110 protein-coding genes, 4 tRNA genes and 1 pseudogene (2 of these 115 only partly in view) are annotated in these 114,222 nt (G+C 64.2%); 26 read left to right on the forward strand and 89 right to left on the reverse strand.

Annotated features, from left to right (window positions below):
- The 10 genes from tssH to tssA all read right to left on the reverse strand — a co-directional run.
- Positions 1-2,448 carry the 5' portion of a type VI secretion system ATPase TssH gene (tssH, locus tag HV766_RS17110; protein WP_125472569.1) on the reverse strand. Its footprint begins 162 nt before the window's first position, so 2,448 of the gene's 2,610 nt are visible here — the first part of the coding sequence; the start codon lies at positions 2,446-2,448; its stop codon lies off the left edge, out of view.
- Between the two features lie 14 nt (positions 2,449-2,462).
- Positions 2,463-3,566, reverse strand: a complete 1,104-nt coding sequence (tssG, locus tag HV766_RS17115) for a type VI secretion system baseplate subunit TssG (protein ID WP_119449734.1) — start codon at positions 3,564-3,566, stop codon at positions 2,463-2,465.
- Positions 3,567-3,570: 4 nt separating this feature from the next.
- On the reverse strand, positions 3,571-4,110 hold the full coding sequence (locus tag HV766_RS17120) for a DUF3540 domain-containing protein (protein ID WP_054457211.1): 540 nt from the start codon (positions 4,108-4,110) through the stop codon (positions 3,571-3,573).
- A gap of 28 nt (positions 4,111-4,138) precedes the next feature.
- Positions 4,139-6,043, reverse strand: a complete 1,905-nt coding sequence (gene tssF, locus HV766_RS17125; RefSeq protein WP_175181587.1) for a type VI secretion system baseplate subunit TssF — start codon at positions 6,041-6,043, stop codon at positions 4,139-4,141.
- A complete protein-coding gene (gene tssE, locus HV766_RS17130) occupies positions 6,043-6,594 on the reverse strand; it encodes a type VI secretion system baseplate subunit TssE (RefSeq protein WP_054457215.1) in 552 nt (183 codons plus the stop codon). The genes tssF and tssE overlap by 1 nt, the downstream gene beginning before the upstream one ends.
- A complete protein-coding gene (locus tag HV766_RS17135) occupies positions 6,594-7,409 on the reverse strand; it encodes a type VI secretion system accessory protein TagJ (protein ID WP_119449737.1) in 816 nt (271 codons plus the stop codon). The genes tssE and HV766_RS17135 overlap by 1 nt, the downstream gene beginning before the upstream one ends.
- A 13-nt stretch (positions 7,410-7,422) precedes the next feature.
- Positions 7,423-7,890, reverse strand: a complete 468-nt coding sequence (locus HV766_RS17140) for an Hcp family type VI secretion system effector (RefSeq protein ID WP_088607795.1) — start codon at positions 7,888-7,890, stop codon at positions 7,423-7,425.
- 71 nt (positions 7,891-7,961) lie between these two features.
- Positions 7,962-9,464: a type VI secretion system contractile sheath large subunit gene (gene tssC / locus HV766_RS17145; protein WP_059379448.1), complete on the reverse strand. Its 1,503-nt coding sequence runs from the start codon at positions 9,462-9,464 to the stop codon at positions 7,962-7,964.
- A 31-nt stretch (positions 9,465-9,495) separates the two neighbouring features.
- Complete coding sequence (tssB, locus tag HV766_RS17150; RefSeq protein ID WP_054457219.1) at positions 9,496-10,047, reverse strand: type VI secretion system contractile sheath small subunit; 552 nt, start codon at positions 10,045-10,047, stop codon at positions 9,496-9,498.
- A gap of 39 nt (positions 10,048-10,086) precedes the next feature.
- Complete coding sequence (gene tssA, locus HV766_RS17155) at positions 10,087-11,136, reverse strand: type VI secretion system protein TssA (RefSeq protein ID WP_175160154.1); 1,050 nt, start codon at positions 11,134-11,136, stop codon at positions 10,087-10,089.
- Between the two features lie 527 nt (positions 11,137-11,663).
- Here tssA and HV766_RS17160 point away from each other — a divergent pair.
- Genes HV766_RS17160 through HV766_RS17180 form a run of 5 tightly spaced genes read left to right on the forward strand, consistent with a single transcriptional unit; the run spans position 11,664 to position 18,576 of the window.
- Positions 11,664-14,051 (forward strand): type VI secretion system Vgr family protein, encoded by a 2,388-nt coding sequence (locus HV766_RS17160; protein ID WP_054457222.1) that lies wholly within the window; start codon positions 11,664-11,666, stop codon positions 14,049-14,051.
- Between the two features lie 7 nt (positions 14,052-14,058).
- Entirely contained in the window at positions 14,059-14,463 is a 405-nt protein-coding gene (locus HV766_RS17165) for a hypothetical protein (RefSeq protein ID WP_175160050.1), read from the forward strand.
- A 2-nt stretch (positions 14,464-14,465) separates the two neighbouring features.
- On the forward strand, positions 14,466-17,093 hold the full coding sequence (locus tag HV766_RS17170; RefSeq protein WP_054457227.1) for a DUF2169 family type VI secretion system accessory protein: 2,628 nt from the start codon (positions 14,466-14,468) through the stop codon (positions 17,091-17,093).
- The gene (locus HV766_RS17175) at positions 17,090-18,148 is read left to right on the forward strand and encodes a pentapeptide repeat-containing protein (protein ID WP_175181588.1); all 1,059 of its coding nucleotides are present in this window, start codon (positions 17,090-17,092) and stop codon (positions 18,146-18,148) included. The genes HV766_RS17170 and HV766_RS17175 overlap by 4 nt, the downstream gene beginning before the upstream one ends.
- A gap of 44 nt (positions 18,149-18,192) precedes the next feature.
- Positions 18,193-18,576, forward strand: coding sequence for a DUF4150 domain-containing protein (locus tag HV766_RS17180; protein ID WP_054457232.1), 384 nt, complete (start codon positions 18,193-18,195; stop codon positions 18,574-18,576).
- A gap of 15 nt (positions 18,577-18,591) precedes the next feature.
- Here the strand turns inward: HV766_RS17180 and ccsB are convergent, their stop codons facing one another.
- The 3 genes from ccsB to HV766_RS17195 form a co-directional block, all read right to left on the reverse strand.
- Complete coding sequence (gene ccsB, locus HV766_RS17185) at positions 18,592-19,959, reverse strand: c-type cytochrome biogenesis protein CcsB (protein WP_054457234.1); 1,368 nt, start codon at positions 19,957-19,959, stop codon at positions 18,592-18,594.
- 8 nt (positions 19,960-19,967) lie between these two features.
- Positions 19,968-22,046, reverse strand: a complete 2,079-nt coding sequence (locus tag HV766_RS17190) for a cytochrome c biogenesis protein ResB (RefSeq protein WP_175160055.1) — start codon at positions 22,044-22,046, stop codon at positions 19,968-19,970.
- Between the two features lie 118 nt (positions 22,047-22,164).
- On the reverse strand, positions 22,165-22,866 hold the full coding sequence (locus HV766_RS17195; protein WP_042797483.1) for a c-type cytochrome: 702 nt from the start codon (positions 22,864-22,866) through the stop codon (positions 22,165-22,167).
- Positions 22,867-23,107: 241 nt separating this feature from the next.
- Here HV766_RS17195 and yihA point away from each other — a divergent pair, with 241 nt between their 5' ends.
- Positions 23,108-23,731, forward strand: a complete 624-nt coding sequence (gene yihA / locus HV766_RS17200; RefSeq protein WP_042795930.1) for a ribosome biogenesis GTP-binding protein YihA/YsxC — start codon at positions 23,108-23,110, stop codon at positions 23,729-23,731.
- Positions 23,728-24,744 carry a porphobilinogen synthase gene (gene hemB, locus HV766_RS17205; RefSeq protein WP_054457239.1) on the forward strand — a complete coding sequence of 339 codons (1,017 nt, stop codon included), beginning with the start codon at positions 23,728-23,730 and terminating at the stop codon, positions 24,742-24,744. Before yihA ends, hemB begins: the two co-directional genes overlap by 4 nt.
- Positions 24,745-24,801: 57 nt before the next feature.
- On the opposite strand, the gene HV766_RS17210 is transcribed toward hemB, so the two are convergent.
- From HV766_RS17210 to HV766_RS17240, 7 genes are all read right to left on the reverse strand, one after another.
- Positions 24,802-25,686: a DMT family transporter gene (locus tag HV766_RS17210; protein WP_119449922.1), complete on the reverse strand. Its 885-nt coding sequence runs from the start codon at positions 25,684-25,686 to the stop codon at positions 24,802-24,804.
- A 138-nt stretch (positions 25,687-25,824) separates the two neighbouring features.
- The gene (locus HV766_RS17215; protein WP_054457241.1) at positions 25,825-26,535 is read right to left on the reverse strand and encodes an ABC transporter ATP-binding protein; all 711 of its coding nucleotides are present in this window, start codon (positions 26,533-26,535) and stop codon (positions 25,825-25,827) included.
- Between the two features lie 36 nt (positions 26,536-26,571).
- Positions 26,572-28,344 (reverse strand): branched-chain amino acid ABC transporter ATP-binding protein/permease, encoded by a 1,773-nt coding sequence (locus HV766_RS17220; RefSeq protein ID WP_175181589.1) that lies wholly within the window; start codon positions 28,342-28,344, stop codon positions 26,572-26,574.
- Complete coding sequence (locus HV766_RS17225) at positions 28,341-29,264, reverse strand: branched-chain amino acid ABC transporter permease (RefSeq protein ID WP_175181590.1); 924 nt, start codon at positions 29,262-29,264, stop codon at positions 28,341-28,343. The genes HV766_RS17220 and HV766_RS17225 overlap by 4 nt, the downstream gene beginning before the upstream one ends.
- A gap of 32 nt (positions 29,265-29,296) precedes the next feature.
- Positions 29,297-30,484 (reverse strand): ABC transporter substrate-binding protein, encoded by a 1,188-nt coding sequence (locus HV766_RS17230; protein WP_119449743.1) that lies wholly within the window; start codon positions 30,482-30,484, stop codon positions 29,297-29,299.
- A 76-nt stretch (positions 30,485-30,560) separates the two neighbouring features.
- The gene (locus tag HV766_RS17235) at positions 30,561-31,328 is read right to left on the reverse strand and encodes an SDR family NAD(P)-dependent oxidoreductase (protein WP_054457250.1); all 768 of its coding nucleotides are present in this window, start codon (positions 31,326-31,328) and stop codon (positions 30,561-30,563) included.
- Positions 31,325-33,073 carry an FAD-dependent oxidoreductase gene (locus HV766_RS17240; RefSeq protein WP_119449744.1) on the reverse strand — a complete coding sequence of 583 codons (1,749 nt, stop codon included), beginning with the start codon at positions 33,071-33,073 and terminating at the stop codon, positions 31,325-31,327. The genes HV766_RS17235 and HV766_RS17240 overlap by 4 nt, the downstream gene beginning before the upstream one ends.
- Before the next feature lie 153 nt (positions 33,074-33,226).
- On the opposite strand from HV766_RS17240, the gene HV766_RS17245 reads away from it, so the two are divergent.
- The gene (locus tag HV766_RS17245) at positions 33,227-34,075 is read left to right on the forward strand and encodes an IclR family transcriptional regulator (RefSeq protein WP_082401217.1); all 849 of its coding nucleotides are present in this window, start codon (positions 33,227-33,229) and stop codon (positions 34,073-34,075) included.
- A 108-nt stretch (positions 34,076-34,183) separates the two neighbouring features.
- Here HV766_RS17245 and dsbD read toward each other — a convergent pair whose 3' ends face one another.
- Both dsbD and cutA read right to left on the reverse strand, forming a co-directional pair.
- Complete coding sequence (gene dsbD / locus HV766_RS17250) at positions 34,184-36,073, reverse strand: protein-disulfide reductase DsbD (protein WP_175181591.1); 1,890 nt, start codon at positions 36,071-36,073, stop codon at positions 34,184-34,186.
- Positions 36,073-36,420 carry a divalent-cation tolerance protein CutA gene (gene cutA / locus HV766_RS17255; RefSeq protein ID WP_054457254.1) on the reverse strand — a complete coding sequence of 116 codons (348 nt, stop codon included), beginning with the start codon at positions 36,418-36,420 and terminating at the stop codon, positions 36,073-36,075. Before cutA ends, dsbD begins: the two co-directional genes overlap by 1 nt.
- Before the next feature lie 122 nt (positions 36,421-36,542).
- Between cutA and HV766_RS17260 the strand changes: the two genes are divergently transcribed.
- Entirely contained in the window at positions 36,543-36,980 is a 438-nt protein-coding gene (locus tag HV766_RS17260) for an HIT family protein (protein ID WP_054457256.1), read from the forward strand.
- A gap of 72 nt (positions 36,981-37,052) precedes the next feature.
- Here the strand turns inward: HV766_RS17260 and rplQ are convergent, their stop codons facing one another.
- From rplQ to HV766_RS17355, 19 genes are all read right to left on the reverse strand, one after another.
- Positions 37,053-37,445, reverse strand: coding sequence for a 50S ribosomal protein L17 (gene rplQ / locus HV766_RS17265; RefSeq protein WP_006389635.1), 393 nt, complete (start codon positions 37,443-37,445; stop codon positions 37,053-37,055).
- Positions 37,446-37,629: 184 nt separating this feature from the next.
- Complete coding sequence (locus tag HV766_RS17270; protein ID WP_006216514.1) at positions 37,630-38,616, reverse strand: DNA-directed RNA polymerase subunit alpha; 987 nt, start codon at positions 38,614-38,616, stop codon at positions 37,630-37,632.
- Positions 38,617-38,831: 215 nt separating this feature from the next.
- Positions 38,832-39,455, reverse strand: coding sequence for a 30S ribosomal protein S4 (rpsD, locus tag HV766_RS17275; RefSeq protein WP_054457258.1), 624 nt, complete (start codon positions 39,453-39,455; stop codon positions 38,832-38,834).
- An 11-nt stretch (positions 39,456-39,466) separates the two neighbouring features.
- Entirely contained in the window at positions 39,467-39,868 is a 402-nt protein-coding gene (rpsK, locus tag HV766_RS17280) for a 30S ribosomal protein S11 (protein WP_006216516.1), read from the reverse strand.
- Between the two features lie 15 nt (positions 39,869-39,883).
- Positions 39,884-40,249, reverse strand: a complete 366-nt coding sequence (gene rpsM, locus HV766_RS17285) for a 30S ribosomal protein S13 (RefSeq protein ID WP_008168996.1) — start codon at positions 40,247-40,249, stop codon at positions 39,884-39,886.
- 43 nt (positions 40,250-40,292) lie between these two features.
- Positions 40,293-40,406, reverse strand: coding sequence for a 50S ribosomal protein L36 (gene rpmJ / locus HV766_RS17290; protein WP_003806928.1), 114 nt, complete (start codon positions 40,404-40,406; stop codon positions 40,293-40,295).
- Between the two features lie 34 nt (positions 40,407-40,440).
- Positions 40,441-40,659 (reverse strand): translation initiation factor IF-1, encoded by a 219-nt coding sequence (infA, locus tag HV766_RS17295; RefSeq protein ID WP_003806927.1) that lies wholly within the window; start codon positions 40,657-40,659, stop codon positions 40,441-40,443.
- 8 nt (positions 40,660-40,667) lie between these two features.
- On the reverse strand, positions 40,668-41,993 hold the full coding sequence (gene secY, locus HV766_RS17300) for a preprotein translocase subunit SecY (RefSeq protein WP_013397001.1): 1,326 nt from the start codon (positions 41,991-41,993) through the stop codon (positions 40,668-40,670).
- Between the two features lie 14 nt (positions 41,994-42,007).
- Positions 42,008-42,448, reverse strand: a complete 441-nt coding sequence (rplO, locus tag HV766_RS17305) for a 50S ribosomal protein L15 (RefSeq protein ID WP_059379401.1) — start codon at positions 42,446-42,448, stop codon at positions 42,008-42,010.
- 9 nt (positions 42,449-42,457) lie between these two features.
- Positions 42,458-42,643 carry a 50S ribosomal protein L30 gene (gene rpmD, locus HV766_RS17310; protein WP_006216520.1) on the reverse strand — a complete coding sequence of 62 codons (186 nt, stop codon included), beginning with the start codon at positions 42,641-42,643 and terminating at the stop codon, positions 42,458-42,460.
- Between the two features lie 3 nt (positions 42,644-42,646).
- Positions 42,647-43,168 carry a 30S ribosomal protein S5 gene (rpsE, locus tag HV766_RS17315; protein ID WP_013397003.1) on the reverse strand — a complete coding sequence of 174 codons (522 nt, stop codon included), beginning with the start codon at positions 43,166-43,168 and terminating at the stop codon, positions 42,647-42,649.
- A 15-nt stretch (positions 43,169-43,183) separates the two neighbouring features.
- Positions 43,184-43,549, reverse strand: coding sequence for a 50S ribosomal protein L18 (gene rplR, locus HV766_RS17320; protein WP_054457260.1), 366 nt, complete (start codon positions 43,547-43,549; stop codon positions 43,184-43,186).
- 21 nt (positions 43,550-43,570) lie between these two features.
- Positions 43,571-44,104 carry a 50S ribosomal protein L6 gene (gene rplF, locus HV766_RS17325; RefSeq protein ID WP_054457262.1) on the reverse strand — a complete coding sequence of 178 codons (534 nt, stop codon included), beginning with the start codon at positions 44,102-44,104 and terminating at the stop codon, positions 43,571-43,573.
- A 12-nt stretch (positions 44,105-44,116) separates the two neighbouring features.
- Complete coding sequence (gene rpsH / locus HV766_RS17330) at positions 44,117-44,512, reverse strand: 30S ribosomal protein S8 (RefSeq protein WP_006216525.1); 396 nt, start codon at positions 44,510-44,512, stop codon at positions 44,117-44,119.
- Between the two features lie 10 nt (positions 44,513-44,522).
- Entirely contained in the window at positions 44,523-44,828 is a 306-nt protein-coding gene (rpsN, locus tag HV766_RS17335; RefSeq protein WP_006216527.1) for a 30S ribosomal protein S14, read from the reverse strand.
- 12 nt (positions 44,829-44,840) lie between these two features.
- Positions 44,841-45,380 carry a 50S ribosomal protein L5 gene (gene rplE / locus HV766_RS17340; RefSeq protein WP_054457265.1) on the reverse strand — a complete coding sequence of 180 codons (540 nt, stop codon included), beginning with the start codon at positions 45,378-45,380 and terminating at the stop codon, positions 44,841-44,843.
- Positions 45,381-45,392: 12 nt separating this feature from the next.
- Complete coding sequence (gene rplX / locus HV766_RS17345; protein WP_006389623.1) at positions 45,393-45,713, reverse strand: 50S ribosomal protein L24; 321 nt, start codon at positions 45,711-45,713, stop codon at positions 45,393-45,395.
- Positions 45,714-45,724: 11 nt separating this feature from the next.
- On the reverse strand, positions 45,725-46,093 hold the full coding sequence (gene rplN / locus HV766_RS17350; protein ID WP_006216531.1) for a 50S ribosomal protein L14: 369 nt from the start codon (positions 46,091-46,093) through the stop codon (positions 45,725-45,727).
- 353 nt (positions 46,094-46,446) lie between these two features.
- Entirely contained in the window at positions 46,447-47,199 is a 753-nt protein-coding gene (locus HV766_RS17355) for an aspartyl/asparaginyl beta-hydroxylase domain-containing protein (RefSeq protein ID WP_125470774.1), read from the reverse strand.
- Between the two features lie 192 nt (positions 47,200-47,391).
- Here HV766_RS17355 and HV766_RS17360 point away from each other — a divergent pair, with 192 nt between their 5' ends.
- Entirely contained in the window at positions 47,392-48,819 is a 1,428-nt protein-coding gene (locus tag HV766_RS17360) for an NAD-dependent succinate-semialdehyde dehydrogenase (RefSeq protein WP_054457266.1), read from the forward strand.
- A gap of 97 nt (positions 48,820-48,916) precedes the next feature.
- Here the strand turns inward: HV766_RS17360 and HV766_RS17365 are convergent, their stop codons facing one another.
- Complete coding sequence (locus tag HV766_RS17365; RefSeq protein ID WP_175181592.1) at positions 48,917-49,876, reverse strand: AraC-like ligand-binding domain-containing protein; 960 nt, start codon at positions 49,874-49,876, stop codon at positions 48,917-48,919.
- 168 nt (positions 49,877-50,044) lie between these two features.
- On the opposite strand from HV766_RS17365, the gene HV766_RS17370 reads away from it, so the two are divergent.
- Genes HV766_RS17370 through HV766_RS17395 form a run of 6 tightly spaced genes read left to right on the forward strand, consistent with a single transcriptional unit; the run spans position 50,045 to position 55,744 of the window.
- The gene (locus tag HV766_RS17370; RefSeq protein WP_054457271.1) at positions 50,045-50,941 is read left to right on the forward strand and encodes an alpha/beta fold hydrolase; all 897 of its coding nucleotides are present in this window, start codon (positions 50,045-50,047) and stop codon (positions 50,939-50,941) included.
- Positions 50,942-50,953: 12 nt separating this feature from the next.
- The gene (locus HV766_RS17375) at positions 50,954-52,126 is read left to right on the forward strand and encodes a substrate-binding domain-containing protein (RefSeq protein WP_119449747.1); all 1,173 of its coding nucleotides are present in this window, start codon (positions 50,954-50,956) and stop codon (positions 52,124-52,126) included.
- Between the two features lie 15 nt (positions 52,127-52,141).
- Positions 52,142-52,912, forward strand: coding sequence for an ABC transporter ATP-binding protein (locus HV766_RS17380; RefSeq protein ID WP_054457275.1), 771 nt, complete (start codon positions 52,142-52,144; stop codon positions 52,910-52,912).
- Entirely contained in the window at positions 52,909-53,658 is a 750-nt protein-coding gene (locus HV766_RS17385; RefSeq protein WP_175181593.1) for an ABC transporter ATP-binding protein, read from the forward strand. Before HV766_RS17380 ends, HV766_RS17385 begins: the two co-directional genes overlap by 4 nt.
- Positions 53,655-54,665, forward strand: a complete 1,011-nt coding sequence (locus HV766_RS17390; protein WP_054457279.1) for a branched-chain amino acid ABC transporter permease — start codon at positions 53,655-53,657, stop codon at positions 54,663-54,665. Before HV766_RS17385 ends, HV766_RS17390 begins: the two co-directional genes overlap by 4 nt.
- 11 nt (positions 54,666-54,676) lie before the next feature.
- The gene (locus HV766_RS17395) at positions 54,677-55,744 is read left to right on the forward strand and encodes a branched-chain amino acid ABC transporter permease (RefSeq protein WP_054457281.1); all 1,068 of its coding nucleotides are present in this window, start codon (positions 54,677-54,679) and stop codon (positions 55,742-55,744) included.
- A 12-nt stretch (positions 55,745-55,756) separates the two neighbouring features.
- Here HV766_RS17395 and HV766_RS17400 read toward each other — a convergent pair whose 3' ends face one another.
- The 17 genes from HV766_RS17400 to HV766_RS17480 all read right to left on the reverse strand — a co-directional run bounded on the left by HV766_RS17400 (position 55,757) and on the right by HV766_RS17480 (position 67,531).
- Positions 55,757-56,272, reverse strand: coding sequence for a hypothetical protein (locus tag HV766_RS17400; RefSeq protein ID WP_175160065.1), 516 nt, complete (start codon positions 56,270-56,272; stop codon positions 55,757-55,759).
- A 114-nt stretch (positions 56,273-56,386) separates the two neighbouring features.
- A complete protein-coding gene (gene rpsQ, locus HV766_RS17405; protein WP_006216549.1) occupies positions 56,387-56,668 on the reverse strand; it encodes a 30S ribosomal protein S17 in 282 nt (93 codons plus the stop codon).
- Between the two features lie 2 nt (positions 56,669-56,670).
- Positions 56,671-56,862, reverse strand: a complete 192-nt coding sequence (gene rpmC, locus HV766_RS17410) for a 50S ribosomal protein L29 (RefSeq protein ID WP_003806912.1) — start codon at positions 56,860-56,862, stop codon at positions 56,671-56,673.
- Between the two features lie 11 nt (positions 56,863-56,873).
- The gene (rplP, locus tag HV766_RS17415) at positions 56,874-57,290 is read right to left on the reverse strand and encodes a 50S ribosomal protein L16 (RefSeq protein ID WP_006389610.1); all 417 of its coding nucleotides are present in this window, start codon (positions 57,288-57,290) and stop codon (positions 56,874-56,876) included.
- 2 nt (positions 57,291-57,292) lie between these two features.
- Positions 57,293-58,087 carry a 30S ribosomal protein S3 gene (rpsC, locus tag HV766_RS17420; protein WP_042795906.1) on the reverse strand — a complete coding sequence of 265 codons (795 nt, stop codon included), beginning with the start codon at positions 58,085-58,087 and terminating at the stop codon, positions 57,293-57,295.
- Positions 58,088-58,096: 9 nt separating this feature from the next.
- A complete protein-coding gene (gene rplV, locus HV766_RS17425) occupies positions 58,097-58,426 on the reverse strand; it encodes a 50S ribosomal protein L22 (RefSeq protein WP_043541551.1) in 330 nt (109 codons plus the stop codon).
- A 3-nt stretch (positions 58,427-58,429) separates the two neighbouring features.
- Positions 58,430-58,705, reverse strand: a complete 276-nt coding sequence (gene rpsS, locus HV766_RS17430) for a 30S ribosomal protein S19 (RefSeq protein ID WP_006216555.1) — start codon at positions 58,703-58,705, stop codon at positions 58,430-58,432.
- Positions 58,706-58,717: 12 nt separating this feature from the next.
- Positions 58,718-59,545 (reverse strand): 50S ribosomal protein L2, encoded by an 828-nt coding sequence (gene rplB, locus HV766_RS17435; protein WP_054457285.1) that lies wholly within the window; start codon positions 59,543-59,545, stop codon positions 58,718-58,720.
- Positions 59,546-59,842 carry a 50S ribosomal protein L23 gene (gene rplW / locus HV766_RS17440; protein WP_006216557.1) on the reverse strand — a complete coding sequence of 99 codons (297 nt, stop codon included), beginning with the start codon at positions 59,840-59,842 and terminating at the stop codon, positions 59,546-59,548.
- The gene (gene rplD, locus HV766_RS17445) at positions 59,839-60,459 is read right to left on the reverse strand and encodes a 50S ribosomal protein L4 (RefSeq protein ID WP_013397019.1); all 621 of its coding nucleotides are present in this window, start codon (positions 60,457-60,459) and stop codon (positions 59,839-59,841) included. The genes rplW and rplD overlap by 4 nt, the downstream gene beginning before the upstream one ends.
- A gap of 4 nt (positions 60,460-60,463) precedes the next feature.
- Complete coding sequence (gene rplC, locus HV766_RS17450; protein ID WP_008168945.1) at positions 60,464-61,153, reverse strand: 50S ribosomal protein L3; 690 nt, start codon at positions 61,151-61,153, stop codon at positions 60,464-60,466.
- A 447-nt stretch (positions 61,154-61,600) separates the two neighbouring features.
- Entirely contained in the window at positions 61,601-61,912 is a 312-nt protein-coding gene (rpsJ, locus tag HV766_RS17455; protein ID WP_003806903.1) for a 30S ribosomal protein S10, read from the reverse strand.
- Between the two features lie 75 nt (positions 61,913-61,987).
- A complete protein-coding gene (gene tuf, locus HV766_RS17460; RefSeq protein ID WP_119449751.1) occupies positions 61,988-63,178 on the reverse strand; it encodes an elongation factor Tu in 1,191 nt (396 codons plus the stop codon).
- 76 nt (positions 63,179-63,254) lie between these two features.
- Positions 63,255-65,357: an elongation factor G gene (gene fusA, locus HV766_RS17465; protein ID WP_054459383.1), complete on the reverse strand. Its 2,103-nt coding sequence runs from the start codon at positions 65,355-65,357 to the stop codon at positions 63,255-63,257.
- 18 nt (positions 65,358-65,375) lie between these two features.
- Positions 65,376-65,846: a 30S ribosomal protein S7 gene (gene rpsG / locus HV766_RS17470; RefSeq protein ID WP_006216561.1), complete on the reverse strand. Its 471-nt coding sequence runs from the start codon at positions 65,844-65,846 to the stop codon at positions 65,376-65,378.
- Positions 65,847-66,012: 166 nt separating this feature from the next.
- Entirely contained in the window at positions 66,013-66,390 is a 378-nt protein-coding gene (gene rpsL / locus HV766_RS17475) for a 30S ribosomal protein S12 (protein WP_005017264.1), read from the reverse strand.
- A 550-nt stretch (positions 66,391-66,940) separates the two neighbouring features.
- Positions 66,941-67,531 carry a response regulator transcription factor gene (locus HV766_RS17480; RefSeq protein WP_370528727.1) on the reverse strand — a complete coding sequence of 197 codons (591 nt, stop codon included), beginning with the start codon at positions 67,529-67,531 and terminating at the stop codon, positions 66,941-66,943.
- A gap of 383 nt (positions 67,532-67,914) precedes the next feature.
- Here HV766_RS17480 and HV766_RS17485 point away from each other — a divergent pair, with 383 nt between their 5' ends.
- Genes HV766_RS17485 through HV766_RS17495 form a run of 3 tightly spaced genes read left to right on the forward strand, consistent with a single transcriptional unit; the run spans position 67,915 to position 72,106 of the window.
- On the forward strand, positions 67,915-68,631 hold the full coding sequence (locus HV766_RS17485) for a response regulator transcription factor (RefSeq protein ID WP_054459379.1): 717 nt from the start codon (positions 67,915-67,917) through the stop codon (positions 68,629-68,631).
- Positions 68,632-68,664: 33 nt separating this feature from the next.
- On the forward strand, positions 68,665-69,774 hold the full coding sequence (locus HV766_RS17490) for a FecR family protein (protein ID WP_054459377.1): 1,110 nt from the start codon (positions 68,665-68,667) through the stop codon (positions 69,772-69,774).
- Between the two features lie 10 nt (positions 69,775-69,784).
- The gene (locus tag HV766_RS17495; protein ID WP_175181594.1) at positions 69,785-72,106 is read left to right on the forward strand and encodes a CHASE2 domain-containing protein; all 2,322 of its coding nucleotides are present in this window, start codon (positions 69,785-69,787) and stop codon (positions 72,104-72,106) included.
- A 12-nt stretch (positions 72,107-72,118) separates the two neighbouring features.
- On the opposite strand, the gene HV766_RS17500 is transcribed toward HV766_RS17495, so the two are convergent.
- Positions 72,119-73,393 carry a serine/threonine-protein kinase gene (locus tag HV766_RS17500; protein ID WP_175160073.1) on the reverse strand — a complete coding sequence of 425 codons (1,275 nt, stop codon included), beginning with the start codon at positions 73,391-73,393 and terminating at the stop codon, positions 72,119-72,121.
- 155 nt (positions 73,394-73,548) lie between these two features.
- Between HV766_RS17500 and HV766_RS17505 the strand changes: the two genes are divergently transcribed.
- A complete protein-coding gene (locus HV766_RS17505) occupies positions 73,549-73,944 on the forward strand; it encodes a TssQ family T6SS-associated lipoprotein (protein ID WP_054459372.1) in 396 nt (131 codons plus the stop codon).
- 108 nt (positions 73,945-74,052) lie between these two features.
- Here the strand turns inward: HV766_RS17505 and rpoC are convergent, their stop codons facing one another.
- The 17 genes from rpoC to hisN form a co-directional block, all read right to left on the reverse strand.
- Positions 74,053-78,297, reverse strand: coding sequence for a DNA-directed RNA polymerase subunit beta' (gene rpoC / locus HV766_RS17510; RefSeq protein WP_175181595.1), 4,245 nt, complete (start codon positions 78,295-78,297; stop codon positions 74,053-74,055).
- Complete coding sequence (rpoB, locus tag HV766_RS17515; RefSeq protein WP_054459368.1) at positions 78,297-82,409, reverse strand: DNA-directed RNA polymerase subunit beta; 4,113 nt, start codon at positions 82,407-82,409, stop codon at positions 78,297-78,299. The genes rpoC and rpoB overlap by 1 nt, the downstream gene beginning before the upstream one ends.
- Positions 82,410-82,572: 163 nt before the next feature.
- The gene (gene rplL, locus HV766_RS17520) at positions 82,573-82,953 is read right to left on the reverse strand and encodes a 50S ribosomal protein L7/L12 (protein WP_042795892.1); all 381 of its coding nucleotides are present in this window, start codon (positions 82,951-82,953) and stop codon (positions 82,573-82,575) included.
- 81 nt (positions 82,954-83,034) lie between these two features.
- The gene (gene rplJ, locus HV766_RS17525) at positions 83,035-83,559 is read right to left on the reverse strand and encodes a 50S ribosomal protein L10 (RefSeq protein ID WP_054459366.1); all 525 of its coding nucleotides are present in this window, start codon (positions 83,557-83,559) and stop codon (positions 83,035-83,037) included.
- Positions 83,560-83,808: 249 nt separating this feature from the next.
- A complete protein-coding gene (rplA, locus tag HV766_RS17530; RefSeq protein ID WP_054459364.1) occupies positions 83,809-84,507 on the reverse strand; it encodes a 50S ribosomal protein L1 in 699 nt (232 codons plus the stop codon).
- Positions 84,508-84,509: 2 nt separating this feature from the next.
- Entirely contained in the window at positions 84,510-84,941 is a 432-nt protein-coding gene (gene rplK, locus HV766_RS17535) for a 50S ribosomal protein L11 (RefSeq protein WP_006389587.1), read from the reverse strand.
- 66 nt (positions 84,942-85,007) lie between these two features.
- Complete coding sequence (gene nusG, locus HV766_RS17540) at positions 85,008-85,541, reverse strand: transcription termination/antitermination protein NusG (protein ID WP_006389586.1); 534 nt, start codon at positions 85,539-85,541, stop codon at positions 85,008-85,010.
- 9 nt (positions 85,542-85,550) lie between these two features.
- A complete protein-coding gene (gene secE, locus HV766_RS17545) occupies positions 85,551-85,931 on the reverse strand; it encodes a preprotein translocase subunit SecE (RefSeq protein WP_054459362.1) in 381 nt (126 codons plus the stop codon).
- A 64-nt stretch (positions 85,932-85,995) separates the two neighbouring features.
- Positions 85,996-86,071, reverse strand: a tRNA-Trp gene (locus HV766_RS17550).
- Positions 86,072-86,203: 132 nt separating this feature from the next.
- Positions 86,204-87,394 (reverse strand): elongation factor Tu, encoded by a 1,191-nt coding sequence (gene tuf, locus HV766_RS17555; RefSeq protein WP_119449751.1) that lies wholly within the window; start codon positions 87,392-87,394, stop codon positions 86,204-86,206.
- 51 nt (positions 87,395-87,445) lie between these two features.
- Positions 87,446-87,520, reverse strand: a tRNA-Thr gene (locus tag HV766_RS17560).
- A gap of 10 nt (positions 87,521-87,530) precedes the next feature.
- Positions 87,531-87,604, reverse strand: a tRNA-Gly gene (locus HV766_RS17565).
- 147 nt (positions 87,605-87,751) lie between these two features.
- A tRNA-Tyr gene (locus HV766_RS17570) sits at positions 87,752-87,838 on the reverse strand.
- Positions 87,839-87,951: 113 nt separating this feature from the next.
- Positions 87,952-89,115, reverse strand: coding sequence for an iron-containing alcohol dehydrogenase (locus tag HV766_RS17575; protein WP_175181596.1), 1,164 nt, complete (start codon positions 89,113-89,115; stop codon positions 87,952-87,954).
- A gap of 24 nt (positions 89,116-89,139) precedes the next feature.
- Positions 89,140-90,528: an aldehyde dehydrogenase family protein gene (locus HV766_RS17580; RefSeq protein WP_125470759.1), complete on the reverse strand. Its 1,389-nt coding sequence runs from the start codon at positions 90,526-90,528 to the stop codon at positions 89,140-89,142.
- A gap of 31 nt (positions 90,529-90,559) precedes the next feature.
- Positions 90,560-91,945: a glutamine synthetase family protein gene (locus tag HV766_RS17585; protein WP_054455860.1), complete on the reverse strand. Its 1,386-nt coding sequence runs from the start codon at positions 91,943-91,945 to the stop codon at positions 90,560-90,562.
- A 57-nt stretch (positions 91,946-92,002) separates the two neighbouring features.
- Positions 92,003-92,809, reverse strand: a complete 807-nt coding sequence (gene hisN, locus HV766_RS17590; protein WP_119449756.1) for a histidinol-phosphatase — start codon at positions 92,807-92,809, stop codon at positions 92,003-92,005.
- 194 nt (positions 92,810-93,003) lie between these two features.
- Between hisN and HV766_RS17595 the strand changes: the two genes are divergently transcribed.
- Genes HV766_RS17595 through HV766_RS17610 form a run of 4 tightly spaced genes read left to right on the forward strand, consistent with a single transcriptional unit; the run spans position 93,004 to position 97,561 of the window.
- Entirely contained in the window at positions 93,004-94,011 is a 1,008-nt protein-coding gene (locus HV766_RS17595) for an ABC transporter substrate-binding protein (protein ID WP_119449757.1), read from the forward strand.
- 49 nt (positions 94,012-94,060) lie between these two features.
- A complete protein-coding gene (locus HV766_RS17600) occupies positions 94,061-95,068 on the forward strand; it encodes an ABC transporter ATP-binding protein (RefSeq protein ID WP_175181597.1) in 1,008 nt (335 codons plus the stop codon).
- A gap of 31 nt (positions 95,069-95,099) precedes the next feature.
- Complete coding sequence (locus HV766_RS17605; protein WP_175181598.1) at positions 95,100-96,782, forward strand: ABC transporter permease subunit; 1,683 nt, start codon at positions 95,100-95,102, stop codon at positions 96,780-96,782.
- A 17-nt stretch (positions 96,783-96,799) separates the two neighbouring features.
- Complete coding sequence (locus HV766_RS17610; protein ID WP_054455856.1) at positions 96,800-97,561, forward strand: DeoR/GlpR family DNA-binding transcription regulator; 762 nt, start codon at positions 96,800-96,802, stop codon at positions 97,559-97,561.
- A gap of 19 nt (positions 97,562-97,580) precedes the next feature.
- On the opposite strand, the gene HV766_RS17615 is transcribed toward HV766_RS17610, so the two are convergent.
- The 4 genes and pseudogenes from HV766_RS17615 to HV766_RS17630 form a co-directional block, all read right to left on the reverse strand.
- Positions 97,581-98,582, reverse strand: coding sequence for a Bug family tripartite tricarboxylate transporter substrate binding protein (locus HV766_RS17615; protein WP_175181599.1), 1,002 nt, complete (start codon positions 98,580-98,582; stop codon positions 97,581-97,583).
- 163 nt (positions 98,583-98,745) lie between these two features.
- Positions 98,746-100,344 carry a rhodanese-like domain-containing protein gene (locus tag HV766_RS17620; RefSeq protein WP_175181666.1) on the reverse strand — a complete coding sequence of 533 codons (1,599 nt, stop codon included), beginning with the start codon at positions 100,342-100,344 and terminating at the stop codon, positions 98,746-98,748.
- A gap of 42 nt (positions 100,345-100,386) precedes the next feature.
- A pseudogene (gene metC / locus HV766_RS17625) lies at positions 100,387-101,526 on the reverse strand (cystathionine beta-lyase); the annotation flags it as partial.
- Positions 101,527-101,528: 2 nt separating this feature from the next.
- The gene (locus HV766_RS17630) at positions 101,529-102,116 is read right to left on the reverse strand and encodes a cysteine dioxygenase family protein (RefSeq protein WP_175181600.1); all 588 of its coding nucleotides are present in this window, start codon (positions 102,114-102,116) and stop codon (positions 101,529-101,531) included.
- Between the two features lie 116 nt (positions 102,117-102,232).
- On the opposite strand from HV766_RS17630, the gene HV766_RS17635 reads away from it, so the two are divergent.
- On the forward strand, positions 102,233-103,165 hold the full coding sequence (locus HV766_RS17635) for a LysR substrate-binding domain-containing protein (RefSeq protein WP_175181601.1): 933 nt from the start codon (positions 102,233-102,235) through the stop codon (positions 103,163-103,165).
- On the opposite strand, the gene HV766_RS17640 is transcribed toward HV766_RS17635, so the two are convergent.
- The 8 genes from HV766_RS17640 to HV766_RS17675 all read right to left on the reverse strand — a co-directional run bounded on the left by HV766_RS17640 (position 103,119) and on the right by HV766_RS17675 (position 113,292).
- Positions 103,119-104,123, reverse strand: a complete 1,005-nt coding sequence (locus HV766_RS17640) for an asparaginase (protein ID WP_054455849.1) — start codon at positions 104,121-104,123, stop codon at positions 103,119-103,121. The two genes, HV766_RS17635 and HV766_RS17640, sit on opposite strands and share 47 nt — an antisense overlap.
- Entirely contained in the window at positions 104,116-105,042 is a 927-nt protein-coding gene (locus HV766_RS17645) for a ParB/RepB/Spo0J family partition protein (protein WP_054455848.1), read from the reverse strand. The genes HV766_RS17640 and HV766_RS17645 overlap by 8 nt, the downstream gene beginning before the upstream one ends.
- A gap of 43 nt (positions 105,043-105,085) precedes the next feature.
- On the reverse strand, positions 105,086-105,910 hold the full coding sequence (locus HV766_RS17650; RefSeq protein ID WP_119449764.1) for a GNAT family N-acetyltransferase: 825 nt from the start codon (positions 105,908-105,910) through the stop codon (positions 105,086-105,088).
- 9 nt (positions 105,911-105,919) lie between these two features.
- The gene (locus HV766_RS17655) at positions 105,920-106,720 is read right to left on the reverse strand and encodes a ParA family protein (protein WP_054455845.1); all 801 of its coding nucleotides are present in this window, start codon (positions 106,718-106,720) and stop codon (positions 105,920-105,922) included.
- Positions 106,717-107,406 (reverse strand): 16S rRNA (guanine(527)-N(7))-methyltransferase RsmG, encoded by a 690-nt coding sequence (gene rsmG, locus HV766_RS17660; protein WP_175181602.1) that lies wholly within the window; start codon positions 107,404-107,406, stop codon positions 106,717-106,719. Before rsmG ends, HV766_RS17655 begins: the two co-directional genes overlap by 4 nt.
- Positions 107,403-109,322, reverse strand: coding sequence for a tRNA uridine-5-carboxymethylaminomethyl(34) synthesis enzyme MnmG (gene mnmG, locus HV766_RS17665; protein ID WP_054455843.1), 1,920 nt, complete (start codon positions 109,320-109,322; stop codon positions 107,403-107,405). The genes rsmG and mnmG overlap by 4 nt, the downstream gene beginning before the upstream one ends.
- Positions 109,323-111,818: 2,496 nt before the next feature.
- Positions 111,819-112,025 (reverse strand): cold-shock protein, encoded by a 207-nt coding sequence (locus HV766_RS17670; RefSeq protein ID WP_006216596.1) that lies wholly within the window; start codon positions 112,023-112,025, stop codon positions 111,819-111,821.
- 232 nt (positions 112,026-112,257) lie between these two features.
- Positions 112,258-113,292: an AbrB family transcriptional regulator gene (locus HV766_RS17675; protein WP_225591277.1), complete on the reverse strand. Its 1,035-nt coding sequence runs from the start codon at positions 113,290-113,292 to the stop codon at positions 112,258-112,260.
- A gap of 112 nt (positions 113,293-113,404) precedes the next feature.
- On the opposite strand from HV766_RS17675, the gene HV766_RS17680 reads away from it, so the two are divergent.
- Positions 113,405-114,222, forward strand: partial view of a pyridoxal phosphate-dependent aminotransferase gene (locus tag HV766_RS17680; RefSeq protein WP_119449767.1) — the 5' portion only. 349 nt of this gene lie beyond the right edge of the window; the window shows 818 of its 1,167 coding nt (coding positions 1-818); it begins with the start codon at positions 113,405-113,407; the stop codon falls past the right edge of the window.

Genomic DNA, 114,222 nt, shown 5'->3' on the forward strand with positions numbered 1-114,222 from the left:
GCAGCGCGCCACCACCAGCGCAGTGGCCTCGGGCGTCACCTCCAGCACGATGCCGTGCTGCTCGAGCAGGCGGCGGCCCACGCGTTCGAACTGCAGGTCCACGATGCGCGCCAGCATGGCGTCCGGCAGCGGCAGGTAGGGCACCGCCACCAGCCGCCCCAACAGCGCGGCTGGAAAGGCTTGCAGCAGCGGTTCGCGCAATGCCGCGGCCAACGCGGCGGCGTCGGGCAGCAGCTCGGGATCGCGGCATAGCGCCGCGATCCGTTCCGCGCCCACGTTGGAAGTCAGGATGATCACCGCATTGCGGAAATCGATATAGCGCCCCTCGCCGTCCTCCATCCAACCTTTGTCAAAGACCTGGAAGAAGATCTCGTGCACATCGGCATGCGCCTTCTCCACCTCGTCCAGCAACACCACGCTGTAGGGCCGCCGGCGCACGGCCTCGGTCAGCACGCCGCCCTCGCCATACCCCACATACCCCGGCGGCGCACCCTTGAGCGTGGACACCGTGTGCGACTCCTGGAACTCGCTCATGTTGATGGTGATCAGGTTCTGCTCGCCGCCGTAAAGCGCCTCGGCCAGCGCCAGCGCGGTCTCCGTCTTGCCGACGCCGCTGGGGCCGCAGAGCAGGAACACGCCTACCGGCTTGTCCGGGTCGGTCAGGCCGGCCCGCGAAGTCTGGACGCGGCGCGCCACCGCTTCCAGGGCATCTCGCTGGCCGATCACACGCGCCGAAAGCGTGTCCGCCAGGTCCAGCACCGCGCGCGCCTCGTCCCGCAGCATGCGGCCCACGGGAATGCCGGTCCAGTCGGCCACCACTGCGGCCACGGCGGCGGCATCGACCGCGCAATGCACCATCGCGGATTCATCCTGACTGGCCGCCAGCGCTATGCGCGCCTGCGCCAGTGCGCGGCGCTGGTCTTCCTGCGCATCGGAGGAGGCGAGCTCGAGCGTCTGGCGCAAATTCAGCACCTCTCCGGCCAGCGCGCGTTCCGACTCCCAGCGCTCCGCCAGCGCCTGCTCCTCTTTCGCGGCGACGGCCTGCTCGGCCGCCAGGCGTCCGACCCGCTGCGCATCGCCCTCGCCCAGACGCAGCTCGCGTTCGGCGATGCGTTGAGCCAGCTCCAGCGCCTGTACCCGCCTGCGCGCATCCTCCAGGCTGGGCGGCGCCGCATGCTGGCTGACGGCGACGCGCGCGCAGGCCGTGTCCAGTAACGCAACGGCCTTGTCGGGCAGCTGGCGCGCTGGAATGTAGCGGTGCGACAGCGTCACCGCCGCTTCGATCGCCTCGTCCAGCAGCAGCACGCCATGATGCGCCTGCAGCGTTTCAGCCAGTCCGCGCAACATGCCGAATGCGCGCGCCTCGTCGGGCTCGTGCACCTGTATGACCTGAAAGCGGCGGCTCAATGCGGGGTCTTTCTCGATGTACTTCTTGTATTCCGACCAGGTGGTGGCGCCGATGGTGCGCAGCTCGCCGCGCGCCAGCGCCGGCTTCAACAGATTGGCCGCGTCTCCGGTCCCTGCCGCGCCGCCCGCGCCCACCAGCGTGTGGATCTCGTCGATGAACAGCACCACCGGCTTCTCGCTGGCCTGCACCTCATCGATGACACCGCGCAGCCGCTGCTCGAATTCGCCCTTCACGCCCGCGCCCGCCTGCAGCAGGCCAATATCCAGCAGGTACAGCGCCACATCGCGCAGCTGCGGCGGCACCTCGCCTGCGGCCAGGCGCAGCGCCAGCCCTTCCACCACGGCCGTCTTGCCGACGCCGGCCTCGCCGGCCAGCAGCGGATTGTTCTGCCGCCTCCGCATCAACACGTCGATGAGCTGGCGGATTTCCTCATCGCGTCCCGAAACCGGGTCGATCTCGCCCGCGCGCGCGCGCGCCGTCAGGTCGACGGCGAACCGCGCCAGCGCGGAACCGCCCGCGTCCGGCGCCCCGGCGGCGGCAACGGGCGCAGTCTCGGCCGCGTCTTCCGGCGAGCCCTGCACAATCTCCTGCAGCTGTTCCAACAGCGTGTCCGGCGCGATGCGCGAGAACTGGGCCGACATGCCCAGCAGCACGTGACGCAGCGCATAGGTCCGCGCCAGTCCCGCCAGCAGATGGCCGCTGCGGATGCGCGCCGCGCCATAGCGCAGCGAGCCCAGCACCCAGGCCCTTTCGACCGCATGGTCGATGTGTTCGGACAGGTCGGAGACCGAGCCCGCGCCGGACGGCAGGCGGTCCAGCTCCGCCGTCAGGTCGGCCTGCAAGGCGGCCAGGTCCAGCTCGAAGCGACGCGCGATGCGATGCAGGTCGCTGTCTTGCGCGTGCAGGATCTGATGCACCCAATGCACCAGCTCCACATAGGGGTTGCCGCGCAGCTTGCAGAACGCGGTGGCGCCCTCCAGCGTCTGGTAGAGCAGTGGATTGAGCTTGCCGAAGAGGTCGATGCGGCCGATATCGGACATGGCAGGGTGGCGCGTCACGCGCGCGTCGTCGTTGAGGTTGAGGCCGGCGCACGGCCACGTGGCGGCCTGGCGCCGCGGCTTTCGTAGTCCAGCAGAAGATCGCCCGCCTCGCCTTGCTCGGGCCGGCGCTTGCCCAGCCATGAGGACAGGCCCAGCGGACGCGCGGCGCCCAGGTTCACGCCACGCGCGTCCTCCGCGCGCAGCACCGGTCTCAGGTCCCAGGCCAGCTCCATGCCGATGTAATGCCTGACCCAATGCGTCAGCTGGCGGGCGCGTATGCCTCCCGGCAGAAAGCTCTGGTAGTCCTCCAGCGCCAGCGGGCCGATCTCGATGCGGAATTTGTGCTGGGCATCGCGCACCGCCACGCCCAGCACCGTGTCGCGCCCCAGCCCCGCAAAGCCGCCCAGGCCCAGCCGCTGGGCTGGTTCCAGGCGGATCCATTGCGGCACGAACTCGCGGATGCGCACGGGCAGGCCGAAGAACGATTGCAAGATGTGCTTGAGCCCTTCCGGGTTGCGGGTCTGTCGCGTCAGATGGCCCGCCATGTGGTACTTGGCGTGGTCCAGCACCGCGTCGCGGCGGCGCATCGACGGCTCGCCCATATGCAGCAGGCTGGCTACGTAGCGAGTGAAGCGCTCATCCTTGCGGTCCAGGCTGACCGTGCTCTGCGCGTCCGCCCAGGCGCGGTAGAACAGCAGGATGAGCCGGTGATGGAACACGTCGGCAAATGCGGACAGCGTGCGGTCCCCGTGATGCGCCAGACGCTCGCGGGCATGCTCTGTCAGATGCAGGGGCAAGGGTCCATTGGGGCCGAACAGGCCGAAGCTGTAAATCGACAGTTCCGCGGGCCGCCCGCCCGTGGCGGCGCGCGCGGCGGCCACGGTGGACGGCGCGAACGCCATCGACGGCTCCTGCCGCAGCCGCACGGGTTCGTGGCGCGCGACCGTGTCGCGTCCCAAGGGCTTGCGCGCGCCCGAAAGCGCATCGATCCAGCGCAAGGCATGGAACAGGTCATGGGCGTACGGTTCGCGTTCGACCGCGCGCCACCATTGCGCCAGCGCGCCATCAGGCGCGGCGGACGGATGGACGGGATCGGCAACAGGCTGGGCGATATCCACCGTCCTACCCCATGTGTATCTGCTTGGCGTCCACCTTCACCAGGTCGCCGCCCGTCACCACCGTGTAGGCCGCGTGCAGCCGCGCGCTCTGCTCGGCCTGGAAATCGATGGCGCCGGCGCGCACCTGGTCCATCTCGCTGACGCTGCGCTGCGACAGCCGCGCCATCAGCGTCATGCGGTCCATCACCGCCTCGTAGCTGCGGCCCACCAGACGGACTTCGCCCACCGTGGCATGCAGCTGCCTGGCCACCATGCGGATGCTACCCGAGCGCAGCAGCAATTCGCCCTCCGCCTGCAGCGTGGTGCGTGCGGGATCGGCCTGCACGGTGACGGCGATCAGGTAGATGCGGGCGGGGTCCGGCCCGCTGATCAGCACTTCGTCGCCCGGCTGCGGCTCCAGCAGGCAGCTGGCGGCGCGCTGCACGGTCCAGACGCGGCCATCGCAGGCCACGGCATAGCTGCCGTCGTCTTCGCGGCGCAGCAGCTCGCCCAGCAGATGGACGGGGTCGTAAGCCATGCGGTTCAGATGTGCGGCGGACTTCATCACGCGCTCCTTTTAATGTGCACAGCCCCTAGACCACGGGCCGGCGTCCCATGCGGGGCTTGTAGCGGGCGACCTCGCCGCGCTGCAGGGTCGAGAGGACCAGCTCCGACATCAGGTTGATCGATACGTGGCGGGCGAAGAACTGCTCCAGCACGGCGCCAAACAGATAAGGGCTGATGCCCGAAAACGCGGTCTCGTCCACCTGCAGCGCGATGCGCACGCCGCGCCCGTGGACGATGGGGCCGGGCACGGGTAGACGGTGATGCACCGGCGTGGCGCTGACGTGCCGCAGGCCCGCGATGTGCCGGCGCACGCCCGGTTCGGCCAGGTTGCCGTACACGTGCAGCATTTCGCGCAAGGTCTGCGCGCCCTGCTCGGCGTCCAGGTCGGTCAGGCTGAGGTAGTTCAGGCCCAGGTGGCTGATCAGGTGCCAGGTGGCCGCGTTCTCGGCCAGCGCCGCGCGGGGCCGCGTGGGTCCGTGCAGCACCTTGACCGCGCGCACCGGCGCCGACACGCGCAAGGTCATGTCGGTATCTCCGCCCAGCGGCAACAGCAGCGCCAGATCGCGGTTCGTGCACAGGGTTTCCAGGGTCAGGTGGCGCAGGTCGCCCGAGAACGGCGCCTCGCGCCGGTCCACCAGCGACAGGAACGCTTCGCTGCCGATGTAGCCGCTACGGGTGCCGTTGCGTTGCGCGCTATCGGACACCAGCCGCGGCTCGCGGCGCATGGAAAAGTACGCGCCGTGCTCTTCGGGATCGCTGCCCAGCGAACCGTAGAACGGCCGGAATTCCTGCTCCTGCCGCTGCGCGGCGGCATGGCCCGCGACGCGCGTCACCCCGTAGACCTCGTAGTCCAGCGGGCGGCTGCGGTCGATGACGACGTGGTACTCGGAAGTCCTGGGCGTAACCGCCACGCGGTCCGCCCGCTTGGCGAACAGGTTGATCACCGGCACGCAATGCAGCGCCAGGTTGGCGGCCGATATCGCGCCTTCCAGCTCCGGCGCCGCCATCGAGAACAGCAGAGTCAGATCGAATGCACGGGTTTCGCGCTGCGCGCCCTGGGGCATCGCGGGCGTGCGCAGCCCCTGCTTCAATCCGTTGATGCTGAAGAACAGATAACGCTGCGCGAATGCGAAATACTCTTGCAGAAGGCGATAGCCCTGGAACACGCGGGCGTCGCCCGGCAGCAACGCCTGTTCGTCGGCAAAGCCCTCGTGGCGCACCGCGTCCGGCGGCAGTCTGTTGATCCATGCCACCGGCCTGGCGGTGTCATGGCCCAGCACCGCCACGGTATGCCCCATCACGACTTCAAGCAGACGCTGCATTTGCAGGTCCTGGCCGTTCAGGTGGAACACCAGCTGATCGAGCTCCAGGTCCTCCAGGCGCTGCCCGCCGCAAACCTCTATCCGGATGCGCAGCGCGCTCAGCACGCGAGCGGCGCGCCCGGCCAGGCCCAGCCGCGCCAGCGGCAGATCCTGCGGCGCGGCGGTGAATTCCGCCTGCGTGACCTGCAAGGGCCACAGGCGCAGGGCGTGGCCGGTGGTGAAGTCGCAAGGCGTCTGCTCGCCGCGCGCCACGCGGCCGCGCAGCAGCGTGCCGCGCGGCAATTCAAAGCCGCCCGCCAAGGTGCCTTCGTTCATGCTGGGCGCGAACTGCACGATGGCCATCGCCGGCGTGGGCGCCAGGTAGTTGGGATAGACCACCTCCAGCAGCCGCTGCGAGAAGCGCGGAAACTCGGCATCCATCTTCATATGGATGCGGGCGGTCAGAAAGCTGAAGCCCTCCAGCAGACGCTCGACGTAAGGATCGGCGACCTCCGTGGCATTCATGCCCAGCCGCGCCGCCACCTTGGGATGGGCCTGCGCAAACTCCGCGCCCAGCTCCCGCAGATAGACCAGTTCCCGGTTGTAGTAATCCAGCAGGCGATCGTCCATCAGGCACCGCCCAGATCGCGCAGATCCATGTGGCCGCTTTCCAGGTCGATGTCCGTGCGGAACAGGAACTCGAGCGGCTGCGGCACGCACCACAGCATGCCGCGTATCTCCAGGCTCAGCACATTGTGGTGTTCCAGCGTGCCGGCATCGGACACGCAGCGCACTTCCACCGACGAGTCCAGGATGCGCGGCTCGAACGCGGAGATCGCTGCGCGGATCGACTCTTCGACGTCGATCCAGTCGATCTCCGACATGCGCTTTCCCGCCATGGCGCGCACGCCGAAGTTCAGCGCCGAGGCCGCTACCGGCCGGTGCGCCGACAGGTCCTGGGACGCCTGCAGGTTGACGGTATTGAGCAGCCAGCGCAGGTCCCGCAGCACCGCCGCGCGCAGCGCCTCATGCGTCAACATGGCGTTTTCGCGCGGTTCTTCGCGCTTGGCGGGCTCGTTGTCCATCAGGCGATCCAGCAGCGACGGCTGCAACCGGTCGCGCGCCGCGCGCTGGCCGCGCGACAACGGCTCCCAATCGCGCGGACGATCGGCGTGGCCCATCACGCCAGCTCCAGGCTGCGTACCTCGAGCAGCGCGACTTCCGCGGCATCCGTCAGCCACATCTTCTGCCCCACGCCTGCGTAGGTATCGCCATGCAAGGCGCGCCAATCGGTCGTCCTGCCCAGCTTGGCCGAGTCGGACAGTTCGACCATGCGCGCGCCGGGCGCTGCCGGATAGCGCGCCGGCACCAGGCCCTGCCGCACCCGGCCGTCTTCCAGTTCGATCTCGGCCTGCGCCCAGACCAGGTCGCACAGGCCTTCCGGCGCAAGCAGACGCACGCGCTTGAGCCCGGCGAAGGGCAGCCACACGTAGCGCCCGCCCGCCAGGAACTCGAACACCGGACCAAGGCGGCTGTCGCCATCGCAGATCCATTGGAACGGCTGCGCCGTCTCTTGCGCCGCCAGTTCCAACAGGCCGGCACGCGCGCTCGCATCCTCGAAAGCCTTGCCGCGCAGCTCGGCCGCCTGGCCTGGCGCAGTGCCGTCCAGGCGCAGCGCCGATATCATGGCCCGCAGCCAATCAGCGGGCTCGTCCAGCAGCGCGGGTTCGCCTTGCCCGGCAAGCACGGCCTCGCGCTCGCGTTCCGCCGCGATGGCGCTGGCGTAAAGCACCTGCGTCGGCCGCGCCTGCGCGTTCAGATGGCCGCAGACGTTGAGCTGCTCGGCCGCGCGCGCCCAATCCCCCTGCACCGCCAGCAGCTGGAAAAGCTGGGCGCGCAGGTCCGCGTCGGCGGGCTGCCGGCGCACCTGCGCCTGCAGCTCGTCCAATTGGCCAGCCAGGCTGAGCGCGCCGAAGGGAACCGCAGCGATGGACATGGGTGTCTCCGCCCTAGCCCACTTCCTTGTTCTGCTTGATGTCCCAAGCCACCAGGCTTTCCGCGCCCTTGCCGCCCTTGTCGGTCTGCTCCCAGTACTGCTGCTTGACCTTGGCCGCCTGGAACGCGAAGTTCACCACCACGCCTTCGGCACTGCGGTCCCCGGATATCTGCACCGACGACACCAGCACGTCCTCCAGCGTGATCTTGGAGTACTCGATCTGCTCGCCGCCGGCCTTGCACATGGACAGCTCGATCTTGCTGAGGTGCTTGCCGCTGGCGCAGTGCTTCATCACGGCTGGCGCGGCCTTGTCGATGCGGGCCACTACGTGCAGATCGTTGAAGCTGGCCTTGCCCGCGCCCAGGCCGCCGCCGCTGGCCAGGTTGCCTGGCTGGGTTGCGCCCCATGAAAAGGACACGATATCGGTCCAGTCCTTGTGGTTGGCGTCCTTGGATTCACCGTTGGCGCCATCGATCTTCATGAACATATCCACTGCCACATCTGTCTCCTGGAGTTATGGGGCACGGTTGCGCCCCGACTTGTCAGCGCCACTCAGCCTTCGTTCTGTTTGAGCGAAGGCAGCTTGGAAACCAGCCGCAGCGACACCGTCAGCCCTTCCAGCTGATAGTGCGGCCGCAGGAAAAACTTGGCGGAGTAATAGCCCGGGTTGTCCTCGATCTCCTGCACCTGCACCTCGGCCGCGGCCAGGGGCTTGCGCGCCTTGGTTTCCTGCGAGGAGTTCACCGGATCGCCATCGACGTAATTCATGATCCAGTCGTTCAGCCAGCGCTCCATGTCGTCGCGTTCGCGGAACGAGCCGATCTTGTCGCGCACGATGCACTTCAGGTAATGCGCGAAGCGGCAGCATGCGAAGAGATACGGCAGGCGCGCGGCCAGCTTGGCATTGGCCGAGGCGTCGGCCTCGTAGTAGTCGTGCGGCTTTTGCAGCGACTGCGCGCCGATGAAGGCGGCGAAGTCGGAGTTCTTCCGATGCACCAGCGGCATGAAGCCGTTCTTGGCCAGTTCGGCCTCCCGCCTGTCGCTGATGGCGATCTCGGTCGGGCACTTCAGATCCACGCCGCCGTCATCGGTGGGAAAGCTGTGGCACGGCAGGTTCTCCACCGCGCCGCCGGACTCCACGCCGCGGATGGACGTGCACCAGCCGTACAGCTTGAACGAGCGGTTCACGTTGGCCGCCATGGCATAGGCGGAATTGGTCCAGGTGTAGCGGTCGTGGTTCGCGCCGTCTGTGTCTTCCTCGAAGTCGAATTCGTCGACGGGATTGGTGCGCGCGCCGTAGGGCAGCCGCGCCAGGAAGCGCGGCATCGCCAGCCCGATGTAGCGCGAGTCCTCGGATTCGCGCAGGCTGCGCCATGCGGCGTATTCCGTGTTGGTGAAGATCTTGGTCAGGTCGCGCGGGTTGGCCAGTTCCTGCCACGAATCCATCTGCATCACGTTGGGCGAAGCCCCCGCAATGAAGGGGCAGTGCGCGGCGGATGAGATCTTGGCGATCTCGCCCAGCAGTTCCACGTCGGGCGGACTGTGGTCAAAGTAGTAGTCGCCGACCAGGCAGCCGATGGGCTCCCCGCCGAACTGGCCGTACTCTTCCTCGTACACGCGCTTGAAGATCGGGCTCTGGTCCCAGCCCACGCCCTTGTGCCGCTTGAGCGTGCGGCCCAGTTCCGACTTGGACAGGCACATCACGCGGATCTTCAGAAGTTCGTCGGTCTCGGTGTTGGTGACCAGGTAATGCAGGCCGCGCCACGCGCCCTCCAGCTGCTGGAAGTCGGGGTGGTGCATCACGCGGTTGATCTGCTCCGACATCTTGCGGTCGATCTCGGCGATGATGGCCTGGATGGTGCGGTAGGCGTCCGACGACAGGCCGACGCCGCTGTTCTCAAGCGCCTGATGCGCCAGCGTGCGCACGGCGTGTTCCACCGCCTCCTGCGCCTGCTCGGTCTTGGGCTTGAATTCCTTCTTCAGCAGGGCGGAAAGATCGTCCGCCTGCAGGGTCTCGACAGCACGCGCGTCGGCGCGTTTGGCCACTGCGGTCATGGCATTCTCCGAAAAGCGATTCAAGCGGAAATCAGGCGGCCGGGTCCGGCGCGGGGGCATCGGATGCGCGCGGCTCCTCTTGCGGCTTCGGCGCGGCCGCCAGCGCGTTCATCAGCGCTGGATTCTTGAGCACGCTGCCGATCAGTTCCTCGGCGCCGGTCTTGCCGTCCATGTAGGTCAACAGGTTCGCCAGCTGGGTGCGCGCGCTCAGCAATTCGTTCAGCGCGCCAACCTTGCGAGCGACGGTGGCCGGCGAAAAATCGTCGATGCTCTCGAATGTGACGTCCACATTCAGGTTGCCTTCGCCCGTCAGCGTGTTGGGCACCTGGAACGCCACGCGCGGCTGGATGGACCGCATGCGTTCATCGAAGTTGTCGATGTCGATGTCGAGGAACTTGCGCTCGCCCACTTCCGGCTGCGGCGTTTCGGACTTGCCGGCCAGGTCCGCCAGCACGCCCATCACGAACGGCAACTGGATCTTGCGTTCAGCGCCGTAGATCTCCACGTCGTATTCGATCTGCACCCGCGGCGCGCGGTTTCTTGCAATGAACTTCTGGCCGCTTCCCTTCAGGCTGGTCGCCATGATGTCGTCTCCTCTTGTTGGTGCGGCGGCTGGCCCGCCTTACGGTTCCTGCCGGTTCGCCTCGGACCGCGGCAGCCATGCCTCGAACTGCTCCAGCCCCTGGGGCGCCAGATTCCTGATGATGTCGTGAAAACTCATTGGGATGAGCTGCTGCGCCCTGCGGATGAGGTAAGGCGCGGGATGACCGGGCTCGTTGGCCTCGAAGTACGCACAGACCTTGGACAGCATCGCCACGGCCTCGTCGCGCGACTGGATCGTCGCGTCCTGCCAGCGTGCGGCGTGATCCGCCGCGCTCGCGACCGGCTGCGTGGCTGGCGCCTCTGCCGCGGTCCGCGCCTCGTCGGCCGGCGCCGCGGTCGGCCTCGCGGATTGCGGATCGCGCGCCGCGTCCAGCACCAGGTCCAGCGTGCGCAGGATGGCCGCATAGTCGGGCGCCCACGCGGCGCCCAATTTGTCCGTCACGAGTTTCTGAATGCGCCGCAGCGCATCGGCGGCTGAGGCCAGCGCCTGCACGTCGGCATCGCCTTGCGTCCATGCCTGGCGCAAGCGCTCGACCAGGCGCGGACGCCCGCCTGGATAGCCGTCCGCATCCTGGCGGCTGCCGTCCAGCAGCGCTTCGGTATCGCGCACGGTGAGTTGTCCATGCACGCCGCTGATCAGGCTGGCCGAACGCAGGCTGCGCGCACAGCCCTGCATGTCGCCAAAGGCCGCCAATGCGTTCATGCGCGGCATGGGATCGTCTTCCCCCACGCTGTCCAGGCGTGGATGCACCGGCTCCCAATAGCGTTCCAGGGTATCGACGGCCAGCGCCAGGCCATCGCCATAGCCGGGCAGGCCGCGGATTTCGGTCCAGGCGGAGGTCAACAGGCCAATGATGCGCAGGTCGCGGGTGCGTTCCAGCAGCGCGCGCGCCAGGCGTTCGACTTCGCGCCAGTCAGGTGGCTGCGCGGCAATGATGGTCGACCCGAACTGCTGTTCGTCGCGCCCCGCCGCGGCTTGCTGCAGTTGCAGGAAGTCGGCGTCGTATTCGAGGTCTTCCCCGCAGGGCAGACGTGAATCGAGTGTATTGAGGATGTCGGCGAATTCCATAGTCATCAGTTAAATGCCTGCTGGGATGCTGCCTGGATACAACCACTACGCTCCGCGCTGCTTCACGGAAGGGTGAATTCTAGGCATCTCTTTCCGCATGCAACGGCAACCTAACAACTACAGATTTTTCTTACAGATAGCTAACACCCGAGTAAACAATTGAACACTTGTCTCCCTGCTGCATTGATTTTTGGACACAGACCTTACGGAATCGGGCGCATCACGGAAGGACTGTTACCGAAGCGTAAAAAACACAAAAGCATGTGAGAGCGCTTCTCCGGCGCTTTCGCCCCTGCCTACAATCGGCGCTCACGCTGGCGGCAAGACCGGCGCGCATCAGATCCAGAGACAGATTTCCCCGGCGCAGACCCGTTCGTGACGAGTCCCTGCCCGCCTATGCAAGCGGCCCCATCGCGTGGCCGGACATCCCATTGCAGTCATCGTGACGCGCCTGGCGCGCGGCCGCGAAGAAATCGAAAGCAGCACACGCAGCAACAGGCGAAGCATTCTCATAAGGAGACGGTGAGATGGACCGCAACGTGCCCAGCGAACGTGTCGTCAAGGCGCATACGCCCCTGCCGCCGGAGCAACTGAAGTTCCGCGCCATGCATGGCGCCGAGAGCCTTTCGCAGCTGTACGAACTGGAGGTCGAGCTGGTCTCGGAATCCTATTCGCTGGATATGAAGTCGCTGCTGGGAAAGCCGCTGACGCTGGAGATCGAAACCGGGTCCGCCGCACCGCGCTATCTCAGCGGGCACATCACGCGTTGCGCGCTGGTGGGCCGCGAGAACAACACCTCGCGCTACACCATCTACCGCGCCACGGTGCGGCCGTGGCTCTGGTACCTGACCCAGACCTCGGACAACAAGATATTCCAGAACAAGAGCGTGCCCGACGTCATCCGGGAAGTGCTGAAGGACTACGACTATCCCATCGAGTTCAAGCTGGTGGACAGCTACCGCAATTGGGAATACTGCGTCCAGTACCAGGAAACCGACTACGCCTTCATCAGCCGCCTTATGGAGCACGAGGGCATCTACTTCTGGTTCAAGCACGACAAGGGCAAGCACACCCTGGTCCTCACCGACGACATCACGCAGCACGAGCCCGTCTCGGGCTACGAGCAGATTCCCTATTACGGGCCGGACCGCATCACCATCCCGCGCGAAGACCACGTCTACAAATGGGAAGTGGCCGAACAGATCACGCCCGGCGCCTTTGCCACCACGGACTACCATCCGCTCACGCCCGCCGCCAGCCTGGAAGCGCGCCGCAACAACCCCGGCGCGCACGACCATGGCGACCTGGAGATGTACGAATGGCAAGGGGGCTACACCAATCCTGACGACGCGGAGCACTACACCCGCGTGCGGCTCGAAGACCTGCAATGCAGAAAGGAGCAGAGCGCCGGCGGCTCCAACGCCCGCGGGCTGGCCACGGGCCATCTCTTCACGCTGCGCAATCATCCGCGCCAGGCCGAGAACCGCGAGTACCTCGTCGTCAGCACCTACTACCGGATCCGTGAAACAGGCTATGCCAGCGGCCAGCCCGATCCCGGCGACTTCGACCTGGAGTTCGTCGTGCTGCCATCCAGCACACAATTCCGCGCGCCGCGCGTGACTCCCGTTCCGCGCACCCATGGCCCGCAGACCGCCACGGTAGTGGGCAAGGAAGGAGAGGAAATCTGGACGGACAAGATGGGCCGCATCAAGGTGCAGTTCCATTGGGACCGCTATGGCAAGAAGGACGAGAACAGCTCGTGCTGGGTGCGCGTGTCCAGCCCTTGGGCCGGCGGCGGCTTTGGCGGCATCCAGCTGCCGCGCGTGCGCGATGAAGTGATCGTCGACTTCATCGGCGGCCAGCCCGACCGCCCCATCGTGATCGGCCGCGTCTTCAACGCCAACAACCTGCCGCCCTGGGACCTGCCGGACAACGCCACGCAAAGCGGCTTCCTGAGCCGCTCCAAGAGCGGCACGCCCGCGACGGCGAACGCGCTCATGTTCGAGGACAAGAGCGGCAGCGAACGCATCTGGCTGCATGCGGAACGCGAACTCTGCACCGAGGTGGAAGCCAACGAATTCCATTCGACCGACGAGAACCGCAGCACCACCATCGGCGACAACGACACCACCAGGATCGGCGGCAACCGCGACATCAAGGTCACCGGCACCGACAAGCTGCATGTCGACAAGACGCGCGACGTGTTCGTGAAGGGGCACGAGGAATACACCGTCAAGGCATCGCGCACGGTCAACGTGAAAGACGGCCTGATGGACGAGAAGTTCGACAACGGCCTGAAGACGACGGTCGCAGCCAAGGGCGAGGAACGCGAGATCACGGGTCTCTTCAAGGAAACCTTGAAGAACGGCGAGCAGGTCTACGTGAACGAAGGCGACTCGCTGCATCACGTCAAGACCGGCATGCTCACCGAGAAGGCCAAGGGCAAGGTCGAAGTGCTTTCCACCGACGCGAACATGGACGTCAAGGCCAAGACCGCGATGCACGTGGAGTCCGAAACGTCCACCATGGATCTCAAGGCCAAGGGCAAGATAGACATGGAGTCGACGGGATCCACCGTATTGGTCAAGGCCGACGGCAACATCACGCTGAAAACCCCTGCCGATGTCGTGATGGACGCTGCCAACGTCAAGGATCTTTCCAAGGAAAGCTGGCTTCAGGCCACGCCATTCTCCATCGGCCTGGCAGTGGCCAAGGCGGAATTCGGCATGCATCGCCTGGCGCTGTTCCGCACCACGGTCATGCTGAACCTCTCGTTCACCAACTACGCCATGGTCAGCAGCATCGGACAGATGGTCTCGTACCGCACCACCGGCGCCAGCTACCAGTTCGACGCGGTCACTGCGGAAAAGGTGGGCCTGGGCGCGTCGATGGTCGGTCTCTGGAGCATCATCTAAGGCCGCCATGTCCGACTTCATCGATGCATGGCCCAGCTGGGCCAAGTGGGTATGGCTGGGCCTGTTGCTGTCCCTGGCGCAGGCGGCGTACATGTTGTGGCGCGAGCGCCAGCGTCGCGCGGCGGGACGCAAGGAAGTGCAGCGGCAGGACGGTTTGCGCGTCAGCGGACTGCCCGGCACCGCGCGGGTGACGGCGGCGCGCGACACGCGCCGCCGGATCGGCGATACCTTGTACTTCGTCATCGAGCTGGACCTGGACGTGGCCGCCACCAGCGCCACGCCCGCGCTGTCGCGCACGCTCAGCGTGCCCCTGTCGCCCTTGCACCTGGCCGATTTCGGCGTCGGCAAGACCATACAGGTGCGCGTCGATCCCGCGACCCGGGAGGTCGTCGTGGACCAGGCCACCGGATAGCCATGAAGACCATCAAGCCGTTCCGCCTGGGCCTGCTTACCCGCCCCTACCGCTGGCAACGCCGCGACGTGCTGGGCGTGGCGGTGTTCGCGCTGGTCGATATCGCGCACGCGCCCACGCTGCTCATGGACCAGGAACTTTGGAAGCTGGCAGGCGCCGAAGCTGGCGGCCTGCTGGACCTGGCCACGCCCAAGCTGTGTCCGGAAGTGCTGGTCGCCGGCCACGCCTATCCGCATGATCCCAAGAGTCCCGGCGCCTGCGCCGTGCGCCTGAAGGTGGGCGCGATCGACAAATCATTGCTGGTCTTCGGCGACCGCTACTGGCTCGATGGCAAGGCCACCGCCCCCCAGCCCTTCGAGCGCATGCGTCTGGACTGGAGCCGCGCCTACGGCGGCCCCGGCTGCGCAGAAAACCCGCAGGGCATAGGCGCGCAGGAAGAGGACGTCAACGGCGTGCGCGTGCGCCGGCTGCCCAACATCGAACACCCGCAGGAACGCGTCGCATCGCCCTCCCAGCGCGTCGCGCCCGCCGGTTTCACCGCCATGCCCATGGACTGGCCGCAGCGGGCCGCGCTGCTGGGCCGCCAGTATGGCCAGCAGTGGCTGGAACATGACTTCCCGGGCTTCGCGTCCGACATGGACTGGCGCTTCTTCAATGCCGCCCCGCCCGACCAATGGGGGCCCGCCAATTCGGCGCTTGCCGGCGGCGCCGACTATGAACTGTGGAACATGCACCCTGAACGCGAGGTGCTGCGCGGCCGCCTGCCCGACTGGCGCGCCCGCTGTTTCTTCAGCCGCCAGGCCGATGGCAGCGCGCTCGAGGAAGTCGCGTTGCGCCTGACCACGGCCTGGTTCTTCCCCGACCGCACGCAGCTGGCGCTGATCTGGCATGGCGCGCTACCGGTACGCGAAGACGATGCGGCAGATATCCTGCACATCATGCCCGCGCTGGAACACGCCGGCCAGGAGCGCGACGTGGCGCATTACCAGACTGTGGTGGGACAGCGCCTCGATACCGAGCTCGGCGCGGTCCATGCCCTGCTGGATGCCCAGCTCGTGCCGGAAGACATCTGCGGCGAGCTGCCGCAGGCGGCCATGGAAGCCACGGCCCAGCGGCCGTCGAACCGCAACCTGCATGCCGGCGCCGCACGGCGGCATGCCCGCGAGCGCGAATCGCTGCTTGCCCAGGGCCTGGATCCCGATCTGTACATGGTTCCCCTGCAGCCGCCGCCAAAGGCGCCTAACCTGGCCGATCTGCCGCAGACCATCCTGCGCATGCAACGGGAGCTGGAAGAGGCCAAACGCCTGTCGGGCGGTCCCGGCGCGCGCGCGCTGGCCGATCCCAACCTGCCCTCCATGGCCGCGGTCTCGGGGGTCGACATGGACGCACTGCGCAAGCTGGAGGATGACGGCAAGCTTCCCGCCGGCTTCGACCCACGCAAGGTGAAGCGGCATATCGCCGACTTCGATGCCAACCCGCACACGCAGGCCGAGCGCGGTGCGCCGGATGCACCAGGCGTGCCGCCCCCGCTCAGCCAGACCCTGGGTCCGCAGGTGCATCAGGCCTATCAGCAGTCGGCGCATCAGTTCGCGCCGCCCCCGCCCATGCCGCCGTTGCGCGCACGGCGCACGCGTTCGAAGCTGGAAGCGCGCCTGAAAGGCAATCGCGATTGCCGCGACATGAACCTGACTGGCGCGGACCTGAGCGGCATGGATCTTTCCGGCGTCGACTTCCAGCGCGCCATCCTGGCCGGCGCCAATCTCGCCGACGCGCGGCTGGACGGCTGCAACCTCACCGACGCCGTGCTGGCAGGCGCCGACCTGGCGCGCACCAGTATGCGCGGCGCCGATATGTCGCGCGCGAACCTGGGCCGCACGCAGTGCGTGCAGACGGACTTCACCGAAAGCCGCATCAAGGAAACCATCTGGGACCATGCCAACTGCGAAGATTGCAGCTTTGCCGGCAGCGTCTGGTTGCTGGGACGCCTGCATCAGGCGCGCTTGCGCGGCTGCGACCTGAGCGGCGCGTCTTTCGAGCAATGGGCCGCGATGATGGCCGCCTTCGAGGATTGCCGCTTTCACCAAGCGCGCTTGAATCAATGCGTGTTCATGCAGGGCACGATGGCGAACGCCGACTTCTCCGGCGCGGACTTGCTGCGCGTCAGCTTCATGGACGTGGAGTTCTCGGGCCGCCATAGCATGGAGAACGCCACGCTCGATGGCTGCGCCTACGCGGGACGCGTAGCGCTTGCCGGCGCCTGCCTGCGCGGCATGCGGTTCAAGGTGGGCAGCATGCGTGGCGCGATGCTCGATCGCGCCGACTTGCGTGGCGCGCAAGTCGCCGCCAGTGACTTTTCGAACTGCAGCCTGCGGGAAGCAGACCTCAGCGGCATGGCCGCCCCCGACACCCACTTCGTGCGCGCCGACTTCACCGGCGCGCGCCTGCGCAACGCCAACCTGATCAACAGCCTGCTCGGCAAGGCCATCCTGCTGCGCGCCGACCTGACCGGCGCCAACCTCTTTCGCGCGGATGTCGCGCAGGCGCAGATGGACGGCAGCACCGGGCTGGACGACGCCCATACCCAAGGCGCCAAGCTCTGGCCGGCCCGGCAGCCGGAGAACGCCGCATGAACCTGGATCAGTTGCTGGACCAGGTGCGCCACGGCGAGCCGATAGCGCACCGCAGCCTGGCGGGCCGGGACCTGCGCGGCCTGGACCTGGCGGGCGCGTTCTTCGACCAGGTGGATTTGAGCGGCGCCAGGATGAGCGGTTGCCAGTTGCAGGACAGCCAATTCCTCAACTGCGTGCTGACTGGCGTGGACGCCGCGGACGCCAATCTGGATATGGCCCGGCTGTTCCGCTGTCAGGCCCGCGGGGCGGTGCTGGACCGCAGCCATGCCCATGGCGTCAGCTTCACCGAATGCGATCTGGGTCAGGCCAGCCTGGAAGGGGCCGAGCTGAAGGAAGCGGCGTTCAACTCCACCTCGCTCGAAGGCGCCTCCTTGCGATCCGCCCGCGTGGAACGCTCGGTGTTCTCGCGCGGCGTGCTGACGCGCGCCGACCTGTCGCAGGCCCGGATGAGCTACACCCTGTTCCACCAGCTGGACCTGCGCAGCATCGTGCTGGCGGGCGCCGGCGCGGAAAGCACCATGTTCATCGAATGCGATCTGACGGCGCAGGACTTCTCCTCGCAAGCCTACCCGCTCTGCCATTTCACCGACAGCCAGCTGGACGGCGCGGACTTCCGCAATGCCGACCTGCGTCAGGCCGGCTTCAAGGGCGCGTCGCTGCGCGGCGCGCGCTTCGCTGGCGCGTCGGCCCCGCAGTGCTTGTTCCCTCAGGCCGACCTGAGCGGCGCCGACCTGCAGGGCGGCCGTTTCGACGGCGCCATCTGGGCCGAGGCGACGCTGGACGGCGCCTCCTTGCGCGGCGCCAGCCTGTCGCTGTGCATCTTCCAGCGCGCGCGTTGCGCCGACACCGATTTCCGCGGCGCCAACCTGGCCGACGCCGACTTCTCGCTGGCCGACCTGGGCGGGGCCGACCTGCGCGACGCCACCTTCCTGCGCACGCGCATGCATCGCGCGTTGACCCAGGGCACGCGTTGGACGCAACGCCGCGGCATCATCGAAAACGATGCGCCCCTGCTTGAAGCCGAACTCTGGTCGGCCGGACGCGCCTCCCTTTGACCCCACGCCGCATCGCCGCCCCCTCGCCAACTAAGGAGATCAACATGCTCGCAGTCTGCCAATTGCCCAGCCTGGCCGTGGGCGTTCCCGACGTCTGCAAGACCCCGGTGCCGCCGGTGCCGCACATCGACACGGCGACCTCGTCCATGGGTATCCCCGTGGTCTGGAATGTATGGTTGATGGCAGCGCCGGTGCACAACATGGCGACGGTGATACCGGTCACGCTGGGCGATACCGCCGGCGTGGGCGGCGGCCTGATCTCGCAGACATTCATGGGCCAGTCGCGCTACATGACGGGCGCGTTCACCATGCTGGTGCGCGGCGCGCCCATCGTCCGCATGACGAGCCTGACCCTGCAGAACACCATCAATGCGCCTGGCGTCAAGGTGTACTCGCCCCAGCCGGTGATGGTCGTGCTGACGGCCTGAACAGGCCGTCAGCGCCTACAGTTCGCCGTAGGAGTGCAGGCCCGACAGGAACATGTTCACGCCCAGGAAGGCGAAGCCGGTGATCAGCAGGCCCATCAGCGCCCAGTAGGCCGCCATGGTGCCGCGCAGGCCCTTGATCAGGCGCATGTGCAGCCAGGCCGCGTAGTTGAGCCAGACGATCAGCGCCCAGGTTTCCTTGGGGTCCCATTGCCAATACGCGCCCCAGGCGTCGGCCGCCCACAGCGCGCCCAGGATGGTGGCGACGGTGAAGAACGCGAAGCCGATCGCGATGGCGCGATACATGATGTCGTCCAGCACTTCCAGCGAGGGCAGCGCCGCGGCGATGCGGCGGCGTCCCAGCAGGATGGCGCCCACGATCACCGCGCCCACGCCGAAGTACAGCATCCAGGTGGCCGACAGGCCATCGGTACGGAACACCATGGGCTCGGCGCACAGCAGCACGCCCAGCACGAACAGCGGCGCCAGCTTGGCCCAGGACGTGGTCTGGCCATGTTGTTTCACCAGGTAGGCAAAGCCCACCATGGCGGCCAGCGAGAAGGTGCCGTAGCCAATGAAATTGGCCGGAACGTGCAGCTTCATCCACCAGCTCTTGAGCGCCGGCACCAGCGGCTGGATCTGCCCGGCGTCGCGCGTGAAGGAGTACCACAGCAGGAACACCACGGCCGACGTCACCACCAGCATCACGAAGCCGCCCAGCGCGCGCGTGGCGTACTTGCGTTCGTAGTAGAGGTAGAACAGCGCCGTGATCAGCGCAAACAGCACGAACACTTCATACAGGTTGCTGACCGGGATGTGGCCCAGGTCCGGGCCCATCAAGTGTCCTTCGCGCCAGCGCACCAGTAGGCCCGTGACGCCGGCGAACACCGCGCCCCAGCTCAGCGCCGTGCCCAGCCAGGCGGCGGTAGGGCTGAAGAAGCCGATCCAGTAGCAGACCATGGCCAGCGCGAACAGCGCGCACATCCACAGGATGGCCGACTGCGACGAGAACAGGTACTTCAGGAAGAACACCTGCTCGGCCCGGGCCAGGTCATTGCCGTACAGCATCAGCGCCAACCCCGCCGCAATGGCACAGGCGACCATCAGGTGGCGCAGCGGGCGCCACAGCCAGCCCATCCAGGCCAGCACCGGGACGGTGCCGCACAGGATGATCTTCTCGTAATAGTCCATCGCGTTGCTGTAGCGGGTCAGCGCGAATCCCGCACCCACCGCCAGCAACAGGAAGAAGACGACGTCGGTCCAGTCGGGCCTGCCGCGCTGCGCGCGGCCGTCGCCGGTTTCGGACAGGGCGTCCTGCCAAAGTTGATCAGGCGAGGCAGCCAACGTTTGCGCCGGCGCGGGATGCGTAGTGGTCGTAGTGGACATAGGAAACCTTAAGACCTCTTCTGGCGCAGCAGCGCCTGCTTGAAGCGTTCAAACTCCTGGTTGAAGTCGAGTGTACGCTTCTGGGACGTCATGGCCGCCAGGACGCTGCTGCCGCCGCCTTGCGGCTTGATCCAGATCCAGATGCGGCGGTCTCGAATATAGAACATCGAGAACACGCCCAGGACCAGCAGCAGGCTGCCCAGGTAGACAGTGTTCTTGCCGGGCGTGCGGCTGACCTGGAACACGCTGGCCTGCACGTGCTTGAAGTCCGCGAGCGACAGGAACACCGGCGCCGGATAGACGGTCAGGTCCGACAGCGCGGCCACGGACAGGCGCGACCAGACGGCGGCGCGTTCGGCCTCCGGGCCCTCGGTGGCCACGGGGGGCAGGCCGGCGCGCTCGCGCTCGATGGCGCGCAACTCGTTCATGCTGGCGCCGATCAGGCGGATCACCACGTCGGCTGCCCGTTCCAGGTCCTGCGGCGGCGTATTGGCCTGCAGGAACGCCGCCACGGCTTGCAAGCCGCCGGAGGCGAAGGTTTCCAGGGCGCGCTCGGCGGCCGTCTGCAGGGGCTGGCGATCCGTCCCCGCCGGGCTGTTGCGTTCCGCGAAGCGGCGCGCGGCCTCCTGGCGCGCTGCGGGGTCGGCCAGAGTCGCGCGCAGGCGCATGAATTCGGCGATCGAGCTGTCGTCGTCCGCCGGAATGCGCAGGTAGCGGAACGGCTCGGAGGCGTTGTTGCGCACTCCGGCCAGGAACACGGCGGCGCCGTCCAGCTCGACGGGCAGCATGTAATTCTGGAATTCGTGGGCCTGGCCCGCATCGTCGATCAGCTTGTATTCGACGCTGGGACCGACGTTGCGCAGGTTTTCGTTCTTTTTGCCTGCGGCGCTGCCGGACACCGACGCGACATGGTCGGCAAAGCTCTGGTTGCCGCCCTTGGGCACGCCGCCGGTCAGATCCTCGACGTTGATGGGCCGCAGGGCCGTGATCTCGATCCCCATGCTGCGCGCGCCGCGGGCAGTGTGAGCGGTTACTTCGCTGGTCTTGCCCACCGTACCGTCAACCGCGAAGGTAGCGGCGTCAGATCCTACTAGCGGATAGCCTTTCAGCGTCACCGCGCTGCCGCCGTCGTCGAAGCTGGATTGGTAGACCGTCATGCCCTTGAAGCGCAGCGGCTCGTTGACCTCGATGGTGGAATCGAAACTCTTGCCGGTGTCCGGGTCGGTGACCTCGACCTCGCTGGCGAAGCGGCTGGGCATGCCGGTGGAGTAATAGTCGACCACGAACTTCTTGAGCTTCAGCGTGAAGGGCATGGGCTGCACCAGGGCGCCGTCGCCCACCATCACGACCGCCGTGCTGGCCTGGCCGCCCTCGGGCACCAGGACGCTGGCGCGGAAGCTCGGGTTGTCGACCGACAAGCGGCCGCTTTCCGGCACTTCCGAGATCAGCATGTTTTCGACGATGGGTTTCTTACCACCGAACATGACCTGCAGGCGCACCGGCAACTCGCTGTCCAGCAGGCCGCCGATGCAGATGATGACCATGGCGGCGTGGGCGAACACGTAGCCCAGGCGGTTGGCGCTGCCCTTCTTCGCCGCCAGCAGCACGCCATCCGCATCCTGGCGTTCGCGCACCGCATAACCCAGCCGGCCCAACAGGGATTTGAGGCCCGCAGCCGTCTGCGGCACGTCGGTGGGCTCTTCGGTTTCCACCCGGTGTGGGAAGGCGCGCAAGCTGCTGGCGCGCACATGTTCGCGGAACGAGCGCGCATCGCGCAGCATCTTGGGCGCGTTGCGGATCAGGCAGACCGAGGTCGACACGACCAGGAACCCCATGATCAGCAGGAACCACCAGCTGTTGTAGACGTGCCAGATGGAGAACTTGTCGAACACTTCGAACCAGAACGGCCCGAATTGATCGATGTAGTTGTTGGACGAGCGGTTCTGCTGCAGGACGGTCCCGACCAGGCTCGCCACGCAGATGAACATCAGCAGGCTGACGGCGAAACGCATCGAACCCAGCAATTCGAAGAAATCGCCGGGCAGGCTGCGCAGGGAAGGACGGGAGTGTGTACGGGTCGAATTCATGAAAAAAGGGGGGCCGCGCTATCGGCTACCCCCCTCATAGACAGCGCGCGGCGGAAGCAGGTTCCGCTGCGCTGAGTTTGCAGAACGCGGACCAGCCGCGCGCGTGGCGGGCTGGCGCCTACCGCAGACCGGCGGCGTAGTCCGACACGGCCTTGATGTCGGCGTCCGACATGCGGTCCGCGATGGCGAACATGACGTCGTTCTTGCGGTCGCCGCTGCGGAACAGCTTCAGCTGCTCTTCAATGTACATGGGGAACTGGCCCGACAGCCGGGGGTACTGGCTGGGAATGCCCGCGCCATTGGCAGAATGGCACGAGGCGCAGGCCGGAACCTTGCGATCCGGCAAACCGCCGCGCCAGATCTTTTGACCCAGATCAACCAGCTTCTCCTGGCCGGCCGTGGCGGGCTCCTTGAGCGGCTGCTGCGCCAGGTACAGCGCGATGTTCTGCATGTCGGCGGGCGTCAGGTTCTGCGCCATGGCCGTCATCGGGGTGGGATTGCCGCCCGCGCCATTGCGCACCGGCAGCTTGGCGCCGGGCTTGACCTGGAAGTCGGCCAATTGCTTGGCCAGGTACTCGTGGGACTGCGCGGCCAGGTTGGGGTTCACCGGGATGGTGCTATTGCCCGCCGCGCCATGACAGGACGCACAGGCGATGATGCCCCTGGCCGCATCGCCCTGGTCAAACAGCTGTCCGCCCTTGGCGGCATCTGGTTTTACCGGGCCCGCGGCGCCTTCGGCGGCGAAACTCGTAGTAGATAAGGCGGAGGCGCCGAGCAACAGCCCGCTCGCAACCAACATCCGGGACAGCACACGCTTCATGAAGACCTCGACGATCGCATCGATCAAGGCGCAAAAAGGCGCCCACGCCTGCCCGCACACCCTGGAATACCGTATCGAACCTGTTTTGCCTTCCTGCCTGCGATGTTGCTGCGAACTTGCCGGATAAAGCGTTCAGCAAGCGAAACAGTAAGCAAAAAAGACGGCTCCGCGCACGGGGACCACTGTTGCAAACGCCGGATTATACAATAGGGCTCGAAACCAACCGTATCCAAAGCCACCCGTGTCCCTCCTACATCGCGCCTCTTTCCTCACGTCCGCGGCTCGCCTCGACCAGTTGCCGGCCGCCGGCGCTCCCGAGGTCTGCTTTGTCGGCCGCTCCAACGCCGGCAAATCCACGGCCATCAACGTGCTGTGCAACCAGCGCCGCCTTGCCTTCTCCAGCAAGACGCCGGGCCGCACGCGCCTGATCAATATGTTCAGCCTGCCCGACCCGCTGGATCCGGAAGGCCACATCGGCTATCTCGTCGACCTGCCCGGCTACGGCTACGCCTCCGTGGCCCGCGACGAAAAAGAAAAATGGGCCGACATCCTGGGCGGCTATCTGCGCGACCGCGAATCGCTGGCCGGCATCGTGCTGCTCATCGACATCCGCCGCGGCGTCACCGAACTGGACCGCCGCCTCGCCAACTTCATCGCCCCCACCGGCCGCCCGGTGCTGGCGCTGCTGACCAAGGCCGACAAGCTGCCCTACGGCCAGCGCGTGCGCACCGTGTTCTCCGTGCGCAAGGACCTGGCCGATATCGGTGCCCTGCACACCATCCCCTTCTCGGCGCCTGAACGCATCGGCCTGGAAGAGGCCGGCGCGCACATAGAAAACTGGATTTCACCCAAGGTCGTACCATGAACCCGCAGATCATCTCCCCTGAATTCCCGGTATCCCGCCCGCGCCGCCTGCGCCGCGACGACTTCACCCGTCGCCTGGTGCGCGAAAACGCCCTGACGGTCAACGATCTGATCTATCCCGTGTTCGTGGCCGAAGGCACTGGCCTACAGCAAGCCGTGCCGTCGCTGCCGGGCGTGGTCCGCTATTCGCTGGACACGCTGCTGCCGGTGGCCCGCGAATGCGTGGACCTCGGCATTCCCGTGCTGGCGCTGTTCCCCGCCATCGACCCCTCGCTCAAGACGCCCGACGGCATCGAAGCCACCAACCCCAATGGCCTGATCCCGCGCGTGGTGCGTGAACTGAAGAAGCACGTCCCCGAACTCGGCATTCTGTGCGACGTGGCGCTGGACCCCTACACCAGCCACGGCCAGGACGGCGTCATCGACGAGAACGGCTACGTCATCAACGAAGCCACCGTCGAAATCCTGGTCAAGCAGGCGCTCACGCAAGCCGAGGCCGGCGTCGACATGGTCGCGCCCAGCGACATGATGGACGGCCGCATCGGCGCCGTGCGCCGCGCGCTGGAAGCCAACGGCCACATCCACACGCAGATCATGGCCTACTCCGCCAAGTACGCCAGCGCCTTCTACGGCCCGTTCCGCGACGCCGTGGGCTCGGCCACCAACCTGGGCAAGTCCAACAAGATGGCTTACCAGATGGATCCGGGCAACCTCGACGAAGCCCTGCGCGAAGTCGCCGCCGACCTGCAGGAAGGCGCCGACATGGTCATGGTCAAGCCCGGCATGCCCTACCTGGACGTGCTGCGCCGGGTCAAGGACACGTTCCGCGTGCCCACCTTCGCCTACCAGGTCAGCGGCGAGTACGCCATGATCAAGGCCGCCGCCGCCAACGGCTGGCTGGACCACGACAAGGTCATGATGGAAGCGCTCCTGGCGTTCAAGCGCGCCGGCGCCGACGGCATCCTGACGTACTTCGCGATCGAAGCCGCGAAGCTGCTGAAGAGCCAGCGTTAAGCGCTTGCGGCATCGCGGGCCAGGCTACCATGGGCCGCCCGCGACGCCTGCCGCAAATCAAGTCTTGGCGGCCGCATTGCGGCCCGCTGCCGGCGCCCCGCGCCGCAATCCCAGCCAGGTTCCCGCCAGCACGCAGGCCAGTCCCGCGACGTGCGTGGGCGTGACGTGCTCGTCCAGGAACAGGGCCGCGAACAGCAGGCCGAAGATCGGCAGCCAGTTCACGAACAAGGCTGCCCGGCTGATGCCCAGCCGCGCGATGCCGGCATTCCAGACGATGTTGCTGACGCCCGAGGCGATCACCGCGGAAAACAGCAGCACCAGCCACGGCCACCACGTCATCTGCCAGGTATCGCCCTGGTAGGACGCGGGCGTCAGCGCCGCGTGCACCACCAGCATCAGGCCGCCGGCCAGGTACATGTACCAGAGCATGCCCAGCGGATCCATGCTGCGCGACATGCGCTGGATCACCAGCCCGCCGCAGACGAACACCAGCACCGCCACGAACACGATCGCATCGCCCCAACCCGTCAGGCCGATCCGCGCGCCGCTGCCGACCACCACCATGCCCACGCCCAGGAGACCCAACAAGGCGCCGGAAATGCGCACCAGCGTCAGTTTCTCGCGATAGAAGATGGCCGCCAGCAACGCCGACAGCAAGGGGCTGGTCGCCATGATGAGCGTGCCGTTCGCGGCTGACGACACCCGCAGGCCTGTCACCAGTGCAATCTGGTGCGCGTACACGACCAGGAAGCCCGCCAGCGCAACCCAGCCCAGCTCCGCGCGCCCGAGCCGGGGGATGCGGCCGCGGCGGGCCTTGATGATGAGGGTGACTGTGATGAACGCAATGACGATGCGCACGGCCGCCAGGGCCTGCACATCCATGTGCAGCGTCAGGTACTTGACCGAGACGATGTTCAGGCCCCATGTGGCCATGACGAACATCAATTGAAGATAGATAAGACCTGTGCGGTCCTGGCTTGCATCAACTGTCGGGGACGTCACGGGCGCCGGCCTGGAAGGGGAATGGGACGCGCCGCCCACGCGGCGCCGCGGACATGGTATCGCGCCTGGGGCCTGGACTCAATGCGCGCCGAGGTATGCGGCCCGCACGTTGGGATCGCGCAGCAGTTCCGCGCCCGAGCCGCTCAGGGTGATGCGGCCGGTCTCCAGCACATAGGCCCGGTCCGCCACGCCCAACGCCTGGTTGGCCATCTGCTCCACCAGCACGATGGTCAGCCCGTCGTCGCGCAGCTTGCAGATCGCCGCGAAGATGTCCTGCACGATCAAAGGCGCCAGCCCCAGCGAGGGTTCGTCCAGGCACAGCAGGCGCGGTTCGCTCATCAGCGCGCGCGCCATCGCCAGCATCTGCTGCTCGCCGCCCGACAAGGTGCCGGCCAGCTGCTCGCGCCGTTCGCGCAGCCGCGGGAACAGCCGGTAGCCGCGCTCCACGCCTTCGGCCACTGCCGCGGGATCCCTGCGCCGGATGTAGGCGCCCAGCACCAGGTTGTCGTAGACGGTCTGGTCCGCGAACACGCCGCGCCCTTCCGGCGACAGCGCCAGGCCCAGGCCCACGCGCTGATGCGCCGCCACCTGCGTGATATCGCGCCCGTCGAAGGTCACGCGTCCGCCCTGCAAGGGCTCCAGGCCCGCCACGCCCTTCAAGAGCGTGCTCTTGCCCGCGCCGTTGGCGCCGATGATGGTCACGATCTCGCCCGCGCGGATCTCCAGCGACACATCGCGCACCGCCTGGATCGCGCCATACGAAATCTGCACGGATTCTAGTTTCAGCATCGTCTTACGGCCTGTTCCTACGCCTATGGCCTGGCCTCAGGCCATGCCGGTTCCCAGATACGCCTCGATCACGCGCTTGTCCGCCTGCACCTGGGCGGGCTTGCCCTCGGCGATCTTGATGCCGTAGTCCAGCACGATCACGTGATCGGAAATCGCCATCACCAGATCCATATGGTGCTCGACCATCAACAGCGTGATGCCGCAGGACTCGCCGATGCGCATCAGCAGCTCGCCCAGTTCCGCGGTCTCCTGCGGGTTCAACCCGGCCGCCGGCTCGTCCAGCAGCAGCAAGGTCGGTTCGGTGGCCAATGCGCGCGCCAGTTCCACCCTGCGCTGCAGGCCATACGGCAGGCTGCCCGCCGGCGTATCGGCCAGATGCTCCAGGCCCACCATGCGCACCAGGCGATAGGCGTGCTCGCGCGCGCGGCGCTCCTCGGCCCGCGCACGCGGCAGTCCCAGCAGCGAAGCCCAGAAGCCGTTCTTCATGCGGCTGTGGCGGCCCAGCAATACGTTATCCAGCACCGACAGCTCGCCGAACAGGCGCAGGTTCTGGAAGCTGCGGCCGATGCCCAGCTTGCAGATCACATGCGGCCGCTCGCCCGCGATATCCGTGCCCTGGAAGCGGACCACGCCCGCATCCGGCAGCACCACGCCGCTGAGCATGTTGATGAGGGTGCTTTTGCCCGCGCCGTTCGGTCCGATCAGCGCATGCACGTGGCCGCGCCGCAGGCAGAAGGAAATGTCCTGCGCCGGCTTCACGCCGCCATAGGCCTTGGAGAGGCTCTCGACCACCAGCAGCAGGTCTTCTTGCGCCCCAACGGCCTGCTTGGCCGCGGGCGGGGCCGCCGCCTCGCCCGCGCCTTGCGGCCGCGCATCCGCGACCCGCCGCTCGCGGCGCGAGAACAGTCCCATCACCCCGCCTGGCATGAAGTACAGCGCGAACAGCAGCAATGCGCCGTAGAAGAAATGCTGCACCGAGGGCCAGCGCGCCAGCATCGCGTCGATGATGGTCAGCGCAATCGCGCCCACGGCCGGCCCCGCCTTCGAGCCCGCACCGCCGAACAGCACCAGCAGCAGGATGAAGATCGACAGGTTGAAGCCGATGAAGTCCGAGTTGATGTACTGGTTCTGCTGCGCCACCAGCGCGCCCGCAATGCCGCAGGTCACGGCCGCCACCACGAAGGCGATGACCTTGGCGCGATACACGCGCACCCCGACGGAAGACGAGGCGATCTCGTCGGCCTGCACCGACAGCAGCGCGCGCCCGAAGCGCCCGTCCAGCACGTTGCGCAGCAGGAGCTGCGTCGCCACGCACAGCACCAGCGCGAACCACACCCACTGCTGGTTGGTGAACGGGTTGCCGCCCCAGGTCAGCGGCATGATGCCGAACAGGCCCGAAGGGCCGCCAAACACGTCCACCCATTCGGTGACGATCTTCTCCATGACGATGCCGAAGGCCAGCGTCACCATGGCCAGGTAAGGCCCTTTCACGCGCAGCGACGGCAGGGCGATCAGCACGCCGAACACGCCGGCCACCACGGGCGCCGCGGCCAGGGCCAGCCATGGATCGACTTGCCAGCGCGAGGTCAGCAACGCCGCCGTGTAGGCGCCGGCTGCAAAGAGGCCCGCCTGCCCCAGCGACTTCTGTCCCGCATACCCCACCAGCACGTTCACGCCCGCCGCGCACAAGTAGTACACGCAAGCCATGAACACGATGCGCAGGTAGTAATCGTTGTCCACCAGGGCGGCGAACAAGGCTAGCGCCGCCGCGAGCGCCACGGTTATCAAGGTCTGGCCGTGCCGCTTCATACCTTCTCCGCCAGACGCTTGCCGAACAGGCCGGTGGGCTTGATCGCCAGCACCAGGATCACCAATCCGAAGATCGCCACTTCACGCCATTGCGACTGCCAGAGGTTCACGTAGGACTCCAGCAGCCCCAGCACAAAGCCGCCCAGCACGCAGCCGCGCGGATTCGACAGGCCGCCTATCATCGCGCCGGAAAAGCCCTTCAGGCCGATGGCCAGGCCCATGAATATCGAAGCCGACGTGATCGGCGCGACCAGAAAGCCCGCCAGCCCGGCCAACGCCGAACTGGCGAAGAAGGCGCCGGTCATCACCGCGTTCACATTGATGCCCATCAGGTTGGCGACCGCGGGATTGGCGGCCACGGCCCGCATCGCCTTGCCCAGCACCGTGCGGTTCATGATGCGGTCGAACAGCACCATCACCACCACCGCCACGGCGAGCAACAGCAGTTCCTGGCTGCGCACGCCCGCGCCGAACACGCGGATCACGTCGTCGCCGAAGGGCGCCGGCACCGTGACGGGCGCCGGTCCCCAGACCGCGAACGCGGCGCTCTGCAGCAGGATGCCAAAGCCGAGCGTGCTCATGACCCACGCCATGCCCGGGCGCGAAGCGAACGGCCGCACGCCGAACACGTATAGCAGCACGCCCAGCATGCCCATCACCAGCACCGCCGCAAGCCCCGCCAGCAGATACTCCCAACCGCTCAATTCCAGCCCCGTGAAGGCCGCGGTGGTGACCGGCTTGCCGGCAAACAGGAACAAGGCGCCTACCCCGATGAACGCGCCCACGGACACGAATTCCCCATGCCCGAAGTTGAGCGTGCGCGTGGTCGTGAACGTGATGCTGAAGCCCAGCGCCACCAGCGCATAAGCGCCCCCCACTGCTAGCCCGCTGACGAGCGCCTGCAACAATGTCGCCAACATGATGGCCCCTTATGCCTGTCGCTGTCCTGCTGCTACTTGGCGACGGCGACGGTCACGTCGTCGGCGTAAGGCACCAGCTTGCCGTCCTGCCAGTGCGCCCACTTGTAATCGCTTACCAGCAGCGCATCGTGCACCGTGGCCGAGAATGGCTTGGTGTAGGTCTTCATCGCGCCTTCGTAGGTGCCATCCAGGTTCTCCAGCGCCAGGCGCACCTTCTCGCCATCGGTGGAGTTCGCCTGCTTGATCGCCATGCCCAGCAGGTTCATGCCGTCATAGGCATGCGCCAGGAAGCCGAACGCGGTGGGCGAGGTCATCTTGGCCGACACGCGGTCATACAGCTTCTGCTGCGCGGCCGTGCGATTGTCGGTGATGGTGCGCAGGAAGAAGGGCTTCTCCGACAGCGTCTTGCCCGCCGTATCGTAGAAGGCGATATTGTCCGCCGCCCACGAGGTCAGCGTCAGCGGGAACCAGTTGATCTTCTCCATGCTGCGGAACACGTGCGCGATCGGCGTGCTCTGCGCCCAGATCACCACCGTATCCACGCCCGCCGCCTTCAGCTTGTTCAGCTGCGACGTCATATCGGTATCGGCCACACCGAACTTCTCGACCGCCACGGCCTTGACGCCTTGCGCCGCGCCGACTTCCTCCAGGTCCTTGAGCGCGCTCTGGCCGTAGCCGGTGGTCTCGATCATGAAGCCTACATTCTTGACCTTGGGATTCTTCTTCAGGTAGCCGATCACGCCGTCCACCTGTTCGCGGTCCACCATGCCGACGCGGAACATGTAGTTGTCCGCGCCCGCGCGCATGGGCTTGGTGATGTCGGTGCCGGAACCGATGGCGCCCATGACGGGGATCTTCTTCTGGTTCGGGATGTGCTTCCAGGCCAGTGCGTTGCCGGAATTGGTGGGACCAACGATGGCCACGACCTTCTCGTTATCGATCAGGTCCGCCATGTTCTGGATGGACTTCGGCGGCTGCGACAGGTCATCGCGCACCACCAGCACCAGCTTGCGGCCGAGCAGGCCGCCATTGGCATTGATGTCGTCAATGGCCGTGCGCAAACCCAGCACCGCGGCCTGCCCGCTTTGCGCGGACGGCGAAGCCGACAGGTCGCCGTTAAAGCCGATCTTGATGTCCTGGGCGTAGGCCTGCGCGCCCACCGCCAGCGCGCACAAGACGGCCGCCTTGGACAAGGTGGAAAAAATCCCCGTTGCTTTCATCGTTGTCTCCTGTGTTTTTCAGATGTGCTGCACGTCGATGATTCTTTTTTCTGCCTCTCGCCCGTGGAGCCTGGCGCTATACCGCGAGATAGCCGCCGTCCACCGGCAGGGACACGCCTGTCACGTACTGCGCCATCGGCGAAGCCAGGAACACGGCGGGTCCCACCAGGTCTTCGGGCTGTCCCACCCGTCCCAGCGGAATGCGCTGCATGAAGTTCGCCAGCCGGGCGGGATCGTCCCGCGTGTACTGCGTCATCGGCGTTTCGATGACGCCCGGCGCAATGGCGTTGACCCGTATGCCGTCGGGCGCGAGGTCGCGCGCCATGGCCTGCGTCATCATCTTCACGCCGCCCTTGGACGGCGAATAGCCCAGGGTGGCGCCTACCCCGGCGAACGACGCGATGGAGCCGACGTTGATGATGACGCCGCGCGTGGCGCGCAACGCCCCCAGGAAGGCGTGGATCATGTTGAAGCTGCCGTTCAGGTTCACGTCCAGCACGCGACGCCAGTTCTCGGCGGCGCGCGGGCTGTCTATGCCTTCGCGGATCAGGATGCCGGCGTTGTTGACCAGCACGTCAATCGGCCCCACTTCCAATTGCACCTGCGCCGCGACCGCCGCGCATGCCTCGGGGTCCGTCACGTCGAGCGCGTGGCTCCAGGCGTCGCCGCCGGTGTCGATGATGGCGCCTGCCGTCTGCGCGGCGTTGTCGGCCTGCACGTCGGTCGCCACCACGCGCGCGCCCGCGGCCGCCAGGCCCAGCGCCAATGCCCGTCCGTTACCCTGCCCCGCTCCCGTCACCAGAACCAGCTTGCCCTGCAGCAGTCCCGCCGGCGCGGCACTCATGCGGCCGCCTGCGCGGAAGCGTCCGCCTGCACGCGCGCTGCGGCCTTGCCGGCGGCGGCAATGCTCTGGCCCGCGATATAGCCGAAGGTCAGCGCCGGACCCAAGGTGATGCCCGCGCCCGGATAGTTGCCGCCCATGATGCTGCAGGCGTCGTTGCCCACGGCGTACAGGCCGGGTATGACCGCCCCCAGTTCGTTCAGTGCGCGGCCCTGGCCATCGACCTTCAGGCCGGCGAAAGTGCCGATGTCGCCGATCATGACCTTGATCGCGTAGTACGGCCCTTTCACGATGGGCGCCACGCAGGGATTCGGGCCATGCAGCGCATCGCCCTGATAGCGGTTGTAGGCCTTGCTGCCCTTGCCGAATTGCGGATCGCGGCCCAGCGCCGCCTCCCGGTTGTACGCTTCGACCGTCTGACGCAGGCTGCCGGCATCGATGCCGGTCTTCTGCGCCAGTTCCGCCACCGACGCGCCGCGAGTCAGATAGCCCGTGTCCAGATAGCGCTTGATGGGCAATGGGAACGGCGCCACGCTGCCCAGACCATACTTGCGCAGGGTCTTGTGGTCGCAGATCAGCCAGGCGCAGGTCTCGCCCTGCCCCTCGCATGCGCGCACCATCTCCTGCACGAAGTCGTGGTACGAACTGCCTTCGTTGGTGAAGCGACGGCCATTGCGCGTGACGGCGATGACGCCCGGCTTGGCGCGGTCGATGAAGTGCGGCATGTAGCCCGGGCTGCCGTCCTTGCGCGTCACCACGGACACCGGCACCCATGCCGCGGCATTGGGCAAGGCGGTGTTGACCTGCCCGCCCGCGCTCTCGGCCAGGCGCAGCCCGTCGCCGCTATTGCCCGTGGGCGACGGAGAGTAGTGTTCCGTGCCGTTGGGTGCGTGTGCATACAGCTGCTTGCGGCGTTCGATGTCGTACGGAAAGCCGCCGGAAGCCAGCACCACGGCGCGCGCGGCGCGCACGCGCACGGCCGCGCCATCGCGCTGCACGACCGCGCCGCGCACGGCGCCGTCTTCGATGATGAGGGACTTGGCCGGCGCGTTCAGCCACAGGGGCACGCCCAGCTTGAACGCGGAGGCCGCCAGCCGGCCCGCCAGCGCATTGCCGTTGGTCAGCGTCATGCCGCGGCCATGCCTGGCCACGTCCAGGAAATGCCGGGTCAGGCGCTTGGCCACGTACCAGGCCGAGGCCAGCGAGCGCGTGACCCGCATGAAGTGCACGATCTCCTTGCCCGAGCCCAGCATCATGCCGAACACAGTCAGCTCGGGCAGCGCGGGCGCCAGGTCCCTGACGTGGGCGCCGAGCTTGCGGCCGTCGTAGGGCCGCGCCACCATCGAGCGTCCGCCCTGCTTTCCGCCGGGCGCTTCCGCGTGATAGTCGGGGAACACCAGCGGCATGTCGAACTGCACTTCGGTGTTCGACGTGAAGAAGTCCACGGCGCGCGGCCCCTGCTCCAGAAAGGCATCCACTCGTTCAGCGTTGTAGCTGTCGCCGGCTTCGTGGCGCAGATAGGCGCGGCCTTCGTCCGGCGTTTCATGGATGCCCTGCACCTTGGCCAGCGAGGTGCCCGGTATCCACAGCCAGCCGCCGGAACGCGCGGTGGAGCCGCCGAAGCGCGGCTCTTTTTCAACGATAAGGACCTTCAGGCCTGACGTTGCCGCGGTGATTGCGGCAGCCATGCCCGACGCGCCCGACCCGACCACCAACACGTCGCAGTCGTATTGACGAGAATCTTCCACGTTGTCTCCATACCCTTGGGGCGGCTTGCTCCCGATCGCAAAACCGGGGCAGCCTTCTTATTCTTTCGACTGTAGAGAACGCATTTGATAATGTCAATATGGTTCACGATTAGCGAAAGTACTAACATAGGCAATCTCATTCGATAAAAGAAAATGGCCACCAGACCCAGCTCCGGCAAGCGCAATGCCGATCACGCTCCTGCCTCGCCGCCGCGCAGGCGCGGCATCCAGTCCATCGAAGTCGGCGGCAAGATTCTGCTGGCGCTGCTGGAACACTCGTCTTCGTTGCCGCTGGGCGCGCTGGCCAAAGCCGCCGGCATGTCGGGCGCCAATGCCCACGCCTATCTCGTCAGTTACGGCAATCTGGGCCTGGTCAGGCAAGACCCGAACACCGGCGAATACGAGTTGGGGCCGCTCGCGCTGCAGCTGGGGCTGGCGGCGCTGCACCGGCTCGATCCCATCAAGATCGCCATCCCCATGACGCGCGAGTTCGCCGAAAGAACCGGACAGACCATCGCCATCGCGGTGCTGGGCAACCTGGGGCCAGTTATCGTTCACCTCCACGAATCCAACTACCCCATCCACGTCAACATGCGCACCGGCACGGTCATGTCGCTGACCAACACGGCGACGGGCAAGGTGTTCGCAGCGCTGCTGCCGCCCAAAAAAATAGAAAGCCTGCTGCACGAAGACCATCTGCGCCTGGGCGCCGTGCCTTCTTTGGGCAAGACAGAAAAGTTCGAACGGACCCTGCGCGAAGTCCGCCAGCGCGGCGTCGCGCGCGCCATGGGCGACCCCATCCCCGGCATCAACGGCCTGAGCGCCCCCGTGTTCGACTCCAACGGCAACGTGGTGCTGGTGATCACAGCCATCGGCGCAGCCGGCGTGTTCGACGTGCGCTGGACCAGTCCGTTGATCGATGACATCAAGCGCTGCGCCGACGCCATCTCAGCTGAACTGGGCTGGCAGAACCACGACGTGCGCGCGACGCGCCAGGGCTAGCGTCCGCAGAACAGAAAGGCCACGCGGCAAAAAAAGGCCGCTGCACGGTCGGTTCCACGCAGCGGCCTTTTGTATGGCGGATCACGCTTGCGGCAAAGCCGCGCGCGTTCAGCGCAGCAGGACCTTGTCCAGCGATTCAGTAAAGCGCTTGGCGTCCTGGAAGCCCACCACGCGCGCCTCGGGCAGCTCCTTGCCACCCGGTTCGAAGAACATGATGCCCGGCGGGCCGAAAAGGCGGAAGCGCTTGAGCAACGCGCGGTCATCGGCGTTGTTCGCGGTCACGTCGGCCTGCACCAGCAGCATGCCCGACATGCGCTGCGCAACGCCCGGATCGGTAAAGGTGAAGCGCTCCATCTCGCGGCACGACACGCACCAATCGGCGTAGAAATCCAGCATCACCGGCTGACGGCTTTGCGCCAGCAAGGCGTCCAGTTCCGCGTTGTTGCGCACGCGGGTGAAGTGCACCTCGCCGCTGCTGGCCGCCGCGCCCACGGGCGCATCGCCGCGCGCCGCCAGGTGCGACAACGGCTGCAGCACGTCGCGTCCGCCACTGGCTGCGCCGATCAGCCAGGCCGCGGCCGCCAGCGCCAGCAACAGGCCCACACCCTTGCCGAACATGCGCGCAGCGCCCGCGCCATCGGGCAAGGCATCGAACGCCCGCAGCATCACGGCGGCAACCACGGCCAGGAAAGCCCAGCCCGTCATCTGCACCCAGGTCGGCACTACCGGGATCAGCATCCACCAGGCGGTCGCCAGCAAGAGCATGCCGAACAAGCGCTTCACGCCGTCCATCCAGGGACCGGCCTTGGGCAGCAAGGCGCCCGATGAAGCCCCCACGATCAAGAGCGGCACGCCCATGCCCCAGGCCATTGCGAAGAGCGCCGATCCGCCCAGCACCACGTCCCCGGTCTGCGAGATATACAACAGCGCGCCCGCCAACGGCGCGGCCACGCAGGGGCCGACGATCAGCGCCGACAAGGCGCCCATCACCAAGGCGCCGGTGTAGCGCCCGCCCGGAATGCGCGCCGAGCGCTGCGACAGCCAGCCCTGGATGCCGGCAGGCATCTGGAACGTGAAGGCATCGAACATGGCCAGCGCCAACACAGCCAGCAGGATGGCGAACAGGGTCAGGATCCAAGGCGTCTGCAGCCAGGCGGTGAGTCCGGCCCCGCTCAATCCGGCCGCCACGCCCAGCGCGGTGTAGACGACGGACATGCCCAGCACATAGGTCGCGGCCAGAGCCAGGCCGCGGCCGCGCGACGGCTTGGCCTGCGCGGCCCCGCCGAGCACGATGGAGGACAGGATGGGAATCATGGGCAACACGCAGGGCGTGAATGCCAGCAACAGGCCCAGCACCAGGAACACGCCGGCGGTCTTTACCCAGCCCAGGCCGCCCAGGGCGTCGGCCAGGCCGGTGTCGCCCGCGTTGACCAGCGCGCCGAGCCCGCTGGATGCGCCAGACGCGGCGGCCGGGATTCCTCCCGGTCCGGCCAGTGCATAGCCACCTGCCACCGGCGTGAGTTTCACGCTGCTGTCCATGGGCGGGTAGCACAGCCCCGCATCGGCGCAGCCTTGCGCGGTCAGGGTCAGGGTGAAGGGCTGTCCGCCCGCAGCCACCGGCACGCGGATCACCACGTCCTGGTGGAAGACCTCCATGTCCTTCTCGAAGGTCGGGTCGTACTTGACCTCGCCCTTGGGATAGACGGCTTCGCCCAGCTTGGCGGCGCCGATGGGACTGATGGTGATGCCGAAGCGCTCGCGGTACATGTAGTAGCCGGGCGCGACGCGGTAGCGCAGTTCCAGCGTTTCAGGCGCCACCATCTCGGCGCTGAACACGAAGGCCTTCTCGGGCTCCAGGAACTCGGCCTCGGCGCGCGCGGCAGCCTGCCAGCCCAGCAACAGCAGCATCATGGCCAACAAGGCCAGCCACTGCCTGAAGAAGGCGCGCGGCGCGCGGGACTCGCGCCGGAGCGCGCCGATACCGACTAGTTGCAACATCAGTCTCTCTTGTTCTGCGTGACGGCCGTCTGTTCACGCACCCAATCCAGATAGGGCGCCGCGCCGCCAATGACAGGCAGCACGATGATCTCGGGCACATCGTAGGGATGCATCTGCGCCAGGGCCTGCACTACGGCCTGGTGGCGCGCGTATGTGGTCTTGATGTGGATGGGGATTTCTTCCGCCCCTTCGACCTCTCCTTTCCACATGTAGATGGACAGGCCCGGCGCGCCAAGGTTCACGCAGGCGGCCAATCCGTCTTCGACCAGGACATGCGCAATCCGCTTGGCCAGCAGCAGGTCGGGCGCATTGCTGATGACCAGCACAACGTCGTCATCTCGCAACATGGAGGCTCCTCGGGATACCCGTATGGGACGTAACTCGGGGTATTTTATCGGTATTGCGGCCATCGTCCGGATCCGCCGGGCCTGAACGCGCCGCCATGCCACCCGCACCCACCGAGGCACGCATGTCCGATAACTGCCTGTTCTGCCGCATCGCCCGTCACGAAATCCCCGCGCACGTGGTCCACGAGGATGAACGCCTGCTGGCCTTTCTCGATATCCACCCGGTGCGCCCCGGGCACGTGCTCATCATCCCCAAGCAGCACTATCCCTATTACGAGGATATGCCGGCCGACCTGGCAGGCAGCATCCTCAACCTGGGCCAGAAGCTCGGACGCCACATGAAGCGCCTGTATGACGTGGAACGCGTGGGCTTCGCCTTCACCGGCATCCACGTGGCGCATGCGCACGCCCACGTCATCCCCATGCACCACCCGCAGGACGTCACGTCCACCCAATACATCGAGCAGCAGGACCTGACCTTCAAGATGCCGCCGCAGCCCGCAACCGAGGCGCTGGCCGCAACGGCGGCGCAACTGCGCAGCGAGCTGCACGCCTCGTAGCGCGCGGCGGCCGCACAAAAAAACAAGGGCGGGTCCGAAGACCCGCCCTTGTCGCTTATCGAGCTACCGAAATTATTCGGCGCTGTCCTCAGCGGCTTCATCGACTTCCGGACGGTCAACCAGTTCCATGAAAGCCATGGGAGCGTTGTCGCCTTGACGGAAGCCCATCTTCAGCACGCGGGTGTAGCCGCCGTTACGGGCCGCGTAGCGCGGGCCGATTTCGGCGAACAGCTTCACCACCGCATCGCGATCGCGCAGACGGGCAAAAGCCAGACGCTTGTTCGCGAGCGTGGGCTCCTTGCCCAGCGTGATCAGGGGTTCGATGACGCGGCGCAATTCTTTCGCCTTCGGCAGCGTGGTCTTGATGGCTTCGTGGGTGATCAACGAAACGGCCATGTTGCGGAACATGGCAAGACGGTGACTGCTGGTGCGGTTGAGCTTACGCAAGCCATTACCGTGACGCATGATAAGTTTCCTTTGAATCTAAAGATGGCGTCAGCCATCGGGTTGCCGGCTCTTCTATCAACCTGCAATCAGGCCGCGGTCCGGTAGAAAACGGTGCATTTTACGACGGTTTCGCAAACTGGCCGGCGCGAGGCCGGCTGCCTGCGGGAACCGCCCCTTTCCAGAGGCGGCACCCTTTCAAGACTTAGGGACGCTCCAGGCCCAGGGGGGGCCAGTTTTCGAGCTTCATGCCCAGCGTCAGGCCGCGTGCGGCCAGGACTTCCTTGATCTCGTTGAGCGACTTGCGACCCAGGTTCGGGGTCTTGAGCAGCTCGTTTTCGGTACGCTGGATCAGGTCGCCGATGTAGTAGATGTTTTCGGCCTTCAGGCAGTTGGCCGAACGCACGGTCAGTTCCAGGTCGTCGACCGGGCGCAGCAGCACCGGATCGATCTGCGGCGTGCCGCGGACCGGGGCTTCGTACGAATCGCCAGCGCCTTCCAGGGCGGCGAAGACCGAGATCTGGTCCATCAGGATGCGAGCCGACTGGCGCACCGCTTCCTCGGGCGAGATGACGCCGTTGGTTTCGATGTCCAGGACCAGCTTGTCCAGGTCGGTACGCTGTTCCACACGGGCGCTTTCAACCGCGTAGCTCACGCGGCGGACCGGACTGAACGAAGCGTCCAGAACGATGCGGCCGATGGTGTGGGTGCGGTCTTCCGACAGCGCGCGCACGTTGCCCGGCACGTAGCCGCGGCCCTTTTCAACCTTGATCTGCATTTCCAGCTTGCCTGCATCCGTCAGGTTGCAGATGGCATGGCCGGGGTTGATGATCTCGACGTCGTGCGGCAGCTCGATGTCGCTGGCCAGCACGGTGCCCGCGCCGGTCTTGCGCAGAACCAGGGTCACTTCGTCGCGATTGTGCAGCTTGAAGACCACGCCCTTCAGGTTCAGCAGGATGTCGACGACATCTTCGCGAACGCCCGGGATGGTCGAGTATTCGTGCACCACGCCCGTCATCTGGACTTCGGTCGGCGCGTAGCCGGTCATCGAAGACAGCAGGATGCGGCGCAGGGCGTTGCCCAGCGTGTGACCGTAGCCACGCTCGAACGGCTCCATCACGATCTTGGCATGGTGCGTGCCGACCGGTTCGACTTCAATGGAGCGCGGCTTCAGGAAACCTTGAGTGGACATTTACTGTGTTCCTTTTCAATACCCTCGGCTCGTTACACCGATAAGGCTGATGGACAGGGTGAAACTTGAAATGCGGACGGCGCGAAAAACACCGGCCAATACTTACCGCAAAGCCCGCTCCGCCTGAAGGCGGAAAGCGGGCTGCTGCGGGACGTGCAAACGGGTCGCGAGACCAGCTCGCCGGCGCATTGCGAAGGTAGCGCCGGCAGGCCTGATTAACGCGAGTACAGTTCGACGACCATCGATTCGTTGATGTCGCGAGCGACGTCAGCGCGATCGGGGGCCGACTTGAACGTACCGGTCAACTTGGTCGTATCGACTTCCACCCACTGGGGGATGCCGATGCTGGTGGCCAGGTCGAGCGATTCCTTGATGCGGCCTTGCTTCTTGGCCTTTTCGCGGACCGACACGACGTCGCCAGCCTTGACCAGCATCGAAGCGATGTCAGCCGTGTGGCCGTTCAGTTCGATGGCGCGGTGGCTCACCAGCTGGCGAGCTTCGGCGCGGGTCGAGCCGAAGCCCATGCGGTAGACGACGTTGTCCAGGCGCGATTCCAGCAGCTGGATCAGCGTTTCGCCGGTGTTGCCACGGCGACGCTCGGCTTCAGCGAAGTACTTGCGGAATTGCTTTTCCAGCACGCCGTACATGCGCTTGAGCTTTTGCTTTTCGCGCAGCTGCAGACCGTAGTCGGAAGTGCGGGCACCCGAAGTGCGGCCGTGTTGGCCAGGCTTGGAATCCAGCTTGCACTTGGAATCCAGCGAGCGGCGGGCGCTCTTCAGGAACAGATCAGTACCCTCGCGACGCGAGAGCTTGCATTTGGGTCCAGTATAACGAGCCATGTGGATTCCCTTTAGATACGACGACGCTTCGGCGGACGGCAGCCGTTGTGCGGAACGGGCGTGATGTCGGCGATGGACGAAATCTTGATGCCCAGCGCGTTCAGAGCGCGGACCGACGATTCGCGGCCAGGGCCGGGGCCCTTGATGCGCACTTCCAGCGTCTTGATGCCGTACTCCAGCGCAACGCGGCCAGCCGTTTCAGCAGCGACCTGCGCGGCGAACGGGGTCGACTTGCGCGAACCCTTGAAGCCAGCACCGCCCGACGTGGCCCACGACAGCGCGTTGCCCTGACGATCGGTGATGGTGATGATGGTGTTGTTGAACGACGCGTGAACGTGCGCGATGCCGTCCGAGACGTTCTTCTTGACCTTTTTGCGCACGCGCGAAGCGCCGCTGGTGGAAGCTTTCGCCATAATCCAGTTCCTCGATTATTTCTTCAGGGACGCAGCAGCACGACGCGGGCCCTTACGGGTGCGGGCGTTGGTGCGAGTGCGCTGGCCGCGCACGGGCAAACCGCGCTTGTGACGCATGCCGCGGTAGGTTCCCAGGTCGATCAAACGCTTGATCGAGAGCTGTACTTCACGACGCAGGTCGCCTTCAACCGTGAACAAACCAACATGTTCGCGGACGCGTTCCAATTCAGCGTCGCTCAGATCCTTGACCTTTTTGTCAAAGGGTACGTTTGCCGCTTCGCAAATCTTGCGAGCGCGCGTACGACCGATGCCAAAAATGGCGGTCAGGCCGATCTCGGCGTGCTGTTGCGGCGGAATGTTAATGCCAGCAATACGGGCCATGACTGTTCCTTGAATAAATCCGTTGCGTAGTCGCTAACCCGAGTTAGCCTTGACGCTGCTTGTGACGCGGGTCGGTGCAGATAACGCGCACCACGCCGTGACGTTTGATAACTTTGCAGTTGCGGCAGATCCGCTTAACCGATGCCATTACTTTCATGGTTGACTCCTAATTTTCCGTAATCCGGTTCCGCTCATTTGGAGCGGAAAACTATCCTGGCTCGCGTCAGGTCATAGGGCGTGAGCTCCACTGTGACCTTGTCACCCGGCAGGATCCGGATGTAATGCATACGCATCTTGCCGGAAATATGGCCCAACACCACGTGGCCGTTTTCGAGCTTGACGCGAAATGTCGCGTTCGGGAGGTTCTCAAGAACCTCACCTTGCATCTGAATGACGTCGTCCTTGGACATTCTTTTGCTTACCGCATCGGCAAACCCGCGCCCTTGAAGTTAGCCTTCTTGAGCAACGAGTCGTACTGGTGAGACATCATGTAGGCCTGAACCTGCGCCATGAAATCCATCGTCACCACCACAATAATCAACAGGGACGTACCACCGAAGTAGAAAGGAACGTTCCAGCGCATCACCAAGAATTCCGGCAACAGGCACACCAACGTGATGTAGATGGCACCTGCGAGCGTCAGACGCATCAGGATCTTGTCGATGTAGCGCGCTGTTTGTTCGCCCGGACGGATGCCCGGAACAAACGCACCACTCTTCTTCAGGTTGTCCGCCGTTTCGCGGCTGTTGAACACCAGAGCCGTGTAGAAAAAGCAGAAGAAAATAATCGCGACCGAGTACAGCGTGATGTAGAGCGGTTGACGAGGCGACAGGGCCGCAGCCAGGTCGCTAAGCCAGCGCATGTTCTCACTGCTGGAGAACCAGCTCGTGATCGTGGCCGGGAACAGAATGATCGACGATGCGAAGATCGGCGGAATCACCCCTGCCATGTTCAGCTTCAGCGGCAAATGCGAGCTTTGACCACCGTAGACCTTGTTGCCGACCTGACGCTTGGCGTAGTTCACCGTGATCTTGCGCTGTCCGCGTTCCACGAACACCACAAAAGCGGTAACCAGCACCACCAGAGCCACGATGAACAGTGCCGAAAGCACGGACATCGAGTTGGTGCGGACCAGGTCCAACAGTGCAGCCAGCGCCGCGGGCAGACCCGCAACGATACCTGCGAAGATCAGGATGGAAATCCCGTTGCCCAGACCACGTTCCGTGATTTGCTCACCCAGCCACATGACGAACATGGTGCCGGTGACCAAGGTCACGACGGTCGTAAAGCGGAACAGCATGCCCGGATCGATCACCAGTCCCTGCTGGGACTCCAACGCTACCGAAATGCCCACAGCCTGCACCAGCGCCAGCACGACCGTGCCGTAGCGGGTGTATTGGGTGATCTTCCGACGGCCGGCTTCGCCCTCTTTCTTGAGCGATTCCAGCGACGGCACCACCACAGACATAAGCTGCATGATGATGGATGCCGAAATGTACGGCATGATCCCCAGGGCAAAAATCGAGAAGCGCGAGAGCGCCCCGCCCGAGAACATGTTGAACAGGCCCAGGATCCCGCCCTGGTTCTGACGGAACAAGTCCGCCAGCGCATCCGGGTTGATGCCCGGCACGGGGATGTGTGTACCCAAACGGTAAACCACCAGGGCGAGCACCAGGAACACGAGGCGGCGCTTCAGATCGCCGTACCGTGCTCCGGTTTTGCCCAATGCCTGCGCGTTAGCCACTCGTCACCTCGTGATCAAGCAAGCGAGCCGCCCGCGGCTTCGATGGCGGCGCGAGCGCCGGCCGTCGCGGTAATGCCCTTGAGCACGACCTTGCGCGAGAGTTCACCCGACTTGATGACCTTGGCGAAACGAACCGCCTGGCCAATCACGCCAGCGGCCTTCAGCACTTGCACGTCGACTTCGTCGATGGGCAGGGCTTGCAGGTCCGACAGACGGACTTCGGCGTACAGGTGCTGACCGAGCGGGGTGAAACCACGCTTGGGCAGGCGACGCTGCAGCGGCATTTGACCGCCTTCGAAGCCAACCTTATGGAAACCGCCCGAACGCGACTTCTGACCCTTGTGACCACGGCCGGCGGTCTTACCCAGACCCGAACCGATGCCACGGCCGACGCGGCGCTTGGCGTGCTTGCTGCCCTCAGCGGGCTTCAGCGAATTAAGTTGCATATCCGACATGGTGATTCCTTAGGCTTCCGAGACGGAAACGAGATAATCCACCTTACGGATCATCCCACGCACCTCGGGCGTATCGACCAGCACGCGGCTGCTGTTGATACGGCCCAAGCCCAAACCGCGAACCGTGTCACGGTGCGATTGCTTGGTACCGATCACCGAGCGCACGAGGGTCACTTTGATCTGCTTCTGAGCCATGATTTACCCCAGGATTTCTTCGACCGACTTGCCGCGCTTGGCAGCAACATCAGCCGGGGTCATGGAGGCGCGCAGGCCGTTCAACGTGGCGCGAACCATGTTGTAGGGGTTGCTCGAGCCCAGGCTCTTGGCAACCACGTTACGCACACCCATCACATCAAAAATAGCGCGCATCGGGCCGCCGGCGATAACGCCGGTACCTTCAGCAGCGGGCGAGATCAGCACGGTAGCGGCGCCATGCTTGCCAACCACGGTGTGGTGCAGCGTGCCGTTCTTCAGAGCGACCTTGAACATGCCGCGACGGGCCTGTTCCATAGCCTTCTGAACGGACACCGGCACTTCACGCGCCTTGCCCTTACCCATGCCGATGCGGCCATCGCCATCGCCAACCACGGTCAGCGCGGCAAAGCTCATGGTGCGACCACCCTTGACCACTTTGCTCACGCGGTTGACCGCGATCATCTTTTCGCGGAGGCCGTCATCGTTCTCTTTTTCCGCGGCGTTCTTGCCTTGTACTTTAGCCATTTGACAGATCCTCGCTTAGAACTTCAGGCCGGCTTCACGCGCGGCATCGGCCAGCGCTTTCACGCGGCCATGGTAACGAAAGCCCGAGCGATCGAAAGCGACCAGTTCAATACCGGCAGCCTTGGCCTTTTCGGCCACGCGCTTGCCGACCAGCGACGCAGCGGCTTTGTTGCCGCCCTGACCGGACTGGCCGGACAGTTGCGCGCGCACTTCGGCTTCGACCGTCGAGGCGCTGACCAAAACGCGATCGCCTTCCGGCGAAATGATGTTGGCGTAGATGTGCTGGTTCGAGCGGAAAATCGAGAGGCGATGAACGCGCAGCTCGTTGATCTTCCGGCGGGTCGGAACCGCACGACGCAAACGGGAAACTTTTTTGTCCATGATTCGTCCTTGCGTGCGCCGTTATTTCTTCTTGGTTTCTTTGATGACGACGCGTTCGTCCGAGTAACGCACGCCCTTGCCCTTGTAGGGTTCGGGTTCGCGGTACGCGCGGATTTCAGCGGCCATCTGACCGACGACTTGCTTGTTGGCGCCCTTGATGACGATTTCCGTCTGGGTCGGGCACTCGGCCTTGATGCCGGCCGGCAACTGGTGCAAAACGTCGTGCGAGAAACCGAGCTGCAGCTTAACGGCGTCGCCTTGGATCGATGCGCGGTAACCCACGCCGACCAGGGTCAGCTTGCGCTCGAAGCCCTTGCTCACGCCCGTGACCATGTTGGCCACCAGAGCGCGCACGGTACCCGACATGGCGTTGGCGTGACGGCTGTCGTTGGCGGCGGCAAACGTGAGCTTGCCGTTGTCCAACGCAATCGTGACGTCGCCGGTCAGGGCTTGGGTCAGGGAGCCCAGCGGGCCCTTGACGGTGATCTGATCCTGCTGGATGTTGGCTTCAACACCCTTGGGCAGTTCGACCGGATACTTAGCGATACGTGACATTCGAATTTCTCCTTAGGCCACGTAGCACAGCACTTCGCCGCCGACGCCGTTGGCGCGAGCCTTACGGTCGGTCATGACGCCGCGCGAGGTCGAAACGATAGCCACGCCCAGGCCGTTCATGACCTGAGGAATGCTGGTACGGCCCTTGTAGATACGCAGACCGGGGCGCGAAACGCGTTCGATGCGCTCGATGACCGGACGGCCAGCGTAGTACTTCAGGGTGATCTCGAGCTCAGGCTTGGCCTGGGTGCCCTTGATTTCAAAGCTGTCGATGTAGCCTTCGTCCTTCAGCACAGCGGCAATGGCCGCCTTCAGCTTCGAGGAGGGCATGCTCACCGTAACTTTGTCCACTTGCTGCGCATTGCGAATGCGGGTCAGCATATCGGCGATGGGATCGCTCATGCTCATATTGTTTCTCCTACCAGCTGGCCTTGGTGATGCCGGGGATTTCACCCTTCATCGCCATTTCACGCAGTTTGTGGCGCGTCAGGCCGAACTTGCGGAACACGCCGCGCGGACGACCGGTGACCACGCAACGGTTACGTTGACGCGTCGGGTTGGCATTGCGCGGCAGCTGTTGCAGCTTGAGCCGAGCTTGGTAACGTTCTTCGTCGGTCTTCGACTGGTCGTCGATGATCGCCTTCAACTCAGCGCGCTTGGCGGCGAACTTGTCAGCCAGCTTGGCGCGCTTGATGTCGCGATTGATGAGGGAAAGTTTAGCCACGTCATCAGCCCCTTAGTTACGGAACGGGAAGCTGAAGGCCGTCAACAGCGCCTTGGCTTCTTCGTCGGTCTTCGCGGTGGTGGTGATGCTGATGTTCAGCCCACGCAGCGCGTCGATCTTGTCGTACTCGATTTCGGGGAAAATGATCTGCTCTTTCACCCCGATGTTGTAGTTGCCACGGCCGTCGAACGCACGACCCGAGATGCCGCGGAAGTCGCGCACGCGAGGCAGCGCAACCGCCACCAGGCGATCCAGGAATTCGTACATGCGTTGACCGCGCAGCGTGACCATGCAACCGATCGGGTAGTTTTCGCGGATCTTGAACCCGGCGATAGCCTTCTTGGTCTTCGTCACGACGGGCTTCTGGCCGGCGATCTTGGTCAGGTCGCCAACAGCGTGCTCGATGACTTTCTTGTCCGACACCGCTTCCGACACACCCATGTTCAGGGTGATCTTGGTGATGCGCGGCACTTCCATCGTGCTCTTGTAGCCAAACTTGGCTTGCAGGTCGGCAGCGACCTTGCTCTTGTAGAGATCTTGCAAACGAGACATGTCTATCGCCCCTTACGCCTTGGCGCCGACAACGGCACCATTGGAACGGAACACGCGAACCTTGCGGCCTTCGACTTCTTGCACGCCGACGCGATCGCCACGGCCGGTGGCCGGGTTGAACAGCGCGACGTTCGAGATGTGAATCGGCATGGTCTTTTCGACAATCCCGCCCGGGTTGTTAGCCATCGGGTTGGCTTTCACGTGCTTCTTGACGACGTTGACGCCTTCGACCAGAACGTGGTCGGCATCGACGCGCGCCAGCACGGTACCGCGACGCTTCTTGTCGCGGCCGGTCAGGACGATGACTTCGTCGCCTTTACGAATGTTGTTCATCGTAGGGCTCCTTACAGCACTTCCGGGGCCAACGACACGATCTTCATGAACTTCTCGGTACGCAGTTCACGCGTAACGGGTCCGAAGATGCGGGTGCCGATGGGCTCCAGCTTGGCGTTGAGCAACACGGCGGCATTGCCACCGAAACGAATCAGCGAACCGTCTTTACGGCGCACGCCCTTGGCGGTACGAACCACCACGGCATTGTAAATTTCGCCTTTCTTGACGCGTCCGCGCGGAGCCGCATCTTTGACGCTCACCTTGATGATGTCGCCGATACCGGCATAACGGCGCTTGGAGCCACCGAGCACCTTAATGCACATGACATGACGCGCACCAGTGTTATCGGCCACATCCAGCGTGGTCTGCATTTGGATCATGATTTTTCCTGTTCCAACTTAACTGGAAATACGGTTTTCCCAACAAGGGAACACTGCAATTCCTGCCAGTTTTGGTCCCGTCAGGTCTGCCGCCCTGCTTTTGTGTTGGCATGTCTGGAGCTTTCGCCCTACTCACGCAACTGGTTGGCAACGCAACGACCCTGGGTTGAAATCCTGCGGGTATTCCCCCAACACGTCGGGCTAACCTGCATAGGCGCGGGCCAACTCGATCGACAATCTGGGAAAGCTGATAATTCTAACGTGGTTAATTTTTGAGCGCAAGCACTTTGTGTGGATAACCCACAAAAGCCACGCTTTCCCCTTGACCGGGGTGAACCGAGGCTATCCGCCCCCTATTTCTGGCGGTAGTAGCCCTTCTCCCAGGCATCGTGGTTGGCCTTGCCGCGACGGATTTCGTCCGTGAAGGGGGCAGCCATGAGCACCAGGCGGTTGAGCCATTTTACCGGAGCGCGGCAGGGACGCTCGAAGTCCACGAAGAGCACGGCGCGCAGTCCGGCGGTGTCGTTATGGACCTGGTGCGGGTACAGGTCGTCGAACACCACCGCCTGCCCTTCGCGCCAACTGTAACGCTCGCCCCCGACCTCGATCCAGCATTGCTCGGCCGGTTCCGGTACCACCAGTCCCAGGTGCAGGCGCAGGACGCCGTTGTACGGCCCCGTGTGCAGGGGGATGCGCTTGCCGGCCTCCAGGATGGAGAAGAACGCCGTGCGGATGCCCGGGATTCCCTGCAGCGCCCGGGCGGTCGCCGGGCAGCGCGCCAGATTGCGCTCGGAGCGCAGGCCGTAGCCCATGAAGACGAAAGTCTTCCATTGATCGTCCGAGGTGATCTGGCCCACGTCGGGAGAAATTTCATGGAAGGCGGGCAGGTGCTGGCGTTCGGAGAGCAGGCCGGCCAACTCGGCGCGGATGGCGGGCGCCTGGGCCTCGAGCGCGGCGACCCAGGGAAACTGGCCATTGTCGAAAATGGGACGGTCGCCGACCAGCGAGGCCTGGGCGATCCGGTTGCGCAACCAGTCTATGAAACGGAAAAAGGTGCGCGAGTAGAAACTGGGCTTGCTGGGCGGACGCGCATCGAGGGGTTGCACAATAGGTAGCCGGATAGACAGCCAAAGATGCACCATTTTGTCCATGCCGGCGCGGGCACGCAAGACTTGCGCCAGCAGATTGGCTCCAAGGCGCCGCCGGGCATTGGCCCTCCCCGCCGCGGACAAGCTGGTTTAGACTGGCGTGGGCGACAGTGATCGCTATCCACTCCTATTTCGCAAGGGAAGACAGGCATGTATGAACAGTTGGCGCTGTATATCGACGGCGAATTCGTCGCCGGAGAGGGCAGGCGCACCCAGGACGTCATCAACCCGGCCACGCTGGAAGTTCTCGGCCAGCTGCCCCACGCCACCGAAGCGGATCTGGATCGCGCGCTAGCCGCCGCCCAGCGCGCGTTCGAGTCGTGGAAGAAATCCTCTCCCATGGACCGCTCGGCCATCCTGCGCAAGGTTGCGACGCTGTCGCGCGAACGCGCCCAGGAAATCGGCCGCAACATGACGCTGGACCAGGGCAAGCCGCTGGCCGAAGCCGTGGGCGAAGTCACCTCCTGCGCCGAACACGCCGACTGGCACGCCGAGGAATGCCGCCGCATCTACGGCCGCGTTGTCCCGCCGCGCAATCCTGACGTGCGCCAGATCGTGGTGCGCGAACCCATCGGCGTCTGCGCCGCGTTCACGCCCTGGAACTTCCCGTACAACCAGGCCATCCGCAAGATCGCCGCCGCCATCGGCGCCGGCTGCACGGTAGTGCTGAAGGGTCCCGAGGACTCGCCCAGCGCCGTCATGGCCATTGCGCGCATGTTCCACGACGCCGGCCTGCCCAAGGGCTGCCTGAACATCGTCTGGGGCGAACCCGCCAAGATCTCCGACTACCTGATCCGCTCGCCCATCGTGCGCAAGGTGTCGTTCACCGGCTCCGTGCCGGTGGGCAAGCAGCTGGCCGCGCTGGCCGGCGCCCACATGAAGCGCGTCACCATGGAACTGGGCGGCCACTCGCCCGTGCTGGTGTTCGACGACGCCGACATCGACCGCGCCGCCACCATGCTGGCCAAGTTCAAGGTCCGCAACGCCGGCCAGGTGTGCGTGTCGCCGACCCGCTTCTATGTCCAGAACGGCGCCTACGAGCAGTTCCTCGCGCGCTTCTCCGAAGTGCTGAAGAACATCAAGGTCGGCGACGGCCTGGAAGCCGGCACCGACATGGGCCCGCTGGCGCACGAGCGCCGCGTCCCCGCCATGAGCGCCTTCATCGACGACGCCAAGAAGCACGGCGGCAAGGTGGTGGTCGGCGGCGGCCCGCTGGACCGCAAGGGCTTCTTCTTCGCCCCCACGGTCGTGACCGAAGTGCCCGACAACTCCATGCTGATGACCGAGGAGCCCTTCGGCCCGGTCGCGCCGGTGGTCCGTTTCACGGATACCGATGAAGTGCTGCGCCGCGCGAACAGCCTGCCCTTCGGCCTGTCGTCCTACGTGTTCACGAACTCGCTGCAGACGGCCACCAAGGTCTCCAACGGCCTTGAGGCCGGCATGGTCAACATCAACCACTTCGGCAGCGCCCTGGCCGAGACGCCCTTCGGCGGCATCAAGGACAGCGGCATCGGCAGCGAAGGCGGTCTGGAAACGTTCGACGGCTACCTGGTCACGAAGTTCATCACGCACATCTGACCTGGCAGTGACAACAAAGCCCCGCAGGATTTCTGCGGGGCTTTGTTTTGCCTCATGCCTGGAGAACCGGGCCGGGATGTCCACGACAGAAGGCCGCTCAGGAACTTGCCCGCAAATCGCGCGGCGTCATGCCAAACCGGCGCTTGAACAGTCGGCTGAAATGCGAGGGGTGCGAGAAACCCACCTGATAGGCCAGTTCGGCAATGCTGCGGTGGCTGTGCTGCGGGCTCAACAAAAGCTCGCGGCACTTGTCGAGCCGCTGGTCGAAGATGAAGGATTCCACCGACAGGCCGCCCGCGCGCAGGATGCGATGCAGATAGGCCACCGACAAGCCGCAGCCCTGCGCCACCTGCTGCGGGGACAACGCGGGATCCGCCAAATGCTGGCGGATGTAGGCCAGCACGCGCTGCCGATGCGCCAGCGTGACGCTGCTGTCCGACTCCGATGCATGCCCCTGCCCTGATTGCACCACAAACAGCACGATCAGGTCGATCAGGCGCTCGCCCAGTTCCGCCGCCTCGACATCCGACCAGCCGTCCACGCCTTTGAACAAGTGGTCCATGTAGCTGGCCAGCAAAGCGCCGCGCGGCGAACCGTCGTCGACGCGCAGCTTGTAGAAGGCGCCGACGCGGGAATCGCGCTGCAATAGCGCGCTGCGCGGAAAAGACACGCTCAGGCTGCGGTACCCCGCAGCGCCCTGTGCCGTGGCCTGGTAGGGCAGGCTCTGGTTCATCAGATAGACGCAGCCGGGTTCGACCTGGAACTCCCGCCCCTGCTGCTGCACAACCAGAGGTCCCGCCAGCGGCAGACCGAAGGTATAGAACTCCTGATCCAGGCGCGACACGTTGCCGGCGGTGCGCTCCAGCTTCTGTCCCTGGTAATGGAGGTCGTTGAACTGCAGGCTGCCCCGCCGCGCGTAGCGCACATGTCCGGCGAAATTGTCGGGCCGGCCGCCATGCACCTCGAAGGGACCGAACGCGTGCGACAACGCCGCGCGCCATTCGTCGCGCCGGTCAGCGCCAGCGCTGGCCGAAATGGCGAATTCCGTATCGGACATGGTTCGGTCTCCTTGGACGCCTGCGCCGCGGCCGGGCGCTCGTGATCCTGCGTCTACATATTCTTGACTCACCCTGCTGCGGGGTGTCCGGCGCCTTGAAGGCGCGCTTGGCGCAAGTCTATATTCAGCCCGATAAGCACACAACCTGGACAACCCGGGAGGAGACTCATGGCACCAGCGCCCGCACCAGCCGGCCGCCACGCGCCGGCTTCGCGCTATCTGCGCTGCGCAGGCCGCGAGCTGCATTACACCGAATGGGGCGCCGCGGACGCGCCCCCCGTCATCATGTGGCATGGCCTGGCCCGCACTGGCCGCGACTTCGACGACCTGGCGCAGGCGCTGGCGGACGACTACCGCATCATCTGCCCGGACGCGATCGGCCGCGGCCTGTCGCAATGGAGCCCCGACCCGGTCGCCGAATACCAGCTCGACTTCTATGCAACGCTGGCCCGCGCCCTGGCGGACGGGCTGTCGCTGGATCGCGTGCGCTGGGTGGGAACGTCCATGGGCGGCGCCACCGGCATGCACGCTGCCGCCACGACCCTGCGCGACCGGATCTCGCACCTGGTCGTCAATGACATCGGGCCCGAACTGCCGCAGGCCGCCATCGACCGCATCGTGGCCTATGTCGGCGCGCCGCCGGCCTTCGATACGGTCACCGAACTCGAAGCCTGGCTGCGCGTCGCCTATAAGCCCTACGGCTGGCAGAGCGACGAGCAATGGCGCCGTATGGCAGAAACATCCGTGCGCCGGCTGCCGGACGGCCGGATCACCCTGCACTACGATCCGGCCATCGTCGGCCAGTTCAGCAACCACCCGCGGGACTACGACCGCTGGAATGGTTACGACTCGCTGCGCATGCCGCTGCTGTTGCTGCGCGGCGCCGATTCGGACCTGCTGCTGCCCGAAGTCGCCGACGCCATGACCCGCCGCGGGCCGCGCGCGCAGCGCATCGACTTCCCCGATTGCGGCCACGCCCCTGCTCTCAATGTCGCTGCGCAGATCGACGCCATCCGCCAGTTCCTTGCCACGCCGGACCACACGGCGGCTGACCGCCCCCAATAACAGGAGATACCCATGAAACGCGTCCTGCTCGCCGCGCTCGCCGGCCTCTGCATGAATTCCGCCATCGCGGCGAAAGACTTCGTCGTCGCCCACGTCTACGACAAGACCGGCCCCCTGGAGGCCTACGCCAAGCAAACCCAGAACGGCCTGATGCTGGGGCTGGAATATGCGACGCAAGGCACCATGACGGTCGCCGGGCGCAAGATCCGCGTGATCGAAAAGGACAACCAGGGCAAGCCCGACGTGGCGCGCGCGCAGTTGGCCTCGGCCTACGCGGACGACAACGCCGACATCGCCGTCGGCCCCACCTCTTCCGGCGTCGCGCTGGCGATGCTGCCCATCGCCGAGGAGTACGAAAAGATCCTGCTGGTCGAACCCGCGGTGGCGGATTCGATCACGGGCGACAAGTGGAACAAGTACATCTTCCGCACCGGCCGCAATTCGTCGCAGGACGCTATCGCCAACGCGGTCGCCTTCGACCAGGCCGGCACCTCGATCGCCATGCTGGCGCAGGACTACGCCTTCGGCCGCGACGGCGTGAAGGCGTTCAAGGGCGCCTTGAAGAACGCCAAGATCGTGCACGAGGAATACCTGCCCGCCAACGCCACCGACTTCACCGCCGGCGCGCAGCGCCTGTTCGATGCGTTGAAGGACAAGCCGGGCCGCAAGATCATCTTCATCCTGTGGGCGGGCGCGGGCAACCCGTTCAAGATCGCCGACCTGGACCCCAAGCGCTTCGGCATCGAGATCGCCACGGGCGGCAACACGCTGGCCGCGATGACGCCGCTGAAGTCGCTGGCGGGCATGGAAGGCGCCACCTACTACTACTACGGCATCCCCAAGAATCCGATCAACGACTGGCTGGTGGCGGAACACCAGAAGCGCTACGGCCAGCCGCCGGACTTCTTCACCGCAGGTGGCATGGCCTCGGGCATCGCCATCGCCACCGCGCTGGCCAAGACCAAGGGCGACTCCGATACCGACACGCTGATCAAGGCCATGGAAGGCATGAGCTTCGAGACGCCCAAGGGCAAGATGACCTTCCGCCCCGAGGACCACCAGGCCATGCAGTCCATGTACCACTTCCGCATCAAGAACGATCCGTCGGTGCCGTGGGCCGTGCAGGATCTGGTCAAGGAAATCACGCCGGACCAGATGTCGGTGCCAATCCAGAACAAACGCTGAGCGCGTAGCCCATCCATGCTGGAAACCCAATCGCTCACGATCCGTTTCGGCGGACACGTGGCGGTCAATGAAGTCAGCTGCAGCTTTGCGCCTGGCACCCTGACCGCCATAGTCGGCCCAAACGGCGCGGGCAAGACCACCTACTTCAACCTTATTTCCGGGCAGCTGCGCGCCAGCGCCGGGACGGTGCGCCTGAACGGGCGCGACCTGACCCCGCTGGCCGCCCCCGCGCGCATGCATGCGGGACTGGGGCGTGCCTTTCAGCTGACCCAGCTGTTCCCGCGCCTGAGCGTGCATGAGAACGTGCGCCTGGCCCTGCAATCGCGCCAGCAAGGCATGAGCTGGCGCCAGATCCGGTTCTGGCGCACCTGGAGCGACGACCGGGGCCTGATCGAACGCGCCGACGCGCTGCTGGAACGCACCCGCCTGTCCGCGCGCCGTGACCAGCCTGCCGCCGACTTGCCGCACGGCGACCAGCGCAAGCTGGAGATCGCCATGCTGATCGCGCTGGAGCCGCAGGTTTTCATGTTCGACGAACCGACGGCAGGCATGAGCGTGGACGACGTGCCCGTCGTGCTGGACCTGATCCGCGAACTCAAGAACGATCCGACGAAAACGATTCTGCTCGTGGAGCACAAGATGGACGTGGTGCGCGAACTGGCGGACCGCATCGTGGTGCTGCACAACGGCCAGCTGATGGCCGACGGCGACCCGGCGGCGGTGATCGCCTCGCCCATCGTGCAGCAGGCCTATCTGGGCGTGAGCCCGGCGGAGAAGGCGGCATGACGCAGGCGTTGCTGGAATTGAAGAACGTGCACACCCACATCGGCGCGTACCACATCCTGCACGGCGTGGACCTGGCTGTCGCGCCGGCGGCCGTGACCATGCTGCTGGGCCGCAACGGCGCCGGCAAGACCACCACGCTGCGCACCATCATGGGATTGTGGCGCGCATCGCAAGGCCAGGTGAGCTTTGACGGCACGCCCGTCGGCGGCCCGGGCACGCGCACCTCGCCGCCCGACATGGCGCGCATGGGTATGGCTTACGTGCCCGAAAGCATGGGCATCTTCGCCGACCTGTCCGTGAAGGAGAACGTCCTGCTCGCGGCGCGCCAAGCCAGGAACGCCAGCCAGCTGGATACGGCGCGGCTGGAATGGATTTTCGGGTTCTTTCCGGCATTGAAGAAGTTCTGGCTACATCCCGCCGGCAAGCTGTCGGGCGGTCAAAAGCAGATGCTGGCCGTGGCGCGCGCCATCATCGAGCCGCGCCGGCTGCTGCTGGTGGATGAGCCCAGCAAAGGCCTGGCGCCCGCCATCATCCAGAACATGATCGACGCCTTCATTGAACTGAAGCAGGCGTCCACCACCATCCTGCTGGTCGAGCAGAACTTCAACTTCGCGCGCCTGGTCGGCGATCACGTCGCCGTGATGGACAACGGCCGCGTCGTCCATGCAGGCGGCATGGCCGAACTGGCCGCGGACGATGAACTACAGACGCGCCTCTTGGGCCTGTCGCTGGGAAGCCATCAATGAGCACGCTCGAACTCGATACCCCGCTGCCGCGCGTGCGCGCGGACCTGCGCCCCGTGCTGCTGGTGGTCGCACTGGCCGCACTTGCCCTGCCCCTGGTGGGTTCCTTCTCCACCTGGGTCACCCTGACCCTGGCGGGGCTGGCCATGGGCATGATCATCTTCATCGTGGCCTCGGGCATGACGCTGGTCTTCGGCCTGATGGACGTGTTGAACTTCGGCCACGGCCTGTTCATCGCAATCGGCGCGTACATGGCCGCAACCGTGCTGGGCTCCATGGCCGACTGGACCCAGTCGGGCAGCTTGTGGATCAACCTGGGCGCGGTGCTGCCCGCCATGATCGTCGGCATGCTGGTCGCGGGCGCAGTGGGCCTGGCGTTCGAACGCGTCATCGTGCGGCCTGTCTACGGCCAGCATCTGAAGCAGATCCTCATCACCATGGGCGGCATGATCATCGGCGAGGAGATCATCAAGATGCTGTGGGGTCCGCAGACGATTTCCCTACCGCTGCCCGAGGCGCTGCGCGGCGCATTCCTGCTGGGCGATGCCGCCATCGAGAAGTTCCGCATTGTCGCCCTGCTGACGGGGCTGCTGGTGCTGGCCGGCATGCTGTGGCTGCTCAACCGAACCAAGCTGGGCCTTCTGATCCGCGCTGGCGTCGAGGACCGCGAGATGGTGGAAAGCCTGGGCTACCGCATCCGTCATCTGTTCGTCGGCGTGTTCGTGGCCGGCTCGATGCTGGCGGGACTGGGCGGCGTGCTATGGGGCATGTACCAGCAATCGGTCGTGCCGCAGCTGGGCGCGCAGGTCAACGTGCTGATCTTCATCGTCATCATGATCGGCGGCCTGGGCTCCACTGTGGGCTGCCTGATCGGCGCGCTGCTGGTGGGGCTGATGGCCAACTACACCGGCTTCCTGCTGCCCAAGGCCGCCCTGTTCTCGAACATCGCGCTGATGGTCGCCATCTTGCTGTGGCGTCCCCAAGGCGTGTACCCGGTCACGAATCGCTAGGAACCGCCGACATGTCCGTACGCCTGCTTTCCGGCGATCCTCCGCGCAGCACGCTGCTGGCCCTGGCGCTTATCGCCATCGTGGCCCTGCTTGCCGCCGCACCCTTCCTCTTTCCCGGTCCCAAGTCGCTGGCGGTGGCCGCGAAGATCCTGGTGTTCGTGATCCTGGTCGCGAGCTATGACTTGCTGCTGGGCTACACCGGCATCGTCAGCTTTGCGCACACCATGTTCTTCGGCATTGGCGCGTATGGCGTGGCGATCGCCAGCATCCGCATGGAACCGGGCTGGACCGCGGTGTTCGCAGGCCTGGGCGGCGGCCTGGTGGTATCGCTTGCGTTCGCCTTGCTGATCGGCCTGGCCAGCCTGCGCGTGCGCGCGATCTTCTACGCCATGATCACCCTGGCCGTCGCTGCGGCGTTCCAGACGCTGGTGTCGCAATTGTCCGATCTGACGGGTGGCGAGGATGGGCTGAACTTCAAGGTGCCGCAGATGCTGCGGCCGGCCTTCCGGCCTTTCTCGGAGCAAATCTTCGGCGTGACGGTGGACGGCCGCGTCATCACCTACTACCTGATCGCGGCGGTCTGCGTGGTGCTGTTCCTGCTGTTGCTGCGCATCGTGAATTCGCCCTTCGGCCGGGTGTTGCAAGCCATACGCGAGAACCCGTTCCGCGCCGAAGCCATCGGCTACCGCACGGTGCTTTACCGCAGCCTGTCCAATCTGCTGGCGGCCGCCTTCGCCACGCTTGCGGGCGCCATGTACGCGCTCTGGCTGCGCTACAACGGCCCGGATACCTCGCTGTCGTTCGAGATCATGCTCAACATTCTGCTGATGCTGGTGATCGGCGGGATGGGCACCATGTACGGCGCCGTGGTGGGCGCAAGCCTGTTCGTGTTCGCGCAGAGCTATCTGCAAGATGGGCTCCACGTGATCCACGACGCGGTGTCGGGCGTGGCACCGTTGGCGCTGCTGTTCGAGCCAGACCGGTGGCTGTTGTGGCTGGGAATCCTGTTCGTGGTGTCGGTCTATTACTTCCCGACGGGAATCGCGGGGCGGTTGCGGGAACTGGCGCGGCGCCCTTGACGGGGCCGGCCCTCAGCGGCCACGCTGCCCCAACGCATCGGCCTCGCGCCGCAATCCGTCGACGCGCCGCTGCATGTCATCCAGGCTGCGGCGCGTGTCCTGGGCGCCGCGGTCCAGCTGCGAACCGGACGGGGTCGGCGTCAGAGCCGGCATGGTCATGTCCCCGCCCGGCTTCAATGGAATCATCGTCGGCGGATGCGATCCGGCCGCAGGCTTCTCGCTGAAGAGCTTCTCCAGCATCCGCATCTGTTCCCTGCGTTCCCCGATGGCCCGATCCTGGTCCATCAAGGCCTGCTCATTCGCGTCTTCAGTGCCGAAGATCGCCGCGTGATCGCGCGACAGGCCGTCCATGCGTACCCTGGCATCGGGACCGGCGTCGAGCAAGGCGCGGCCCAGGGCTGCAGGATCCTGCGCCGGCGATGGCTGCTGTCCCGACGGCGCGGCAGTCTGAGCGGCGGCCGGCAGCGCCGCCATCCATGCGCAAGCCATCAACAAGCCAAACCGCGCCGCATTCATGAAACCGCGCATGATGTCCTGATTCCTGAGTTCGAAGCAAAAGATCCGGGCGAAAAAAAACGGCAAGGGTTTGATCCCTTGCCGTCTTATATCGGAACGGCGCGCCGTTCCGATGTACTGCTTTACTTAGATGATACGTGCGGCTTCAACCAGACGCACCACGCGCCACGACTTCGAGCGCGAGATGGGACGGCCTTCAGCGATTTCAACCGTATCGCCTTCGTTGTACTGGTTCGATTCATCGTGCGCCTTGTACTTCGCGGAACGCATGATGATCTTGCCGAAGATGGGGTGCTTGACGCGGCGCTCAACGAGCACGACGACAGTCTTGTCCATCTTGTTGCTGACGACCTTGCCAACCAGCGTGCGCTGGCGCTTGGCCACTTGGGTGTTTTGAGTTTCGCTCATCTTTATTTCCCTGCCTTCTCGGTCAGCAAGGTACGAACGCGCGCGATGTCGCGACGCACGTTGCGCAGCTGGCTGGTGTTGGCCAGTTGCTGCGTGGCCTTCTGCATGCGCAGACCGAATTGTGCCTTCAGCAGGCTTTCGAGCTCTTTGCCGAGCTCAGCGGCATCTTTCGAACGGAGTTCGCTAGCTTTCATGTTAGTACTCCTTAAGCACCGATATGACGCGCGACGAACGTGGTCGAAATCGGCAGCTTGGCAGCGGCCAGGCGGAAAGCTTCACGCGCGAGCTCTTCGCTAACCCCTTCCATTTCGTAGAGCACCTTGCCGGGCTGAATTTCAGCAACCCAGTACTCCGGGTTGCCCTTACCGTTACCCATACGGACTTCGGCAGGCTTCTGCGAGATGGGCTTATCCGGGAAAATGCGAATCCAGATACGGCCGCCACGCTTGATGTGACGATTGATGGCACGACGAGCAGCTTCGATCTGGCGAGCGGTCAGACGGCCACGGCCGGTGGCCTTCAGACCGAATTCGCCGAACGACACGTGGGTACCACGGGTCGCCAGACCGGTGTTGCGGCCCTTCTGCTCTTTGCGATACTTTCTGCGAGAGGGTTGCAGCATGGTTATTCTCCTTCAGGCGCCGGAGCAGCGTCCGCCTTGCGGGGACCACCACGACCACGACCACCCGGACGACCGGTGCGAGCACCGTCCGGACGATCACCACGCGGAGCGCGGCGCGGACGACGTTCTTCTTCGCGCGGGGCAGCGGTTTCCGGCGGCAATTCGCCGTTGGCCAGCATGTCGCCCTTGTAGACCCAGACCTTGATGCCGATCACGCCATAGGTCGTGTGGGCTTCGGAGGTGCCGTAGTCGATGTTGGCCTTCAGGGTGTGCAGCGGCACACGGCCTTCGCGATACCACTCGGTGCGAGCAATTTCGATACCGTTCAGACGGCCCGAGCTCATGATCTTGATGCCTTGGGCACCCAGACGCATGGCGTTCTGCATCGCGCGCTTCATCGCGCGACGGAACATGATGCGCTTCTCGAGCTGTTGCGAGATCGAGTCGGCGATCAGTTGAGCATCGGTTTCCGGCTTGCGGATTTCTTCGATGTTGACGTGCACAGGCACGCCCATCAGACGCTGCAGATCAGCCTTCAGGCTTTCGATGTCTTCGCCGCGCTTGCCGATCACCACGCCCGGACGAGCCGAGTAGACGGTGATGCGGGCATTCTTGGCGGGACGCTCGATGATCACGCGACCGACGGAGGCGCTCTTGAGCTTCTTCTTCAGGTACTCGCGAACGCGAATGTCTTCGGCCAGCATCGAGCCGAAGGCCTTGTCGTCGGCGAACCAACGCGAGGACCAATTACGGGTGACCGCGAGACGGAACCCAGTGGGGTGAATTTTCTGACCCATCGTGACTCCTTAAGCTCCGACCTTGACCGTGATGTGGCAGGTCTGCTTCTCGATACGGTTGCCGCGGCCCTTGGCGCGAGCGGAGAAGCGCTTCATCGACTGAGCCTTGTCCACGAAGATCGTGGTGACTTTCAGTTCGTCGATGTCGGCGCCGTCATTGTGCTCGGCGTTGGCGATGGCGGATTCGACAGCCTTCTTCAGGATGGCGGCCGCCTTCTTCGGCGAGAAGGTGAGGATGTTCAGCGCTTGCGAGACGGACTTGCCGCGGATCAGGTCCGCAACCAGTCGGGTCTTTTGAGCGGAGATGTGAACCCCACGGATAATGGCAGTAGTTTCCATCGCTTACCTCTTCGCCTTCTTGTCCGCGGCGTGACCCTTGAACGTACGGGTCAGCGCGAACTCGCCCAGCTTGTGACCGACCATGTTCTCGTTGATGTAAACGGGAACGTGCTGCTTGCCGTTGTGCACAGCGATCGTCAGACCGATGAACTCGGGCAGGATCGTGGAGCGACGCGACCAGGTCTTGATCGGCTTCTTGTCTTTGCCCGCGACGGCCGTGTCCACCTTTTTGATCAGGTGAGCATCGACAAACGGGCCTTTCTTGATCGAACGTGACATAGTGTTCGCCTCTTACTTGCGCTTGCGCCGTTGGACGATCATATTGTTCGTCCGCTTGTTGCGACGGGTCTTGTAACCCTTCGCCGGAGTGCCCCACGGGCTGACCGGTTCGCGTGCTTCGCCGGTACGGCCTTCGCCGCCACCGTGCGGGTGATCCACCGGGTTCATGGCAACGCCACGAACCGTCGGGCGGACACCGCGCCAACGCATTGCACCGGCCTTGCCGATTTGGCGCAGGCTGTGTTCTTCGTTACCGACTTCACCGATGGTGGCGCGGCATTCGATGTGCACACGGCGGACTTCACCCGAGCGCAGACGCACTTGAGCGTAGATGCCTTCGCGAGCCAGCAGGACGGCGGAAGCGCCGGCCGAACGGACCATCTGGGCACCCTTGCCAGGCAGCATTTCGACGCAGTGAATCGTCGTACCCACCGGGATGTTGCGGATCGGCAGCGTGTTGCCAGCGCGGATCGGGGCTTCGACGCCCGACAGCAGCGTGGCGCCAACTTCCAGACCGCGCGGAGCGATGATGTAGCGACGTTCGCCGTCGGCGTAGCACAGCAGAGCGATGTGCGCCGTACGGTTGGGGTCATATTCCAGACGCTCGACCTTTGCCGGGATGCCATCCTTGTCGCGACGGAAGTCGACGACGCGGTAGTGCTGCTTGTGGCCACCGCCACGATGACGGATCGTGATGTGACCGTTGTTGTTACGGCCAGAACCACGGGTCTTCTTTTCCAGCAGCGGCGCGTAGGGCTCACCCTTGTGCAGGTTCGGGCTGACAACCTTCACCATGCCACGGCGGCCAGCCGAAGTCGGCTTAACTTTTACGAGGGCCATTTACTTCACCTCCGCAAAGTCGATTTCCTGGCCGTCCTTGAGCGACACGTAAGCCTTGCGCTCATTGCGACGACGGCCAACGAATCGGCCAAAGCGCTTGACTTTGCCCTTACGGTTGAGGACCTGCACGGACTCGACCTGCACCTTGAAGAGCAGTTCGACGGCAGCCTTGATTTCCGGCTTGGTAGCGTCAGCCACGACACGGAAAGCGACTTGCTGATTCTTCTCGGCAACGAAGGTGGCCTTTTCGGTCACGATCGGGGCCAGAATGACTTGCATCAAGCGTTCAGCGTTCATCCCAGCATCTCCTCGAGTTGAGCGATGGCCGGCTTGGTGATCAGCACTTTCTTGTAGTGGACCAGCGACAACGGATCGGCATAACGGGGCTCGACAACAGCAACGTGCGGCAGGTTGCGGGTGGCGAGGTAAACATTTTCATCAACGCTGTCGGTGATGATCAGGACCGAGTCCAGGCCCAGGCTCTTCAGCTTGGCAGCTGCGTCCTTGGTCTTGGGCGATGCCAGATCAAACGATTCGACGACGGCGATGCGGTCTTCGCGAGCGAGCTGCGACAGGATCGAACGGATCCCGGCGCGGTACATCTTCTTGTTGACCTTCTGGCTGAAGTTCTCTTCGGGCGAGTTCGGGAAAATCCGACCACCGCCACGCCACAGCGGCGACGAAGTCATACCGGCGCGAGCGCGGCCGGTACCCTTCTGGCGCCAGGGCTTCTTGGTCGAGTGCTTGACTTCAGTGCGATCCTTCTGAGCGCGGTTACCCGAACGGGCGTTGGCTTGGAAAGCCACCACGATCTGATGAATCAGCGCTTCGTTGAAGTCACGGCCGAAGATGGTGTCCGGTGCGCTGAACGTAGCAGCGGCCTGACCTTGGTCGTTCAGGAGCTTGAGATCCATTTACTTACGCTCCCTTCTTGGCCGGGGCCTTGATGGCCGGGCGCACGACGATGTCGGCGCCAGCGTGGCCGGGGACAGCGCCCTTGACCAGCAGCAGGCCGCGCTCAACGTCAACGCGAACGACGTCGAGGTTTTGAACGGTGCGGGTGACATCACCCAGGTGACCGGCCATGCGCTTACCCGGGAAAATACGGCCCGGATCTTGAGCTTGACCAATCGAGCCCGGGACGCGGTGCGAACGGGAGTTACCGTGCGACGCGCGCTGCGAACCGAAGTTGTGACGCTTGATGGTACCGGCGAAGCCTTTACCAATGGTGGTGCCCGTGACGTCGACCTGTTGGCCGGCTTCGAACACCGATTCCACGGCGATCACGGAACCGGCCGCAAATTCAGCGGCGCGAGCGGGATCAAGGCGGAATTCTTTGAGGATGCTACCGGCTTCAGCGCCGGCTTTGGCGTAGTGGCCCGTTTGCGGCTGAGCCACACGCGAGGCACGACGAGTGCCATAAGCCACTTGGATCGCGGCGTAGCCGTCGGTTTCCAGCGACTTAACTTGGGTCACGCGGTTGTTCGACACGTCCAGCACGGTCACCGGGATGGATTCACCTTCCTCGGTAAAAATGCGGGTCATGCCGACCTTGCGACCCACCAGCCCCAGCCGGTGAGCGGCGGGCGTGGGTGTCGAATTCGACATCGTTTTCTCCATTCCCGACTGCGATTGGTCGGGGCTAATCAGGCAAAAGGTAACGGCCTTTGCCCTACGACTATGTTCAACCTGGTACGAATTCCGGCGGGGGCCGCCTTTCTTTTTCCCATAGTTGCTCTTGCCACAAAATGGCAAGCTTCGCATATTAGCACGTTTTTTCCAGTGGACACAAGCACTTAGCGCGCTTCGGCTCCACTGCAAAGGGCAAATTCACCACAGCCAGCATAAGCAGACCGCCTTGGCGGCGTTGGCTGGGGCTGAATCCGGTAGTGAGCGCCTGCTAACAAAATCCGGAAGGAAACGTTTGGGCGCCCTGCCCGCCCGGAACCGGGCGTCGCGCTCAGCGGTTCCAAAACAAAATGGCCGCACTCCCGAGGGATGCGGCCATTTTTATTTCGTGCCTGCCGGCGAAGGTAGCAGGCCCGAAGCGCTTTATTACTGCAGCGCGATTTCGACGTCGACGCCGGCCGGCAGGTCCAGACGCATCAGAGCGTCAACGGTCTTGTCGGTGGGATCAACGATGTCCATCAGGCGCTGGTGCGTACGGATTTCGAACTGGTCGCGCGACGTCTTGTTGACGTGCGGCGAGCGCAGGACGTCGTAGCGACGGATACGCGTGGGCAGCGGCACCGGACCGCGGACAACTGCGCCGGTACGCTTGGCGGTATCGACGATTTCAGCGGCCGATTGATCGATCAGCTTGTAATCGAAGGCTTTCAAGCGGATACGGATCTTTTGGTTTTTCATGGCGTTTCCTAAAGAACGAGAGGCGAAGGCGACGAGGCCGCCCTCGCTGGTTGTGTGCTGCTTAAGTGATCCGAATTACTTCAGGATCTTGGCGACGACGCCGGCGCCGACGGTACGACCGCCTTCACGGATGGCGAAACGCAGGCCTTCTTCCATGGCGATGGGGGCCAGCAGCTTGACCGTCATGGCCACGTTGTCGCCCGGCAGAACCATTTCCTTGTCGGCCGGCAGTTCGATCGTGCCCGTCACGTCCGTCGTGCGGAAGTAGAACTGGGGACGATAGCCTTGGAAGAACGGGGTGTGACGGCCGCCTTCTTCCTTGGACAGGATGTACACCTCGGAGGTGAAGTCGGTGTGCGGGGTGATCGAGCCCGGCTTGGCCAGAACTTGGCCGCGCTGGACGTCTTCACGCTTGGTGCCGCGCAGCAGGATGCCCACGTTGTCGCCGGCTTGACCTTGGTCCAGCAGCTTGCGGAACATTTCCACGCCCGTGCAGGTCGTCTTGACCGTCGGAACGATACCGACGATTTCGAGTTCTTCGCCGACCTTGATCACGCCGCGTTCGATACGGCCGGTCACCACGGTGCCGCGACCCGAGATCGAGAACACGTCTTCAACCGGCATCAGGAACGTGCCGTCCACGGCGCGCTCGGGCGTCGGGATGTACGAATCCAGCGCAGCGGCCAGAGCCATGATGGCCTGTTCGCCCAGTTCGCCCTTGTCGCCTTCCAGCGCCAGCTTGGCCGAACCCTTCACGATCGGGGTGTCGTCGCCCGGGAAGTCGTACTTCGACAGCAGTTCGCGGACTTCCATTTCCACCAGCTCGAGCAGCTCGGCGTCGTCAACCATGTCAGCCTTGTTCAGGAAGACGATGATGTACGGCACGCCAACCTGGCGCGACAGCAGGATGTGTTCGCGGGTTTGCGGCATCGGGCCGTCAGCGGCCGACACGACCAGGATCGCGCCGTCCATTTGCGCGGCGCCCGTGATCATGTTCTTCACATAGTCAGCGTGGCCCGGGCAGTCAACGTGCGCGTAGTGACGCGCTTCCGTTTCGTACTCGACGTGAGCCGTGTTGATCGTGATGCCGCGAGCCTTTTCTTCAGGAGTCGCATCGATCTGGTCGTAGCCCTTGGCTTCGCCGCCGAACTTGTTCGACAGAACGGTCGTGATGGCCGCCGTCAGGGTGGTCTTGCCGTGGTCAACGTGGCCGATGGTGCCGACGTTCACGTGCGGCTTGGTGCGTTCAAACTTGCCTTTTGCCATGATCTCTATCCTTTGACTTTCAAGGAAATTTCGATATTTGCCGCGCCGCCTTTTGGGCGGACGCGGCGAGGGTTATTTACTTGGCCCGAGCGGCGATGACTTCGTCAGCGACGTTCTTGGGAGCCTCGGAGTAATGCTTGAATTCCATCGTGTACGTGGCACGACCTTGCGTCAGCGAACGCAGGTTCGTGGCGTAACCGAACATCTCGGCCAGCGGAACTTCGGCCTTGATGGTCTTGCCGCCGCCAACCATGTCGTCCATGCCCTGAACCATGCCGCGACGCGAGGACAGATCGCCCATCACGGTGCCAGCGTAGTCTTCAGGCGTTTCGACTTCAACGGCCATCATCGGTTCCAGCAGCACGGGGCTGGCCTTGCGCAGACCTTCCTTGAATGCCATGGAGCCGGCCATCTTGAACGCGTTTTCGTTCGAGTCCACGTCGTGGTACGAACCGAAGAACAGCGTGACCTTGACGTCGACGATCGGGTAGCCAGCCAACACGCCCGAAGGCAGCGTTTCCTGGATGCCCTTGTCCACCGCGGGGATGTATTCGCGAGGAACCACACCGCCCTTGATGGCGTCCACGAATTCGTAGCCACCGCCAGGAGCCAACGGCTCGACCTTCAGAACCACGTGACCGTACTGACCGCGACCGCCCGACTGCTTGACGAACTTGCCTTCAACTTCGTCGCAGGTCTTGCGGATGGTTTCGCGGTAAGCCACCTGCGGCTTGCCGACGTTCGCTTCCACGCCGAATTCGCGCTTCATGCGGTCAACCAGAATTTCCAGGTGCAGTTCGCCCATGCCGGAAATGATGGTCTGGCCGGATTCTTCGTCGCTGCGCACGCGGAACGACGGATCTTCCTGCGCCAGGCGCGACAGCGCCAGGCCCATCTTTTCCTGGTCAGCCTTGGACTTGGGTTCCACGGCCTGCGAAATCACGGGCTCGGGGAACTCCATGCGCTCCAGCGTCACGTGCGAATCGACATCGCACAGCGTTTCGCCGGTGGTCACGTCCTTCAGGCCCACGACGGCGGCGATGTCGCCAGCCAGAACTTCCTTGATTTCCTCGCGGTTGTTCGCGTGCATCTGCAGAATGCGGCCGATACGCTCCTTCTTGCCCTTGATCGGGTTGAACACGGTGTCGCCCGACTTCAGGACGCCCGAGTACACGCGGACAAAGGTCAATTGGCCGACGAACGGGTCGGTCATCAGCTTGAACGCCAGCGACGAGAACTTCTCGCCGTCGTCAGCTTGACGCAGGACTTCGTTGCCGTTGTCATCGGTGCCTTCGACCGGCGGAATATCCACGGGCGACGGCAGGTAGTCGATGACGGCGTCGAGCATGCGCTGCACGCCCTTGTTCTTGAAGGCGGTGCCGCACAGCATCGGCTGGATTTCGCCGGCGATGGTGCGCTGACGGATGGCCAGGTTGATCTCGGCTTCTTCCAGCGAACCGGTCTCGAGGTACTTGTTCATCAGTTCCTCGGACGACTCGGCGGCAGCTTCGACCAGCTTTTCGCGCCATTCTTCAGCCGCGCCTTGCAGTTCGGCCGGAATGTCTTCGTAGTCGAACTTGATGCCTTGGCTGGCTTCGTCCCAGATGATCGCCTTCATCTTGACCAGGTCGATCACGCCCTTGAACGTGTCTTCGGCGCCGATGGGGATCACGACGGGGACGGGGTTCGCGCGCAGGCGGTTCTTCAGCTGGTCATAGACCTTGAAGAAGTTGGCGCCGGTGCGGTCCATCTTGTTGACGAAGGCCAGACGCGGCACGCCGTACTTGTTGGCTTGGCGCCACACGGTTTCGGACTGGGGCTGAACACCGCCCACCGCGCAGTAGACCATGCAAGCACCGTCCAGGACGCGCATGGAACGTTCCACCTCAATGGTGAAGTCCACGTGTCCCGGGGTGTCGATGATGTTGATGCGGTGTTCGGGATAGTTCTTGGCCATGCCACGCCAAAACGCCGTCGTAGCAGCCGACGTAATGGTGATGCCACGCTCTTGCTCTTGTTCCATCCAGTCCATGGTGGCTGCGCCATCATGCACTTCGCCAATCTTGTGATTGACGCCGGTGTAGAACAGGATACGTTCGGTCGTGGTGGTTTTCCCTGCATCGATGTGCGCAGAGATACCAATGTTGCGATAGCGCTCGATCGGGGTTTTGCGGGCCATGGTGGGTTAGTCCTTAAATTACCAGCGGAAATGGCTGAAGGCCTTGTTGGCCTCTGCCATCTTGTGCGTGTCTTCGCGCTTCTTCATCGCGGCGCCACGACCTTCGGAGGCGTCGATCAGTTCGCCAGCAAGACGCAGATCCATCGACTTCTCGCCACGCTTCTTGGCGGCTTCACGGAGCCAACGCATAGCCAGGGCCAGGCGGCGCACGGGGCGCACTTCAACCGGCACTTGGTAGTTGGCACCGCCAACGCGGCGGCTCTTCACTTCGACGATCGGCTTGATGTTGTTGATCGCCAGGCTGAAAACTTCGATCGGCTCCTTGCCGGTCTTGGTTTGCACTTGCTCGAGGGCGCCGTAAACGATGCGCTCGGCGACGGCCTTCTTGCCGTCCAGCATGACGACGTTCATGAACTTGGCGAGTTCGACGCTGCCGAACTTGGGATCGGGCAGAATCTCGCGCTTGGGTACTTCGCGACGACGGGGCATTGTTGCTTCCTTGTGTCTGTTCAGTTGAACCGTGTTTCATTACACGGCCATGGCCGTCCATGGAGACGACCCCTTACGTGCCGCGCACATTCCCATCATCTGGATGGCGCGGTCGCACTTCCCTAGTGACGGACTTCCGCCACGCGGGGGTACTGCTGACTCGTTATTAAGCCTTCTTCGGGCGCTTGGCGCCGTACTTCGAGCGGGCTTGCTTACGATCCTTGACGCCTTGCAGGTCGAGGGAACCGCGCACGATGTGATAACGCACACCGGGCAAGTCCTTCACACGACCGCCACGCACCAGAACCACCGAGTGCTCTTGCAGGTTGTGGCCTTCACCGCCGATGTACGAAATGACTTCGTAACCGTTGGTCAGACGCACTTTGGCAACCTTACGCAGAGCGGAGTTCGGCTTCTTGGGGGTGGTGGTGTACACGCGAGTGCACACGCCGCGGCGTTGCGGGCAGTTTTCGAGCGCGGGGCTCTTGCTTTTGATGATGCTGACTTCGCGCGGCTTGCGCACGAGTTGGCTAATGGTAGGCATGACCTTTGAAATCCCTTTTACGTACCACTGGGTAAGTACTTACGTACTCGTCTCCTCAAGCAGTGAACTTTCGGAGAAGGCAGTTCGCGCAAAACCGCCTCAAACGTTCGTATACGTAAAAGAGCGGGCTTGCCAACAAACTATGACAAAACGCACAAAGCTGGATGCCGTGGAGCGACGACGCCGGAAGGACCCGATGCCGCGAAGCCGTGTGGCCTGGAAGACGAAAGGCTCGTGACGCACCCCGTTCCCAGACACCGTACTTCTGAACCCTACCGCGGCCAGTTTTTGCGCGCGAAATAAAGCAGTAAGCCCTTTAGCATAACTGAGATAAAGGCTTGCTGTCAAAGAAAATTGTAAGGTCTGCGATGTGGCGTGTTGCCGGCAGAAGACCGCCCGTTCGGCGGCGCTCGCGGAAATTAGGGCCACATATGCCGAAAAACGGAAGCGGAAATTGGGGCCGCTGATCGTGACGAACCGCGGGAAAACGATAGGCGGACTTTCCGGCAGCAGCTGGCGCCAGGCACGCCAACCAGTGTACCCGCCCGCGTTACTGATCGGCGAACAGGTAGCCGCTGCCGTAGACCGTGCGGATCGGCAGCATCACCCCGGCCAGCTCGGCCTTGCGGCGCAAGCGGCTGACGATCACGTCGATGCTGCGCGAACCGCTGGCGCGCACCCCGCCGCCTTCAACCTGCAGCTCGTCGCCCAATTCAGTCCGGCCCACGGCCTTGCCCGCGACTTCCAGCAGCGAGCGCACGATCAGGCGTTCGTTGGCGGAGAGGGAGATGGTCGCCCCCGAGGGCGCCGCCAGGGTCCAGCCCTGGTCTCGCAGTTCCCACTGCCCGTTCTGGGCGGCCTCGGCCACGGACGCCGCGTCCTGCCCCGCGGGCAGGCGGCGCGCCAGGGACAGCAGGATGCAGGCCAGCTCGCGCGGATCCTGCGGATCTGGCAGACAGGCGTCTGCGCCGCTTTGCAGGCAGCGCAGGCGGCTATCCACCGACATGCCGCGCCCCGTGACCACGATGCCCATCGACGACGAGCCGTGCAGGCGCGCCACCAGGGCGTAGCCGATTTCACCCAAGGTCCCGACATCCAGGACCACGACGTCATAGCCGCCGCCGTTGAGCAATCCAAACAATTCGAGAGACGTCGAGCAACCGCGTGCAGAAATACCAGCTTGCAGCAATGCGGACACGGCAATGCCGCGAGCGGCCTCGTCCGGTGACATCATAAGTATGCGCAATTGATTCATATCTGTTCCATCCGACCAACAACCTCGACCGGCTCCGCCCCCGCCGTACTGCGGAGGGGAGAACGATTGAGACAGTGTGGCGCGTTGTTACGCAACAACTCCAGTCAAGATTCGTCAACTTTGCAATGTTTGACAGTTCTTGCCATAACGTAGCCAGCCGGGGCCCCTCCCGAGTTATCATTCGTTTACACCTATATATTCCTTTCTCATCTTGCAGTAGGGCGCCATAGCGCGCGCTTGCGTAGCAAACCTTCGCGAGAACACGTCTGATGAAAATCGCGTCGCTGGAAGACGACCTGGATCAAGCACGACGCATCCAGCAAGTTCTGACCACTGCCGGATACGACTGCACCAGTTATCAGCAAAGCCGGGATCTGCTGGCCGCGCTACGCACTGAGCATTTCGACCTGGTGCTGCTGGACTGGCATCTGCCCGACATCGACGGTGACGATGTGGTGCGGTGGCTGCGTGCCAATATCGGCCCGCGCATCCCGGTCATCTTCCTGACCAACCGGTCCAGCGAAGACGATCTGGTGGAAGGCCTGCGCGCGGGCGCGGACGACTACATCGTCAAACCGTTGCGCCCCCTGGAGCTGCTGGCCCGGGTGGCGGCCTTGCTGCGCCGCAGCCAGATTGCCGAGCCCGCGAACGATGCCTTCGACGTAGCGCGTTATCGCATCGAACCCGCCGCCCGCAGCATCACCCTGGATTCCGCGGTTGTGCCGCTCGCCCCCAAGGAATTCGAACTGGCGCTGCTGTTTTTCCGCAATGTCGGCCGCCTCATGTCCCGCGACGTGCTGGCTGAATGTGTATGGAACCGGGAAATTCCGGCCACCTCGCGCACCCTGGACACCCACTTGTCGAACATCCGGCAAAAGCTCCAGCTGCGTCCGGAACATGGCGTGCGTCTTACGTCTTCATATGCGTTGGGCTACCGGCTTGAGCTGATCAGCTCGCCGGAAGACATCGCAGTCAATCCGCAGTAAGCGCCTGCGCGCATCCCTGGAGAATCGAGAGTCATGAGCCGCTGCCGCGCGCTTTCTTTGCTTGCCCTGATGTCCTGCCTGACGTTGATGGCGCCGGCGCGCAGCCAGCCTGCCGGCGCGCTCGGAGATGATTTCATCTACCGCATACGGCAAGGCGATACGCTGATCGACCTGGCGACCCGCTATACGCACAAGCCGGCCAACTGGAACCAGTTGCAGACCCTGAACAAGGTCGTCACGCCCGAAACGCTGCCCATCGGGCTGGAGTTGCGCATTCCGCTGTCCATGATTCCCGTACGGCCCGCCGACGCCCGCGTCGTGCACGTCAGCGGCCAGGCGAACGTCGATGGCAAGCCCCTGCGGGCCGGCGATACCGTGGCCGAAGGCAGCACGGTCGGCACCGCCGCCAACGGCTTCGTGACGCTGGAGCTGGCCGATGGTTCCAAGCTGACGCTGCCGGCTGGCGGTTCGGTCGAATTGACGCGCCTGCGCCAGTTCGAAGGCACGGCGCTGACGGATTCCGTCGTCCAGGTGCAAAAGGGCGGCGTGGAATCGACCGTGGCACCGTCCGGACAGGGCGTGGGCCGCTTCGAAGTCCGCACGCCGGTCGCAGTCACCGGCGTGCGTGGCACGCGCTTCCGCGTACAAAGCGGCGCGCAAGGCGTGCACAGCGAAGTGCTGGAAGGCAGCGTGCGGCTGCAGCCCCACGCCCCCGGATCGGCCCCGGCCAAACCCGTGGCGGTGGCCACGGGCTACGGTGCGGCGGTCGGCGCGGACGGCGTCGTCTCGGGCATGCGCGCGCTGCTGGATGCGCCGCAACTGGGCACGCCCACGCGTGCGGGCGGCGGCGCCTGGACCGCTGACGTCTCGCCCGTGTCCGGCGCACAGAGCTATCTGGTGCGCGTCTCGCGCGATGCCGAAGGCGCGTTGCCGGTATCGTCGACGAGCTTCCCCACCAACGACATCCGCTTTACGGCGCCCGGTCCCGGCACCTACTACGTGTCCGTGCGCGCGGTGGATGACCTGGGCCTGAACGGGCGCGACGCGATCGCAACCTTCGAGGGCGCGAACATGCTCCTGACCTCCGACGGCTCGGGCGTCGCCAGCGGCACGGGCGGCCTGATCACGCTGACCGATTACTAGAGCCCGCCCCATGGCCGACGCCGATCCGCAGGACCGGACCTCGCGCTCAGGGCTGTGGCTGACTGTGGCTTTGGCGGCGCTTGCCGCCATCCTGGGCGCCTTCAACGGCCTGGGCCGTTTCGACCAGATTCTTTATGACCGCGCCTTGTCGGTAACGGGGCGTGCCGCCGATCCCGATATCCTGATCGTCGCGATAGACGATGACAGCGTCAAGGCGCTGGGCCATTGGCCCTGGCGGCGCGCGGTCCACGCGGCGCTGCTGGACCGGCTGCAGGGCGCTCGAGCCGTGGCTCTGGACCTGATCTTCGCCGAACCGGACATGGCCAATCCGAACGACGACCGCATTCTGGCCGACAGCATCCGGCGTCACGGACGCGCCGTCCTGCCGGTCGTATTGGACCGGCTCGACCGCCCTTCCGCCGTCAACGAACCCATCCCCGGCGTGGCGCAGGCCGCCGCCGCGAAAGGCTTCATCAACGCGCGCATCGACCCGGATGGCGTGGTGCGCGAAGCCACCCTGACCGCGCGGCTTGGAGACCGCCGCTGGAACCATCTGGCCTTGGCCATGCTGGACGTCGGCGGCGAACCGGATTCCGCGCAAAAGCTGTTGAAACGCGCCGCGCCTGACGGCAGCATCCTGATCCCCTACGCCGGCCCCACCGCGCATACGCGCACCGTGTCCTACCTGTCCGTGTTGCGCGGCGATCTGTCGCCGGAGGATCTGCGCGGCAAGTACGTGCTGGTCGGCGCCTGGGCCACCGGCCTGGGCGACGCTTACCCGACACCGGTATCGCATGACGTCAGCGGCATGTCGGGGGTCGAGATCATCGCCAACCTGCTGCACGCCGCGCGCGACGACATCGCCTATAGGCTGCCGCCCGCCTGGTGCAACGCGCTATTTGCGGCGCTGCCCGTGCTGCTGGCCTGCCTGGCCTTGTGGCGACTGTCGCCCAAGCGGGCCCTGCTGGTCAGCCTGGCGCTGTTCGCCCTCATCCTGCTGACGGCGCTGCTGCTGCTGGCCTATGCCTATGTGTGGTTCGCGCCGGCCGCGGCCCTGCTGGGCGTGACGCTGTGCTATCCGCTCTGGAGCTGGCGCAGCCAGGAGGCCGCGCTGCGCTACATGGACAACGAGCTGCGTCGCCTGCAGCGCGAGTACCCGCCGGTGCTGAACGAAGCCGGCGCCCAGGGCGCGGGACCCAGCGTGTCGCTGGAGAGCCGCGTCGGGGAGCTGCGCCGGGCGCTGGCCCGCGTGCGCAACCTGCGCCGCTTCCTGGCCGACGGCCTGGACGGCATGCCGGACGCCACGCTGGTTTTCGATCAGGACGGCCGCATGCAATTCCGCAACCAGGCGGCGGTCATGTATTTCCAGCGGCTGGGCATGCGCCCTCCCCGCGTCGGCCGCCCGGCCGCGCACCTGCTCGAGAAGACCATCTCCGATCCTGCCACGCGCCAACGCGTCGCCGAAGCGCTCAGCGGCCAAGGCCCGGTCGCCGCGCCATCGCCCTGGAGCGCCGACCTGGAGATACGCGACCACGCGGGGCGCGACCTGATCCTGAAATGCGCGCCCATCCATACCGCCGAAGGCAACTTCGCCGGCACCGTCACCACGCTGACGGACATCTCGCGCATCCGCCAGGCCGAACGCCAGCGCGAGGAAACCCTGCGCTTCATCTCGCACGACATGCGCGCGCCTCAAAGCTCGATCCTCGCGCTGGTCGAAATGAAGCAGGAAAGCGGCTCGGCCGAAGACCAGGGTGAAACCCTGGGCCGCATCGCCGCGCTGGCCAACCGTACGCTGCGCCTGGTCGACGACTTCGTGCATCTGACCCGTGCCGAGTCGATGACGATCAGCGCAGTAGAGCTGGATCTAGGCAGCCTGCTCCAGGACGCCGTGGACGAGTTCTGGGCCTCGGCGCAGAAGCGCGGCATTGAACTCACCCTCGCGCTGCCGCTGCCCGCCGCCTACGTCCGCGGCGATCAGACCCTGCTCATGCGCACGCTGTGCAATCTGATCGACAACGCCATCAAATACAGCCCGGCGGACACGCGGATCGAATGCGGCATCGACGAGGAACCCGGCTTCTGGCGCGTCAATATCCGCGATCAGGGCCAGGGTATCGCAGCGCAGGATCTGGCCCGCTTGTTCGAGCCGTTCTCGCGCGTGGGTGTGGAAACCCGCGGCGATGTCGGTGGCGCGGGCCTGGGCCTGGCATTCGTGCGCACGGTGGCCGAACGCCACGGCGGATCGGTCGAGGTCAGCAGCGAGCTGGGCGTGGGTTCGGTCTTCACGCTGCGCCTGCCGATGGCGCCGGAGGAGATGCCCGCGGCATAGCCGCGGCGATCCTTATTGGAAGACGTGCGAGATCACGGCGGGCTTGCCCGCCTTGACCTCCAGCGTCATGCGGTACGGGGGCAGATCGGCGTTGCGCAGCACCACCTGGTACTTGCCGGGTATCAGCCGCAGTTCCTTGACGGGCGGACTGATGCCCCGCGCCACGCCATTGATCCAGACCTCGCCCCAAGGGCGGATGTCCAACCGCACCAGCACGGGAACCGGCTTGGGCTTCGGAGCCTCTTCGGCCACGGCGGGAGTCTCGGCCGGCGCGGCCGCGGGCGGAGTTGACGTAGTCCCAGACGCCTCGGCTGGCACCGCCGGCTGAGCCGGGGTGTCGCTCTGGGCGGGTGCGCTTCCCGCGACTGGGGGTTGAGGTGCGGTTTCCTGCGGGGTTCGAACCTCGGGCAGCGACGGCGGCACCGCAGACGCGGCTCCCGGCGCCGGTTGCGATGGCGATGGCGGCGGCAGGGGATGCACCGCTGGCGGGTTCGGCTGGACCACTTCGGACCGGGTAATCAGCGCATTCGGCGCACCCATTCCCGACTCGAACCAGGCGTAAACGCCCGCGCCGATCAACGCCACGATGAGCAGCAGAACCAGCAGGGGATGGCGTCCGCGCGCAGGTTGATGCGCTGCGGCGGCAGCGGCGGGTGCCGCGCGCGAAGCCGGCGCCGGAATCACCGGGTCCGGCGCCGTTTCGACCGGCGCGGCGATGCCCAGCATGCCTGCCAGGTCGGCCAGCGTCTGCGGGCGGTCGGCGGGCGCCATGGCCAGGCCGGCGTCGATCACTGCCAGGAAGTCCTGGCTGTACTTCGGCAAACCCAGGGACGCAAGCGGCTCGTAGGTATCTTCCGCCCGGCGTTCAGGCGCCGGGGCGGGCTTGCTGCCGATGACCAGCGTATGCATCACCGCGCACAGGGCGTAGATGTCGCTCCAGGGGCCGCGCGGCCATTCCATCGAATCCGTGTAGAGTTCGAACGGCGCAAAACCCGGGGTCGGCGTGCGGGTAGCACGGCGCGAACGCGCCACGACCAGTTCAGGCACCAGATGGGCACGGGCGTTTTCGTCCATACCCACCGTATCCAGCGAAATATCGCCGCAGATTTCACCTTGGGCATGCAGCGCCATCAAGGACGGCAGCAGATCGGACAAAAGCCGCTTGATGCGGGTTTCCGGCACCCCCCCCGCCGTGCTGGCGGCGATGGCGCTCAGCGGACGCAGTGCAAGCGGCGCGGCGCCGGAAAAGGGGCCACGCGGCGTCAGGAGGCCGGCGGAAGAAGACATGATCGGGACTGCGCTGTCGCGCGACAGCTGAATTAACTATGGAATAAGGCGAATATTATCCAATCCGCACCGCAAGGACATTGCCGAAAATGTCCGAGCGCATCAGGCTGTGGCACGATAGCGTACCGCTAAACCCCTCTACACCTTTGGAAGCCATGAAAATTCGCGTTCTGAGTAGTCTGCTCGGCTTATCGGCCCTGCTGGCGGGCTGCGCCGGCGTCTCATCCCAAAAGCCGGAAGCGCCTCCCACCGCGGAAGCCCTGGACCAGCTGCAGCAGGTACGCGACAAATACAGCGCCGGCCGCTACGGAGAAGTCATCCGCGGCGTCGCCACCTCCGACGCCCTGGCCACCTCCACCAAGGCGGTACGCATCGAGGCCTACAAGCTGCAGGCGTTCAGCTACTGCGTAAGCAAGTATCCGCGGCTGTGCGAAGACAGCTTCGCCCGCATTCTGGCGCTGGACCCCGCTTTCGAACTGGCGCCCAACGAAGCCGGCCATCCCGTCTGGGGGCCCGTGTTCCGGCACGCGCAGGCGCAGGTCGCAAAGTAAGCTCCCCTGCGCCAGACAAAAAAAGGCCGCTGATTCGCATCAGCGGCCTTTTTGATTCCGGGCATGCCGCGCCGGACTGCGCGCGGCATCCCTGCCGGGTGCTTCCGCTTATGCGGCGGAATCCTCGGCGCCCAGGTCGGAAGCCGGCGTTTCCGCATCCGAGCCCACCGTGACCGGCGAGTCTTCGAACGGGTTGGCCAGCTGGCGGGCTGCTTCGCGTTCCGCAGCCTCCAGCGCTTCCTTGTCCTTGCGGGCATGGTGGTAAGCCAAGCCGGTACCCGCCGGGATCAGGCGGCCGACGATGACGTTTTCCTTCAAGCCGCGCAGGTCGTCGCGCTTGCCCATGATGGCGGCTTCGGTCAGGACCCGGGTGGTTTCCTGGAACGAAGCGGCCGAGATGAACGAGTCGGTCGACAGCGAGGCCTTGGTGATACCCAGCAGCACGTTGTCGTAGCTGGCCGGACGGCGGTCTTCAGCCGTGACGCGGTCGTTCTCGTTCAACAGCTCGGAGCGCTCGACCTGCTCGCCCGGGATGAACTCGGTATCGCCGGCGTCGACGATGTTCACGCGACGCAGCATCTGGCGGACGATCACTTCAATGTGCTTGTCGTTGATCTTCACACCCTGCAGACGGTACACGTCCTGCACTTCGTCGACGATGTAGGTCGCCAGCTTCTCGATGCCTTGCAGGCGCAGGATGTCGTGGGGATCGGCCGGGCCGTCCACGATCATTTCGCCCTTGTTCACCACTTGGCCGTCGTGCACCAGAACCTGCTTTTCCTTCGGAATCAGGAACTCGTGGCTCACGCCTTCCAGGTCGGTAATGACCAGACGCTGCTTGCCCTTGGTGTCCTTGCCGAACGAGACCGTGCCGGTGACGTCGGCGAGCATGCCGGCATCCTTCGGCGAACGGGCTTCGAACAGCTCGGCCACGCGCGGCAGACCGCCGGTAATGTCGCGGGTCTTTTGCGATTCTTGCGGAATACGCGCCAGAACTTCACCCACGGCAACCTGCTGGCCATCACGCACGGTAATCAGCGCGCCCACCGGGAACGAGATGTTCACCGAGTGATCGGTGCCGGCGATCTTGACGTCTTCGCCGTTCTCGTTGACCAGCTTGATCTGCGGACGCATGACGATCTTGCCGCCACGGGTCTTCGGCGTGATGACGACGAGCGTCGACAGGCCGGTGACTTCGTCCACCTGCTTGGCAACGGTCACGCCTTCTTCGATGTTCTCGAAGCGGACGGCGCCGCCGTATTCCGACACGATCGGACGGGTCAGCGGATCCCAGGTCGCCAGGCGCGCGCCAGCCTTCACGGCTTCGCCATCGCCCACCAGCACGGTCGCGCCGTACGGGATCTTGTGGCGTTCGCGTTCGCGGCCGTTGTCGTCGAAGATCGCCAGTTCGCCGGAGCGCGAGATCGCCACGCGTTCGCCCTTGGCGTTCGTGACGTAGCGCATCGTGCTGGCAAAACCGACGGTACCGCTGGACTTGGTTTCCACCGCGCTGGCCAGGGCCGAACGCGATGCCGCGCCACCGATGTGGAACGTACGCATCGTCAGCTGCGTGCCCGGTTCACCGATGGACTGGGCGGCGATGACGCCAACCGCTTCGCCCTGGTTGACCGGCGAGCCGCGGCCGAGGTCACGGCCGTAGCAGTGCGCGCACAGGCCATGGCGCGTTTCGCAAGTCAGCGGCGTGCGGACCTTGACTTCGTCCACGCCGATGCGGTCGATGGTGTCGACCATGTCTTCGTCCAGCAGGGTGCCGGCGACGATGGCCGTTTCCTGCGTGTCCGGGTTGACGATATCGACAGCAGCCACACGACCCAGGATGCGATCGCGCAACGGTTCGATGACTTCACCGCCTTCGACCAGGGCCTTCATGTTGTAGCCCTGCGAGGTGCCGCAATCGTCCTCGGTGATCACCAAGTCTTGCGTCACGTCGACCAGACGACGGGTCAGGTAGCCCGAGTTGGCGGTCTTCAGTGCCGTATCGGCCAGACCCTTACGCGCGCCGTGAGTCGAAATGAAGTACTGGAGTACGTTCAGGCCTTCACGGAAGTTCGCGGTAATCGGCGTTTCGATAATCGAGCCGTCCGGCTTGGCCATCAGGCCGCGCATACCGGCCAGCTGGCGGATCTGGGCGGCCGAACCGCGGGCGCCCGAGTCAGCCATCATGTAGATGGAGTTGAACGATTCCTGGCGCACTTCCTCGCCGTGACGGTTGATCACGGGCTCGGTGGCCAGTTGTTCCATCATCGCCTTGCCGACCTTGTCGCCGGCCTTGCCCCAGATGTCCACCACGTTGTTGTAGCGTTCCTGGGACGTGACCAGACCCGACGAGTACTGCTTGTCGATTTCCTTCACTTCGCGGCTGGCTTCGGCCAGGATGCCTTCCTTGGCGGTCGGGATCAGCATGTCGCCCATGGCGATGGAGATACCGCCGCGCGTGGCCAGGCGGAAGCCCGACTGCATCAGCTTGTCAGCGAAGATCACGGTGTCGCGCAGGCCGCAGCGGCGGAACGACTGGTTGATCAGGCGCGAGATTTCCTTCTTCTTCAGCGCCTTGTTCAGCACCGTGAAGGGCAGGCCCTTGGGCAGGATTTCGGACAGCAGCGCGCGGCCGACCGTCGTCTCGTGACGGCGGATCACCGGCTGCCATTCGCCGTTCTCGTCGCGCTCGTGTTCCTTCAGACGCACGGTGATGCGCGACTGCAGTTCGACTTCGCCGTTGTCGTAGGCGCGCTGCACTTCAGCGACGTCGGTGAAGAAGATGCCTTCGCCGCGGCCGTTGATGCGCTCGCGCGTCGTGTAGTACAGACCCAGCACGATGTCCTGGGACGGCACGATCGACGGTTCGCCGTTGGCCGGGAACAGCACGTTGTTGGAGGCCAGCATCAGCGTGCGCGCTTCCAGCTGGGCTTCCAGCGACAGCGGCACGTGAACGGCCATCTGGTCACCGTCGAAGTCGGCGTTGAACGCCGCGCAAACCAGCGGGTGCAGCTGGATCGCCTTGCCTTCGATCAGGACCGGCTCGAACGCCTGGATGCCCAAACGGTGCAGCGTGGGCGCACGGTTCAGCATGACCGGGTGTTCGCGGATGACTTCTTCCAGGATGTCCCAGACCACCGGTTCCTGGCTTTCCACCAGCTTCTTGGCAGCCTTGATGGTCGTGGCCAGGCCCATCATCTCCAGACGATTGAAGATGAACGGCTTGAACAGTTCCAGGGCCATCAGCTTGGGCAGGCCGCACTGATGCAGCTTGAGCTGCGGACCCACCACGATGACCGAACGGCCCGAGTAGTCGACGCGCTTGCCCAGCAGGTTCTGACGGAAACGACCGCTCTTGCCCTTGATCATGTCGGCCAGGGACTTGAGCTGGCGCTTGTTGGCGCCGGTCATGGCCTTGCCGCGGCGACCGTTGTCCAGCAGCGAGTCGACGGCTTCCTGCAGCATCCGCTTTTCGTTGCGCAGGATGATTTCCGGAGCCTTCAGCTCCAGCAGGCGCTTCAAGCGGTTGTTGCGGTTGATGACGCGGCGGTACAGGTCGTTCAGGTCGGAGGTCGCGAAGCGGCCGCCGTCCAGCGGCACCAGCGGACGCAGGTCCGGCGGCAGCACGGGCAGCACTTCCATGACCATCCACTCGGCCTTGATGCCGGACTTCTGGAAGCCTTCCAGCACCTTCAGGCGCTTGGAGATCTTCTTGATCTTGGCTTCCGAGCTGGTGGCCTTCAGTTCGCCGCGCAGCGTTTCCACTTCGCGGTCGATGTCGATGGTGCGCAGCAGTTCGCGCACGGCTTCCGCGCCCATCAGGGCACGGAAGTCGTCGCCGTACTCTTCGGTCTTGGCGAGGAAATCGTCATCCGACATGATCTGGCCGCGCTTGAGCGGCGTCATGCCGGGTTCGATCACGCACCAGGCTTCGAAGTACAGAACGCGTTCGATGTCGCGCAGGGTCATGTCGAGCACCATGCCCAGACGCGACGGCAGGCTCTTCAGGAACCAGATGTGCGCGACGGGGCTGGCCAGCTCGATGTGGCCCATGCGTTCACGGCGGACCTTGGCGACGGTGACTTCCACGCCGCACTTTTCGCAGATCACGCCGCGATGCTTCAGGCGCTTGTACTTGCCGCACAAGCACTCGTAGTCTTTGATCGGGCCAAAGATCTTGGAGCAGAACAGGCCGTCGCGCTCGGGCTTGAACGTACGGTAGTTGATGGTCTCGGGCTTGCGAACTTCGCCGTAGGACCACGAACGGATCTTCTCGGGCGAGGCGATGCCGATCTTGATGGCATCGAACTGCTCGTCTTGCGAGACTTGCTTAAAGAGGTCGAGTAGCGCTTTCATTAGTTACGCTCCAAATCCATGTCCAGGGCCAACGAGCGGATTTCCTTGACCAGCACGTTGAACGATTCCGGCATGCCGGCGTCGATGACGTGGTCGCCCTTGACGATGTTTTCGTATACCTTGGTACGGCCGGTGATGTCGTCGGACTTCACCGTCAGCATTTCCTGCAGGGTGTAGGCGGCGCCGTATGCTTCCAGCGCCCACACTTCCATTTCCCCGAAACGCTGACCGCCGAACTGCGCCTTGCCGCCCAGAGGCTGCTGGGTAACCAGCGAGTACGGGCCGGTCGAACGCGCGTGCATCTTGTCGTCGACCAGGTGGTGCAGCTTCAGGTAGTGCATGTAGCCGACCGTGACCGGACGCTCGAACTGCTCGCCGGTGCGGCCGTCGTACAGCCACGCCTGCGTGCGCGAAGGCGTCAGCGCCATGCGCTTGGCGACTTCGTCCGGATAGGCCAGTTCCAGCATCGTGGTGATTTCCTCTTCGGTCGCGCCGTCGAAGACGGGCGTCGCGAACGGCACGCCGTTCTTGAGGTTCTGCGCCATTTCCATGACTTCTTCGTCGGTCAGCTCGTCGATGCGCGCACCGGTGCCGGTCGTGTTGTAGACCTTGTCCAGGTAGGCGCGGACGTTCTTGACCTGCGCAGTGCGCTCGTCGCGCAGCATGTCGGCGATGCGGTGGCCCACGCCCTTGGCAGCCCAGCCCAAGTGCACTTCCAGCACCTGGCCGACGTTCATCCGCGAGGGCACGCCCAGCGGGTTCAGAACGATGTCGGCCGGCGTGCCGTCAGCCATGTGCGGCATGTCTTCCACCGGGGTGATGCGCGAAACCACGCCCTTGTTGCCGTGACGGCCTGCCATCTTGTCGCCAGGCTGCAGACGACGCTTCACGGCCAGATAGACCTTGATCATCTTCAGCACGCCCGGGGGCAGCTCGTCGCCTTGCGTCAGCTTCTTGCGCTTTTCTTCGAAAGCCAGGTCGAACTGGTGGCGCTTCTGCTCCAGCGATTCCTTGGCCTGCTCCAGCACGACGGCGTGCGGCTCGTCGGCCAGGCGGATGTCGAACCACTGCCAGCGGTCCAGATCAGCCAGGTATGCCTTGGTGATCGTGGCGCCCTTGGCCAGCTTGCGCGGGCCGCCGTTGACGGTCTTGTTGACCAGCATCTTTTCGATACGGTCGAACTGGTCGTTTTCAACGATGCGCAGCTGGTCGTTCAGGTCCTGGCGATAGCGGCGCAGTTCATCGTCGATGATGGACTGGGCGCGCTTGTCGCGCACGATGCCTTCGCGCGTGAACACTTGCACGTCGATCACGGTGCCGGTCATGCCCGAGGGCACGCGCAGCGAGGTGTCCTTAACGTCGGACGCCTTTTCACCGAAGATGGCGCGCAGCAGCTTTTCTTCCGGCGTCAGCTGGGTTTCGCCCTTGGGCGTGACCTTGCCGACCAGCACGTCGTCGGCGCTGACTTCGGCGCCGATGTACGTGATGCCCGAATCGTCCAGACGGTTCAGTTGCGTCTCGGCCAGGTTGCTGATGTCGCGCGTGATTTCTTCCGGACCCAGCTTGGTGTCGCGGGCGACGACCGTCAGTTCCTCGATGTGGACCGAGGTGTAGCGGTCATCGGCAACAACCTTTTCGGAGATCAGGATCGAGTCTTCGAAGTTGTAGCCGTTCCAGGGCATGAACGCGATCAGCATGTTCTGACCCAGGGCGAGTTCGCCCAGGTCGGTCGATGCGCCGTCAGCCAGCACGTCGCCCTTGGCGACCTTGTCGCCACGCTTGACGATGGGACGCTGGTTGATGTTCGTGTTCTGGTTGGAACGGGTGTACTTGATCAGGTTGTAGATGTCGACGCCGACTTCGCCAGCGACGTTTTCTTCATCGTTCACGCGGATCACGACACGCTCGGCATCGACGTGGTCGACCAGGCCGCCACGCAGGGCTTGCACGGTCGTACCCGAGTCAACGGCCACGGTGCGCTCGATGCCCGTACCCACGACCGGCTTTTCCGGACGCAGGCAAGGCACGGCCTGACGTTGCATGTTGGCGCCCATCAGCGCGCGGTTCGCGTCGTCGTGCTCCAGGAACGGAATCAGCGAGGCGGCGACCGACACGATCTGCGACGGGGCAACGTCCATGTAGTGCACGTTGGCCGGGGCGGTCAGCATGGTTTCGCCGGCTTCGCGGCAAGCCACCAGGTCGTCCACGAAGCGGCCTTCCTCGTCCAGCGCGGCGTTGGCCTGCGCAATGACGTAGTGGCTTTCTTCGATGGCCGACAGGTAGTCGATCTGCTCGCTGACCTTGCCGTCGATGATCTTGCGGTAAGGCGTTTCCAGGAAGCCGTACTCGTTCAGGCGAGCGTACAGCGCCATGGAGTTGATCAGGCCGATGTTCGGGCCTTCCGGCGTTTCGATCGGGCAGACGCGGCCGTAGTGGGTCGGGTGCACGTCGCGGACTTCGAAGCCGGCGCGCTCGCGGGTCAGACCGCCCGGGCCCAGTGCGGAAACGCGGCGCTTGTGCGTGATTTCCGACAGGGGGTTGGTCTGGTCCATGAACTGCGACAGCTGGCTCGAACCGAAGAACTCCTTGATGGCAGCCGAGATCGGCTTGGAGTTGATCAGGTCGTGCGGCATCAGGTTTTCCGTCTCGGCCTGGCCCAGACGTTCCTTGACGGCGCGCTCGACGCGCACCAGGCCGGCGCGGAACTGGTTCTCGGCCAGTTCGCCGACGCAACGCACGCGACGGTTGCCCAGGTGATCGATGTCGTCGATCTGGCCACGGCCGTTACGCAACTCGACCAGCACCTTGATGGTTTCAAGGATGTCTTCGTTGGTCAGCGTCATCGGACCGGTGATGTCTTCACCACGGCCCAGACGGCTGTTGACCTTCATGCGGCCGACGCGCGACAGATCGTAGGTTTCTTCGCTGTAGAACAGACGCTGGAACAGCGCTTCCACCGCTTCTTCGGTGGGCGGTTCGCCAGGACGCATCATGCGGTAGATGGCAACGCGCGCGGCCATCTGGTCGGCGGTTTCATCGGTGCGCAGCGTTTGCGAGATGTACGGGCCGCGGTCCAGGTCGTTCGTGTAGAGGGCCTGGATGTCGTGCACGTTGGCGGCGCGCAGGGCGCCCAGCACGCTTTCCGTGATTTCGTCGTTGGCGTTGGCGATGACTTCACCGGTGTCCGGGTCGACGATGTTCTTGGCCAGCACGCGGCCATACAGGAAGTCTTCCGGCACGGAGATGCGCTGGATGCCGCCGGCAGCCAGGTCGCGCAGATGCTTGGCGTTGATGCGCTTGTCTTTTTCGACGATGACCTTGCCGCTACGGTCGCTGATGTCGAAACGGGCCATTTCGCCCTTCCAACGCTCAGGAACGAATTCCATCATCGCGCCTTCGCTCTTCAATTCGAAGTTGTCGAAGTCGAAGAAGTTGGCCAGGATCGATTCCGGCGTCATGCCGATGGCCTTGCACAGGATCGTGACGGGCATCTTGCGGCGACGGTCGACGCGGAAGAACAGGACGTCCTTCGGATCGAATTCGAAGTCCAGCCACGAGCCGCGGTAAGGAATCACGCGGGCCGAGAACAAGAGCTTGCCGGAGCTGTGGGTCTTGCCGCGGTCGTGCTCGAAGAACACGCCAGGCGAGCGGTGCAGCTGCGAAACGATGACACGCTCGGTGCCGTTGATGACGAAGGAACCCGTGCCCGTCATGAGCGGAATTTCGCCCATGTAGACTTCCTGTTCCTTCACTTCCTTCACGGTGGGCTTGCTGACTTCGCGGTCAAGCAGCACCAGGCGGACCTTGGCTCGCAGGGGCGAGGCATAGGTCAAGCCACGTTGCTGACATTCCTTGACATCGAACACCGGTTCGCCGAGCACATAGCTCACGAACTCCAAGCGCGCCATACCGTTGTGACTAACGATCGGGAAAATCGACGAGAACGCCGCCTGCAAACCGTCGGCTACGCGATCGGACGGGGCGGTATCCGCCTGCAGGAAAGTTAGGTAGGATTGAAGCTGTGTCGCCAACAGGAAAGGAACGTTTTGAACGTCTTCACGCTTGGCGAAGCTTTTGCGGATGCGCTTTTTTTCGGTGTACGAGTAAGGCATGAGCACTCCGACTCGAGGTTGCATGGGCCGTCAACCACGGCCCCAGGTGATACGACTCCAGGAAACCCCCCTGTAAAGGGCATACCCCCAGTAGGGGTTTCCTGGAAACGCAAAAGCCCGGGGACTGCAAACTGCGCTGTCCCCGGGCAAATTGACGCAGGTCTTACTTGACTTCGACCTTGGCGCCAGCTTCTTCCAGCTTCTTCTTGGCGGCTTCGGCGTCAGCCTTGGCCACAGCTTCCTTGACGGGCTTCGGAGCGCCGTCGACCAGGTCCTTGGCTTCCTTCAGACCCAGACCGGTCAGCTCGCGCACGGCCTTGATGACGCTAACCTTGTTGGCGCCGGCGTCGGTCAGGACGACGGTGAACTCGGTTTGCTCTTCAGCGGCGGCGGCAGCGCCACCAGCAGCGGGAGCAGCGACAGCGACAGCGGCGGCAGCAGCCGACACGCCGAACTTCTCTTCCATTTCCTTGATCAGCTCGGACAGCTCGAGCACGGTCATGCCAGCGATGGCGTCAAGGATTTCAGCTTTGTTAAGTGCCATTTTTCAGAACTCCAAATATTTTGGTAATGCCAGGGTTTGGGTGTCGCTCGGTCGTTCAGCGAATTCCGGACAGCAGGGCGATTAAGCCGCTGCCTTCTGGTCGCGCACGGCGGCGAGGCCACGGGCGAACTTGGTCGGAACTTCGTTGAGCGTACGCACGAATTGCGCGATGGGGGCTTGCATGGTGCCCAGCAGCTTCGACAGCAACTCTTCGCGCGAGGGCATGGTGGCCAGGGCCTTCACGCCTTCTTGGTTCAACAGGCTGTTGGGCAGCGAGCCCGCCTTGATGACCAGCTTGTCGTTGCTTTTCGCGAAACCTGCGAGGACCTTGGCCGCCGCGACCGGATCAGCGCTGATGCCATAGATCAGCGGACCGGTCAGTTGCTCAGCCAACGGCTCGAAAGCCGTGCCGGCAACAGCACGACGGGCCAGCGAGTTCTTCAGAACACGCAGATACACGCCCGATTCACGCGCAGTTTTGCGCAGTACGGTGACAGAGGCGACGTCCAGACCACGGTACTCAGCGATAACAATCGATTGGGCCTTGGCGACTTCCGCCGAGACTTCCTCGATCACCACCGCTTTCTCTTGACGATTGAGACTCACGGTTTGAACACTCCATCAAAAGACGCCTGGGGCCTGAGCCTTGCGCGTCAACCGAATGCGGCGCCTGGTCGAGTTCTTCGTGTAAAGAAATCTTCCTGGGGACGCCGTCTACGCTGGATCCGAACCTTACGGGCTTCGGTATTAAGCGGAGGGGTCCGGTACTGCTTGAACCACCCTGCTCCAGCGGTCTTTGACAGCAACATCCGGAGGAATCCGGATGCAGCCCAAAGTACGTTTACAGCTATCGGCTTAGTTGGCCGACAGCGAGGCAATTTCCACGCGCGCACCGCCGCCCATCGTGGACGAAACGGCCAGCTTGCGCAGGTAAATGCCCTTGGCAGCTGCGGGACGAGCCTTTTGCAGGGCGTCGACCAGAGCGGCCAGGTTGGTTTGCAGCTGTTCCACGCCGAACGACGCGCGGCCGATCGTTGCGTGGATGATGCCAGCCTTGTCGGTGCGGTACTGAACCTGACCGGCCTTGGCGTTCTTGACAGCGGTAGCGACGTCCGGGGTCACGGTGCCGACCTTCGGGTTCGGCATCAGGCCACGGGGGCCCAGGATCTGACCCAGGGCACCCACGACACGCATCGTGTCGGGCGAGGCGATGACCACGTCGAAGTCCATTTGACCGGCCTTGATCTGGTCAGCCAGGTCGTCCAGACCGACGATGTCGGCGCCAGCGGCCTTGGCGGCTTCAGCCTTGTCGCCTTGGGCGAACACGGCCACGCGAACCGACTTGCCGGTGCCGGCGGGCAGAACGACCGAGCCGCGAACCAGTTGGTCCGACTTCTTCGGGTCGATGCCGAGCTGCACGGCCACGTCAATGGATTCATTGAACTTGGCGACGGCGGTTTCCTTGACCAGGGTCAGGGCTTCAGCGACCGGATACAGCTTGGTGCGGTCGATCTTCTGCGCAATGGCGGCGGCGCGCTTGGACAGTTTTGCCATGATTAGATCCCCTCAACCGTGATGCCCATGCTGCGGGCGCTGCCAGCGATCGTACGCACGGCGGCGTCCAGATCAGCGGCGGTCAGATCGGGGCCCTTGGCCTTGGCGATCTCTTCAGCTTGAGCGCGGGTCAGCGTGCCGACCTTGTCGGTATGCGGCTTGGACGAACCCTTTTGCACGCCGGCGGCCTTCTTGATGAGGACCGTCGCGGGCGGGGTCTTCATGATGAAGGTGAAGCTCTTGTCGGCGAAGGCGGTGATCACCACCGGAATCGGCAGACCAGGCTCCATGCCTTGGGTCTTGGCGTTGAACGCCTTGCAGAATTCCATGATGTTCAGGCCACGCTGACCCAGGGCCGGGCCAATCGGGGGGGAGGGGTTAGCCTTACCAGCCGGCACTTGCAGCTTGATAAAGCCGACGATCTTCTTCGCCATGCTTTGCTCCTTGCGGGTTATATCGCTCCTGGGCGTTCAGGCCTGGGAGCTCCCCGGGGGTTGAAATTAGGTCTTTTCGACCTGACTGAAATCGAGTTCGACGGGCGTGGCGCGACCAAAAATGGTGACAGACACGCGCACCTTGCTCTTTTCGTAATTGACTTCTTCGACGTTGCCGTTGAAGTCTGCAAACGGACCTTCCTTGACCCGAACCATCTCGCCCACTTCGAACAGGATCTTGGGACGGGGTTTCTCGACGCCCTCTTCCATCTGGGAGAGGATCTTCTCGACTTCCTTTTCGGAAATCGGGGTCGGACGGTTGCCCGAGCCACCCAAAAACCCGGTGACGCGGTTGGTGTTCTTGACCAGGTGCCACGTTTCGTCGGTCAGGTCCATTTCAACCAGGACATAACCGGGGAAAATGCGGCGCTCGGTGATCGACTTCTGGCCACCCTTGACCTCGACGACTTCCTCGGAGGGCACAAGAATGCGGCCAAAAGACGTTTGCAGGCCCGCGCGCTCGATGCGCTCGTTCAGGGCCTTGTGTACGCTTTTTTCCATGCCGGAGTACACATGGACGACATACCAACGCTTACTCATTCGCCGTCCTTATTTCCAGCCCAGCAACAGGCCGTAAAGAATCCATTCGATGCCCTTGTCGAGCACCCACATGAAAAGGCCCATGACCGCCACAAACGCGAAAACGATACCCGTCATCTGGGTCGTTTCCTTGCGCGTGGGCCACGAGACACGCTTGACTTCGTTGTAGGACTCGCTGGCGAAGCTCAGGGTGCGGCGGCCGGGTTCGCTGAACCAGGCGATCACGGCTGCGATCACTAGGCCGCCGACGAATACGCCGATACGTGCAGGCATCGGTTGCGCGCTGAGCACGGAGAACCCGACGATGCCAGCAATAACGACAAGAACCGCCAGCCCGAGCTTCACCCGGTCGGCGGTACTGGTTACGGTTTCTACGCTGGTATTAGACATATTGCGACGCGAGCCGCCGTGAATGCGTAACTCGCGATGATCTCCCGCGGGTTTATCCTGGCGGTGGCAGGGGCAGTAGGAATCGAACCTACAACCTTCGGTTTTGGAGACCGACGCTCTGCCAATTGAGCTATGCCCCTAAAACACTACACTTGCACTACACAGCTGCTTCCGCCTACATGCAACAACTTGCGGAACCATACATCATACTACTTTTACAGCAAAGATGGATAGAGGGACTTTAGAGTCCACTCTACCCATCCGGGTATTGCTTACTTCAGGATCTTGGCGACGACGCCGGCGCCGACGGTACGACCGCCTTCACGGATGGCGAAACGCAGGCCTTCTTCCATGGCGATGGGGGCCAGCAGCTTGACCGTCATGGCCACGTTGTCGCCCGGCAGAACCATTTCCTTGTCGGCCGGCAGTTCGATCGTGCCCGTCACGTCCGTCGTGCGGAAGTAGAACTGGGGACGATAGCCTTGGAAGAACGGGGTGTGACGGCCGCCTTCTTCCTTGGACAGGATGTACACCTCGGAGGTGAAGTCGGTGTGCGGGGTGATCGAGCCCGGCTTGGCCAGAACTTGGCCGCGCTGGACGTCTTCACGCTTGGTGCCGCGCAGCAGGATGCCCACGTTGTCGCCGGCTTGACCTTGGTCCAGCAGCTTGCGGAACATTTCCACGCCCGTGCAGGTCGTCTTGACCGTCGGAACGATACCGACGATTTCGAGTTCTTCGCCGACCTTGATCACGCCGCGTTCGATACGGCCGGTCACCACGGTGCCGCGACCCGAGATCGAGAACACGTCTTCAACCGGCATCAGGAACGTGCCGTCCACGGCGCGCTCGGGCGTCGGGATGTACGAATCCAGCGCAGCGGCCAGAGCCATGATGGCCTGTTCGCCCAGTTCGCCCTTGTCGCCTTCCAGCGCCAGCTTGGCCGAACCCTTCACGATCGGGGTGTCGTCGCCCGGGAAGTCGTACTTCGACAGCAGTTCGCGGACTTCCATTTCCACCAGCTCGAGCAGCTCGGCGTCGTCAACCATGTCAGCCTTGTTCAGGAAGACGATGATGTACGGCACGCCAACCTGGCGCGACAGCAGGATGTGTTCGCGGGTTTGCGGCATCGGGCCGTCAGCGGCCGACACGACCAGGATCGCGCCGTCCATTTGCGCGGCGCCCGTGATCATGTTCTTCACATAGTCAGCGTGGCCCGGGCAGTCAACGTGCGCGTAGTGACGCGCTTCCGTTTCGTACTCGACGTGAGCCGTGTTGATCGTGATGCCGCGAGCCTTTTCTTCAGGAGTCGCATCGATCTGGTCGTAGCCCTTGGCTTCGCCGCCGAACTTGTTCGACAGAACGGTCGTGATGGCCGCCGTCAACGTCGTTTTGCCGTGGTCAACGTGACCAATCGTACCCACGTTCACGTGCGGCTTGGTACGTTCAAACTTGCCTTTTGCCATGGCTGACTCCTGACCTGGATTGCGCTTCTGACTGAAGAAAAGAGGAATTAGTGGTGCCCATGGCGCGGATCGAACGCGCGACCTCTCCCTTACCAAGGGAGTGCTCTACCACTGAGCCACATGGGCAAATAAATCTTGGAGCGGGTGAAGGGAATCGAACCCTCGTCGTAAGCTTGGAAGGCTTCTGCTCTACCATTGAGCTACACCCGCGGCATACCCTTTCACCTTCTCTTTCCCAAACCTTTTCAATCCGAAGCCTTGGAAAACCTTACAACCTTCTTTGCGAAGGCTGCTCAGCTTTCTGAGCTTCACATTGTAAATCCAGGCAAACCGCGCCTGGATTTAGGAATGGGTCTCTGGTGGAGGAGGTTGGATTCGAACCAACGTAGGCGCAAGGCCAACAGATTTACAGTCTGCCCCCTTTAACCACTCGGGCACTCCTCCAGAGGAGAATTCGAGATTATGAACACTTTCAAATCCGCTGTCAAACGCTTCGGACGAAATATTCAAAATTCTTCTTCAACCACCGCAGCGTTTCCGCGCAGAGGGGGCGAAGCTTACAGGTTTCCGCGAATTGCTGCACGGAAAAGATCGGAATACTGCTCGGGCGTGTAGTTGACGGGGTTGGTGCCGGCCGAAGGATCCTCGGCCGCCATGCGCCCTATTCGTTCGGCCTGAGCCTCGTCGATGCCGATTTCGGCCAGGGTATGCGGAATGCCCACGGTCTCGCGCAGGCGCAACACCCAGTCCAGCACCGCGCCAGGGCCGGAATCCGGCAGATCCAGATAGCGCGCCAAGGCCTGCAACCGCGGCGCCACCGCGTGTTCGTTGGCTTTCAGCACATACGGCATGAGGATGGCGTTGAGCATGCCGTGATGCGCGTCGTACAGCGCGCCCAGCGGGTGCGCCAGCGCATGCATGGCGCCCAGCCCGCGCTGGAATGCCGTCGCGCCCATGCTGGACGCCACCAGCATCTGCAGGCGCGCCTGCAGGTCATCGCCATGGGCGACCGCCTGCGGCAGGTACTCCTTCACCAGGCGCATGCCTTCGATCGCGATGCCCGCCGCCATGGGATGGAAGAACGGCGAACAGTAGGCCTCCAGATTGTGCGACAGCGCGTCCATGCCCGTCGCCGCTGTGATCTTTGGCGGCAGGCCTACCGTCAGTTCGGGGTCCAGGATCACGACCGAGGGCAGCATGCGCGCATGGAAGATGATGCGCTTTACTTCAGCGGCCTCGTCGGTGATGACGGAGGCGCGCCCGACTTCGGAACCGGTGCCCGCAGTGGTCGGCACCGCCACCACCGGCGCCATGCCGGCCACCTCGACGCGCAAGTAGTTGTCGCCGATGTCCTCGAAATCCCATAGCGGCCGCGTCTGGCCCGCCATCAACGCAATGGCTTTGGCCGCGTCCAGCGCAGAACCTCCGCCGAATGCGATCACGCCGTCGTGGCCGCCCTGCTTGTAAGCACGCACGCCGTCGTCGACGTTGCGGCCCGTGGGGTTGCCTTTGATTTCGTGGAACAGGCCGCACTCCAGGCCGGCGTCACGGCAGCCCTGCACGGCGCCCGCGACCATGGGCAAGGCGGCCAGCCCGGGATCCGTCACAAGCAATGGCCGCGCCATGCCCAGCCCGCGGCACAGCGCCGGCAATTCCTTGATGCGGCCAGGGCCGGCCTTGATGGCCGTGGGATAGTTCCAATTAACGCTGGGCAAGGTCATGGTTGGTTTCCTGATGGCGCCGTGTCAGACGCTGCGCAGATGGAAGGATTTGGCTTGCGTGAGCTGTTCGTAGCCAACAACCGACAGGGACACGCCGCGGCCGGAATTCTTGACGCCGGTCCAGGCCAGCGCGGGATCCAGGTAGTCGCAGCGGTTCATGAAAAAGGTTCCCGTGCGGACCTGGCGACCGATATGCAAGGCCGCTTCCTCGTCCTGCGTGAAGGCCGCCGCCGTCAGGCCATAGGGACTGTCGTTCATCAGACCGATGGCTTCCTCGTCGCTGTCTACCGCCATGATTCCGACGGCCGGCCCGAAGCATTCATCGCTCATGATGCGCATGCGGTGATCGACCTGCGTGAGCAACGCCGGCGCGACATAAGGCGAGCCTATGCTCGCTTCCTTGAAATGCGAGCTATCAATCATATTCCTGGCGCCCGCCGAAACCGCTTCGTCGATGATGGCCCGGATCTCGGCGGCGGCCTTGGCGCGCACGACCGGACCCAAGGTAGTGTCGGCGTGCAGCGGATTCCCCAGGACATAGCCGCGCGTCAACTCGACGGCGCGATCGACGAATTCATCGTATCTGGTGCGCGCCACGTAGATGCGCTGGATGCCGCAGCAGGACTGGCCCGAATTGAAGTACGCGCCGTCCACCAGGGTTTCGACCGCGTGTTCGATCTTGGCGTCGGCCCGCACATAGGCCGGATCATTGCCGCCTAGCTCCAGGCCCATGCCGATAAAGCGCCCCGCCGCGCTTTCCTCGACCGCATGCCCTCCGCGCACGGACCCGGTGAACGACACGTAGCCGACCTCCGGCGCGCGGATCAGCCGGTGCACGATGTCGTGGTTGGCATGCAGATACTGGAATACGCCTTTGGGCGCCCCGACCTCGCGGAACGCGCGTTCGATAAATTCCGCGCACAAGGGCGTCTGGTCGGAATGCTTGAGGATGACCGTATTGCCCGCCATCAGAGCGGGCACGATGCTGTTCACGGCCGTCAGCAAGGGGTAGTTCCACGGCGCGATGGTCAACGCGACACCTATCGGCTCGCGGCTGATGAAGCGTGTGAAACCGGTTTGCTCCGGTACCTGGATGGGCGCCAGCGCCTCGCCCGCGATGGCGATCATGTGACGGGCGCGCGCCTCAAAGCCTGCCACTTCGCCCGGCGTGTAGCGCAATGGCCGTCCCATCTGGATGGTGATGGCGCGCGCGATCTCTTCCTTGGCGGCAACGAAGCGGTCGACGGCCGCGGACACGATGCGCCCCCGCTCCTGCACGCCCAGCGCCTGCCACGCGCCCTGCGCGGCTTGGGCGTCAGCGAGTGCCTGCGCGATCTGCGCCTCGCTGGCATAAGGTCGGCGCACGACCTCGCGCCCGTCGATGGGACTGATGGTGATGAGTTCCTGGGTCATGTCTGCCCTGCGCAAGCGATGTGGTTTGGATTCAGATGATTTCGAAGTAGCGCGCCAGTTCCCAATCGGTCACGTGGCGGCGGAACTGCCGTTCTTCCCATTCGCGCGTGGCGGCGTAGTGTTCGACGAAGGCATCGCCGAACAGATGCCGCGCGGCCTCGGATTCGCGCAGCCGCTGCGCGGATTCCCACAGCGTGGTGGGCAGGCGCAGATGCGCTGGAAACTGCTGCGTGTAGGCATTGCCCTGCACCATCGGCTCGGGTTCCAGGCCCTGTTCGATGCCATACAGGCCCGACGCCAGGGCGGCGGACAAGGCCAGGTAAGGATTGGCGTCGGCTGATCCGATGCGCACCTCGACGCGCTGCGATTTGTCGCTGCCTGGAATCAGCCGCAGCGCGGTGGTACGGTTTTCCATGCCCCAGGTGGCATCCAGCGGCGCCCAGTACCCGGGCACCAGGCGCGAATAGCTGTTGATGGTCTGCGCATACAGGGCCATGAATTCCGGCAGGTAGCGCTGTACGCCGGCCATGAAGGAGGCTTGCGTCGCGCTCATGCCATGCGGCCGGGATTCGTCGTAGAAGGCGGAGCGGTTGGTCTTGTGATCGCGCAGCGACAGATGGATGTGGCCGCTCTGGCCGGGATGATCATGCGACCATTTCGCCATGAAGGTCGCCATCAGCCCGTTCTGCTGCGCCAGTGCCTTGGTGAAGGTCTTGAAGAGAAAGGCCTTGTCGCCCGCAGCCGCGGCCAGGTCCACCGCCAGGGCCGCTTCCAGCACGCCCGGCCCCGTTTCGGTGTGCAGGCCTTCGATGGGCATGTCCATGCGTTCGCACATGTCCAGCAGCTTGCGGTAGAAGTCGCCCTCGACCGTGCTGCGCAGCACCGAGTAGCCGAAATTTCCCGGCGTCCAGTTCTCCATGTTGCGGTAGTTCTTGGCGCGCACGGAATGCGGCGTTTCGCGGAACATGAAGAACTCGTACTCCAGCGCCGCATAGACGTCATAGCCCATGCCGGCGGCCCGGTCCAGCGTCCGGTGCAACAGGCGCCGCGGACAGATGGCGCCCGCGTCGCCTTCGAATTCCGCCAGGAACAGCAGCATGTCTTCGCCGCCCGGTCCCTGCTCCAGCGGCAGCCTGCGGCCGCTTTGGGGGATGATCCTGAGCTTGGCATCGGGATAGGCCGTGTGCCAACCCGTGTACTTGGTGTTGTCGTACAGCTGGTCGTCCAGATCCCAGCCGAACACCACGTCGCAAAACGCCAGCCCCGAGCGCAGCGCGCCCAGGAACTTGTCGCGCCGCAGGTATTTGCCCAGCATGACGCCATCGACGTCGGACAAGCCTACCTTGATGTGCGAGAGCTGGCTGGCTTGCACCAGCCGCTCCGCGTCTTCCACCGTTGCTACCCCTAGTGCATGCATGCTCTTTCACCTTGTGACTGAAGCGTTGCGTTGGACTGCGGGCGGGCGGCGCGGCGTTCAGGTCATGGCCGCCCCCAGCACCCGCATCGCCTGGCGATGCAGCTGCGGCGTGGCGGCCGCGACGACGCGGCCCTGCGATTCGAGACTGAGCGGCTGCCCCGACCAATCGGTAATGACGCCGCCCGCCCCTTCGATCACGGGCATCAGCGCCAGATAGTCATACGGCTGCAGGCCGGACTCGACCACCAGGTCGACGTGTCCGCTGGCCAGGAGGCCGTAGCTGTAGCAATCGCCGCCGTAGCGGCGCATGCGCGCGGCCTGCGTCAGCGCCTCGAAGGCGGCCAGTTCCGCGCCGGCAAAGATGTCGGGCGAGGTGGCGTACAGAATGGCCTGGCGCAGTTCGGCGCAAGCGCTGGCGCGACAGGCGGCGCCATTCAACTGCGCGGCCGCGCCTGCCGCACCGACCCAGCGCTCATCCAGCATGGGTATGTCGATCACCCCGAGCACGGGCTTGCCCCGATGCAGCAGCGCCAGCAGCGTGCCCCACAGCGGGTTGCCGGAAATGAAGGCGCGCGTGCCGTCGATGGGATCCAGCGACCACACGAATTCGGCTTCGGCATGCGAAGCGCCGAACTCCTCACCAAAAATGCCGTGCTCGGGATAGTGCTGGGCGATGGCCTCGCGCAGGGCAGCCTCGACTTCGCGGTCAGCCTGCGTGACCGGGCTTTCGTCCGCCTTGGTGTCCACGTCCAGCGGATGCCGGAACCACTTGCGCGACAAGGGACGCACGCGGTCCGCCAGCGTTTGGGCGAACGAGGAGTACGCGGCCAGCTGCTGCGCGGATAACGGCGGTGAAGTTTGCATCGATGAGCTCCAGGCGTGGCGCGGGAGGATGCGCCTACGCCAAAAAAACCCTTGAATACTGGTTTTTCCAGTCTAGACACGTTGCCACAAATTTGCAAACATACATAAAACTGCAACTTGCCGGATTTGTTGCAGAAGGCTGTCCAACTACGTAGCTCGCCACCGTTGCCGTGTATTCCAACCGGAGTCCCATCATGCAATGTATGAAGAAGCTTAGCCTTGTGGTTGCAGTAATTTCCCTAGGTTGGACGCAGGCTCACGCCGGCGCCATCACCGTCTACACCGCCCTCGAAGAAGACGAAATCGCGGCCTACCTGAAAGCCGCCAACGCCGCCATGCCGGACGTGAAGGTCAACGTGCTGCGGCTGTCCACCGGCGATCTGGGCGCGCGCCTGATCGCCGAGGCTTCCAACCCGCAGCAGGACGTGATCTGGGGGTTCGCCGTCAGCAACATGCTGGATCCGCGCCTGCAGAACCTGCTGGAGCCGTACGCGGCCAAAGGCATGGACGCCCTGCCCGCGCAGTACAAGGGCGCCGACCAGAAGTGGTTCGCAGCCACTGGCTACGTGGCCGCATTCTGTGTGAACACGGACAGGCTCAAGTCCAAGAACCTGCCCATGCCGACCTCCTGGGAAGACCTGACCAAGCCCGTCTACAAGGGCGAAATAGTTATCCCCAGCCCCGCGGCCTCGGGCACCGGCTATCTGCAGATCGTCGCGCTGCTGCAGGGCATGGGCAAGGAGAAAGGCTGGGCGCTGCTCAAGGACCTGGACAAGAACGTGGCGCAGTACACGCCGTCGGGCTCGCGCCCCTGCAAGATGGCGCGCGCCGGCGAGTACGCCATCGGCGTGTCCTTCGCCTTTCCCGCCATGCAATCCATAGAGGAAGGATTCCCCATCAAGATGGTGATTCCGTCCAAATGGGTGGGTTACGAGCTGGAAGCCTCGGGCCTGATGAAAACGGCCAAGAATCCCACCGACGCCAAACGTTTCCTCGATTGGACGCTATCGGCGCAGGCGGGCGGCCTGTACAGCAAGTACAAGGAACTGGTGACCATCCCCGGCGCCACGCCCAACAAGGCCGCCGAAGCCGCCGGCCTGCCCAAGGACCTGACCGCCGTGCTGTACCCCGTGGACTTCCCCAAGTCCGCCGCGGAACGGGACGCCACCATCAAGACCTGGCAGGAAACCATCAAGCGTTGACGGTGCCGCGGCCGGCGCACAGCCGGCTGCCGCCTGTCCTGGAGACGCCATGTATCTGGAATTGCGCGGAATCCGCAAGACGTTCGATGCGTCGGTAGCGCTGCAAGACATCGACCTGTCCGTGGGCGAACATGAATTCGTCTGCCTGCTCGGCCCCAGCGGCTGCGGCAAGACCACCTTGCTGCGCATCGTGGCGGGCCTGCTGCCCTTTGACCGCGGCACCATCACGCTGGGCGGGCGCGACCTGAGCGCGCTGCCGGCGCGCAAGCGCGGCTTCGGCATCGTGTTCCAGTCGTATTCTCTGTTCCCCAACATGACGGTGGCGCAGAACGTGGGTTACGGCCTGCGCATCCGCGGCGAACCGCGCGAACGCATCGGCGCGCGCGTGAAGGAACTGCTGGCGCTGATCAAGCTGCCCGAGCATGCCGAACGCTATCCGCACCAGCTGTCCGGCGGCCAGCAGCAGCGCGTTGCGCTGGCGCGCGCGCTGGCGGTGGATCCGGCGCTGATCCTGCTGGACGAACCGCTGTCCGCGCTGGACGCGCGCGTACGCACCGACATGCGCGCCGAAATCCACGACGTGCAGCGGCGCCTGAAGATCCCCACGGTAATGGTGACGCACGATCAGGAGGAAGCGCTGACGCTGGCCGACAAGATCGTGTGCATGAACGACGGCCGCATCGAACAGGTAGGCTCGCCGTCAGATCTGTACCTGCGCCCGCGCACCCGTTTCGTGGCGAACTTCGTGGGCCTGAGCAATCTGCTGCCCACCGACTGGGTACGCGAGGCCATGCCCCAGCTGATGGCGACGCGGCCCGAGGGCGCCAGCGAGCGCTACGAGGCCTGCCTGCGGCCCGAGAATCTGCGCATCGCCGCGGACGATCGCGGGCCTGGCCGCGTGCAGGACATGACGTTCATGGGCAACCTCACCCGCCTGCGCATCGCCTGGCAGGGACGCGAACTGCTGGTGGAGCAACATGGCGCCGCCGGCCTGTCGCGCGGCGCCCCCGTACGGCTGGACATGGAGCCGGGCCATTGCGCCTGGGTCAGCGTATGACGGATCGCGCCACGCACACCGGAGCCGCCGCTTGAGCGCCGCCCACGCCGGCCCGGCCATCGCGGCGCCAACCGGCCGCGCCCCCTGGTCCGCCGACCGCGTGTTGCTGTGGAGCTGCGTCGGCATCCCACTTGCCGGCCTGGCGCTGTTCTTCCTCTATCCGCTGGCGACCGTGGCGTGGCGCAGCCTGGTCGAGAAAGACGGCTCGGTCGGCCTGGGCAACTATGCCGAGGTCTTCGCCACGCGCGGCGTGCTCACTGCCACGCTCAACAGCCTGGTCATGAGCACCGCCACCACGGTGGTGAGCGTCGGGCTGGGCTTTGCCATCGCCTATGGCCTGGATCGCAGCTGCATGCGCGGCAAGGCCGCCGTGCGGCTGGCGCTGGTGCTGCCGCTGCTGGCGCCTTCGCTGGTTCAGGGCCTGGGACTCATTTTCCTGCTGGGCCGCAACGGGCTGGTACACCGCTGGACGGGCTGGGAGATCGATATCTACGGCTTCTGGGGCCTGTTGATCTCCAACGTGTTCTACGCCCTGCCCCAGGCCGTGCTGATCCTGCAGGCGGCCCTGCGCAACATGGACGCGCGCTACTACGACGCGGCCGAAGTCATGGGCGCGTCCGGCTCGCGCCAGTTCTTCGACATCACCCTGCCCAACTGCAAGTTCGGCCTCTTGAGCGCGGCCTTCGTGGTGTTCGTCATCACCATTACCGACTTCGGCAACGCCGCCGTGATCGGCGGCAACTACCGGGTGCTGGCCACGGAGATCTACAGCCAGGTATCCGGACAGATGAACTTCGGCATGGGCTCGGTGGTCGGCATCCTGCTGTTGCTGCCCTCACTGATTTCGGTGCAGATCGAACGCGTCGCCTCGCAGCGCCAGTTCGGCTCGGCCTCGCCCAGCGGATTGCGGGTCACGCCGCAGCCGGCTCGCGGACGCGATGCGGCGTTCACCGCCGGCGTGCTGCTGGCCAGCGGCACCATCATCCTGACCGTGGCCACGGTGATCTTCGCCAGCTTCATGCGGCTATGGCCCTATCGCATGGAATGGACGCTGAAGCATTACGACATCACGGTCAGCGGCGGCTACACGCCGCTCTGGACGTCCTTGTACCTTTCCCTGGCGGCGGCAGGCGGCGGCGTACTGCTGCTGTTCTTCCTGAGCTTCGGGGTGTGCCGCATTCCGCGCGCCTGGGCCAAGCTGGTCTACCTGGTCTCGGTGCTGCCGGTGGGAGTTCCTGGCCTGGTGCTGGGCTTGTCGTACATCTTCGCCTTCAACGCCCCCGGCACGCCGCTGTATGCGCTGTATGGCAGCGCCGCGCTGATCGCCTTGTGCAACTTCTACCACTACCACACGCAGGGTTTCCTGACGATGATGACCGGCATGCGCGCCGTGCCGCAGGCGCTGGAGGAGGCGGTCAGCTGCCTGGGCGGCGGCACGCTGCGGGTGCTGCGCGACGCGGTGCTGCCGCTGATCGGCCCGACCGTGCTCGGCGTGTTCTTCTTCCTGTTCATGCGGTCCATGGTGACGCTGTCAGCGGTGATCTTCCTGGTCACGCCATCCGTGAGCGTGGCGCCCGTTTCCGTCTTGCGCCTGGACGAAGCGGGGTTCGTCTCGCAGGCTGCCGCCTATTCAACCCTTATCATGCTGGTCGTGGGGGGCTCCCTGCTGGCATTGCGCGCGCTGATCGCCGCAGCCGCGCGGCGCCGGACATAGATTAGGAAACATCGGACATGTGGCAAGAAGAGCGGTATCAGAGAATCCGCGCCCTGCTGTCTTCATTGCAGCAGGTATCGACCGACCGTATCGTCGGCGAACTAGGGGTGTCGAGGGAAACAGTCAGGCGTGACCTGCTGGAACTGGAGGCCATGGGCGAATTACGCCGGGTGCACGGCGGCGCCGTGCCGGTACACAGCGAACCGCCCATCGCGGAACGCGTGCATACGCGCGTCAAATACAAGCGCGCCATCGCGCGCGCGGCCGCGGGGCTGGTATCCAGCGGACAGACCCTGTTCCTGGACGCCGGCAGCACCACCAGCGTGCTGGCCGACGAACTGGCCAAGCTGTCGGGCCTGACCGTCATCACCAACTCGTTCGACGTCGCCTTGAAGGTGGGCGCGGCCGGCAACGGCGCGAACCAACTCATCATGCTGGGCGGCTCCGTGGGCGGCCCGGTATGCGCCACGGCCGGCGACATCACAATCGCCGAGATCCACCGGTATCGCGCGGACTTGGCGCTGCTGTCTCCGGTAGGCGTGGACGCCGAATTCGGCGCCACCAATTATGACCTGCGCGAAGCCGAAGTCGCGCGCGCCATGGCGGCAAGCGCCAAGCAGCTGGTGCTGCTGGCCGACTTCAGCAAGATCGGCCTGTGCAGCCGCGTGTCGTACTGCAGCGCGGACCGCATCGACCATCTGGTCACCAACACCAGCGCGCAGAAGTCGCCCGCCTACGCCGCCTTGAAATCCGCCGTCGGCAAAATCCTGGCGGTGTAGCGCAAGCGTCGGCCACGCGTCAGTCCAGCGACACGCCCGCAGTTTTCACCATGTCGGCCCAGTACACGGTGTCTTCCTGCAGCCGCGTCTTGAATGCGGCGGGCTGGCTGCCCACCGCCCAGCTGCCGCCGCTGTTGATCTTGGCGATCACGGCGGGCGATTTCATCGCCTGCCCCACTGCTTGCGCCAGGTAGGCGATGCGCTCGGGCGGGGTGCCGGCGGGCGCGAACAGTCCGTACCAGTCATCGGCGGTAATGCCCTCCATGCCTGCCTGCTTGAGTGTGGGCGCCCCCTTGAAGATGCCGATGCTGTTCTCGTGGCTGAGCGCCAGGATGCGCAGCTTGCCGGCGGCGACCATGGGTTCGGCCGAGGCCGGTGAAGTTATCAACATGTCCACCGTGCCTCCCATGAGATCGGTGATGGCGGGCGCTGCACCGCGATACGGCACATGCACCAGTTTCACATCGGCCTTCTGCGACAGCAGCGCGCCCATCAGATGGCTCATGGTGCCGTTGCCGGGCGTCGCATAGGTGACCACGCCGGGCTGCTTGCGCGCGGCGTCCAGATAGTCGTTCAGCGTGCGGTACGCGCCCTCGCTGCGCGCCACCAGCACCAGCGGCGCGGAAGTGATCTGCGAGATGGGCGTGAAGTCCTTGACGGGATCAAAGCCCACGTTCTTGTACAGGCGCGGATTGACGGCCATGACGCTGGTCTGCGACATCACCAGGGTATAGCCATCGGGCTTGGCGCGCGCCACCTGCGCCGTGCCGACGTTGCCGCCCGCGCCCGAGCGGTTTTCCACCACCACACTCTGGCCCGTGATGGCGCCCAGTTCCTGCGCGATCAGGCGTGCGACGCCGTCATTACCGCCCCCCGGAGGAAACGGCGACACGACCGTGATGGCCTGCTTGGGATAGTCGGGTAGAGGCGCGGGCGCCTCGGCGTGGACGACGGTCCCCCACAGCAAACCGGCCAGCGCCGCGGCAGCGGCCTTGCGTATGTGCGATGCATGGTGCTTCATCTGAGTTCCCCTTGTGATTGGCGGCCGGATACTCGGCCGTCCTTTGCATTCCGGTTCGGCATGAACCGTCCGCACCCCGGCCGTGCAGGCCGGGGCGTACTTTTCGGATTGATGCGTCTGCTGTGCCGCGAGGCCGGATCAGGCGAGCGCGGCGGCTCCGGTGTCAGCGGGCCGGAAAGCGGTAGCCCGCCAGTTCGCGTTCGTCGATCTGCTTGACCAGATTGGTCTCCCAGGCCAGGTACTGGCGCGCGGCGGCCTTGTTGCCGTCGTGGCGGTCATGCACAAAAAACAGATAGTCGATGCAGTCGGCGTCGGCGGGCTCGGCCGGCGTGGACGCCAGTGCGATGCCCTGCGCGGCCCAGCCGGAGGGATCTCCGGTGTTGGCATGGATGTCGTTCACTCCCAGCGCCCGCAAGTCCTGCGCGGCCCAGGCGGCCAGGGCCGCATCCTCGGCCAGCAACACTACCGGACGCGTGGCGTCCAGGGGCAGGCTGGCGAGACGCGGGCGAATGGACCAGCGCGCGCCTGCAATATGGCTGGCGCGATAGCGCATGCTGGGACGAAGATCGATCAGCTGCGCGCCCTGCGCGCGCGCGGCTGCAAGCTGCGCATCATCCAGCAAGGGCAATTGCGGCGCCAGCGCCTTTTCCACAGGGTTGTCCAAATGCGCCTGCACGCCTTCTCGCAGCACGCTGGCGTCCCAGCCCATCTGCCGCAGCCAGCTGGCGACCACCGGCGCGCGCACGCCTTCGGCATCGAACACGACGATGCGCGCGCCGCGCACGGCCAGGTACTGGTCGGTGGCCTGGATCAACTGGCCGCCAGGCGTGTGCTGCGCACCGGGCAGCGAACCTTGGGCGTGCTCTTCGGCGCTGCGCACATCGCACAGGAAGGTGCTGCGGTTCTTGTCGCGCAACCATGCTTGCACCGCTTGCGCACTCACCGTAGGCACGCCATGGCTTTCGGCCAGTCGCGCGGAACGCTGTGCCAGCGCGGGCAGGTCTTGTGGTGCAACGCCATCGTCGTAGCGGCGGCGCGCGCCGTGTTCAAGCTGCAGATCCTCGAGGTACCAGCCTTGCGTGCCGTTCTCCAGCGCGTAGACAGGATTGGGCACGCCCAGGTTGATCAGCGTCTGCGCCCCGATGATGCTGCGTGTGCGGCCGGCGCAGTTCACCACAATGGTGGTCTGCGGATTGCTCGCCAGCGCGTGGGCGCGCAGCGCCAGTTCCCCGTTGGGGCAGCAGATGCCGCCCGGGATGCTCATCTTCTGGTATTCCGCATAAGGCCTGCCGTCCAGCACGATCAGGTCGTCGCCGCGGCGCTGGCGTTCGGCCAGGTCGCGCGCGCCGATACGCGGGGTGTGGAAAACTTCTTCGGCCAGTTCGCCGAAGGTTTTGCTGGGCACGTTCACGCCCGCGAAGACGGCATAGCCGTCGCGCTGCCATTGCGCGATGCCGCCGCTCAGGCGATGGACATTGCAGTACCCAAGCGCTGTCAGGGCCTGCGCGGCGCGCGCCACCGTGTCATCGGCGCCGCCGTTGTCGTAGAGCGCGATGCGCACATCGCGCCGCGGCGCCAGGCGCACGATATCCACCTCCAGCCGGCTGTAGGGCACGGGCGCGGCGTAGAACAGATGGCCCTCGCCATACTGGCCATGCTCGCGCACGTCCAGCAGCGCGATTTCAGCGCCATCATGCAGCCATTGCTTGAGCGTGTGCGGATCGATGTCGATGGCGGACGGGTCTTGAGTGGGGTGCATCATGGTGTTCAGCGAAGACGGAAAAAGTCGGAATAGCGCTTGTTTCAGGTCGGCGATGAGGTCGTCGGGGTCCTCCAGGCCCACATGCAGGCGCAGCATGGCGCCGCGCGGCTCGGGATCCGGCAAAGACCGCGCCGCGGCAAGATTCACCGGTATCACGAGGCTTTCGAAACCGCCCCACGATGCGCCGATGCCGAATAGCTGCAGGCTGTTGATAAGTCGCTCGACGGCGTCGACGCCGACCGCGCCGGCGAACTCCACCGTCAGGAGGCCATTCGCGCCGGTGCAATCGCGCTGCCACAACGCGTGGGAAGGATCGCCGGGCAAGGCCGGACACAGGACACGCGCCACTTCCGGACGGCTCAACAGAAAGTCCGCCACACGCAAGGCGCTGCGGGCGTGCTGCGCCATGCGCAAAGGCAGCGTGCGCATGCCGCGCAACACCAGATAGGCGTCATCGGCGCCAACGGTCTGCCCCAGATCCACGGTGGCGCGCTCCAGCGCATTCCAGGCCCGTGCATTGGAGATCACCGCGCCCATCATCACATCGGCATGTCCGCCCAGATACTTGGTGGCCGCCAGGATCGAAATGTCGGCGCCCAATGTCAGGGGTTGATGCAGCAATCCGGAGGCCCAGGTGTTATCCACAGCCAGCCAGCAATCATGCACGCGGGCCAAAGCGGCCAACGCCGGCAGATCTGGCATCTCATAAGTCAGCGAGCCCGGCGACTCCGCGTAGATCATGCGGGTTTGAGGACGGATGAGCGCTTCGATGCCCGTGCCGTCAGGCTGGTAGTACGTATACGCGATGCCCAGCCGCGCCAGATGTTCCGCGCAGAAGCGGCGCACGGGCTCGTACACCGCATCCGTGATCAGTACGTGGTCCCCGGCGCGCAAGTAAGCCAGCAGCACGGTGGCGATGGCGGCCTGGCCGGTGGGATACAGCTTGGCGCGATAGCCTTCTTCCAGCTCGACCAACGCGTCTTCGAGCGCGTGCGTGCTATCGGTGCCGCGCGCGCCGTAGGACGGCAGGCGTTCCTGGTCGCGGCGGCTGCGCGTGTCGCGCCAGGCCTGCACGCTTTCGAAGACGTAGGTGCTGGCGCGCGTGACGGGCGTATTGACCCAGCCGCGATGAGGGCGGCCGGCGCGCAGGAGGCGCGTGGCGGACCGATAGGGCTTGTCCATGATCAGCGGCGCGTCTGCACGCCGATCGGCATGACTTTGCAGGTGCCGGCTTGCAGGTCGAACGCCAGGCGTTCGGTCAGCGTTTCCAGTGCGCGGCCGTACATGTGCAGGTGGCGGATGACGCTGTCGCCCTGGATTTCCACGGCGTGGATATCGTCCGGCATCAGCGCGATGCCGGTGCCGGGGCCAACCACCACGGTGCCGGTCTTTTCGAGCCGGCCCACGCCGGGCACGGAGCCGTCGTCGCTGCGGTCATAGACGTAGTTGTATTCCACGCCTTCCACGGCCGCGATACAGGCCCAGGTCGTGTGGTTGTGTGGAACGATCTGCTTGCCGGGACGCATGACGTTCAGATAAAGCGCGTAGCTTTTGTCGGAGTCCTCGGCGATCAGGTAGCGGGCCTGGCGTTCGCCGTCTTCCGGCGCGGGATAGCGGTCGGCTGCCCACCAGTCGGTGTGGCCGGCCAAGCCGATCAACTCGTCCAGTACGGCCTGGAGACTGTCTCGGTTCAGCCCCTTATTTCCTACAGTTTTTTTAATATTTCCGATGGCGTTAGCGATGCCGGCTTGGTGAGGATGTGCGTTGCTCACTTTACGTTTTCCCTATTTTCATGAGTTATGCCATTGAATGTATCCCCCCTGCTGGCGTGGAACAATTTAAATTGCCTTAAGATTCCATTAGCGTCGCTAATACTTTCTACACACCCATGCGCAACCTGGATCTGGACCTGCTCCGCACGCTGACGGCCATCGCCCGGCACGACACCTTTTCGGAAGCCGCCAACCGCCTGCACAAGACACAGTCCGCCGTGACGCAGCAGATGCAGCGGCTGGAATCCCTTATCGGCCAGCCCTTGTTCGAAAAGCAGGGCCGCAACAAGGTGCTTTCGTCACATGGGCGGCGTCTGGTGGAATACGCCCGCCACATGCTGGCCATCAACGATGAGGCGCTGCGCGCCCTGCAGGACGGGCCGTTGGAAGGCGACCTGAAGCTGGGCGCGCCGCTGGACGTGGCGGACTCGATCCTGCCCACGCTGCTGACGCACATCGCGCGCTCGGCGCCGCGCGTGAAACTGGAAATCCGCACGGATCGCAGTCCCTTCCTGATGGACGCTCTGCGCGCCGGGGAGCTCGACCTGACGATATCCACGCGCTTCGACCAGGACTTCGAGGGCGTGGCGCTGCGCACTTCGCCCACAGTGTGGCTGGCTTCGGCCGACTACGTGCACGACATGCATGCGCCAGTGCCGCTGGTGCTTGCCGACGAACCCAGCATCTTCCGCCGGCTGGCGCTCACGGCCCTGGAACAGGCGCGTGTGCGCTGGCACACCAACTATGTGGCGCCGACGCTGGTGGGGATAAAGGCCGCGCTGCGCGCCGGCTTGGGCGTCACTGCGCGCAGCGTGGAGCTGCTGGGGCCGGAAATGCGCGTGTTGGGTGAAAAGGAAGGATTGCCGCCCTTGCCCGACGTGACGTACTTCCTGTGGATAAGGCCGGACCTGATAAATCCGCTGACACGACAGGTCTACGACATGCTCAAGACCAGCCTGGGGCTGGCTCAGCAAGGCGATGCGGCGGCCCAGCCGCCGCGCATCAATAGCGGTCGAACAGATCCTGCAGGGCAGCCGGATCGCGCGTGACGGATAGGCCCAGCATCAGCAGGATGCGGGCTTTCTGGGGGTTCAGGTCGCGCGCGGCAACAAACCCCAGACGGGCGTCATCGAGTTCGACGTCGCGCGCCACGAAGCCGCTGCCCGTGCGGCTGGACCGCACGACCGCCACACCGTTGGCCGCGGCGCGGCTCAGGCTTTCAATGGCCAGATCCGTAGCGTTGCCGTCGCCGACGCCGGCCAGCACGATGCCATCGGCGGCATCGGCCAGAAAATCGATCAGATCGCCCTGCAGGTTGGCATGGGCATAGACAACGTCCACGCGGGGCCAGCGGGCCTTTTCCAACAATGCGAGTGAAAACTCGCTTTCGGTGGTATGCGTCGTGGTGTTGCGCGAATAGAAGCATGGAACACCGCCGTGCATGACTCCGGCGCGGCCGCGATTGGGCGACGCGAACGCGCAGAGGCCGGCGCTGGCGATCTTCTGGATTTCGCGGGCGTAGTGCACATCTTCGTTCATGACGACAAGCGGCCCGCGGCCACGCGCCTCGGGATGGCGCGCCAGCGCCACCGCGTTGTACAGATTGGCCGGGCCTTCGGCGCCCAGCGCGGTGGCCGGACGCATGGCGCCCACCATCACTACGGGCTTGTCGTGGCGTATCACCAGGCTCAGGAAGTACGCCGTTTCTTCCAGCGTATCCGTGCCATGCGTGATGACGATGCCCGCCACCGAGGCGTCGCGGCTCAGCGCATCCACGCGCTCCGCCAGCGCGCGCCACACGGCGTGCGTCATGTTCTGGCTGCCAACGTTGGCGACCTGCTCGGCGCGGATCTCGGCGATGTTCGCCAGTTGCGGCACGGCGGCCAGCAAGTCATCGACGGAAAACGAGCCTGCCTTATAGCCGGCGGAGGTCGCGTCAGCCTGGGCGCCGGCGATCGTGCCGCCCGTCGCCAGTACCGCGATGACAGGCAGCGCGCGCTCAGGCATCCACTACCCCGGACAGGCCCTGGCGCTCGAGCAGGGAATTCAGGTGTTCCCAGCCATGGAAGTCGATGACGATCTGGCCCTTTTCCTTGGCGCCCACTTTCAGCGCGACGCGCGTACCCAGATGGTCGGACAGCGCCTCTTCCAGGCGGGTCAGGTCGCGCGACACGCCGTTGGCCTTCTTCTTGGGCGCGGCGGACGACTCGGTTTCCTTGGCGGTCTTGGCGACCAGCTTTTCGGCTTCACGCACCGACAGGCGACGCGCGATGATTTGATTGGCCAGCTGGATCTGCGTGGCCGCATCAACGGCGAGCAGCGCGCGGGCATGGCCCATGTCCACGTCGCCCGCCAGCAGCATGGTCTGCACGGCCGCCGCCAGGTTCAAGAGGCGCAACAGGTTGCTGGTGGCCGAACGCGAACGGCCGATTGCTTGCGCGGCCTGCTCATGCGTCAGGCCGAATTCATCCAGCAGCCGGCGCACGCCCTGCGCTTCTTCCAGCGGATTCAGGTCTTCGCGCTGGATGTTTTCAATCAACGCCATGACGGCCGCGTTCTCGTCGGCCACTTCACGCACCAGCACCGGCACTTCCTTCAGGCCCGCAATCTGCGCAGCGCGGAAGCGCCGTTCGCCGGCGATGATCTCATAGTGGCCGGGCGCGGCTTCGCCCAGTGCGCGCACAAGAATGGGTTGCATGATGCCTTGTGTGCGGATCGATTCGGCCAGTTCGCCCAAAGCGCCCTCGTCCATGCGCGTGCGCGGCTGATACTTGCCGGCGCGCATCTTCGAGACGGGCAAGGTGGACGGCGGACCCTCGGGCTTGGCGGCGGCAGCAGCCTTGCCGATGTTCTCGATGGCTGGCGCGTCGGCGCCGAGCAAGGCGTCCAGTCCGCGGCCCAATCCCTTGGGTTTCTTGGTGGCCATAATTAAATCCTCTTTCCTTCTGTTTTTGTATCCCGAGCCTGGCTCAGGCGTCCGTCTGCTCGGCGGGCAGGCGGTACCAATACGCGTAACAGTCTTTGAAACCGTAGCGGCCATACAAGGCGCGCGCGGCGGTATTCTCCGGCTCAACCTGCAAATAGGCTGTCGTGGCGCCGCCGGTGGCGCCTGTTGCCAACAAGTGTTCAATCAGGGCGGCTGCGTAGCCTTTGCGCCGCTGCCCCGGGTCCGTGACGATATCGAACAGGCCCAGCAAGTCACCGTCGCGGACAGCCAGGCCCGCGGCAACGCACTGCCCCGCCGTGTCCGTTGCCAGCACCGGCGAGATATCCACAGCCAGTCCTTGCAAGCGCGTCCGATGTTCGGCGATGTGTGCGGATTCCGAGTTGCGCATTGCCCCGACCGCCGCCGCGAAGCGCCCGGTATCGACAATATTGAAAAGCAGATCGCCCCGGACGCTGGGCCTGGGAGCGAGCGGCATGCACATGACTCGGGTCTCGTCGGTAAAGGTATAACCGCGGGACTCCAGTTCGGCGTCGAGGGAAAAATCGGGACCGATGGAGGTAATGCGCAGCACCATGGGCAAGCCATGGCGCGCATACAACGATGAACAATACGCCAGCCGCTCGTCCAACGGACGTGTGGATAACCCCAGCACATTGATACTGCGTGCGCGCTTGGCCGACGAGGGCGCGAACCGCACCAGCCAGCCATCGAAAAGCACCTGCGCGCCGACCGCGGTCGCGTTCAACGCTGCCTCTTCCAGACGCGTGCGCAGGCTGTCGCGCGCATCGATGCGCGGCGTACCGGGAACTGGCATTTCGGTCTGGGAAAAGAGCGGGACGGCGGACATGGTTGTGGCCTACTTCAGATCCTTCTTCACGCGCTCGATCATTTCAGCGCCAAACGAGATGTAGGCCTGCGCACCGCGCGAGCCGCGGTCGTACACCACGCCAGGCATGCCGTAGCTGGGGGCTTCGGCCAGACGCACGTTGCGCGGCACCACGGTCTTGAAAACCTTGTCGCCGAAATGCGCCTCTAGTTGCGCGGAGACCTGCTGCTGCAGGGTCATGCGCGGATCGAACATGACGCGCAACAATCCGATGACGCGCAGATCGTCGTTGATGTTCCGGTGCACGCGCTTGATGGTATTGACCAGGTCGGACAGGCCTTCCAGCGCGAAGTACTCGCACTGCATCGGAATGATGACGCCATGGGCGGCGGCCAGGCCGTTCAAGGTCAGCAGCGACAGCGTGGGAGGGCAATCGATCAGCACGAAGTCGTACTGCGTGGCGACCGTGTCGATCGCGGCCTTCAATTGGCGCTCGCGTTGTTCCATCTGCACCAGGTCGATCTCGGCGCCGGACAGTTCGCGGTTGGCGGGCAGCACGTCGTAGCCGCCAGACTCGGACTTCACGCGAGCCTGCTCGATGTTGGATTCACCGATCAGCACCTGGTACAGGTTCGACTCGAGCGAGTTCTTGTCGATGCCGCTGCCCATCGTGGCATTGCCTTGCGGGTCCAGGTCCACCAGCAGCACACGTTGGTTGTGCGTGGCAAGGCCCGCCGCCAGATTGATGGCGGTCGTCGTCTTGCCCACACCGCCCTTCTGGTTGGCAATGCAGAAAACGCGGGCGGAGGTGCTGGGGGGTATGTTCTTCATAGGGTTCCTTGACTACGGCGCATCCAGATCAGGCAGCGTTCGGCCTGCAATTCAGGCACGCGCAGCGGCTGGATGTGATCGACTTGCCATTCTCCGCGCGCATGCAGCGCCTGTATTTCGTCCTCGGGGACCTTGCCCTTCATGGCGACGAGGGTACCATCGTTGCGTACATGGCGACCTGCGAGTTGCGCAAAATCGTCCAAGGAAGCGAAGGCGCGCGACGTCACGATGTTGCACTCGGCCGGAGTCAGCGTTTCAATGCGCGCGTGGCTGGCCTGCAGATTGGGCAAGGCCAGCACGCCACTCATCTGCCGCACGAAGGCCGTCTTCTTTTCAACTGCGTCCACGCAGGTCACCGACCAATGGGGCCGCATGATCGCCAGAACGACGCCTGGCAGGCCGCCGCCCGATCCGACGTCGTAGACCTTGGCCGGCGTACCAGAAGCGCCCAGCGCCTCGCTGAACGGCCCCACGGCGGCCAAGCTGTCGAACAGGTGCTGGATCAGCATCTGCTGCGGATCGCGGATGGCGGTGAGGTTATAGGTCCGGTTCCAGCGCTGCATCTGCGACAGATAGTTCAGCAGCTTGGCCATCGTGGCGGCATCGGCCTCCAGCCCCAGTTGCTCGCAGGCGCGAGACAGGCGGCCGGCCATGTCCGCGCCGGCCGTATCGGCGTGCGCGCTCATGCCGCTTGCTTGCGCGAGCCGTAATGCAGGCGCTTCAGATGGATTAGCAGCAATGAGATTGCAGCGGGAGTGACGCCGGAAATGCGCGCGGCCTGGCCGATGGTTTCCGGGCGATGCGCCTTGAGCTTCTGGCGCACTTCAAACGACAGGCTGGTCACCGCGTCGTAGTCGACATCGGCAGGTATGGCCTGCTGTTCGTGCGCGATCTGCTTCTGGACTTCAACCTGCTGGCGGTCGATGTAGCCGGCGTACTTCACCTGGATCTCGACCTGCTCGGCCAGTACTTCGTCTTCCATCACCCCGGGGCCGGCCAGGAGCGAGCCGTCGGCATTGCGGGCAGCCATCAAGGCTTCATAGGAAACATTGGGTCGTTTCAGCAGATCTGAAAGTGAGTACTCACGTTCAATTGCCTTGCCCAGCAGCGGTTCCGCAACTTCGGCGGGCAGTATACGCGGATTCACCCAGGAGGATTTCAAACGTTCGACTTCCGCGGACACCGCGTCGCGCTTGCGATTGAAGGCATCCCAGCGGGCGTCATCCACAATTCCCAGGCGGCGACCGATTTCGGTCAGACGTAGGTCGGCATTGTCTTCGCGCAGGCTAAGCCGGTATTCGGCCCGGGACGTAAACATGCGGTACGGCTCAGTCACGCCACGCGTGACCAGGTCGTCCACCAACACGCCCAGATAAGCCTCGTCGCGGCGCGGAGTCCATTGCTCGCGCTCCAGCGAGAACAGCGCGGCGTTGACGCCAGCCAGTAGCCCTTGGGCGGCCGCTTCTTCGTAGCCGGTGGTGCCGTTGATCTGTCCGGCAAAGTACAGGCCCGTGATCGCCTTGGTTTCCAGGGTGCTCTTCAATCCACGTGGATCGAAGTAGTCGTACTCGATAGCGTAGCCGGGGCGCAAGATGTGCGCGTTTTCCAGGCCGGGCAGGGAATGGATCAACGCCAGCTGCACATCGAACGGCAAACTCGTCGACACGCCGTTCGGATAAACCTCGTGGGTATCCAGCCCTTCCGGTTCCAGGAAGACCTGGTGCGACTCTTTGTCGGCAAAGCGATGGATCTTGTCTTCGATGGACGGGCAGTAACGCGGCCCCACCCCCTCGATCACGCCGCTGTACATCGGCGAGCGGTCCAGGCCGCCGCGGATGATGTCATGGGTACGGGCGTTGGTATGCGTGATCCAGCAAGGCAGCTGGCGCGGGTGCATGGCGACATTGCCCATGTAGGAAAACACGGGAATCGGATCCAGATCGCCAGGCTGCTCTTCCAGGATGCTGTAGTTGATCGAGCGGCCGTCGATGCGCGGCGGCGTGCCGGTCTTCAAACGTCCTTGCGGCAAGGCCAGTTCCTTCAGGCGTTGCCCCAGGGAAATCGCAGGAGGGTCGCCGGCACGGCCGCCCGAATAGTTCTGCAGGCCCACGTGAATCAGGCCGTTCAGGAACGTGCCTGCGGTCAACACCACGGACTTGGCGCGAAACTTCAAACCGATCTGGGTAACGGCGCCGACCACACGGTCGCCCTCCACCATCAGGTCCTCGACCGCTTGTTGGAAGAGCCAGAGGTTTGGCTGGTTTTCCAAGCGTCCACGGATGGCCTTGCGATAGAGGACGCGGTCAGCCTGGGCGCGCGTAGCGCGGACTGCTGGTCCCTTCGATCCATTAAGGATGCGGAATTGAATCCCCGACTCATCCGTCGCCAAGGCCATCGCGCCGCCCAGGGCGTCGACTTCTTTGACAAGGTGGCCCTTGCCGATCCCGCCAATGGAGGGATTGCAAGACATTTGACCTAGGGTTTCGATGTTGTGCGTCAGCAGCAGCGTCTGGGCGCCGGTGCGGGCAGCAGCCAGCGCAGCTTCGGTGCCGGCGTGGCCGCCACCGACGACGATGACATCGAATTCGCGGGGATAGTCCATGATGGGGGAGGTAAGAGAGAGCGTTCGGTGCTCATTATAGAGGCAGGGATTGCATGTTTCACGTGAAACATGCTTCGGCGCAGCAAGAACCTGATAAAGCCGAAAGCGCCGTCGGGAAAAAACAGCTTTACAGACTTCTAAGGCATGAATATGTCGGCAAGTGCCACTGCTTTGCCGCACCATGTTTCACGTGAAACGTCGTACCTATCTGGCCAAGTCACGTCCTTACTGCTGCATTACCGTTCCTCAAAGCCCCCATTTGCCTTGCGCTTACCCGCCCGTTGCCCTCAATTCGCCATATGCGAGTACGGGTGAGTGAGGTATGTTCCACGTGAAACATGTCGGATCTCCGTGGTGTCGCCCGCGTATATGAACACCCTATTCCCTGCCTAGTGTGATTCGTCCTCTCGCCCATATGCTGAATCCCCGGATGTTCCACGTGAAACATCCCCCCCTACCGCGGCATGGAGAGCTCGTTCGGCTGGTAAAGTGGCCGCGCTCAATACCAATCACGATTGCATACTCCAACTACAGTCCAACCACGACCAAGCGTCGCATGTCATATCGTCATGAGCCTTTGCGCCATTTGAGAACGCCAGGATGTCAATTTTGACCATCCGCACTATCGATGTTTCACGTGAAACATCGTTGCCTATACGCAGCAGGTGATCAACGTTTCACGTGAAACACGAACGCAGCACTCCAAAGGCCGGCAGAGATAGGAATACCGGCATCCGCTTGAGCCTCGTCGCTCAAGATCCGTACCAAGTCATCTCGTCTCATGAAACCCTCTGATTTCAATCCCATGAAGGTTCATCCAAAAAAAAGGCGATTTTCCAACCCCTACCCTACCCCTTACCCGAAACAGAGCATTTTTTTGCGTTTCACGTGAAACTTGAGTGTTGAGAAGTGGGGCGAAACCGCCGTAGTCGTGGAGAGTCCAATCCCCACGTACGGAACTCGAACTATCTCGTCAGTCCTAACGCAGCGCAACCAACATGAGATTTCTTCTTATCCGCCCTGCGCCAAACTGGCTAGGACCTGAAATGTCCAAACCCGCCAATTTGGAAAGTTCCTCTTGTCCAAGCCCGCACCTCACGCCGAGGCGATACCTGCCGCTCAAGGCGAGTCTATGCCGCAGAAATTTGGAATAACTCAGAAGCGGGAAATCAGACGGACAAAGAACTCTCGCAGCAGAGCTATTAAGTCCTGCACAGTGTTATCAACAACTAGCAGATCCGATAGCTACCGACATTCGCGGTTTCACGTGGAACAACTCTGGGGATAAGTCATTGAAGGCCAATGCCTGGCGTGCCATAAAACGGCGCAGTGTGACCGACTTCGCAAAGTGCCAAGAAGCGTGAAAAAGCACAAATGCCCAACTGTCTTCCCTATGGCAGCAATCGATTATTTCTATTTTGGATGCTTACCAAACTGAGGAAACTCGGCTTTCAAACCAACTTGATAACGACGCAAAAAACCGTGGAAAACTATGTGGATAAGATCGTCGTCACTGCCACAATGAATTCTCGAAAACCCACCATGACAATCCTCGCCTCTGAACACCATGACAATCCTCGCCTCTGAATATAGCGAGGAACTCTGCCGTCGCATCCTGGTCTTAACGCCGCAAAAATCGTGGAGACGGATTATTCACAGACCTATCCACACATTGAATCCTGCGGTCCGCCACTACGCGGACACCGTTGGTCAGGTCGCACGGATTCATTGACCAGACAATTATCTTGCCCGTCTGCCGCAACCCGCGCCATCATCCTTATGGGTGAGATCCAGCCTTTCATGTGAAACCCTGTGGAAAACTCGCCGAGCGCGATTCGGGCTCACCTATGATTGACCGCGGCGTCCACGATCCGGTTCCGTCCACGTGGTCCAAAGTCGCGTGCACCACTTCGGATATCTTCACTCAGGCCCCCTACTTCCGGACCCTATCCCCATTTCTATCCACAGGCGTTTGAGCCATCTCAGGGCGCCAAAGGGTGTAATTCTGTGCATAACCGGGATGGGGATATCTTTGTGAACAACCGGCCGCCGTGCAAGCAAAAACGGGCCAGATCGGCCTCAGGACATTACGGCCGCGTCGCCCTTATTCCGGCTGAGATCTGCTCAATATTGCGTTAAATGCCTGTATTCCCTAGGGAAAGGCCATATAGAAACGCGAACATCACAGCAAAGCCGAATAAACCCAAGCAGCCTAGCTGGCCCCCGATGCCGTTCCAAGAAGGACGGGATAACTGTGCAAAACCTGGCTACGGATAAGCAATTGCTTCATTGCTGAGCATCAAAATGCTCATGCCCAAAAATAATTATCCACAAACTTATCCACGGCCGGAGGATATGTTAGTGAATACTAACTATTCACGCAGAACTAGCTGATCAGGCGTCGGTCGCCCAAATGAAACAACGCCCCAGACCTTCCGGTCTTGGGGCGTTGTAGCCAGGCCGAGCCTGGCGGACGGGAAATTGGGATTTCCCGATTTAGAGCGGGCGAATTTCGGCCGCTTGAGGTCCTTTCGGACCATCCTTGACTTCGAATTCGACTTCCTGGCCTTCGTTCAGGCTGCGATAGCCGCGGCCCTGGATGGCGGAAAAGTGTGCGAAAACATCGGTACCACCAACGTCCGGCGTGATGAAACCGTAACCCTTGTCAGCGTTGAACCACTTAACTTTGCCCTTCTGAGCCATTTTTTCTAGCGTCCTGTAATTAACTCGAAATGCAATGAATCAAGGACGCCGTGAGAACTGAACGACCGGTAGAAGTACCTGCGTTGCTGCTGCGTTCCCGCTTGCCGCCTAGCTGCAGAACGAGTCCGCGCGCTGCTTGAATCAACTGCGTAATCAGCATACTCAGCACACATTACAGACTCATATAGTTGTTTACCCCAATGTCGTATTTTTAATACTGGGTCTCGTTCCGCTAGGGCTTGAGGCCCTGCCGACGCGCCATAAATGCGTAGATCGGGCCAGTCACTATCACCACAAAAACCATGCGTGTGACATGGAAGGCGGTGACCACTGGGACCCCTAGCTGCAGCACTTTGGCGGTGATTGCCATCTCTGCAATGCCACCCGGCGTAGTGCCAAGAATCAAGGTGGGTATGGGCGCGGCGGACCATAGCGACAGCAAGGCGCCCAGACCGAACGCCAGCGCCAATGCGGCCACCGTGAAGCTCGCCACAGCGGCAATAAAACGCGGCGCGGCCCGAAAGAAATCCGGCCGATAGCGGTCGCCCAGCGACCAGCCGATCAGCAATTGGCCTATCTTCGGAACGTAGTCCGGCAGGGCCGACAGCTCGATGCCGTTGGCCGTAAGGATCATGGCGACCGACATCGGGCCCAGCACCCAGGGATTCGGCAACCGCAGCTTCATGAAGGCGGCGCCGCCGACGCAGGTCAGCGCGACCAGCGCCGCCAGCCCCCAAGCATGGACCACCTTGGGTCCAGGAACCGTGGGATCCAGTCCCGCCACGCCCCACCACTGGAAGATGAAGGGCACGGCAACCACCACCATCAGCACACGCACGCTATGCGCCGTGGCCACCCGGTCTATGCGCGCCCCATGACGCTCTGCCAGGTTCGCCATTTCGCTGGCTCCGCCGATGGCGGAAGAAAACCAGGCCGTCTTGAAATCCACATCGGTGTAGCGGCGCAGGATCGCCGTGCCCATGAAAGCCAGGCCCAATGCGAACAACATGCCGACGATGATGGGTCCCGCATTGCTGCCAATGTGACCTATCACCTGCGGCGTGAAGTAAAGCCCCAACGAAGTACCAATCACCCACTGGCCAGCATTGCGCGCCGGCCTGGGGCACGCGGTGCCCAAGCCCGCAATGCGTGTCGCCGCGGTCACCAGCAACGCGCCCAGCATCCACGGCAACGGGATGTGCGCCCACACCGCCAACAACGCGCCCGCCAATGCAAGCGCCAAACCGCCCAACACCCTCCACAACATGTTCTGACCCACGATACCGCCGCGCCTTAAGCTCATGTGAAAACCGAATTATGAGTTAGTGGGATACTTACGAAAACTCTCTCTGCTAGCAACGTTCACTCTCGCGTCCACCATGATCCGATCCAAACTTCCCGACGTTGGCACCACCATCTTTACCGTGATGAGCCGCCTGGCCATCGAACACAAAGCCATCAACCTGGGCCAGGGCTTTCCCGACTTCGATCCCGATCCCGCCTTGTGCGCCCTCGTATCCAAGGCCATGGCCGACGGCCACAACCAGTATCCCTACATGCCGGGCGTGGCCCCCTTGCGCGAAGCCATCGCCGCCAAGACACGCGAACTCTATGGCCATGCCTACGATCCAGAAACCGAGATCACCGTCACCAGCGGCGCAACCGAAGCGCTGATGGCAACCGTGCTGGCCGCCGTTGGCAGCGGCGACGAAGTCGTCGTCATCGAACCTTGCTACGACTCCTACCTGCCGGCGATCCGCCTGGCAGGCGGCACCGCCGTGCCGGTGCCGCTGCGCGCGCCCACAGAAGCCGATCCCTACTACCGCATTGACTGGCAGCGTGTGCGCGATGCCATCACGTCCAAGACCCGTCTCTTGATGCTGAACTTTCCGCACAACCCCACCGGCGCCGTGTTGGATGACAGCGACCTGGACGCGCTGGAGGCGATCGTGCGCGACACTGGCGTGCTGCTGGTGTCCGACGAGGTCTATGAACATATCGTGTTCGATGGCAAGCCACATGCCAGCGTGGCGCGTCGCCCGTTGCTGGCACAGCATGCCTTCGTGATCTCGTCCTTCGGCAAGACTTATCACACCACCGGCTGGAAGATCGGCTACTGCTGCGCACCGCGCCAGCTCAGCGCTGAACTGCGCAAGGTGCATCAGTTCATGGTGTTCACCGTGCCCTCGCCCATGCA

This window comes from Achromobacter aegrifaciens (genome assembly GCF_902859735.1).
Classification (GTDB): Bacteria; Pseudomonadota; Gammaproteobacteria; order Burkholderiales; family Burkholderiaceae_B; genus Achromobacter; species Achromobacter aegrifaciens.

Coding starts and splice junctions, on each gene's coding strand:
- HV766_RS17120 (WP_054457211.1), bottom strand. CDS start 4,110: ATGAAGTCCGCCGCACATCTGAACCGCATGGCTTACGACCCCGTCCAT.
- tssF (WP_175181587.1), bottom strand. CDS start 6,043: ATGGACGATCGCCTGCTGGATTACTACAACCGGGAACTGGTCTATCTG.
- tssE (WP_054457215.1), bottom strand. CDS start 6,594: ATGGGCCACGCCGATCGTCCGCGCGATTGGGAGCCGTTGTCGCGCGGC.
- HV766_RS17135 (WP_119449737.1), bottom strand. CDS start 7,409: ATGTCCATCGCTGCGGTTCCCTTCGGCGCGCTCAGCCTGGCTGGCCAA.
- HV766_RS17140 (WP_088607795.1), bottom strand. CDS start 7,890: ATGAAGATCGATGGCGCCAACGGTGAATCCAAGGACGCCAACCACAAG.
- tssC (WP_059379448.1), bottom strand. CDS start 9,464: ATGACCGCAGTGGCCAAACGCGCCGACGCGCGTGCTGTCGAGACCCTG.
- tssB (WP_054457219.1), bottom strand. CDS start 10,047: ATGGCGACCAGCCTGAAGGGAAGCGGCCAGAAGTTCATTGCAAGAAAC.
- tssA (WP_175160154.1), bottom strand. CDS start 11,136: ATGGAATTCGCCGACATCCTCAATACACTCGATTCACGTCTGCCCTGC.
- HV766_RS17160 (WP_054457222.1), top strand. CDS start 11,664: ATGGACCGCAACGTGCCCAGCGAACGTGTCGTCAAGGCGCATACGCCC.
- HV766_RS17165 (WP_175160050.1), top strand. CDS start 14,059: ATGTCCGACTTCATCGATGCATGGCCCAGCTGGGCCAAGTGGGTATGG.
- HV766_RS17170 (WP_054457227.1), top strand. CDS start 14,466: ATGAAGACCATCAAGCCGTTCCGCCTGGGCCTGCTTACCCGCCCCTAC.
- HV766_RS17175 (WP_175181588.1), top strand. CDS start 17,090: ATGAACCTGGATCAGTTGCTGGACCAGGTGCGCCACGGCGAGCCGATA.
- HV766_RS17180 (WP_054457232.1), top strand. CDS start 18,193: ATGCTCGCAGTCTGCCAATTGCCCAGCCTGGCCGTGGGCGTTCCCGAC.
- ccsB (WP_054457234.1), bottom strand. CDS start 19,959: ATGTCCACTACGACCACTACGCATCCCGCGCCGGCGCAAACGTTGGCT.
- HV766_RS17190 (WP_175160055.1), bottom strand. CDS start 22,046: ATGAATTCGACCCGTACACACTCCCGTCCTTCCCTGCGCAGCCTGCCC.
- HV766_RS17195 (WP_042797483.1), bottom strand. CDS start 22,866: ATGAAGCGTGTGCTGTCCCGGATGTTGGTTGCGAGCGGGCTGTTGCTC.
- hemB (WP_054457239.1), top strand. CDS start 23,728: ATGAACCCGCAGATCATCTCCCCTGAATTCCCGGTATCCCGCCCGCGC.
- HV766_RS17210 (WP_119449922.1), bottom strand. CDS start 25,686: ATGTTCGTCATGGCCACATGGGGCCTGAACATCGTCTCGGTCAAGTAC.
- HV766_RS17215 (WP_054457241.1), bottom strand. CDS start 26,535: ATGCTGAAACTAGAATCCGTGCAGATTTCGTATGGCGCGATCCAGGCG.
- HV766_RS17220 (WP_175181589.1), bottom strand. CDS start 28,344: ATGAAGCGGCACGGCCAGACCTTGATAACCGTGGCGCTCGCGGCGGCG.
- HV766_RS17225 (WP_175181590.1), bottom strand. CDS start 29,264: ATGTTGGCGACATTGTTGCAGGCGCTCGTCAGCGGGCTAGCAGTGGGG.
- HV766_RS17230 (WP_119449743.1), bottom strand. CDS start 30,484: ATGAAAGCAACGGGGATTTTTTCCACCTTGTCCAAGGCGGCCGTCTTG.
- HV766_RS17235 (WP_054457250.1), bottom strand. CDS start 31,328: ATGAGTGCCGCGCCGGCGGGACTGCTGCAGGGCAAGCTGGTTCTGGTG.
- HV766_RS17245 (WP_082401217.1), top strand. CDS start 33,227: ATGGCCACCAGACCCAGCTCCGGCAAGCGCAATGCCGATCACGCTCCT.
- dsbD (WP_175181591.1), bottom strand. CDS start 36,073: ATGTTGCAACTAGTCGGTATCGGCGCGCTCCGGCGCGAGTCCCGCGCG.
- cutA (WP_054457254.1), bottom strand. CDS start 36,420: ATGTTGCGAGATGACGACGTTGTGCTGGTCATCAGCAATGCGCCCGAC.
- HV766_RS17260 (WP_054457256.1), top strand. CDS start 36,543: ATGTCCGATAACTGCCTGTTCTGCCGCATCGCCCGTCACGAAATCCCC.
- rplQ (WP_006389635.1), bottom strand. CDS start 37,445: ATGCGTCACGGTAATGGCTTGCGTAAGCTCAACCGCACCAGCAGTCAC.
- HV766_RS17270 (WP_006216514.1), bottom strand. CDS start 38,616: ATGTCCACTCAAGGTTTCCTGAAGCCGCGCTCCATTGAAGTCGAACCG.
- rpsD (WP_054457258.1), bottom strand. CDS start 39,455: ATGGCTCGTTATACTGGACCCAAATGCAAGCTCTCGCGTCGCGAGGGT.
- rpsK (WP_006216516.1), bottom strand. CDS start 39,868: ATGGCGAAAGCTTCCACCAGCGGCGCTTCGCGCGTGCGCAAAAAGGTC.
- rpsM (WP_008168996.1), bottom strand. CDS start 40,249: ATGGCCCGTATTGCTGGCATTAACATTCCGCCGCAACAGCACGCCGAG.
- rpmJ (WP_003806928.1), bottom strand. CDS start 40,406: ATGAAAGTAATGGCATCGGTTAAGCGGATCTGCCGCAACTGCAAAGTT.
- infA (WP_003806927.1), bottom strand. CDS start 40,659: ATGTCCAAGGACGACGTCATTCAGATGCAAGGTGAGGTTCTTGAGAAC.
- rplO (WP_059379401.1), bottom strand. CDS start 42,448: ATGTCGGATATGCAACTTAATTCGCTGAAGCCCGCTGAGGGCAGCAAG.
- rpmD (WP_006216520.1), bottom strand. CDS start 42,643: ATGGCTCAGAAGCAGATCAAAGTGACCCTCGTGCGCTCGGTGATCGGT.
- rpsE (WP_013397003.1), bottom strand. CDS start 43,168: ATGGCTAAAGTACAAGGCAAGAACGCCGCGGAAAAAGAGAACGATGAC.
- rplR (WP_054457260.1), bottom strand. CDS start 43,549: ATGGACAAAAAAGTTTCCCGTTTGCGTCGTGCGGTTCCGACCCGCCGG.
- rplF (WP_054457262.1), bottom strand. CDS start 44,104: ATGTCACGTATCGCTAAGTATCCGGTCGAACTGCCCAAGGGTGTTGAA.
- rpsH (WP_006216525.1), bottom strand. CDS start 44,512: ATGAGCATGAGCGATCCCATCGCCGATATGCTGACCCGCATTCGCAAT.
- rplE (WP_054457265.1), bottom strand. CDS start 45,380: ATGTCTCGTTTGCAAGATCTCTACAAGAGCAAGGTCGCTGCCGACCTG.
- rplX (WP_006389623.1), bottom strand. CDS start 45,713: ATGAACAACATTCGTAAAGGCGACGAAGTCATCGTCCTGACCGGCCGC.
- rplN (WP_006216531.1), bottom strand. CDS start 46,093: ATGATCCAAATGCAGACCACGCTGGATGTGGCCGATAACACTGGTGCG.
- HV766_RS17360 (WP_054457266.1), top strand. CDS start 47,392: ATGTATGAACAGTTGGCGCTGTATATCGACGGCGAATTCGTCGCCGGA.
- HV766_RS17365 (WP_175181592.1), bottom strand. CDS start 49,876: ATGTCCGATACGGAATTCGCCATTTCGGCCAGCGCTGGCGCTGACCGG.
- HV766_RS17370 (WP_054457271.1), top strand. CDS start 50,045: ATGGCACCAGCGCCCGCACCAGCCGGCCGCCACGCGCCGGCTTCGCGC.
- HV766_RS17375 (WP_119449747.1), top strand. CDS start 50,954: ATGAAACGCGTCCTGCTCGCCGCGCTCGCCGGCCTCTGCATGAATTCC.
- HV766_RS17380 (WP_054457275.1), top strand. CDS start 52,142: ATGCTGGAAACCCAATCGCTCACGATCCGTTTCGGCGGACACGTGGCG.
- HV766_RS17385 (WP_175181593.1), top strand. CDS start 52,909: ATGACGCAGGCGTTGCTGGAATTGAAGAACGTGCACACCCACATCGGC.
- HV766_RS17390 (WP_054457279.1), top strand. CDS start 53,655: ATGAGCACGCTCGAACTCGATACCCCGCTGCCGCGCGTGCGCGCGGAC.
- HV766_RS17395 (WP_054457281.1), top strand. CDS start 54,677: ATGTCCGTACGCCTGCTTTCCGGCGATCCTCCGCGCAGCACGCTGCTG.
- HV766_RS17400 (WP_175160065.1), bottom strand. CDS start 56,272: ATGCGCGGTTTCATGAATGCGGCGCGGTTTGGCTTGTTGATGGCTTGC.
- rpsQ (WP_006216549.1), bottom strand. CDS start 56,668: ATGAGCGAAACTCAAAACACCCAAGTGGCCAAGCGCCAGCGCACGCTG.
- rpmC (WP_003806912.1), bottom strand. CDS start 56,862: ATGAAAGCTAGCGAACTCCGTTCGAAAGATGCCGCTGAGCTCGGCAAA.
- rplP (WP_006389610.1), bottom strand. CDS start 57,290: ATGCTGCAACCCTCTCGCAGAAAGTATCGCAAAGAGCAGAAGGGCCGC.
- rpsC (WP_042795906.1), bottom strand. CDS start 58,087: ATGGGTCAGAAAATTCACCCCACTGGGTTCCGTCTCGCGGTCACCCGT.
- rplV (WP_043541551.1), bottom strand. CDS start 58,426: ATGGAAACTACTGCCATTATCCGTGGGGTTCACATCTCCGCTCAAAAG.
- rpsS (WP_006216555.1), bottom strand. CDS start 58,705: ATGTCACGTTCGATCAAGAAAGGCCCGTTTGTCGATGCTCACCTGATC.
- rplB (WP_054457285.1), bottom strand. CDS start 59,545: ATGGCCCTCGTAAAAGTTAAGCCGACTTCGGCTGGCCGCCGTGGCATG.
- rplW (WP_006216557.1), bottom strand. CDS start 59,842: ATGAACGCTGAACGCTTGATGCAAGTCATTCTGGCCCCGATCGTGACC.
- rplD (WP_013397019.1), bottom strand. CDS start 60,459: ATGGATCTCAAGCTCCTGAACGACCAAGGTCAGGCCGCTGCTACGTTC.
- rplC (WP_008168945.1), bottom strand. CDS start 61,153: ATGTCGAATTCGACACCCACGCCCGCCGCTCACCGGCTGGGGCTGGTG.
- rpsJ (WP_003806903.1), bottom strand. CDS start 61,912: ATGAAAAACCAAAAGATCCGTATCCGCTTGAAAGCCTTCGATTACAAG.
- tuf (WP_119449751.1), bottom strand. CDS start 63,178: ATGGCAAAAGGCAAGTTTGAACGCACCAAGCCGCACGTGAACGTCGGC.
- fusA (WP_054459383.1), bottom strand. CDS start 65,357: ATGGCCCGCAAAACCCCGATCGAGCGCTATCGCAACATTGGTATCTCT.
- rpsG (WP_006216561.1), bottom strand. CDS start 65,846: ATGCCCCGTCGTCGCGAAGTACCCAAGCGCGAGATTCTGCCCGATCCC.
- rpsL (WP_005017264.1), bottom strand. CDS start 66,390: ATGCCTACCATTAGCCAACTCGTGCGCAAGCCGCGCGAAGTCAGCATC.
- HV766_RS17485 (WP_054459379.1), top strand. CDS start 67,915: ATGAAAATCGCGTCGCTGGAAGACGACCTGGATCAAGCACGACGCATC.
- HV766_RS17490 (WP_054459377.1), top strand. CDS start 68,665: ATGAGCCGCTGCCGCGCGCTTTCTTTGCTTGCCCTGATGTCCTGCCTG.
- HV766_RS17495 (WP_175181594.1), top strand. CDS start 69,785: ATGGCCGACGCCGATCCGCAGGACCGGACCTCGCGCTCAGGGCTGTGG.
- HV766_RS17500 (WP_175160073.1), bottom strand. CDS start 73,393: ATGTCTTCTTCCGCCGGCCTCCTGACGCCGCGTGGCCCCTTTTCCGGC.
- HV766_RS17505 (WP_054459372.1), top strand. CDS start 73,549: ATGAAAATTCGCGTTCTGAGTAGTCTGCTCGGCTTATCGGCCCTGCTG.
- rpoC (WP_175181595.1), bottom strand. CDS start 78,297: ATGAAAGCGCTACTCGACCTCTTTAAGCAAGTCTCGCAAGACGAGCAG.
- rpoB (WP_054459368.1), bottom strand. CDS start 82,409: ATGCCTTACTCGTACACCGAAAAAAAGCGCATCCGCAAAAGCTTCGCC.
- rplL (WP_042795892.1), bottom strand. CDS start 82,953: ATGGCACTTAACAAAGCTGAAATCCTTGACGCCATCGCTGGCATGACC.
- rplA (WP_054459364.1), bottom strand. CDS start 84,507: ATGGCAAAACTGTCCAAGCGCGCCGCCGCCATTGCGCAGAAGATCGAC.
- rplK (WP_006389587.1), bottom strand. CDS start 84,941: ATGGCGAAGAAGATCGTCGGCTTTATCAAGCTGCAAGTGCCGGCTGGT.
- nusG (WP_006389586.1), bottom strand. CDS start 85,541: ATGAGTAAGCGTTGGTATGTCGTCCATGTGTACTCCGGCATGGAAAAA.
- secE (WP_054459362.1), bottom strand. CDS start 85,931: ATGTCTAATACCAGCGTAGAAACCGTAACCAGTACCGCCGACCGGGTG.
- tuf (WP_119449751.1), bottom strand. CDS start 87,394: ATGGCAAAAGGCAAGTTTGAACGTACCAAGCCGCACGTGAACGTGGGT.
- HV766_RS17575 (WP_175181596.1), bottom strand. CDS start 89,115: ATGACCTTGCCCAGCGTTAATTGGAACTATCCCACGGCCATCAAGGCC.
- HV766_RS17580 (WP_125470759.1), bottom strand. CDS start 90,528: ATGACCCAGGAACTCATCACCATCAGTCCCATCGACGGGCGCGAGGTC.
- HV766_RS17585 (WP_054455860.1), bottom strand. CDS start 91,945: ATGCATGCACTAGGGGTAGCAACGGTGGAAGACGCGGAGCGGCTGGTG.
- hisN (WP_119449756.1), bottom strand. CDS start 92,809: ATGCAAACTTCACCGCCGTTATCCGCGCAGCAGCTGGCCGCGTACTCC.
- HV766_RS17595 (WP_119449757.1), top strand. CDS start 93,004: ATGCAATGTATGAAGAAGCTTAGCCTTGTGGTTGCAGTAATTTCCCTA.
- HV766_RS17600 (WP_175181597.1), top strand. CDS start 94,061: ATGTATCTGGAATTGCGCGGAATCCGCAAGACGTTCGATGCGTCGGTA.
- HV766_RS17610 (WP_054455856.1), top strand. CDS start 96,800: ATGTGGCAAGAAGAGCGGTATCAGAGAATCCGCGCCCTGCTGTCTTCA.
- HV766_RS17615 (WP_175181599.1), bottom strand. CDS start 98,582: ATGAAGCACCATGCATCGCACATACGCAAGGCCGCTGCCGCGGCGCTG.
- HV766_RS17620 (WP_175181666.1), bottom strand. CDS start 100,344: ATGATGCACCCCACTCAAGACCCGTCCGCCATCGACATCGATCCGCAC.
- HV766_RS17635 (WP_175181601.1), top strand. CDS start 102,233: ATGCGCAACCTGGATCTGGACCTGCTCCGCACGCTGACGGCCATCGCC.
- HV766_RS17640 (WP_054455849.1), bottom strand. CDS start 104,123: ATGCCTGAGCGCGCGCTGCCTGTCATCGCGGTACTGGCGACGGGCGGC.
- HV766_RS17645 (WP_054455848.1), bottom strand. CDS start 105,042: ATGGCCACCAAGAAACCCAAGGGATTGGGCCGCGGACTGGACGCCTTG.
- HV766_RS17650 (WP_119449764.1), bottom strand. CDS start 105,910: ATGTCCGCCGTCCCGCTCTTTTCCCAGACCGAAATGCCAGTTCCCGGT.
- HV766_RS17655 (WP_054455845.1), bottom strand. CDS start 106,720: ATGAAGAACATACCCCCCAGCACCTCCGCCCGCGTTTTCTGCATTGCC.
- rsmG (WP_175181602.1), bottom strand. CDS start 107,406: ATGAGCGCGCACGCCGATACGGCCGGCGCGGACATGGCCGGCCGCCTG.
- mnmG (WP_054455843.1), bottom strand. CDS start 109,322: ATGGACTATCCCCGCGAATTCGATGTCATCGTCGTCGGTGGCGGCCAC.
- HV766_RS17670 (WP_006216596.1), bottom strand. CDS start 112,025: ATGGCTCAGAAGGGCAAAGTTAAGTGGTTCAACGCTGACAAGGGTTAC.
- HV766_RS17675 (WP_225591277.1), bottom strand. CDS start 113,292: ATGTTGTGGAGGGTGTTGGGCGGTTTGGCGCTTGCATTGGCGGGCGCG.